The sequence below is a fragment of the Amycolatopsis stemonae genome (assembly GCF_054781455.1).
This window is the reverse complement of sequence record NZ_BAAGUJ010000007.1, coordinates 1-111,592: the sequence shown is the minus strand read 5'-3', so window position 1 is coordinate 111,592 and position 111,592 is coordinate 1. Positions and strand designations below refer to the sequence as shown.

Here is a 111,592-nt window from a genome sequence, read left to right as displayed (position 1 = left end):
GATGGTCGCCACATTGGCGGGGAGCGGGGGTGCTGTGTCCGAGCACAGCGCCCCCGCTCCCGTTAGGTGTGTCTAGCTCCGTCAGCCGTTGATCTTGGCCTCGGTCGACGCGCCGAGGTTCTTGATGATCCCGCCGACGACCTGGTAGACGTAGATCGCGTTGGTCTGCGGCTCGCCGTTGTCCTTGAACTTGACCTGCTTCGACGCGCCCTTGAAGTCTTCCGTCTTCAGGAAGTCGTTGATCTTCTCGCCGGTGGTGTTGCCCGCCTTGACCGCGTTGATGATGGCGGTCGCCGCGTCGTAGCCCTCGGTCGCGTAGATCGCCGGGTCGACGTTGAACTTGGCCTTGTACTTGGTGGCGAACTCGTTGGTGGCACCCGCGTCGGGGATGTTGCACGGGCAGCCGATGACGGCGCCTTCGGCCGCCGCGGCACCCGCACCCGAGACCAGCTGCGGGTCGAGCGAGCCGTCACCGGTGGCGAAGACGGCCTTCACACCGCCGTCGCGGAGCTGCTTGAGCAGCCGGCCGCCCTGGGCGTAGTAACCACCGAAGGTGATGACGTCCGGGTTGGCGGCCTTGACCTTCTGCACGGTCGACGAGTAGTCCGACGCGTCCTTGGCGAACTTGTCGCGCTCGGTCGTGATGCCCTTGTCCTTGAAGGTCTTCTCGAAGGCGTCCGCCAGGCCGACGCTGTATTCCTGGTCGTCCGAGATGACGTACGCGTTCTTCGGCGACTTCGCCGTGATGAGGAAGTTCGCGATGGCCGGGCCCTGGTCGTTGTCGTTCGCGACGACGCGGTGCCAGTACTTCCAGCCGTTCGAGGCCAGACCCGGGTTGGTCGCCGACGGCGACACGCTCGGGATCTTGCCCTGCTCGAGGACCCCGCCGACGGCCTTCGACTCACCGGAGAAGGCCGGGCCGATCAGCGCGGTGATCTTGTCCGTGCCGATCGCGGTCTGCACCAGCGAAGTGGCCTGCTCCGGCTTGCCCTGGCTGTCGTAGTTCTTCAGCTCGAGCTTCACCTTGGGGTTCGTGGCGTTGTACTCGTCGATGGCGAGCTTCGCGCCGTTGTTGGGCGGGATCACGATCCCGGAGTTCTCCCCGGTCAGGTCGCCCATGAACCCGATCTTCAGCGTGCTGCTGTCACCACTGCTGGACGAGCCGCCACCGGCGCAGCCCGCCAGAGCGAGCGACGACGCCGCTGCGAGGGCGAGAACCCGTCCAAAACGCACTCCTGACACCGACTACCTCCCATGACCAACCAGCCGCCGGTAGGCGTCGCCCCCGACACAGGGGCTAGGTTAGGGCAGGAAGATATCCCTCTCGCCCGTCTTGTGCACAGGCGGCCTCACTACTCTGTGTCCACATCGTGACGATCGCAACCGACGCGAATTGCACGAAAAGGCGAACGATGTTTCCTCTCGGCCCGCCGCTGGTCACGCAGCGATGCTAAGTATCGGCGTGTGTTATGCGAATGGGTGACAGCTGTGTTTCCGCAGTATGTCATCGCCCATTTCGGCTGCCGGTGCGTGGCCGGTTTCCCGCAGATCCGCTGTTCACCCTGGCGGGGTGCGGAAGGGGCGGGCACCGCCGTAGGGATGCACCTTACGTCCGGTTCGGGCGGCCGAACGGACCAGCCCCCGTGAAGCAGGTCTGCCCGAACGGCCGCCTCTTCGCGAACGGCTGTCACAACCACCGGTTGTCGTCGGCGCCGGAACGGCTGTTGGACCCCGCGCCGGTCCCGGCGGTTCGCTGGAGGCAGCCGAGAGACACAGGGAGAGACGGATGCGTGAAGCAGTCGAGGGCGTGGCGGCGGGCGTGCCGTTCGTGGCGTTGCCGCCGGCCGGCCGGGACGAGCCGGCGGCGCTGGTGGCGGGCTGGCACCTGATGGAGGTGCCGGCGAGCGAGCAGGCCTTCGCCGAAGCGGTGCCGATGGCCGGGCTGCCGGCGTGGCGGGTGTACTTCGGCCTGCCGCTGACCGGAGCCCGGCTGCCCGAAGGCGGTCCGGCGGAGCTGTTCCGGCTGGCGAGCGAGGACGCGGTGCTCAACGTCTTCGAGCCGGTCACCGAGCAGGCGGTGGCGGAGTTCCCCGCCGCGCTGGCCGAGCTGCGGGAGCGGCTCCCCGGCGCGGACGGCCCGCTCGGCGTCTTCGGCGGCTCGGCGGGCTCGCTGGTGGCCCTGGAGGTGCTCGCCCGCGGGGACGTCGAGGTCGAGGCCGCGGCCGTGGTCAGCCCGGTCGCGCAGCTGACGCCGGTGATCGGCCGCAACGAGCGGCTCTTCGGGGTCACCTACCCGTGGACCCCGCGGTCCCGGGAGGTCGCCGGGCACTACGACTTCGTGCGCCGGGCCGGGGAGCTGACCACACCGCTGCTGCTGGTCACCGGGGCGGACGACGACGTCGCCGTGCGCGAGCCGGCGGCGGCGTTGCGCGAAAAGCTGGGGACCGAGCTGGTGACGGTCGACCGGATGGCGCACGAGTTCGCGCCGGGGACGCCGGAGGCGAAGCACGTCGACGCCGCGTTCACCGAGTGGTTCGCGCGGCGGCTGCGAGGCTGAGGTCGTCTTCGGGCAGCCAGGCGTGCTCGGGGTCGTAGGCGCACCAGTCCTCTTCGCGGCTGGTGCGCCCGGCCAGGGCCAGGAGCCGCCGCAGCGCCGGGTGCGCCTTGCCGCGGCGCCAGACCAGCGACCACGGGAACAACGGCGCCGGCTCGAACGGCAGCACCTTCAGCGCGAGGTCCGGCGCGAGCTCCATGTCGGCGCCGGCGAGTGTGACGCGCCGCTTGCCGTACCGCGTCTGCTCCAGGGTGTGCCGCAGGTCGTAGCTGACGCCCGAGTCGTCGATCCGCACGCCGAAGCGGTCGCACAGCGCCCGCAGGTAGGACAGCCACTCGGCGGCGCCGCCGGACCCGGGCAGCCAGATGCCCTCGGCACGCAGCTCGTCGAGCCGGAGCACCTCCTGCTGGGCCAGGGGGTGCTCGGGGGCCAGCAGGGCGACCAGCGGCTCCAGCCGGACGACCCGGTGCTCCAGCTCGTCCGGCAGCGGCCCGCCGAAGCCGGTGACGCGGCCGATGGCGACGTCGAGCTGCCCGGCCAGCAGCGGCTCGACGGCGTGCGCGAACCCGCCGCCGGCGACCCGGTCGATCCGCAGCGCGGGCTCCCGCTCGGCGAGCCGGCGCAGCAGGAACATGGGGGAGAGCCGGAAGTCGACGACGTCGAGGCGCAGCGGCCGGTCGTCCGCGCCCATGGCGGCCACCGCCGCGTCGGCCACCCGCACCAGCTCGCGCGCGTGCGGGAGGAAGCGTTCGCCGTCGGCGGTGAGCTCCACCGAGCGGTTGGTGCGCAGGAACAACGGCGTCGCGAGCGAGTCCTCGAGCTTCCGGATCCGCTTCGACAACGCCTGCTGGGTGAGGAACAGCGCCTGGGCGGCCCGCCCGAAGTGGCGCTGTTCGGCGGCCACGACGAACGCCCGCACCTGGGCGAGGTCGAGGTCCACCGGCTCAGGCGCCCGGCGGGCGGTCCCGGACGACGCAGGTGAGGCGCGCGGTGCAGGTGCGCCGGCCTTCGTCGTCGGTCAGCACGATCTCCACGGTGATCGTGCCGCGGCCGACGTGCAGCGGCGTCGCGACGCCGGTGACCTTGCCTTCGCGGACGGCCCGGTGGTGGGTGCAGGACAGCTCGAGTCCCATCGCCGCGCGGCCGGGGCCGGCGTTCAGCGCGGCGACCGTCGAGCCCAGCGCCTCGGCGAGCACGGCGTTGGCGCCGCCGTGCAGCAGGCCGTACGGCTGCAGGTTGCCTTCGACCGGGATCGTGCCGATCACGCGTTCGGCGGTGGCCTCGATCAGCTGCATCCCGACCTTGTCGTTCAGCTGCTGGTCCGCGGCCGCCGGGTCGATGCCGGACAGCCGGTCCACGTCGATGGGGGCGGCACCTTCGGTCACGCAACGCTCCTCTTCCTATGCGACACGTAAGAGTGTCGGACCCTCAGCCTAGACTCGGCCCCGTGAGCCCGAGTGAGAAGACGACCGTTGCCAACGCCACAGGAACCACCGCCACCGCGGAGCGGCCGAAGCTGCTGCTGATCGACGGCCATTCGATGGCCTACCGCGCGTTCTTCGCGCTGCCCGCGGAGAACTTCAAGACGAAGACCGGGCAGGTCACGAACGCCGTCTTCGGGTTCACCTCGATGCTCATCAACCTGCTGCGCGACGAAGCGCCGACCCACCTGGCGGTGGCGTTCGACCTTTCGCGCAAGACGTTCCGCTCGGAGACGTACGCCGACTACAAGGCGAACCGCAGCACGACGCCGGACGAGTTCCGCGGCCAGGTGGACCTGGTCCGGGAGGTCCTCGACGTGCTCGGCATCCCGTCCCTGACGAAGGAGAACTTCGAAGCCGACGACATCATCGCCACGCTCACGACCCAGGCGACGGCCGACGGCTTCGACGTCCTCATCTGTACAGGCGACCGCGACGCGCTGCAGCTGGTCACCGACCACGTCACCGTGCTCTACCCGAAGCGCGGCGTCTCGGAGATGACCCGGTTCACGCCGGACGCCGTCGAGGAGAAGTACGGGCTCACCCCGCGGCAGTACCCGGACTTCGCGGCGCTGCGGGGCGACCCGTCGGACAACCTGCCGAGCATCCCGGGCGTCGGCGAGAAGACCGCGGCCAAGTGGATCAAGCAGTTCGGCTCGCTCGGCGACCTGATCGACCGGGTCGACGAGGTCAAGGGCAAGGTCGGCGACGCGCTGCGGGCGCACCTGAGCTCGGTCCAGCTGAACCGCCAGCTCACCGAGCTGATCCGGGACGTCGAGCTGGACGTCACGCCGTCGGGACTGGAGCTGCGCCCGTGGGACCGCGAGGCGGTGCACGCGCTGTTCGACGAGCTGGAGTTCCGCGTCCTGCGGGACCGGCTGTTCCAGACCCTGCAGAGCGCCGAGCCGGAGGCCGACGAAGGCTTCGAGGTCTCGGGCTCCGCGCTCGCGCCCGGCGCGCTCGCGGCGTGGCTCGAGGCGCACGCGAGCAAGGGCGAGCCGGTCGCGCTGGCCTTCCGCACCACGGGCACGTCGGTCCGGTCCGACCTGCGCGCGGTCGCCTTCGCGGCGGCGGACGGCGAAGGCGCGTACGTCGACGTGACGGCGATGGACCAGGCCGACGACGCGGCGCTCGCGGGCTGGTTCGCCGACCCGAAGATCCGCAAGACCGGGCACGACCTCAAGGTCCCGCTGCACGCGATCCGCGCCCGCGGCTGGACCCTGGCCGGGCTGGCCATGGACACCGCGCTGGCGGCGTACCTCGTGCGGCCCGGGCAGCGCACGTTCGAGCTGGACGACCTCGCGCTGCGCTACCTCCACCGCGAGCTGCGCTCGGAGACCGACGGCGGCGACGGCCAGCTGTCCCTGCTCGACGGCGGTGCCGAAGGCCTGGAGCAGAAGGAGATCGACGAAGAGCTGGTCAAGGCCCGCGCGATCTTCGAGCTCGCCGGCGCGCTCGACAAGGAGCTCGAGCAGATCGGCGGCGCGAAGCTGCTCGCCGAGCTGGAGCTGCCGCTGCTGGAGGTGATCACGGAGCTGGAGATCGCCGGCGTCGCCGTCGACCTGGAGCAGCTGACCACCCTCGAAGCGCACTACCTCTCGCGTGTCACGCAGGCGGCCGAAGAGGCGTACGCGGTGATCGGCAAGCAGATCAACCTCGGTTCGCCGAAGCAGCTGCAGGTCGTGCTGTTCGACGAGCTCGGCATGCCGAAGACCAAGCGCACCAAGACCGGCTACACCACCGACGCCGAGGCGCTGCAGGGCCTGTTCGAGAAGACCGAACACCCGTTCCTGCAGCACATGCTGGAGCACCGGGACGCGACGAAGCTGCGCACCACCGTCGAAGGCCTGATCAAGGCCGTCGCCGACGACGGCCGCATCCACACGACGCTGTTGCAGACCATCGCGGCCACCGGGCGGCTGTCGTCGACCGAGCCGAACCTGCAGAACATCCCGGTCCGCACCGAAGAAGGCCGTCGCATCCGGGACGCGTTCGTGGTCGGCCAGGGTTACTCCGAGCTGATGACCGCGGACTACAGCCAGATCGAGATGCGGATCATGGCGCACCTCTCGAAGGACGAGGGCCTCATCGAGGCGTTCAACTCCGGCGAGGACCTGCACACCTTCGTCGCGTCGCGGGCGTTCTCGCTGCCGCCGGAGGAGATCACGCCGGAGCTGCGCTACCGCGTCAAGGCGATGTCGTACGGCCTCGCGTACGGGCTGTCGGCGTACGGCCTTTCGCAGCAGCTGCGGATTTCCACCGAGGACGCCAAAGAACAGATGGAGGCGTACTTCGCCCGCTTCGGCGGCGTGCGCGACTACCTCCACTCGGTGGTCGGCGAAGCGGCGAAGTGCGGCTACACGGAGACGATCTTCGGGCGCCGCCGGTACCTGCCGGATCTCAACAGTGACAACCGCCAGCGCCGCGAGATGGCCGAGCGGATGGCGCTCAACGCCCCGATCCAGGGCAGCGCGGCCGACATCATCAAGGTCGCGATGCTGAACGTCCACCGCGCGCTGGTGGCGGCGAAGCTGAAGAGCCGGATCCTGCTGCAGGTGCACGACGAGCTCGTGCTCGAGGTCGCCGAGGGGGAGCGGGAGGAGCTCGAGAAGCTCGTGCGCGAAGGCATGGGGTCGGCCTACGACCTCGCGGTGCCGCTCGAGGTTTCGGTCGGCTACGGCCGGTCGTGGAACGAAGCGGCGCACTGATTGACCTCCGGGGCTCCGCCCCGGGCCGGGGGCTCCGCCACCAGGACCCCCGCAAGCAGGTTTCACCCAGCGCCACGACCCGCATCACCGGGTCGTGGCGCTGTTCTACTCGGGCGGACGTCGTCGGGTGCCGGTCATCGGGACCACGCTGTCTGCCATGGCCAGTGACTTCCAGCGACGCAAGATCTCCGGTGTGTTCGGCGCGATGGACGCCGACGACGACGGCTACCTGACCGAGTCCGACTTCCGGGCCCTCACGGCTCGCTGGCTGGGACTCCGCGGCACCGACACCCGTAGCCCCGAGGGAGAGCGGCTCGCCGCGATCATGATGGGGTGGTGGGCGACGCTGCGCGACGCGTCCGATCGCGACCGTGACGGCAAGGTCACCCTCGACGAAGTCCTGAGCGTCGTCGACGAGCTCCCGAAGATGCCCGGCGCCGTCACCGGGACCGCGGACGCGATGTTCGAGGCCGTGGACGAAAACCGCGACGGCGCCATCTCCGCCGACGAGTACCGGCGCATGATCGAGGCCTGGAGCGGCGTCGGCACGCCGACCGACGAAGTCTTCGCCCTGCTCGACCTCGACGGCGACGGCCGGCTGTCGCGGGACGAGTTTTCCCGGCACTGGTACGAGTTCTGGGCCGGGGACAACCCCGCCGCCGTCGGCAGCTGGGTTTTCGGACGCGTCTGACGGAAATACTCACCTCCGCACAACACGGTTCGGCGTTCCTACCAACGGAGGACTCCGTTCGGGTGAGCCATTACCGCTGGGTAGGGAGGTCGGCGCCCACCCGGCGGCGATCACGGCGTAGGGTCCGCCGAATGGGGTTCGAGCGTGAGCGACGACGCTGGCGGGTCCGGTTGCACGACGAACTCGGCCGGGTCTGCGGTGCGGGCACGGTTCTGGACGAATACCACGTCCTGACGAGCGCGCACGTCGTCGAAACCGCCGGGGGGCAGAAGTCCGCGTTGAGCGTCGACTTCGTCGGCCTGGCCGAAGCGTTGCCCGGCACGGCCGCGGTCGTCGAAGGCTGCTGGGTGCCCTCCGACGGCGGCGGCCGCGGCGACCTCGCCGTGGTGCGGCTCGAACGTCCCGAGTCCCGCGTCTTCCGCGCCCCGCTGCACCGGATGCCCCTCGGCGAGCACCAGCTCGTGCGCGCCTTCGGGTTCCCGCCGGGCTCGGTCGGCCGCTGGACCCACGCCCGGCTCGGCGGCCCGGAACACCCCGGCGGCCCCGGCGGCGAGTGGGTCCGCCTGTTCCGCACGACCGAAGCCGAACCACTCGGTCCCGGCTTCGGCGGCACGGCCGTGCTCGACGAAGCGACGGGGCACGTCGTCGGGATCGTGGTCGGCAAGGACTCCGGAACCTGGATGATCCCGGTCGAGACCATGCTCGGGCACCTGCCCCAGCTGAGCATCTGGACCTCGGGCAGCCCGGCCGTCGACGCCAGCTTTTCCCGCCCGGTCGGCGAAGCCGTGGACGTCTCGTTCGTGCAGCGCGTCGCGGACTGGTTCGCCAAGGCCGAGCCCGGCACGGTCTGGGTCGTCGACACCGGGGAGGCCGGGTCGCCGATCGCCGCGGCCCTGCGGTTCGGGATCGTCCTCGCCGACCGCGAACGCTCGCTCGGCGTGGCCGGCCTGCCACCGGCCCTCGGCGAGACGCCGCCCGCGGGCAGCGTCGACCTGGCCGTCGACGCGACCGGCCGCACCGCCGACGCCGTCCGCCACCGCATCGCCGAGCGGCTCACGACCGGCGTCGCGGGCCGCACCCTGGTCGTCGACGCGATCGACGACTCCGCCGAACCCGACCGTCTCGTCGGCGAGGTGCTCGCCCCGCTGGCCGGCCGCGCGGCCGAGCTCGGCATCCGCCTGCTGCTCGGGTTCCGCGAGGAGTCTTCGCCCGGCGTCGCGGCGGTGCGCGCGAGCACGGTCGGCGCCCGCCCGGCACCGGACGACCTCGCCGGCCGGCTGGACGTGCTGACCCAGTCGGTGGAGGAGCTGGCCGAGATCGAGGCGTACCAGCTGCGCGTGGCAACGCGCTTCACGGGCGTCGCGATGCTGCCGGCCCGGGCCCAGCGGCTGCGCGGAGCCCTGAAGCAGCTGCGTTCGGCCGAAGTGGACGGCGACGCGGAGTGGGTCGAGCGCCACATCGACAGCCACGAGCACGCGGTAGCCCCGGCGGTCGAGGACGGCCGCCGCCAGCGAGCGGTCCTGGACGGTTTCGTGGCCCGCCGCGAGGAGCTGCGCGCCCGCCTGGCGGCCGACCACGAACTGGCCCGCGAGCACGGCCTGTCCGGCGACCCGGAGCTGGAGCAGGCGTACGTCCCGGCAAAACGTCTGCTGATCGACGGCCCCTGCGAGCTGACCGCGGCAGCCACGGCGGTGGACACCTACGCGGCCGCGGTCCGGGCCCGCATCGAAGACCGCGCCTGACCGGCTTCCGGGCCGGAATTGTCGGTGCCGGGCGGTAGTGTGGAAAACGGGGGCGCCCCCGCGGGCGGTCTGCGGGTTGAGCGGCGTTTCGCCGGGTGCGTGCGCGAGTTGGTCCGCCCGCTGAGCGGCAGTATCCCGTTGGTCGGCGGCAGGTTCGGACGGCGCCGAAGCCTTTCGCGCCCAGAGCTGAGCGCAGCCGCGAGCCGAGCCGCGGGCAGCCGTGGTGCGGTTGGCTGCCGAGCCACGGGCAGCCGTGGTGCGGTTGGCCGCCGAGGCTGCGGGTAGTCGTGGTGCGGTTGGCCGCCGAGGCCGAGGGCAGCCGCAGCGCAGTTGGCAGCCGAAGCCGCGAGCCGAGCCGTGGGTCAGTGGCGCCCGAGGCCGCGGATCAGCACCATCACCGCTTCCCGCACTTCACTCCGCGTCCGCTGGGGCCCGAACACCTGCCAGTCCAGCGCCACCACCAGCATCGTGCCGAACAACCCCGCCGCCGCCGTCGGGATCTGGACGCCCTCCGGCAACCGGCCCGCCGACTCCAGCCGGGACAACTGCTGCTTCACGATCGAGATGATCTCCTCGCGCAGCAGGGAAAGCGTGTCGTGCCACTGGCCCGGCGTGCGCCACAGCTCGCTCACCAGGATCTGCGAGAACCCCGGGTATGCGGCGATGAACTCCAGCGTCGTGTCGACCTGGGCCTCGATCACGTCCAGCGGGTCCGCGTCCGAAACCGCCCCGCGTAGCCGGCGGGCGAGCATGTCCACCCCGTACCGCAGCAGCCCGTCGACCAGGCCGTCCTTGGACCCGAAGTTGTAGTAGACCGTGCCCTTCGCGACACCCGCCTCGGCGGCGATGTCGTCGACCGTCAGGCCCACCAGGCCCCGGCTCTTCGAGAGCCGGAGCGTGGCCTCGAAGAGCTTCTGCTTGGTCCCGCCGCTCACAGGCTCAGCTCGGGTTTGAGCGCCGACACCGTCCAAACGCGACGCTTCCGCGCGGCCAGCGTCGACACCAGGATCCCGCCCACCAGGTACGCCAGCAGCACGCCGATGTCGCCGAGCAGGTTCACCGTCGCGCCGCTGTAGAACAGGTGGCGGAAGCCGTCGATCGCGTAGCCCATCGGCAGCACCACGTGCAGCGGGTACAGCGCGTCCGGGATGGTCTGCCACGGGAACGTGCCGCCCGCGCTGACCAGTTGCAGCACCAGCAGCACCAGCCCGAGGAACTTCCCGATCGCGCCGAAGAACGCGTTCAGCGCGTGCACCACCGACGTGAAGGTCAGCGAAACCAGCACGGCGAACCCGATCGCGCCGAGCGGGTGCGCGATGTGGATACCGACCAGCCACGTCACCGCTCCGAACAGGACGATCACCTGCGCGATCCCGAGCAGCGCCGAAGACAGCCAGCCGCCGACCGCGACCCGGAACGGCGCCGCGCCCGCGGTCAGGGCCCGCGTCGAGAGCGGCCGCAGGATCAGGAACAGCACGAACGCGCCGATCCACGTCGCCAGCGAGATGAAGAACGGCGCGAGCCCGGCGCCGTACGTCCCCGCCGACGCCTCGCCGTTGGCGTTTACCGCGACCGGGTCCGCGATCGTGTTGGCCGTCGCGTTGCGGGTCGGGTCGTCCGGGTTCGGGATCTGCTGGAGACCGGCGGCCAGCCCGTCACGCAGCTTGACCGCGCCGTCCGCGAGCTGGTTCGTGCCCGTGACGGCCGTCTTCTCGCCGTCGTTGAGCTTCGAAGCGCCGTCACGCAGCTGGTTCGCGCCGTCGGACGCCTGCGCGATGCCGCTCGTCAGCTGCGGCGAGGCGGCGGCGAGCTTGGCCGCACCGTCGGAGACCTGGCGGGCGCCGTCGGCCAGCTTCGCGAGGTCGCCGTTGGCCTGCTGGATCTTGCCGTTCGCCTGGTCGACGGGCGAGCGCAGCTGGTCGGCCTTGGCGAGGATCGCCTGGACCTCGTTCTCGGGCACGCCCGCGTTGCGCAGGTCGGTCTGGAGCTGGCTGCGGTAGCCGTCGAGCTTGCCCTGGATGTCGGACGACGCCGTGGCCGCGAGCGAAGCCGCGTCGGCGACCTTCTGGTCCCCGGCAGCCACCTGGGACGCGCCGTTGGCCAGCTGCTGCGTCTGCGAGGGCAGGGAAGCGGTACTGCTCTTCAACGTGCCCAGCCCGGTCGCCAGCGTCGACGAGCCGTCCGCGAGCTTCGCGGCGCCGTCGGCGAGCTGCTGCTGGCCGGACTTCAGCTGCCCGGCTCCGTCGGCGAGCTGGGCCGCGCCGGTCGACGCCTCCTGGATCTTGCCGTAGATCGTGGAGAACCCGACCAGGAACCGGTCCGCGGCCTCGCTGCCGACCTTCTCCGCGATCGTCTTGCGGACCTGCTCGGCCACCTGCTTCGCGATGGTCCCCGACAGGTAGTTGTTGGCGTCGTTGGTGGTCAGCGTGATCGTCGCCTGCTGCGGCTGGAAGTTGCCGACCGACAGCAGCGCCTGCGAGAACCCGCTCGGGATGCCGATCGCGAAGGAGTACTTGTCGTCGCGGACGCCGTCGCGAGCTTCCTGCTCGGACACCTCGTGCCACTGGAAGGTGCCGGACTTGACCAGCTCGTCGGTCACTTCGCGGCCGACGTTGCGCTGCTGGCCACTGGCGTCCTTCGCGCCGGCGTCGCTGGTGAAGACGGCGGCGGGCAGCTTGTCGAGGCGGCCGTACGGGTCGTAGTTCGCGTAGAGGTAGAAGGACGCGTAGAGCAGCGGCACCAGCACGAGCGCGACCAGCGCCAGCTTGGGCATCGTGCCGGTGGACAGGCGGCGCAGCTCGTTGCGCGCGATCCGGAGGGCGTTCATGCGGGGTCTCCGTCGGTGCTCGGGGAGAGCTCTTCGGTGGGTTCGGGGACGGGAGCGCAGTGCTGCGGCGCCGGCTGCTCGGTCTCGCCGATGCGCGCGGGCGGGAACGGCAGCGCCGACTCCGGGGTGGTGGCGGCCAGCACGACGACGGCGAAGCCGCGCTCGGCGTGCTCACGGGCCACGCCGGCCCAGGTTTCGACCCGGCTGGTGTGCCGGTCCGGCGTGTCGAGCACGAGGACGCGCACGCCCTCGCGAGCCGCGGCGAGCTCGGTGAGCAGCCGGGTGCGCAGCGCGGGCTCGAGGTTCTCGAAGCGGGTGTCCGCGTACGGCGCGGCGTCGTGCTCGGCCAGCCAGCGCGCGACGTCCTCCTTGTGCGCGGGCCGGTGCGCGAGCGCGAGCTCCTCGCCGACGACGACCCGCAGCTGGACGTTCTCGTCGGGATCGCTCACGCCGGGGGCGTCGACGACGGCCACGAGCTCGCTCGGCTTCGCGTCCGTGCCCTCGGCGTGCACCGTGCCGGTGCTGGGCTTGAGCCGCCCGGCCAGTGCGAGCCCGAAGGCCGTGACGCCGACGCCGGGTTCGCCGTGCACGATCGCCAGGTCGCCCTCGCCGACGATCAGCGAGGTGGGCGGTAACAAGGTGCCGTGGTGCCCTTCGAGGGACACGCGATCGGCTCGGACCTGCACGGTTACTCCAGCGTCGAGAACTTTTGAACTGACCGGTCAGTTCAAAAGTTAGCCCTCGCGGAGGTGCCCGGCAAGATCACCGGGCGCACGTCACACCCGTGGGTGACGCCGACCTTCCCACTCCCGCGGCCGCGCCGCCGCCCGGCCGCCCCGGGCGGGGGAGGGGATCCCGCTCAGCGGAGCGCCGACGCGGGGCGGACCTCCCAGGTCGTCCACAGTGGACGGTAGCCCTGCCGGTGCCAGAACACCGACGCCAGCGGGTTGGTCGGGTTGTAGTAGAGGTAGGTGCGGGTGGCACCGCCCCGGTGCAGTTCCCGGTGCACCCGGGCCATCAGCCTCCGGCCGAGGCCGCCGCCGCGGTGCCCCGGCGCGGTCACGACGTTGTTCACGTAGCCCCAGCGCCCGGCGGGCAGCAGCTCGCCCGCCTCGCTGCCGTCCGTCGCGTCGATCCACGCGCAGTGCGCGAGCGCGCGGATTTCGCCGTCTTCCTCGGCCAGCCAGACGGCCGGCTCGGGCTCGGCCAAGGCTTCCCGCAGCGAAGGGCCCAGCAGGTCGGCCGTGTTCACGCGGCGGGCGGCGGCGACCAGGCCGGTGTAGTCGAACGTCGCGGTGGCCAGGTCCAGGGCCGCGGCGAAGTCCTCCGGTCCGGCGCGGCGGATCCCGGCCCCGGCGTCCCCTCCGGGCGGGGGAGCGGTGCGCACGCCGAGCGCCCCCAGCGGGACCAGGCCGTGGTCGAGGAACGCGCGGACGGCTTCGGCGTCGCGGCTGGGCCAGACCACGACGCACGAAGAGTCGTCGCCGGTCTCCTCGTCGGCCAGGACGTCCTTCAGCCGCCGCAGCAGCAGGTCGATGCCCTCGGTGCCGGTGTCGCCGAAGTACGGGAACAGCTGCCGGACGTCGGCCGCCGACCAGAGCCTCGCGATGTCCCCGGGGTCCAGGCGGTGCCGCTGGAGAACGCCGGTAACCCGGGTGCCGTCCGCGGTCGCGGCGTCCAGTCGGCGGCCCTCGGCCGGGGGTGCGGCGGGCGGCAGCAGAGCGTCGACGGCCGCGAAGCGCGCCCGGTGGGCGGCCAGCAGCGGCTCGGCGATCTCCATGGGTCCCCCTGGTGCGTCGGTCAGGACCAGGCGGGTCGCCGGATCCACATCGTCCACAGTGGACGATAGCCCTGCCGGTGCCAGAACACCGGCGAGAGCGGGTTCGCCGGGTGGTAGAAGAGGAACGTACCGCGCACGCCGGCGTCCAGCAGCTCGCGATGGGCCACCGCCATCAGCGCCCGGCCGACGCCGCCGCCGCGCGCCTCGGGCGCGACCGACAGCGTGTCGACGTAGCCCCAGCGGCCCGGCCGCAGCCGGCCGTGGATGCTGTCGCCCGGCGCGGGCGAGGCCAGCGCGCAGGCGGCCAGGCCGGCCGGCACGCCGTCGTCCTCCGCGAGCCAGACCAGGCCGCTGAACCGCAGCGAGCGCACGACCTCGGCGCGCAGCAGGTCCCGCGCGCCCGGCCGCGGCACCGCCGTGCCGACCTGCGAGGTGTAGCGCCATTCCGCCAGCCGCAGCTCGGTCAGCGCCTCGACGTCGCCCTCGCCGGCGCGGCGGACGCTCACCCGCGCGGGCCCGGCCCCGGGGACCGGGTCGGGCGCGCGCACGGCCAGGCAGGTGAGCGGGGCGAAGCCGTGGGCCAGCAGGACCGCGGACGCCTCGGCGTCGCGGCTGGGCCAGGTCAGCGTGCAGGCCGAATCCGGTTCGGGCCGCGTCCCGCGCATCCGGTCGCGCCACGCGCCCAGCAGCGCCGTGAGCCCGGCCGCGCCGCTGTCGCCCGGGACCGCGGTCAGGTCCCAGACCTCCAGGGGACCCCAGAGCGCGGGCCACGACCCCGGCGCGTGCACGACGTGCGTGAGCAGCGCCCCCGCCCGGTGCCCGCCCGCGAGCACCACCAGCGGCTCGCTCGCCGTGGCCGGCGGGGCCGTGATCGGCGGCAGCAGCGGGTCGAGCGCGGCGAACCGCGCGTTCTGCTGCTCCTCCAGGGAGGTCACGAGCGGCGCGTGCGGAAGATCGCGGTGCCCGGGAACAGCCGGCCGCGCAGCGGGCTCCACTGGCCCCAGACCCGGGTGTGCCCCTCCGGCCACTCGGGCTCGACGAGGTCGGTGAGCGTGAACCCGGCCGAGGCCAGCGCGCGGACGTAGTCGCCGAGGGTGTGGTGGTACTCGACGTAGGTGGCGGCGCCCTCGTCGTCGACCTCGACGTACGGCGTCCGGTCGAAGTAGGGCTGGGTGACGGTGAGCCCCTGCGGGCCGGGGTCGTCCGGGAAGATCCACCGCATCGGGTGAGTCACCGAGAACACCCACGGTGCGTCCGGCCGCAGCACCCGGTGCACCTCGGCGAAGACCGCGTCGACCGAGGCCACGAACGGGATCGCGCCGAAGGCCGAGCAGGCGGCGTCGAAGCTGCCGGACGCCAGCGGCAGGTGCTCGGCGTTGGCCTGCACGAGCGGGACGGCGTGGCCGGTGCGCGCGTTGCCTTCGCGGGCGTGGCGCAGCATGCCGGCGGACAGGTCGGTCGCCACGGCGTCCGCGCCCTGGCCCGCCAGCCAGCGCGAGCACGCGGCCTGGCCGCAGCCGACCTCCAGCACGCGCTTGCCGCGGACGTCGCCGAGCAGCCGCACGTCGGCCTCCCGCACGCCCTCGGGGCACCAGACGAAGTCGGCGTCGCCGAGGAACCCGCCGTGCTCGGCCTGGTAGTCGTCGGCGTCGGCGTCCCACCAGGCGAGGTTCGCTGCGGCGGCTTCGGCGCCCCCGACCTCGCGGTAGGCGACGGCCGAGGTGCCCAGCCGGTGCTCGGCGGCGTCGTGGCGCCCCGGCGCGGGTGGCTCCTCCGGTGGCATGATGGTGGTCTCCGGTCCGGTGCGTGTTTGCTTCCGCGAGGACCTTAGCGATCGAGGGGGACCCTGATTGTGCCCCCTAGCGGCCGCCGCGTACGATAAGTGTTAGCGCAGTGGGTTCGCGCTGCCTTCCGCTCAGCTTCTGGTCGGGCTCGGGTCGCGCACCGTTATGCGGGTCATGCCGCGGTCGTTCACTGGTGGACGTTTGCTCGCAGGGTCGTCGCATGCACCCATTCGCGCCGACAACTGCCAACCCTCGATTCCATCCACCGGAGCAACCCGCCTAATGACCACCGACACCGCCACCGCCCCGACCGCCCCCACCGGGCCCCAGCAGGTCGCCATCAACGACATCGGGTCGGAGGAAGACTTCCTCGCGGCGATCGACAAGACGATCAAGTACTTCAACGATGGCGACATCGTCGAGGGCACCATCGTCAAGGTCGACCGCGACGAGGTCCTGCTCGACATCGGGTACAAGACCGAGGGCGTCATCCCCTCGCGTGAGCTGTCCATCAAGCACGATGTCGACCCGGCTGAGGTTGTCACCGTCGGCGATGAGGTCGAAGCCCTCGTTCTCCAGAAGGAGGACAAGGAAGGCCGTCTGATCCTGTCCAAGAAGCGCGCGCAGTACGAGCGCGCCTGGGGCACGATCGAGGAGCTCAAGGAGAAGGACGAGCCCGTCAAGGGCACCGTCATCGAGGTCGTCAAGGGCGGCCTCATCCTGGACATCGGCCTGCGCGGCTTCCTCCCCGCGTCCCTGGTCGAGATGCGCCGCGTCCGCGACCTGCAGCCGTACGTCGGCCGGGAGCTCGAGGCGAAGATCATCGAACTGGACAAGAACCGCAACAACGTGGTCCTGTCCCGCCGCGCCTACCTGGAGCAGACCCAGTCCGAGGTGCGCAGCGAGTTCCTCAACGCGCTCGCCAAGGGCCAGGTCCGCAAGGGCGTCGTGTCGTCCATCGTCAACTTCGGTGCCTTCGTGGACCTGGGTGGCGTCGACGGCCTGGTGCACGTTTCCGAGCTGTCCTGGAAGCACATCGACCATCCGTCCGAGGTCGTCGAGGTCGGCCAGGAGGTCACGGTCGAGGTCCTGGACGTCGACATGGACCGCGAGCGCGTCTCGCTGTCGCTGAAGGCGACCCAGGAAGACCCGTGGCGCCAGTTCGCCCGCACCCACGCGATCGGCCAGATCGTGCCGGGCAAGGTCACCAAGCTCGTCCCGTTCGGCGCGTTCGTCCGCGTCGAGGAGGGCATCGAGGGCCTGGTGCACATCTCGGAGCTGGCCGAGCGCCACGTCGAGATCCCGGAGCAGGTCGTCCAGGTCAACGGCGACGTCATGGTCAAGGTCATCGACATCGACCTCGAGCGCCGTCGCATCTCGCTGTCGCTGAAGCAGGCGAACGAGGGCGTCACGCCGGACACCGAGTTCGACCCCACCCAGTACGGCATGGCCGCCGAGTACGACGCCGAGGGCAACTACATCTACCCCGAAGGCTTCGACCCGGACACGCAGGAGTGGCAGGAAGGCTTCGACAAGCAGCGTGAGGAGTGGGAGCGCCAGTACGCCGAGGCGCACACTCGTTACGAGGCCCACATGAAGCAGGTCCAGAAGGCCGTCGAGGCCGACGCGGAAGCCGCCGCCGACGCCGCGACCGGCGTCGAGGGTGGTTCGGAGAGCTACACCTCCGGCTCGACCTCGACCGACACGAAGAGCAGCGGTGGCACCCTCGCCTCCGACGAGCAGCTCGCGGCGCTCCGCGAGAAGCTCTCCGGCGGTGCGTGAGCACCAGCGGCTCTGAGCTGACGAAGAACCCCCGGTCCCCTTCGGACCGGGGGTTCTTCGTTGTGCTGATCAGGGGTTGCGCAGGCCCAGGCCGGTCATCATCGCGCTGACGCCGCGCCGGTACATGGCCTCGTTGGCCTCGTCGGTCGGCGGGATGAACCAGTCCGGCAGCGGCGTCCGCGACGCCAGCATCAGCTCGGCGCCGACCAGGCCGTGCATCGTCGTCCACAGCTGGTACGCCGCCTCGCGGGCGTCCGCACCCGGCGGGCAGACCCGCCCGACGCGGTCGATGAACAGGCCGAACGTCGTCCGCACCACCGCCGACCGCAGGGCCGGGTCCGGGTCGAAGCCCGGCACCGGGCGCTCGAACATCAACGCGTAGCGGACCGGGCTTTCGAGGGCGAACAGCCGGTACTCGAGGGCCAGGTGCAGCAGGTCGGCGACGCCGTCCCGGCTCGACGGCGGCAGGCCCTCCAGCAGCTCCCGCAGCGAGTCGAAGGTGCGCTCGTACAGCGCGTCGAGCAGGCCCGCGCGGCCGCCGAAGCGGGCGTACACCGAGATCGTCGACGCGCCGGCCGCCTCCGCGACCCCGCGCACCGAAAGCCCCATGACGCCGCGGTCGAGCAGCACGGACAGCGCCGCGTCGAGGTAGCGTTCGCGGCTGCCCTGCTCGGCGGGACGCATCGACAGGTGCCTGGTGGCCACGGCGCACCCCCTTCGCGCACGACGACGTCCGGGTGACCCACCCGCAGCAAAAGATACGATATCCGCAGCGTCTTGGGAATGCGCCGGATGTCCGGATGTTCCCGTCGGCTGGACGCGCACTCGTTCTGGGAGGACCGAAGCGCATGGAGCACCCCGAGCCGGGCACGGTCGTCGTCACGGCGACCGGCGACGGCACGTACACGCAGCAGGTCACGACGGCGACGCACGAACTGCTCGTCGACGAACCGGTAGCGGTCGGGGGCGCCGACACGGGCCCGAACCCGTACGAGCTGCTGCTCGCATCGCTGGGTTCGTGCACGGCGATCACGCTGCGGATGTACGCCAACCGCAAGGAAATCCCCCTGACCAGGGCGACGATCCGCCTCCGCCACGACCGCATCCACGCCGAGGACTGCGCGAAGTGCGAGACGGAGCGCGGCATGCTGAGCCGCATCACGCGCGAGATCGAGCTGGAGGGCGACTTGGACGACGATCAGCGCGCCAGGCTCATGCTGATCGCCGACAAGTGCCCGGTGCACCGGACGCTGTCTTCGGAGATCGCGATCGAGACCCGCGAAGTCGCCCCCTGAGCCGGCGGCGGCCGTCGCTGCGGGTGCGGCCGACCATCCGCCGGGCGGGAGCCTGGCGATCGAACTCGGCCCGGTGTGAGGCAGCGCGGACCGCGGCGAAACTCAGCGGCCGGGACGTCAGGCGGCGCGAGCCGTGACCGTGGCCGGGGCTCGGGTGACCACCGCCGGGACCCAGATGCGCTCGAGGGCCGCCGCGCGGGCCTTGCGGCGCAAGCCGGCGAAGCTGTGCTTGGCCGGCACCAGCAGGGCACTCAGCCAGGTGCGGCGGTAGTCCGCCAGTGCGTCGGCCACCGGGCGATGGAGAACGCAGTGCACCAGCCCCGGCGTGCCGAGCCGGTGCCTCCCGACGTGCTTGCTGTCCGCCATCGTTCCTCCGTGTGGGCGACCCTGTCGCGCGCACGGTACGCAGTTGACCCCGCCTAGGTGGGTAAGCAACGCGGCGTGTCCGGATATCGGTTGAGTCACGCGTCACGATCGTCTTGCGGATCACCCGTTCGTGTGGGCTGTCAGGCCGGTGGGGCACCCTCGCACGTCGTGACGAACGGGGTCCACGTCGTCTTCACCGCACACACCGTGCTCGTGGGCGTGTGCCGGCACCGGACCAGCAGGCGGTAGACGCCCGACAGGCAGTGCGTCGCCGAAGGAGCCGAAGCTTCCGCCACCTCGGGCGCCGCCACGGCCAGCGTGCCCGCGCACAGGACGGCCGCCGCCGACCTGCCGATCTTCGCCATCGTCATGGTCCCTCCCCTGACCAGGGCGGGCCCGTGACCCGCTGACGATGGCGTCGGGAAAACGATTACCCACGTTACGCGCCCGGCCCGGATGGCGTAGTCCGAACGTCGCGGCGAGCCCATCCGGACCGCCTGACTAGGGTGATCGGCATGTTGCGCGTGGGGTTGACGGGTGGGATCGGGGCCGGGAAGTCGACCGTGGCGAACCGGCTGGCCGAACACGGTGCCGTGCTGGTGGACTCCGACCGGATCGCCCGCGAGGTCGTCGCACCCGGCACCGAGGGGCTGGCACGGCTGGTGGAGGAGTTCGGCGCGGAGATCCTGGCCGCCGACGGCTCGCTCGACCGGCCCGCGCTCGCCGCGAAGGCGTTCGCCGACGACGAGTCGCGGCGAAGGCTGAACGCGATCGTGCACCCGCTCGTCGGCGCCCGCACCGGCGAGCTGATGGCCGCCGCGGCGCCCGACGCGATCATCGTCCACGACATCCCCCTGCTGGTCGAGAACGGCCTCGCGACGGCGTACCACCTGGTCGTGGTCGTCGACGCGCCGGTCGAAGTGCGGGTCCGGCGGCTGGTGACCGTGCGCGGGATGGCCGAGGAGGACGCCCGGGCGCGGATCCGCGCGCAGGCGAGCGACGAGCAGCGCCGCGCCGTCGCGGACGTCTGGCTGGACAACGGCGGCCCCGAGGACGCCGTCCTCCTCGACGTCGACGCGCTGTGGGCCGACCGGCTCGTGCCGTTCGAGGCGAACGTCCGGCTGCGCCGGCCGCGGCCGCCGATGTCACCGGTGATCGCCGAGTACGACCTCACCTGGCCGGCGCAGGCCGAGCGGGTGCTAGCCCGGGTGCGCGCCGCGGCCGGGGAGCTCGCCCGGCGCGCCGACCACATCGGCTCGACCGCCGTTCCCGGCCTGCCCGCGAAGAACATCCTCGACCTGCAGCTCACGGTGTCCACAATGGACGATGCCGACACGCTGCGGGAGCTGCTGTCCGACGCCGGCTTCCCGCGGCTGGACGGCGACTGGTACGACGACGCCCAGGACGGCGGCGAGCCGTGGCCCAAGCGCCTGCACGTCGGCGCCGACCCGAAGCGGCCGGTGAACCTGCACGTCCGGTCCCTGGAGACGCCCGCCTGGCGGCTCGCACTGCTCTTCCGCGACTACCTGCGCGCGAACCCGGACCAGCGCGACGACTACCGCGACGTGAAGCTGCGGCTGGCCGAGGCGCACGCCGAAGACGGCACCGTGGAGGCCTACGCCGACGAGAAGCAGGACTGGGTCAACGGCGCGTTCGCCCGCGCCGAGAAGTGGGCGACGGCCACCGGCTGGACGCCTTAGGAGCCCAGCAGTCCGCGTTCGAACGCCACGGCCACCGCGGCCGCGCGATCCTTCACGCCGAGCTTCGCGTAGACGTGGATCAGGTGCGTCTTGACCGTCGCTTCGCTGATGAAGAGCTTCTTCGCCGCTTCCTTGTTCGTCGACCCGCGGGCGACCAGCGTGAGCACCTCGAGCTCCCGCTGGGACAGCGAGTCCCGCGCCGGCTCGCGCATCCGGCCCATCAGCCGCGACGCGACGGCGGGGGAGAGCACCGCTTCGCCGCGCGCGGCGGCTTCGACCGCGCGGAAGAGATCCTCGCGCGGGGCGTCCTTGAGCAGGTAGCCGGTGGCGCCCGCCTCGATGGCGGGCAGCACATCGGAGTCCGTGTCGTACGTCGTGAGCACCAGGACACGCGCCGGGTTGCCGAGGCGGGCCAGTTCGGTGATGGCCGCGACGCCGTCGGTGCCCGGCATCCGCAGGTCCATCAGCACGACGTCGGGACGCAGCCGCTCGGCCAGCGTCACGGCTTCGGTGCCGTTCGCGGCCTCGCCGACGACCTCGAAGCCACGGCCGGTGAAGATGCCGCGCAGGCCGTCGCGGACGACCGGGTGATCGTCGGCGATCAGCACGGTGATGGTCATTCAGAGGCCTCCGGCGGGCGGTTACGGCGGCCAGGACGGCCGAGATCGCGGTGCCGCCGCCGGGTTCGGACTCGACGTGCAAGCGTACCGGCACATCGGGCGGCCCCGGCCGACCTCGAGGCTTACGCTCTCATGTCCTTGAGCTGGGGCCAGATCTCGGCCCAGCTCGCCGTCCGGCCGCTGAGCTGCCAGACGGGCATGTGCTCGCTCGCGTTGTGGAGGCCGAGCCGGTTGCCGACCTGCCCGACGATGTGGACGCTGCCGAAGTGCTTCGCGAGCTTCGACGGGTCGTTCCCGACGAAGAGCACGGTGTCGGCGTTGTCGGCGGGCCGGCCGAAATACCAGAAGCCACGGCTGGGGCTGTACGCCTCGGGCAGGCCGCGCTCGGGCCCGTACCGGCCGAGCGCGCCCGCCTGCCAGTAGCCGCCCGTGACGAGGGCCGTCCCGGGCGGTGCGGTCCGGTACAGCGTGGCGACGTCGTCGGTGAGGTCGGGCCAGCCGACCTCTTCGGCGGCGTAGGCGGGCCGTGGCGCGGCGGGGTGGTCGACCAGCCAGTGCACGGGCCAGATCGGCAGCGTGAACGGCAGGCTGAACAGGGCGGACACCACGAAAACGGGCCAGGTGGGCACCCAGCGCCACCACAACGCGGGCTTGAGCCCTTCGACGTGCACAGCGGCGGCCGCCCACAGCACGCCGAACATCCCGGCCGCGTAGTAGTAGCGCCCGTTCGCGACGAGGAAGATCGCGACGACGCCGAGCGCCGTCCAGCCGAGGAACCGGTACGGCCGCAGCTGCTTGCTCACCAGCAGCGCGGCGACGCCGTAGAGCACGCCGAGTGCGCCGATCACCCAGCCGGCGCCGGCCAGCAGGTTCGGGATGAACGCCTCGCGCCCGCCCGCCGCGTCGACCTCCGCGCCGACCGCGTCGCCCATGCCCAGCTGCGGCCAGCCGTTCGCCCGCTGCCACAGCAGCGTGGGCACCAGCGAGACGGCGGCGATCAGCGCGCCCAGCCAGAGCTTGGGCCGGCGCAGCAGCTCCCGCGGCCCGAACACCAGCACCGCGAGCCCGGCCGCCACCCAGAACGCGGCGATGAGGAGCTTGTCGTTGAGCGCCACCGCCGTCACGACGCCGAGCCACACCAGCAGGTTGTCGTCGCGGGTGCGGACCCAGCGCACGACCAGCCACAGCACGAGCGTCCACAGCAGCGGGTCGATCGTCGACGTCGCCAGGTAGTGGCCGCTGCCGACGAACTGCCCGCAGATCGCGTACGCCGCCGCGGCCCGGGCCTGCGCCTTGCGCTGCCCGCCGAGCTCCCGGGCGATCAGCCCGGTGACGACGACCCCGGCCGCGGTCGCGGCGATCGCCGGCAGCCGGAACACCACCAGTGAGCCGGGCGCCACGGTGTTCATCAGCCAGGCCAGGAACGGCACCAGCGGCGGCTGGTCGGCGTATCCCCAGGCCAGGTGCTTGCCGGCGGCGAGGAAGTACAGCTCGTCACCGAAGTAGCCGTACCGGCCGGCCGTGAGGAGCAGCGCCACCGCGGTCCCGGCCGCGAACAGCAGGACCGGCAGCCGGGCGAACGGCGCCAACTCCGCTTTCGCCTGGTCGGGGGCCGTGGCTACGGCGTCCATCACACTCCTGTTCGTCGTCCGGCCCGGTCCCTTCCGCACCTTACGGGGCCTGCCCCGGCACCACCGTGCGGAGGGTGACGCCGGGCACGGTCCGGCGCGGCCGCTAGGGGTGCCGCCGCCAGGTGAGCGTGATGTCCTTCGTGGCCAGCCAGGCGGCGAGGTCGTAGCCGTGCGCGGCCAGGCCTTCCACGGCCGCGTACGTGGTTTCGAGCGCGTACCGGGCGTCTTCGGCGGTGACGAGTCCGGCCGCGTGGGCTTCGAGGAGCTCGTCGGTGTCGATCACCCGCAGTGAGAGCTTGTCCTTGAGCACCAGGTCCACGTACAGGTCGGTCGCGACCCAGCGCGGGCCGTCCCGGTCGACCCGGACGACGTCGAGGTAGAAGTCCTGGTCGCGTTCGTGGCCGGGGGAGAACCAGAAGTCGGTGAGCCGCAGGCCGAGCCCGGGCAGCAGCCACGACTCGAGGTAGTGGAACTGCGCGCGGCCCGGCGCGGGGCGGGCGAGGTAGAGGCCGAACGGTTCCTCGCGGTACTCCTCGACCTCGCGCAGGATGCCCTTGGGGTCGATGTTCGCGCGCTCGGCGGGGTCGAAGATCTCGACCTTCGGCGGGTGCAGTTCGGCCATGGCGCTCATCCTGCCGGGCCGGTCACGAATCCCGCACACCCGCCGCGTGCGCCACACGTTCGGGCTAAAGTGCGCCGACCTGGGGAGCCGAGGGGGAATCAGGGATGTTCGGGATCATCAGACCGTGCCGGCACCGGCTGTCCGAAGGACTGCACGCGGACTGGCTCGCGCACCTCTGCGGGCTGTGCCTCACGCTGCGCGACGAACACGGCCAGTTCGCGCGCGTCGTCACGAACTACGACGGGCTGATCATCTCGGCCCTGGTCGAGGCCCAGACACCGCGCGCGGAGCTGCGGCGGGACGCCGGGCCGTGCCCGCTGCGGGGCATGCGCTCGACGTCGGTGGCGCGCGGCGAAGGCGCCCAGCTCGCCGCGGCGGTGTCCCTGGTGCTGGCCGCGGCGAAGGTCGGCGACCACGTCGAAGACCGCGACGGCGCGTTCGGCCGGCGTCCGGTGGCGCTGGCCGCGCGCCGGGTCGCGGCCCGCTGGACGGCCCAGGGCAGCCGCACCGGCGGCCGCGTCGGGTTCGACACGTCCCTGCTGACGGAGGCCGTCGAGCAGCAGGGTGCGCTGGAACGGTCGCTCCGGCTCGGGGACTCGGCGCTGTCGGCGACGGAACCGGCTGAACTGGCCACTTCCGCGGCGTTCGCCCGGACCGCGGAGCTGGCCGGACGGCCGGGGAACGTCGCCCCGCTGGCGGAGGCGGGCCGGCTGTTCGGGCGGGTGGCGCACCTGCTGGACGCCGTCGAGGACCTCGAGGCCGACGCGCAGGCCGGGGCGTGGAATCCCCTGCAGGCCACGGGAACTTCGCTCGCCGAGGCGAAGCGGTTGTGCGACGACGCGGTCCTGGGCGTCGAACTCGCGTTGCGGGAGGCCGAGTTCGCGAAGCCCGGCCTGGTGCACGCGCTGCTGGTCCACGAGCTGCGCCAAGCGGTGCGGCGCGCGTTCGGGCATTCGCAGCAGCCGCCGCCCGGGTGGATCGGGCCGGGGCCGACGCCGCAGCAGCATCCGCACCAGGCACCGCCGGGGTGGATCGGGCCGGGGCCGACGCCGCAGCAGCATCCGCAGCAGGCGCCGCGGAACCCGCCGCAGCCGGGTTGGGGTTCGCCGCGGCCGCACGGGTTTCCACCGCCTGGGCCGGTGCCGCCGCCGGGAGCGCCCGGGCCTGGTGGTCCGGGTAGCCCTGGTGGGCCCGGTGGGCCTGGCGGCCCCGGTGGCCCCGGTGGTGGTGGGCTCGGTGGGCCTGGCGGCCCCGGCGGCCCGGGCGGTGGTGGGCCTGGCGGACCTGGTGGCGGTGGGCCTGGCGGTCCGGGTGGAGGTGGGCCCGGTGGCGGTGGTCCCGGTGGCCCGGGCGGCGGTGGCCCGGGCGGTCCCGGCGACCCGTCACCCGAGCCGCTCGACGGCAAGGGTGGTGGCCTCTGGTACCCGAAGTTCGCCGTCCCGCCGAAGCGGCGCAACTTCTTCCTCGGCTGCGCGATCGCGCCGTACATGTGCTGCACGTGCCAGTTCTGCTGCCGTGATCCCTATCCTGGGCCGTGGAGCGGGAAACCGATCGGCAGCTGCGACCTGAGCTGGTGCGACTGCGGCTGTGACGGTTGTTGCGACTGTTGCTCCTGTTGTGACTGCAGCTGCTGAGAGGGGATCCCGGTGACCGAGCCGATGGCCGATCTGCACGAGCGCGGCCGCGAGAACTTCGCGGCACTGGTCGAGGGCGGCGAGCGCCGGCTGGACGCGTTGTTCGCGACCGTTCCGGCGCTGGGCGAGCTGGCGGTCGGCACGGTCTACGGGCACCTGCACGAACGCCCGGCCCTCGACGCCCGGACGCGCGAGGCGGCCACCCTGGCGGCGATCGTCGCGGCCGGGATGGTGGGGCCGCCGCTGAGCGTCCACCTCCGTACCGGCCTGGCCTCCGGGCTGGCGCCGGCCGAGGTCTGCGAAGTCGTCGTCCAGACGGCGGCGTTCGCGGGGTTCCCGCGGGCAGTTTCGGCCGCTGACCAGCTCAACCGCCTCTTCGAGGGCCATGCGCTGCCGATCCCGCCGCCGCCGTCGCCGCGTGAGGTCGTGCTCGCCCACCTCGAGGCGCCGTCGGCCGAGGTCGCCGAGGTGCTCGGGGAGTTCCCGCGCACCGAGGTCCAGGCGACCGGACCCGACCGGGTGCTGGTCTCGTGCTTCGGGGACGGCCCGGTGCCGGGGGCCGTCCTGCACTGCGTCGTGGACGGCGCCGAAGTCGTCTCCGTCACCGTGTTCCACCCCCGCTGACCAGGGCCGACGGAAATTGTCGGTGGTGGGGCCTACTCTGGTTCCCGTGGCTTTCGCAACCGAACACCCCGTGCTCGCTCAGTCCGACTTCCGGCCCGTCTCGGAGATCCCGCGGACCGGCGGCCGGTTCGAGGTGGTCAGTGAGTACCAGCCCGCCGGTGACCAGCCGGCGGCCATCGACGAGCTCGAACGCCGGGTCAAGGCGGGCGAGAAGGACATCGTGCTCCTGGGCGCCACCGGCACCGGCAAGTCGGCGACGACGGCGTGGCTGATCGAGCGCGTCCAGCGGCCGACGCTGGTGATGGCGCCGAACAAGACCCTGGCCGCGCAGCTGGCGAACGAGCTCCGCGAGCTCTTCCCGAACAACGCGGTCGAGTACTTCGTCAGCTACTACGACTACTACCAGCCCGAGGCGTACATCGCGCAGACGGACACCTACATCGAGAAGGACTCGTCGATCAACGACGACGTCGAGCGGCTGCGGCACTCGGCGACGATGAACCTGCTGTCGCGGCGTGACGTCATCGTGGTCGCGAGTGTGTCCTGCATCTACGGCCTGGGCACGCCGCAGTCCTACCTCGACCGGTCCTCCAAGCTCGCGGTCGGCATGCAGCTCGACCGGGACGTGTTCCTGCGCGCGCTGGTCGACGTCCAGTACACCCGCAACGACATCGCGTTCGCGCGCGGCACGTTCCGCGCGCGCGGCGACACGGTCGAGATCATCCCGGCGTACGAGGAGCTGGCGATCCGCGTCGAGTTCTTCGGCGACGAGGTCGAGAAGCTCTACTACCTGCACCCGCTGACCGGGGACATCGTCAAGGAGGTCGACGAGGTCCGGATCTTCCCGGCGACGCACTACGTCGCCGGCCCGGAGCGGATGGAGAAGGCCATCCAGGGCATCGAGCAGGAGCTCGAGGAACGCCTGGCGGAGCTGGAGAAGCAGGGCAAGCTCCTGGAGGCGCAGCGGCTGCGCATGCGCACGGCCTACGACATCGAGATGATGCGGCAGGTCGGGTTCTGCTCCGGCATCGAGAACTACTCGCGCCACATCGACGGCCGCGGCCCGGGCTCGGCGCCGGCGACCCTGATCGACTACTTCCCGGACGACTTCCTGCTGGTGATCGACGAGTCGCACCAGACGGTCCCGCAGATCGGCGGCATGTACGAAGGCGACATGTCGCGGAAGCGGAACCTGGTCGAGTACGGCTTCCGCCTCCCGAGCGCGGTCGACAACCGGCCGCTGACCTGGGAGGAGTTCTCCGACCGGATCGGCCAGACGGTGTACCTGTCGGCGACGCCGGGCCCGTACGAGATGGGCCAGGCCGGCGGCGAGTTCGTCGAGCAGGTCATCCGGCCGACGGGCCTGGTCGACCCGAAGGTGGTCGTGAAGCCGACCGAAGGCCAGATCGACGACCTGGTCCACGAGATCCGCGAGCGCGCGGACAAGGACGAGCGCGTGCTGGTCACGACGCTGACCAAGAAGATGGCCGAGGACCTCACCGACTACCTGCTGGAGCTGGGCATCCGGGTGCGCTACCTGCACTCGGAGGTCGACACCCTGCGCCGGGTGGAGCTGCTGCGCCAGCTGCGGGCGGGCGACTTCGACGTGCTGGTCGGCATCAACCTGCTGCGGGAGGGCCTCGACCTGCCGGAGGTGTCGCTGGTGGCGATCCTCGACGCGGACAAGGAAGGCTTCCTCCGCAGCGGCACCTCGCTGATCCAGACGATCGGCCGCGCGGCGCGAAACGTCTCGGGCGAAGTCCACATGTACGCGGACAAGATCACCGACTCGATGCAGCACGCGATCGAGGAGACGGACCGCCGCCGCGCGAAGCAGGTGGCCTACAACGAAGAGCGTGGCGTCGACCCCCAGCCGCTGCGGAAGAAGATCGCGGACATCCTCGACCGCGTCTACAGCGAAGCGGAGGACTCGGAGCAGGTCTCGGTGGGCGGCTCGGGCCGCAACTCCTCGCGCGGCAAGAAGCCGGAGCAGGGCGACCGGGTCCGCAGCTCGGGCATGCTGGTGGACAAGGACGTCTCGGCCATGCCACGAGCCCAGCTGGCAGACCTGATCCAGCAGATGACGGACCAGATGATGCAGGCAGCCCGCGACCTCCAGTTCGAGCTGGCCGCCCGCCTCCGCGACGAGATCTCGGACCTGAAGAAGGAGCTGAGGGGCATGGACGCGGCAGGCATCAAGTAAGGCCCGGCCCGAGCCGGGCTGGCCAGGGGCGCCTGCCGTGGTCTGCGGGTACTCGCTCGGCTCGGGGCGCCCGATCATGGGCGGTTGGGCACCTGCTCGTACCGGCACGGATGAGGTTCGCCGCAGGCCTCAGTGGTGGGGCTCTGAGCGCGGGTCGCCGCTGCGTGGGCGGCCGCGGCCGGACGCGGCCCGCCCTGGTCCGGATCGGGGACTGTGGTCGGGTTACACCATCGAAGGTAGAATTACACCATGGCGATGAACATCAAGGACCCGGAGACCGAGCGCTTGGCCGCCGAGATCGCCGAGCTGACGGGCGACACCAAGACCGGTGCCGTCCGTGAGGCGCTGCGCCTGCGCCGTGACCAGCTTCGCAAGCAGCAGAGCGCGGCCAGGGACGGCGCCGCCTTCGTCCGTTTTCTCGAGGAGGAGATCTGGCCCCAGATCTCCGTGGAGAACCGTGGCGTGCCGATCAGCAAGGCCGAGCGCGAAGAGATCCTCGGCTACGGGCCCGGTGGCGTGTGATCATCGACAGCTCCGCGATCATCGCGACGCTCATGGGCGAGCCCATGGCGCCGCGGCTCGGCGAAGCCATCGGCTCCGCCGAGGTCTGCCGGGTCGGGGCGCCGACGCTCGTCGAGACCACCCTCGTCCTCGTGCACAAGGAAGGTCCGCGGGGCAAGGCCCTGCTCGCGGACTTCCTGCAGCAACGGCGGTTCGAGGTGATCTCCTTCGGCGACGCGCACTGGCGTTCGGCGCAGGTGGCCTTCATGCGATACGGCAAGGGCAGGCATCCGGCCGGCCTGAACTTCGGTGACTGCCTTACCTACGCCACGGCCTTCGTCGCCGGGGAACCGTTGCTGTGCATCGGGGACGACTTCGCGCAGACCGACCTCGAACTCGTCGAACTGAAGTCGTGAGCGCCGACGCCTGGGAAGGCGAGACGGCCTCAGCCCGGCGCCGGTGCTTCCGAATCCGGCTGCAGCATGCCGAAGATGTTGCCCTCGGTGTCCTTGCAGTACGCCAGCCAGCCGACCCCCGGCACCGGGTTCTTCGGCAGCGCCAGGGAACCACCCGCGTCCGTCACCGCGGCCAGGGACGCGTCCAGGTCCGCGACGTCGATCGTGTTGACGTAGCCGTGGATCGGGGCCGAATCCTCGGGTTCCGGGCCGATGCGGGGGACCAGGCCGCCGTCGATGCCGTCGCCTTCGCCTGTCGAGATCACCCAGTACGGCACCTCGCCCCAGCGCTCGAACTTCCAGCCGAACACCGCCGTGTAGAACGCCACCGCGCGGTCGGGGTCGCCCGCGTGGATCTCGAAGTGGACGGGACGAGGCATCACGACTCCTCAGGCCGGGCCGTCAGGTGCCGTGAGACTACGCCCGGCCCGCGGAAACTCACAGCGGCGGACGCCCCGAAAGCGTGAGGTCGGCGTCGAAGTCCGGGAAGCCCGCGGGCGCCGTGCGAGCCGTCAGAGCGGACGTCGCCGGCAGCCCGGCCCAGCGGCGGACCGTCGCCGTCGCCGCGGCGGCGTCGGCCGCCGGCAGCTGGGCGATCTTCGAGCCGTGGTTGCCGCCCGGCACGTAGTACCGGTAGGAATCCCGGCTGCCGAAGCCGAGCTCGAACGGCTCCGCGCCCCACGGGTCGTTCGAGCCGTACACGAACAGCAGCCGGGTGCCGCGGGACTTCACCCAGAAGTCGATGTCGGGCATCGCCAGGTAGTCGAAGCGCGGGATCCGGATCGACGCCGGCACGAACGTCTTCGGCTGGTCGGCACCCGGGTAGCGGAGCAGGTCGCGGAGGTAGCTGTCGTACGCCTCGGGCGAGCCCAGCTGGGCCGCCGCCTGGTAGTAGTACGGGATGAACGGCGCGAGGTCCTGGTCGGAGTAGGTGTTGAGGCTCTCCACCTTCTCGTACCAGGCGTAGACCTCCGCCGCGGGCGCTCCGGGCGCGGGTACCGTCGCGCAGTCCGCCTGCTTCTGGTACTGCCAGAACGCGAAGTACGAGTCGATCACCGAAATCTCGAGGGACTTGTCGGCCGAGCCGACGATCGAGAACGTCAGGCCCCGGCGAGCCGCGTCGGCCGCGGCGATCGCGCCCAGCTCGTCACGGCGTTTCAACGCGTCGCGCTGGATCGCCTTCAGGTTGTCGCGGCACGCCGGGTCGTTGCCGACGCGGGACAGGAACCGGTTGTAGACGTCGATCGGGTCGATGACGTCGTTGGGCGCGACGTACGGGATCGTCGCGTCGACGTCGTCGGGGAAGAAGCGCCGGAAGTACGTCGCGGTCATGCCGCCCTTGCTGCCGCCGGTGGCCAGCCACTTGCCAGGGTAGATCGCCTTGAACGCCTGCACCGCGCGGTGCTCGTCCGCGGCCGCCTGCCAGATCGTCAGCTGCTTCGCCCAGTTCTCCGGCTCCGGCCGTGACGGCGTGAAGTACCGGTACTCCATGGAAAGCTGGTTGCCGTCGACGATCTGCGTCGGCTCCGACCGGTTGGGCGCGGTGCTGACGTTGTAGCCGCTGGTGAAGGCGACCGTCGGGGCGGAGAAGTCGCGGTGCAGCAGGGTGAACCGCTGCTGGAACGTGCCCGCGCGGGGGTCGCGGTGGTCGGCGGGCTGGGTGAACGTCAGCTCGAAGAACCGGAACCCGGCCGGCGCCGGGTCCTCCTTGACGATCGTCAGCCCGGGGATCTTCGCCAGCGCCGCCCTGATGTCGGTCTCCGCGCTCGCGGCGGGCGCCAGCCCAGCCAGGGCCAGCAAGGCCGCGACGACGGCGATGAACGGTCTGCGCATGGAAGCACCCTCCCCGGCTCCGAAGCCCACTGTCGGGAGCCCACTGTGGGACCCTCACAGAATCGGCGATGGTCGGCAATCGGCTGTCCGGGCGCACAATCGGTCAGGACCCGACTTTCGTCGGGTGCGCGCGTCCTCTCCCGTGCGCAGCGGCGGGCACCGTGCGAGTTGTCCGCGTGATCGGCGCCACGTTACGGTCCGAAGCCGTAGGCACCGGCATCGAGCGAGGGGTCCGCCATGAAGGTTTCCGACTGCCCTACGACGCAGGTCGAAGTCCGTATCGCCGCGCGGCCGGCCGATGTCTGGTCCTGGCTGCTGGACGTCGACCTGCCGGCCCGGTTCTCGAACGAGTTCCAGGGCGGCGGCTGGGTCGAGGGCACCGAGCCCGGCCTGGGCGCGCAGTTCCGCGGCCGCAACTCCCACCCGGTCGCCGGGGAGTGGGAGACGGTTTCGACCGTGACCGGCTACGAGCCCGGGCGGCTGTTCGCGTGGGCCGTGATGGACGTGACGAACCCGGCCGCGTCCTGGCGCTTCGAGCTGGTCCCGGACGGTGACGGCACGATCCTGCGCCAGTGGGCGCAGATCGGCCCCGGGCCGTCCAACCTGACGACGATCATCGGCTCGATGCCCGAGCACGAGGACGAAATCGTCGCGATGCGGCTGGGGGAGCTGCAGAACAACATGCAGAAGACGGTCGAAGGCATCAAGGCCCTCGCCGAAAGCGGCGTGCACGCCGTCTAGCCGAGCACCTTGTCCACATAGGACTTCACCGCGGCGAGGGCCGCGGGTGCGCGCCACAGCCGCTCCACCTCGGGGTCGTCGGTGTGGCGGTGCTCGGCGATCCGCTCGTGGAAGGGCTGCCGGATCTGGGCCTTCGTGTGCGCGAAGGCCTCGGCCGGCAGCTCGCCGAGCCGGGTCGCGACGGCCAGCGCCCGCTCGAGGACGTCCCCCGGGGCGGCCAGCTCGTCGACCAGGCCGCGGGCGAGCGCGTCCTCGCCGCCGTAAACCTCGCCCGAGTAGGTGAGCGACGGCAGCGGCGTGGTCCCGTACGCGCAGCGCAGGATCTCCAGGGCCGACAGCGGGAACGGCACCCCGACCAGCAGCTCGGTCACGCCGATCGTCCCGGCCCCGAGCACGCGGTGGTCGCACGCGGCGGCGAGCACCGCGCCGCCGGCGATGGCGTGCCCGTTCAGCGCCGCGACCACCGGACGCGCGAAGCCGAACACGGCCAGCAGCGCGTCGGACAGCAGCGGCAGGAACTCCGACACGTAGGCCGCGCCGCCGTCGTGGATCCGCTTGAGGTCGACGCCGGCGGAGAAGACGCGCCCGGTGCCGGTGAGCACCACGGCGCGGGCCTGCGAAGCCTCCTCCAGCCGCAGCACGAGCTCGCGGCAGGAGTCGCTGTCGAGGGTGTTCCCGCCGCCGTGGTCGATCCGCAGCACGGCGACGTCGTGGTGGCTCTCCAGCGTGATCGGCACCTGCCCGACCGTACCGGGTTCAGCTCGTGATGTCCTTGCGGGCGAAGCGCCGCCCGGCGTACAGGAAGAACACCGTTCCGTAGATGACCGCCGAGAGCAGGCCGCTCGCCAGGTTGGTCCAGTCGACGTCCGTGGAGATCAGGTCCATCCACGAGAACGCGTAGTGCGTCGGCAGGTAGTTGCGCAGGCCCTCCAGCGCCGTGATCTGGTCCAGGATCTGCGACAGGATCGCCACCAGCACCGCGCCGCCGACGGCGCCGAGCGGGGCGTCCGTCGACACGCTCAGCGCCAGGGCCAGCCCGGCCACCCAGGCCAGCTGCAGGATGATGTACACAGTGGACAGTGCGATGGCCAGCATGCTGTCGCCGAAGGAAACCGCGTCGCCGGTCGGGCTGATCGCGTCGCCCGCGCCGTACCAGATCAGCCCGACGACCAGGGACATCACCGGCAGCAGGACGAGCGCGAACGCCGACAGCAGCCCGGACACGATCGCCTTCTGCCGCAGCACCCGGTGCCGGGGCACCGGGACGGCCAGCAGGTACTTCAGGCTCGACCACGACGCCTCGCTCGCGATCGTGTCGCCGAAGAACAGCGCCACGATCATCGGCAGCAGGAACGTCCCCGACACGAACAGCGCCAGCACGACGAAGTTCGGTGCGGACGCCGTCGCCAGGTCGACGAACCCGCCGCTGCGCCGGTTCGGGTTCGACTGCCCCAGCTCGAACGCGATCACCAGGATGAACGGCAGGATCGCGACGAACCCCAGCAGGAACTGCGTGCGCCGCCGCTTGAGCTGGCGCCGCAGCTCGACGCCGAGCCGCAGCGTCCGGCGCGCCGAGTAACCCTCGACGGCGCCGTCCGGCCCGACCCCGGCGTGCTCGTGCGACGCGACGTCGCTCAGCTCGTCGAGCGCGTGCGGATCGGTGTGCACACCCTCGCTCATGACTCATCTCCGACCAGTTGCAGGAACGCGTCTTCCAGCCGGCGCCTCGGCCCGGCCTGCTCCACCGCGACGCCGGCGCGCACCAGCGCGGCCACGCCTTCGGCCCTCGGCAGCTCGCCGAGGTTCGCGTGCACGAAGTCGCCTTCGACTTCGACGTCGGTGACGCCGCTGAGCGCCTTCAGCGCCGCCGCGGCCGCCGCCGGATCATCGACCCGGAACGTCGCCTCGCCGCCCGCCGCGGCCAGCTCGCCGACCTCGCCCGAGGCGACCAGCGAGCCACGGTGCATGACCACGACGTGCGTGCAGGTCTGCTCGACCTCGGCCAGCAGGTGGCTCGACACCACCACGGTGCGGCCGGTCGCGGCGTACCGCTTCAGCACCTCGCGCATCTGGTGGATCTGGGGCGGGTCGAGCCCGTTGGTCGGTTCGTCGAGCACCATCAGCTCCGGCAGGCCGAGCATCGCCTGGGCGATCGCCAGCCGCTGCCGCATGCCCTGGCTGTAGGTCCGCACCCGGCGGTCGACGGCGGTGCCGAGCCCGGCGATCTCCAACGCCTCCGCGAAGTGCGCCTTGTCCGCCGGGCGCCCGGTCGAAGCCCAGTACAGCTCGAGGTTCGCCCGGCCGGACAGGTGCGGCAGGAAGCCCGAACCCTCGACGAACGAGCCGATCCGCGACAGCACCGGCGCGCCGGGGGTGATCTTGTGGCCGAACACGCGGATGCTGCCCTCGGTCGGCGTGATCAGGCCCATCAGCATCCGCAGCGTGGTCGTCTTGCCCGCGCCGTTCGGCCCGAGCAGGCCGAGCACCTGGCCCGGCTCGACGCGGAAGGACAGGTCCTTCACCGCGACGAACCCGCCCGCGTACTGCTTGCGCAGCCCCTCGATGACCAGCGGCGTGGTGGCCAGTTCCGGGTCGACGTCGGTGGCCCGGCGGCGGCGCAGGGCCGCGAAGAGCACCGCCGCGACGCCGATCGCCAGCGTCACACCGATACCGACCAGCTGCCCGACCGGGGCCGGCGAGCCGACCGACGTCCCGGGCACGATCGGCACGCCCAGCGCGGTGCCGCCGGCGAGCGCGACCCGGAACACCGCGGGCGCGCCCGGCGTCGCGAACGACTGGTCCGTGGTGCCGACGACCAGCCGCAGCGAGTGGCCGCCCTCGATCGGCCGGACGATGCCGGGCAGCGTCACGGTGACCTCGACCGGGTTGCCGTTGGCGGGCAGCCCGCTGACCCGGAACGGCGCGATCGCGTTGGCCGGCAGCACGCGCGAGCCGTCCTGCCCGATGTCGTAGAGCTTCGCGAACAGCACCGCGTCCGGCTGCGGGTGCGCGGGGTCCGCGGCGACCTGCAGCCGCACGGTGGAGGAGCCGCTCACGACGATCTGCCCGTCCACCGGCGTTGTCGTGAACTGCGCGGCCTGGCCCGGCGGGTCGTTGCTGAACAGCGCGCCGAGCCGTGACGAACTGCTCGCGACGCCGTTGAGGCCCGGGATGCCGCTCACCGCCGAGGGGTTGGCCCCGGCCGGGCGCACGACCGACTGCGCGGGCCCGGACATCGGCAGCAGCCGCCGCTCGGTGGCGGGCCCGGCCAGCCCGGGGTAGGCGGCCGCGGTGACCGTGCGGACCGACGGGGTTCCGTTGGCGCGCAACGTGCCCTGGACGTCGTAGCTGAACCCGGTGCCCGGGTCGCCGCCGTTCACCGCGGTCCACAGGAAGTCGCCGATCTTGGCGCGCAGCTGCGGTCCGGGCTTGCCGCCGTCGTGGCCGCCGGTGTACCAGATCGTCCTGACCTTGCCACCCGCCGCGGTGATCTGGCGCGCGGTCGCGTCGGACTGGTCGAGGCCGAACAGCGTGTCGCTCTCGCCCTGCACCAGCAGGGTCGGCACGGTGATCTTGCCCGTCACCGACGCGGGGGAGACGCGGCGCAGCAGGTCGACGCTCGCCTGGCTCGCCGCCCCGGTGGTGCCGAGCTCGGTGTAGGCGCGGCAGACCGCGGCGGTGAACCGGCCGCACGGGTCGGCCGGGCCGCTCCGGGGTCCGCCGCCCGCACCCTGCGGCACCGCGGGGACGGCGGCCGCCGCGCCCCCGGCGGCGCCCGTCGAGCCGGCGTCGGTCTCCTGACCGGCTTCGGGGGCCTCGGCCGACGGCGCCCCGCTCGCGGCCGCGCCCGAACCCGCGGAGAAGAAGATGCCCGCCCAGCTCTTCTTGAAGACGCCGTCGGTGGCGAACGCGCCGGCGGCCGGTGTGCCGGACGCCTTGAGCGCGGGCGAGGCCGCGTTCGGGACCAGGCCCTGCGCGAGGTCGTTGTAGGTGATCACCGGGGCGACCGCGTCGACGCGCTTGTCCGTGCCGGCCAGCAGCAGCGCCAGGGCGCCGCCGTAGGAGGCGCCGGTGACGGCGACCTTCGGGTCGCCCTTCGCGTCGAGCGTCACCTGGTGCTGCGCGACGAGCCGGTCGATCAGGCGGCTCGCGTCGGCGACCTCGCCGTCCGGGTCGTTGAGCCCGATCTTGCCGGTGCTCTTGCCGAACCCGCGGGCCGACCACGTCATGACGACGAAGCCCTTCCGCGCGAGCTCACGGGCGTCGTCGGCGACGCTGGTCTTGTCCCCGCCGAAGCCGTGCGCGAGCAGCACCGCGGGCGCGGGCACGGTGGCCGGGAGGTAGGTCGTCGTGTCGATCTTGACCTGCTCCGCCGAGCCGGGGGCGGCGGGCATGTCGATCAGCGCGTCCTGCGCGGGCACCGGGGCGGGCGCCGCGGGACGCGTGATCCAGAAGACCGCGCCGGCGGCCAGGACCGCGACGACGGCGGCGAGCGCGGTGAGGCGGGCTCCGCGGGTGCGCGGGAGCGGGAGTCGGGGCACCAGACGAACCTATTTGAGCTTTGCTGAGAGTGTCGCCCGGACCTCACAGCGATCACACGCTCGGGACCACCTGGTGGACCGAAGTGACCGAAATTACAGGACCAACCCGGTGACGTGCGCGATCCCGGCTGGCGCTCGGGTGGGGGGAACCGGCAAACTGGACGCGCTGTGAGGGGAGTATTCCTTCGCGGCGGTGTCGTCAGCACGGTGGCCCTGCGCCCCCGGCACCGTCGGCCGGTGTTTTCACCGGCGGGAGAGACCTCCGGTTAGTTGCTCATGCGCACTATCCGGAGGTTTCGGTTCCATGACTGTCCCCCTGTGGCTGTGGATCGCCACGATCGGTGGCCTGCTCGCGTTGATCGCGCTCGACCTGGTCATCGTCGACCGCAAGCCGCATGAAGTGACCACGGGGGAAGCCGCTCGCTGGGTGATCTTCTACGTGTCGTGCGCGGTGCTCTTCGGGGCCGGCGTGTGGATCTTCGCCGGGCACGACCCGGGCGTCGAGTTCTTCACCGGCTACATCACCGAGTACTCGCTGAGCGTCGACAACCTGTTCATCTTCATGATCATCATGGCGTCGTTCAAGGTGCCCGCCATCCACCAGCACCGCGTGCTGCTGGTCGGCATCCTGCTCGCGCTCGGCATGCGGAGCGTCTTCATCGCCGTCGGCGCCGCGCTCATCGAGCAGTTCGTCTGGGTCTTCTTCCTCTTCGGCGCGGTGCTGATCTGGACCGCGATCAGCATGCTGCGCGGCAAGGGCGAGGAAGAGGAGTACCACGAGAACGCCGTCACCCGGCAGGTCCGCAAGATCGCCCCGGTGACCGACGACTACCACGGCCACCACTACACGGTGAAGCTGAACGGCAAGCGGATGATCACGCCGATGCTGCTGGTGATCGTGGCCATCGGCTCGGCGGACCTGCTCTTCGCGGTCGACTCGATCCCGGCGATCTTCGGCATCACGCAGGAGGCGTTCCTCGTCTTCACGGCCAACGCGTTCGCGCTGATGGGCCTGCGGCAGCTGTACTTCCTGCTCGGCGGCCTGGTGACGAAGCTGGTCTACCTGAGCTACGGCCTCGCGGTGATCCTGGCCTTCATCGGCGCGAAGCTGTTCCTGCACGCGCTGCACGAGTACCACGTGGTGCCGGACTGGCTGGACATCAACAACTGGATCTCCCTCGGCGTCATCATCGTCGTGCTGACGATCACCACGGTGGCCAGCCTGGCGAAGGCGCGGCGGGACGAGCGCAAGCAGGTCGCCGCCTAAGTCCCGACCAAAGTCGTTCGCACGGCTAAGGATTTCGGGTACGGTCGGGGCGTGCGCCCTGTCGACATCGAAGCCCTCGCCGTCCCCGGCCGGCCCGCCCTGCGCGGGAACCTGCTGCTCACCGCGCTGACGAAGCCCGATCTGAAGACGAACGCGGCGGACAGCTCGCTGCGGCGCGTGTCGCTCGACGGCGGCGAGAGCGCGTGGACGCACGGTCCGCGCGACTCGGCGCCCGCGATCTCGCCGGACGGGCGCTGGGTGGCGTTCCTCCGCGCGGGGGAGGGCCAGGGCGCGGACGGCAGGCCGCAACTGCACGTCATGCCGGCCGACGGGGGTGAGGCGCGGCGGCTGACTTCCCTGCACCTCGGCGTCGGCGAGCCGGTGTGGGCGCCGGACTCGCGGCGGATCGCCTTCACCGCACGCGTGCCCGAAGCCGGCCGCTACGGCACGGCCGACGCCGACGACGAGACGCCGGAGCCGCCCGCCGAGGCGCCGCGCCGGATCACGCGCATGGACTACCGCATCGACGACGTCGGCTTCCTGCGCGACCGGATGCAGCGGTTGTTCGTCGTAGACGCCCTGGCCGAGGACGCACCGGAGCCCGAGCCGCTGACCGGTGACGGCTTCGACGCCACCGGCCCGGTGTGGACGCCGGACGGCACCCGGGTGGTCTTCACCGCGCCGCCGGACTGGGGTGCGGCCGAGAGCGACTACCGCGACATCTGCGCGATCCCGGCCGAAGGCGGCGAGCCCGAGGTTCTCGTGCGGGGCGAGGGGTTCGCCGAGCGTCCGGTGTTCGGCGCCGACGGCACGCTGTTCTACTACGGGCAGTCCTTCGAGAAGCACCACGAAGCCGCGATGACCGGGCTGTACGCCGCGACCCCGGAGTTCGGCGCCGGCCCGGTGAAAGCCCGCCGGCTGACCGACATCGAGACGGTCGACTGCGAGGCTTCGGCGGGTCCGCCGGCACCGCGCGGGGACGACGTGCTCGTAGCCGTCCGCAACCGGGGCGCGGTGGAGCTGCGCGCGGTCCCGGCCGACGCCGTGGACGCCCCGCTGACCGACCTGCCGGTGGTCTACGCGGACCAGGCGGCGCTCCGGTCGTTCACCCTCGAAGGCCCGGTGCTGGCGGCCGTGATCGCGACGCCGTCGTCGGCGGGTGACGTCGTGCTGCTCAGCGCCGGCCCCAAGGTGCTGACCGACTACTCGAAGCCGTTGCGGGACAAGGGTCTCCGGCCGATGATCGAGCTGGACACCACCGCTCCGGACGGCTACCCGGTGCACGGCTGGCTGGTGCTGCCCGAGGGCGACGGCCCGCACCCGGTGCTGCGCGTGGTGCACGGCGGCCCGTTCACCCAGCAGGACTGGGCGGTGTTCGACGAGGCCCAGGTGTACGCGGCCGCGGGCTACGCGGTGGTGCTCGGCAACCCGCGCGGGTCGGCGGGCTACGGGCAGACGCACGGCCACGCGATCACGCACGGCTTCGGCACGGTCGACGTCGACGACGTCCTGGCGCTGCTGGACAAGGCCCTCGAACGGCCGGACCTGGACGCTTCCCGGGTCGGCATCATGGGCGGCTCGTACGGCGGCTTCATGACGAGCTGGCTGGCCGCGCACCACGGCGAGCGCTTCAAGGCGGCGTGGAGCGAGCGCGCGGTCAACGCGTGGGACTCGATGGTCGGCAGCTCGGACATCGGCTACTTCTTCGTGGACGCCTACATCGGCTCTTCGCCGGAGGTGCAGCGCGAGAAGTCACCGCTGTACCACGCCGAGCAGATCAAGATCCCGTTCGCGGTGGTGCATTCGGAGCAGGACTGGCGGTGCCCGCTGGAGCAGGCGCAGCGGATGTTCGTCGCGCTGCGGCGGGCGGGCGCGCCGGCGGAGATGCTGCTGTTCCCCGGGGAGGGGCACGAACTGACCCGCTCCGGCCGGCCGCGGCACCGGGTGCAGCGCTTCGAAGCGATCCTGGAGTGGTGGTCGCGGCACCTGTGAGCGTGCACCAGGTTGCGGCCCATGGCTGACCTCGGAGACGTCGCCTGGCCACCCGCGCCGATCCGGACCGAGCGGCTCGTGCTCCGCGCGTCGCAGGCGCGGGACCGGCCGGTGTTCGTCGACCTGTTCGCGTCGCCGGAAGTGGGCACCTACCTCGGTGGCGCGCGGCCGCGGGACGAGCTCGAGCGCGCGGTGCCCGAGGTACCCGGGGCGATGATCGGCATGGTCACGCTCGACCGGCGCGACGAGCAGCACCCGGGCCACGTCCGCCCCGACGTCGGCGAGTTCGACCTCGGCTACCTCGTCGTGCCGGAGGCGTGGGGGTGCGGGTACGGGGCCGAGGCGTGCGCGGCGGTGCTCGGGTGGTTCGACGACGCGCTGCCTGGCGAGCCGGTGGTGCTCACCACCCAGACCGCCAACGCGGCCTCGATGCGCCTGGCGGCGAAGCTGGGCTTCACCGAGGTCGAGTCGTACGAGGCCCACGGCGCCGAGCAGTGGTTCGGCGTGCGCTTCCCGGTCAGTTGAGCAGCGTGTAGTTCAGCTCTTCGCAGACCCGGCCCAGCGGCACGTCCAGACCCGGGTGGTCCAGCGGCAGCAGCACGTCCGGCGCGATCGGCAGCGCCGCGCCCGCCGGCGGGTCCCACAGGCAGATCGCCGGGTCGCCGGAGTCCATCGAGGACCGGTACCAGAGGCCGTCGAGGTCGCTGAACGCGCCGCGGATCGCGCGGGCCCAGGCCTGCGTGAGCTTCTTCGGGCCGCTCGAGATCTCCTGCGACGCACCGACCCGCGTCGGCCACAGGCTGGTCAGGTCGAGCAGCCGCAGCGTGCGTGTCGGGCGGACGACGACCAGGCGCGGGCCGCGCGTGCGGCGGTCGACCGTCGAGCTCGTCTGGAAGACCTCGGCCACCGACGTGCGGACCGTGAGGCCGAAGTAGAGGACCCCGTTCGCGGGGTCGGTGACCGGCGCGCCGCCGCGGCCGGGCGGCTGCTGGTCGAACCGGCCGTGCGGGAGCGGGCCGGTGTAGCGGAACGAATTCCACTGCTGGGGGTGGTTGCCGTGCGCCGTGAAGATCCGGACGAGCCTGGTCGCGGGCTGGACCGTCACCACGTCGTTGGCGCGGTTCAGCTGCCGGACCAGGACGGATCGGGCGGGCGGCAGCGGTAGCCGGGCCATGGGTCGGGGGTGGTCCGTCCTTGTCGGTGATCTTGCTCGGGGACGCTCCAGCCTAGAACGGCGAGCCGAGCGTGGCGATGAGGCGGGCGATGTGGTCCGGGTCACCTCCGGACAGGAGCCACTGCCTCGGGGTCGCGGGGTGCTCGTTGATGACGAGGTCGGGCTGCGGCGTGCTCATGAAGGCGGCGACGACGAGCGCGGGCTGGTCCGGGGGCAGCGCCTTGAGCACGACCTCCAGGCCGGGCAGCACGCCCGAGCCGGCGAACTGCCACGCCGGAAGCCGCCAGCCGCCGTCCTTCCAGCCGGTCAGCCGGCCTTCCTTGAGGCGGTGCCGGATGCGGCTGTCGTCGACGCCGAGCGTGCGCGCGGCTTCGTTGACGCTGAGCGCGCCCTCGGCGAGCACGGCGTGGGCGGCGACGGTGCGCGCCCGGTAGTCCGGTTCGCCTTCGCGGTGGGGCGAAAGGTCGAGGCCGACGTCGGTCAGCGCGGCGCGCTGGTCGGCGGAGAAGTAGTGCGAAGGGTCCGGGTTCGGCGGCGAGAGTCTGCGCGCCGCGTCTTCGACGAGATTCAGGAACTCGTTCGCGTCGACTTTGAGACCCGCCTTGGCGAGGATGTTCTCCAGCGCTACCGACATGGGATTCAGGCTAACCCGAAACAGCGCGCGTGTGCGGGTTCGTGCGGGTTCGTGCCCTACTTGTGGGGGAATTCACCAGAGATCGACACTTACCGCACATTACCCAACACGTTGAGTAGGCAACTTCCGTAAGTCTGCCCGCATCGGACGACGTTGTCCAGGCTTGACAGTGCGCTCCCGGCATCTTACGTTCCGTGTGAGTAAACGATTTCCGCTCCGTGCTCACAGGATCCGGCGGGGTGACGCCGGCCATGGGGGACACAGGGGGTGGGGCGTGCCTGGGGGGCCTGGCACGAGCCGGCCCCCCAGGCACGTCGTTCCGCCCTTCAGCGGCGAGAGCTCTTCCGCTCGATCAGGCGCGCTTCGAGTGTCGTGGTCGTCGCTTCGCGGCTGCTGTCGGTGATCCGCGCGAGCAGGAGCTGCGCCGCCACCCGGCCGACCTCGTACGCCGGCTGGGCGACCACGGTGAGCGGCGGGTCGATCAGCGTCGTCCACGGCGCGTCGTCGAACGAGACGATGCCGACGTCCCGGCCGGAGCGCAGGCCGCGGGACGAGAGCGCCTCCAGCACGCCGATGGCCATCGTGCTGTTCGCGACGAGCAGCGCGTCCGGCGGCGTCGGCTCGTCCAGCAGTTCCAGTGCGGCCAGCCGGGCGCCTTCCGCGCGGTACTCCGCCCGCCGGGCGAGGACGTTCGCTTCGCCGACGACGTCCGCGTAGCCGGCCAGGCGGTCGTCGGCCGTGCGGACGCCCGCGGGCCCGGTCAGGCAGCCGACCCGGCCGTAGCCGCCCGCGAGCAGGTGCCGCGTCGCCTCGGCGGCCGCGTGCCGGGTGTCGACGAGGACCTGGTCGCCCGCGTCGGCCGGCAGCGGCCGGTCGACGGCCACCAGCGGGGTGCCCTGGCGCCGCAGGCCTTCGACGTTCGTCGACCGGCCGGTGGGCGAGAGCACCACCCCGGCGACGCGCTCCTGCAGCGCGACTTCGATGTAGCGCCGCTCCTTGTCCTCGTTTTCGTCGGAGTTGCAGAGGACGACCGAGTAGCCGGAGCGCTGCGCGAGGTCTTCGACTCCGCGCGCGATGGCCGTGAAGAACGGGTTTTCGACGTCGGAGATGATCAGTGCGAGGACGGCGGTCTCCTGCCGGCGCAGGTTCCGGGCCAAGCCGTTCGGGTGATACCCGAGTTCGGTGGCGGCGGCCTGCACGCGCGCGGCGAGCGTCGGGTCCACAGTGGACTTCCCGTTGAGCGCGCGCGACACGGTCGCCGTGGAGACGCCGGCCCTCGCGGCGACGTCGCTGATGGTGGCCACACGCCCTCCCTGATCATCCGTCGAGGGGAGAATAGCGCTCTCGGTGGTCGTTTACCGTCCGCTTACCTTCCGGGGTGACGTCCCACTTCCGGTTGTCCGCGCGGGTTACGCCGAACGGAGCCGGTCACGCTCCGCCGTGTCCACAGTGGATGGTCCACGGAAGTAGGCCCGCGGGGTGAGCCCGGTGAGGGCCCGGCAGTCCCGGCTGAGATGAGCTTGGTCGGAGTACCCGGCGGCGACGGCCAGTGCGGCGAGCCCGTGAACGCGCGGAGCGAGGGCGATGGCGCGTTGGAACCGGGTGACGCGGAGGTAGGTGGCCGGGCCGTACCCGACGGCCTGCACGAAGCGGCGCCGCAACCGCCGCTCGCTGACCGCGAAGGGACGGGCTGCTTGCGCGGTCCGGGTTGGGTCGGTTCCGGGCCGGGCGAGTGCCGCCGCCTCCGCGGGCCACGCCGGGTCGGTTCCGGATCGGCTGAGTGCTGCCGCCTCCGCGACCCGGGCCGCGCCTGCGTCGAGGTGGGCGATCAGCGCCGCCACCGCCGGGTCGGGTGCCGGGGCCTCCGCCAGCCGCGACGCAACCGCTTGCGCCAACGTCAGTTCGCCCGACAACAACCGCTCCGCCACCAACTCGCCTTCACGCCCCCACAGCTCGGCCAGCGGCACCCGCTGGTCGCGCAGCTCGTCCGCCGCCACGCCGAGGACCGCCGACGCGCGGCCCGGCCTGAAGCGGATTCCTCGCAGTTCTGCCCGCGGTGCCGTCGCCGAAGACCACGCCGACGTGTCCGGGCCCGCGACGAACACGCCGCCGTCGCCGGCGACCAGGTCCAGGCAGCCGTCCGGGACGATGCGCTTCGGGCCCGTCGAAACCGACCTCCACACGCAGCGCGCCACGCCCGCCAGCGGCCCGGGCGGTGCCGCCTCTTCGTACATACTCCAGATCATGCACCCGGGCACCGACAAAACCATCGACTCACTGGCCTGGATCCACGTCCGCGACCGCCGGCTGCTGTCCGTCCGCTCCAGCGGGAAAGCCAAGTTCTACCTCCCCGGCGGCAAGCGCGAGCCGGGCGAAGGCGACGTCGGCGGCCTCTGCCGGGAGATCCGCGAGGAGCTCGACATCACCCTCGACCCCCTCAGCTTCCGCTTCTTCGCCGCCCTCGAGGACCAGGCCGACGGGTTCGCCGACGGCCGGCTCGTGCGGATGACCTGCTACACCGCCGACCACGACGGCGTGCCGACGCCCTCGCGCGAGATCGCCGAAGCCGCGTGGCTCACCTCGGCCGAGGCGGACGTGTGCCCGCCCGCCGGCCGGCGGGTCCTGCGGATGCTCGCCGAAGCGGGACTCGTCGACTGAGCCACCCGTTTGGGTGAAAGTTGGACATCTCGCGAATCACGGCTAACGCGCAGTGAGGTCACGGCGAGATGTAGACGACGCACTCGACGGAAGTGCGCCCGACGAGAGAAGACCTCTCCATGGGTGTTCCCACCGCGACCGAGCCCGCCGCGACCACGTCCCGCCGTGACTGCACGGGCCGGGCCAGGTCGGCCGGAAACGTCGTGGTCGTCCTGGGCGTGCTCGCCGCCGCCTTCGCGGTGACGGCCTACGTCGTGCCGCGGTCCTCGCGCGGGCCGGTCAAGGAAGAGCCGGTGGCCGCGCCGGTCGCACCGGCCGCGGTCCGGACGGTCAGCCACTCCGTCGTCTACGAGCTGCTCGGCGCGCACGGTGCCCGCAACGTCACCTTCGCCGCCGCGGGCTCGGTCCTGACCCAGACCGCCGAGGTCACGACGCCGTGGTCGACGGAGTTCACGCGGGTCGGCCCGGTCGGCCGCACCGAGTTCTACAGCATCGCCGCCCGGAACCCCGGGCCCGGCGAACTGCGCTGCCGGATCCTCGTCGACGGCGTGGTCGTCGCCGAGAAGGCCGTGTCCGAACCGGGCCGGCTCTTCAGCTGCGCCGTTTGACGGCACCATGGGCGGCGTGACCAACGCCGCGATCACCTTCGGTCCCGCCCTCGTGGTGGTCCTGGTCCTGCTCGCCATCGTCGGCGCCGCCGTCGTCCAGGCCGGCGGGCTCGGCCCGGGAAGAGCGGTGCTCATCGCCGCCGTCCGGGCCGTCGTGCAGCTCGCCCTCGTGTCCCTGGTGATCACGGCCGTGCTGCGCTCGACGCCGCTCACCGGCCTGTTCGTGCTGCTGATGTTCGCCATCGCCGCGGTGACGTCCGCGCGTCGCGCCGGGACCTGGGCCAACCTGCCGTGGACGGCGCTGGCCATCGCCGCCGGGGTCGCCCCGGTGCTGGCGCTGGTGCTCGGCGCCGGCGTGGTCCCGCCGAAGCCGATCGCGGTCGTGCCGATCGCCGGCATCGTCATCGGCGGCGCGATGACGGCGACGTCGCAGGCCGCGAGGCGGGCCCTCGACGAGCTGAAGGCCCGCCACGGCGAATACGAGGCCGCGCTGGCCCTCGGGTTCATGCCCCGGCCGGCCGCGCTCGAGATCTGCCGCCCGTCGGCCGGGCACGCGCTGATCCCGGCGCTCGACCAGACGCGCACCGTCGGGCTCGTGACGCTCCCGGGCGCCTACGTCGGCGTTCTGCTCGGCGGCGCGGGGCCGATCCAAGCGGGGTTGACGCAGGTCCTGGTGCTGATCGGGCTCCTGGCCGCGGAAGCCGTCTCGATCCTGGTGACGGTCCAGTTCGTCGCGGCCGGGAAGCTCAGCCGAGCGGCGTAGCCAGGTGCGCGGTGTCGTTGAAGCGCCGGATGATCCAGGTGTCGCCGTGCAGCACCAGGTGCGAGACCGAGCCGTTGTCGGCGCCGAGGAACGCGAACCGCTCGACCGAGCGGCTGGCCTGCGCGAACACCTCGCCGATCACGCCGCCGTGGGTGAACACGGCGACGCGCTGGTCGGGGTGCGCCGCGGCGATCCGCGTCAGCGCGCCGCGCAGCCGGGCGCCGAACCGCTCGTCGGACTCCGCGCCCGGGATGACGTCCCAGCGCTGCTCGGTCCACAGCCGCTCGACGATGGGGTGGCCTTCGGCCGTGTACTTGCGGAAGAGGCCGTTCTCCCAGTCGCCCAGGTGGATCTCGCGCAGGTCCGGCTCGACGACCGGGGTGATCCCGAGCTTCCCGGCCAGCGGCGCGGCGGTCTCCGCCGTGCGGCGCAGCGTCGTCACGTAGATCGCGTCGATCCGCTCGCCGGCCAGCCGGTCGCCGACGCGCCGGGCGTGGTCGCGGCCCTCGGGCGCGAGCTCCGGGTCGCCCTGGCCGTCGACCAGGGTGAAGGGGTTGTCGCCGCGGGCCGGAGCCGATTCCCCGTGCCGCACCAGGAAGATCTCCGTCGCGCCCGGCGGCGGGCTGAACCGGTGCTGGCGGTATTCGATCTCCTGCTCGGGGGTGCTCATAACCCCGACCCTAACCGAGTTGCTTGTCCACGAAACACCACCGCCACGTCTCGCCCGGCTCGAAGCTGCGCATCACCGGGTGGCGCGACTCGTGGAAGTGCTGGGTGGCGTGCTTGCGCGGCGAGGAGTCGCAGCAGGCGACGTTGCCGCACTTCAGGCACATCCGCAGGTGCACCCACGTCGTGCCTTCGGCGATGCACGCGGCGCAGGTGTCCGGCGAACTCGGGTCCTTTTCGACCCACTCGTGGGCCAGGTGCTTGCACGACCCGGCCGTCGCGGCCGGGGTGCGCAGCTCGCGGCCTTCGATGTCCGGCTCGGCCTCGTCGCGGTCCAGCATGGACTCTTCGATGTCGAGCCGTTCCAGGACCTTGCGCAGGACGTCGTCGTCGGCGCTGCCGCTGTCGCGGGCCTTCAGGAACTGACGGCGCTCGACGTCGAGCAGCTCCAGCCGCAGCCGGCGGTAGGCGTCGCTCGGCGTCTCGGCCAGCGCGCTCTGCCGGCCGAGCTGCTCCCACGCCGAGTCGGAGCGGTGCTGCAGCCGGTCGCGCAGGCGCTGGATGATCTCCGGCGGGTCGTCGGGCTGCCGGATCTCCTCCAGCTTGGCCAGCGCCGCGCGGGTCATGTCATGCAGGACGGCGGCCTCCTGCAGCGCGTCTTCGGCCGGGTCGGGCCGGGGCAGCCGCAGGCGCCGGATCAGCGGCGGCAGCGTCATGCCCTGCACGGCCAGGGTGCCGGCCACGACGACGAACGCCGCGAGCACCAGCACGGCCCGCTGCGGGGTGTCGGCGGGCAGGACGAACGCCGCCGCGAGCGTCACCACGCCGCGCATGCCCGCCCAGGCGATCACGGCCGAGTAGCGCCACGGCCAGATCTTCGCCCGGGGCTTGTCCGGCAGGAAACGCCGTTCGACGCGCTTCACCGTGCCGATGCCGATCATGTACAGGATCCGGGTGACGATCGTGGCGCCCAGCACGGCCACGCAGATCCAGACGAGCATCGGCAGCGACACCCCGCTGTCGCCGACCTCGGCGAGGATCCGCCGCAGCTGCAGGCCGATCAGCAGGAAGACCATGTTCTCCAGCAGGAACTGGATGGTCTGCCAGTTCAGCCGGGACGCCAGGCGCGTCGAGCCGGAGAGGATCTGCGGTGCCTTGTGGCCGAGGATGAGCCCGGCGATCACCACCGCGAGCACGCCGGAGCCGTGGATCGCCTCGGTCGGGATGTAGGCGATGAACGGCACCGCGAACGACAGCGCGGTGTCGAGCACCGGCTCGTTCAGCCGGGCGCGGATGAACGCGGCCGCGAACCCGACGGCGAGCCCGACGACCGCGCCGCCGATCGCGGCGCGCAGGAAGTCGGCCCCGACCTGCCACAGGCTGACCGAGCCGGCCAGCGCGGCGATGGCCGTGCGCAGCGCGACCAGCGCGGCCGCGTCGTTGAACAGGCTCTCGCCTTCGAGCAGCCGGATCAGCTTGCGGGGCATGCCGACCCGGCGGGCGACGACGCTGGCCGCGACCGCGTCCGGCGGGGCGACGACCGCGCCGAGCGCGATGCCGCCGGCCAGCGGGAGACCCGGGATCACCGCCCAGGCGACCAGCCCGACGCCGAAGGCGGTGAACACGACGAGCCCGACCGACATCAGGCCGATCGCGCCGCGGTTCTTCCGGAAGTCGACCAGGGACGTCTGGATGGCCGCCGAGTACAGCAGCGGGGGCAGCAGGCCGAGCAGCACGACCTCGGGGTCGAGGTGGTACTCCGGCACGCCGGGGATGTAGGACGCGACGACGCCCACGACGATCAGGCACAGCGGGGCGGACCAGTCCAGCCGCCGCGCCGCCGCGCTGACGACGAGGACCGTCACGACCAGCGCCACTATCTCTGCCGCGATGTGCACGGGGTAATCATTACCCGTCCACCGCGGCGGGTGTCACCTGGCCAGCTCGGTGAGCACTTCGGCGACCAGCTGCGTGTCCATGTACTCGGTGATCTCCCGGATCCGGCCGCCGTCGAGCCGGAAGACGAAGCAGTACTGGTTGTCGTAGCGCTGTCCGGTCTTGGTGGCGACGCTGCCCCGCGTCTCGACCACGACGACGTCGTCCTCGGCGACGAACCGGCTCGCGGTGCTCGTGTAGGTGTCCTCGAACTGCTCACCGAGCGGCCCGAGCAGGTCGCGACGGACCGCGTTCTTGCCGCGGAAGCTGCCCGACCAGCTGTTGTGGCCGCTGACCGTCCAGGTGACGTCGTCGGCCATCGCGGCGAGCAGCGGCCGGATGTCGCCGGCCGCCCAGCCGTCGAACGCCGTCTTCAGGAGCTGCTTGTTTTCGGCTGCGCTCATGGTGCCCAGTCAACACGCTGGAGCGCGCTCCAGGGCAAGCTCCTAGGCTGGGTCCGTGACGACGGTGGAGACCGCGGCCGGCGCCCTGCGCGGGTCCGCGGGGGACGGGACCAGGACGTTCCTCGGCGTGCCCTACGCCGAGCCGCCGGTGGGGGAGCTGCGGTTCCGCGCGCCCCGGCCCGTGACGCCCTGGTCCGGGGTCCGTGACGCGACGAAGTGGGCCGCCCGGGCGCCGCAGCCGGAGCTGACCGGGCGCGGCTTCACCGGCGACGAAGACTGCCTCTACCTGAACGTCTACGCGCCCGCGTCGCCCGGTTCGTACCCGGTGCTCGTCTGGATCCACGGCGGGGGCGGCGTGATGGGCGCTCCGCACCAGTTCGACGCGTCCGCGTACGCGCGGCGCGGCGTGGTGGTGGTGACCGTCGCCTACCGGCTCGGCGTGCTCGGCATGCTGCACCTGCCCGGCGTCGCCGACACCAACCTGTCCCTGCGGGACCAGGTCGCCGCGCTGGAGTGGGTGCGCGACAACGTCGCCGCGTTCGGGGGCGATCCGGGCCGCGTGACGCTGGCCGGGCAGTCCAACGGCGGGCGCACGGCCGGGACGCTGCTGGCCGTGCCCGCGACGCGCGGGCTCGTGCACCAGGCGATCGTGCAGAGCGGCACCGGCGTCGGCTCGGTCGTGCACACCCCGGCCGAAGGCGCGGCGATCGCCTCGGCCGTTCTGTCCGAGCTGGACGCTGCTCCCGGTGATCTCGCCGGTCTCCCGGTGAGGCGGATTCTCGAAGCGCAGCAACGGGTTTCTGCGGTTTCGGGGACCAAGGTGACCTACCGCGTGGTCGTCGGGGACGAGCTGCTGCCTTCGCGTCCGCTGGACGCCGTCCGCCAGGTCCGGTTGCTCATCGGGACGACGGCCGACGAGGAGGACCTGTTCAGCTGGCTGCAGTCGGGCGGCGCGAAGCTCCTGGGCGTCGGCTCGACGATGCTGGGCGCCGCCGCGGTCGAGAAGGCCGTCGCGGCGTACGCCGGGCTGCTCGACTGGCCCGAGGACCAGGTCCGCAACCGCGCGCTGACCGCGGGGGACTGGTGGATCCCGGCGATCCGCTTCGCCGAGAAGCAGCGCGACGCCTGGATGTACCGCCTCGACTGGCGGATCGCCCCGCGCGGGCGCGGGCTCGGCGCGCCGCACGGGCTCGACCTGCCGCTGGTGTTCGACGACATCCGGAACAAGAACTGGCGCTTCCTGTTCGCGGGCCGGACGTTCCCGGCCGAGCGGATGCAGGCGATGGCGACGGAGATGTCCGGCGCGTGGATCCGCTTCATCGCGACCGGCGACCCCGGCTGGCCGCGCTACACGACGGCCGACCGCGTCACGCGCCTCTTCGACGACGTCTCCACGACGGTGTCCGACCCGGACCGCGAGCAGCGTCTCCTCTGGGACTGAGCCGGGGCGGCCACGAGACCGCCCCGGCTCGGACCTAGACGGTGATCTTGTCGACGTTCGGGCCGCCGTTGGCGGTCGTCGCGGTCGCCTTGATCTTGTTCGCCCCGGCGAGCAGGGAGACGGGCACGGTGACCGTCTGCCAGGTGTCCCAGCTGCCCGTGCCGCCGAACGCCACGGCCGACGCCACCTTTGTGCCGTTGACCGTGATGTCCATCGGCCGGTTCACCGTGGTGCCGTTGGCGAACCGCAGGACGACGTTCGCGGCGCCCGCCGCGGCCGCGTCGACCGTGAACTCCACCGCGCTGCCGGTCGCGTTCGTGTAGTCCACGAACCCGGTGCCGGTGAAGCCCGCGTGGTTCGAAGCCACCGTGGCGTTCGACAGCGTGGCGTCCTCGGCCTGGTAGTCCACCGGGTCGGCCGGGCCGGGGCCGGTCGTGCCGTCCGCCGGGATCGTCTTCGTCCCGGTGTTCCAGCCCGCGACCCGCACGGACGGCTTGGCGCCCTTGAGGTCCGCGGTCCGGTAGGTCGCCGTCAGCGTGGTCGACTCGCCAGGCCAGAGGCTGACCTGGTTGTCGGTCCACCGCACCGGCAGCACCGGCGCGCCCGCCGAGCCGAGGACGTGCGCGTCGACGAAGAACGCCGGCACCTTGGTCGCCGAGCCGTTGGTCAGCGTCACCTTGGTCGTCGTGGTGCCGTCGCCGTTGGTCGTCGACGTCGCCGCAGAACCGAGGGACACCTGCGCCAGGCCGGTCAGCCCGGACAGGTCGGCGTAGGCCGACTGCGGCGTGTAGTACCAGTCGCTGGAGCCCCAGTTCAGCGTGTCGGCCTTGGTGGACAGCCAGTAGACGTTCCGGCTGACCTCCTTGCCCGCCGAGTCCGTCAGGACCAGCTTCGCCAGGTACGTCGTCGACAGCCCGCTCACCGAACCGAGGGTCAGCGCGGTCGTCTTCGCGCCGTCACCGCCCACCGAGACGCTCTTCGACTGGGTGAACTTCTCCGTGCCGTCGAGGTTGTAGAGCTTGACGGACGCGGTGAGGTTCGACGCCGCGTCGTGGTTGTGGTTGACCACCACGACGGACTTGGTGTCGTAGGAGTACTGGATGTGCAGCGGCTCGTTCGCCTTCTTGGCCCCGAAGTACGAGCCGTTCTGGTCCAGGTAGGCGTCGAAGAGCTGCCAGTGCAGCGACGTCCAGCCGCTGTTGAGCATCCAGTAGATGATCCCGGTGGCCGGGTTCGAGCTGTCGCTGAAGTTGCGCGAGTGCGACTCGAACTCGGCGCGGACGTTCTCGTACTGCGCCAGCTGCGCCTTCCGGACGAAGTCGTCCAGGCTCGCCGGCTTGCCGTAACGCGCGGTGAGCGCGTCGCCGAAGAGCTTCAGGTTGGCGAACGTCGAGGACGACGACCGGTGGTACTGCGCGGTTTGCGGGCTCTTCCACATGGTGTCGAGCTCGCTCGAGGACATCATCCGCTTGAGCGTGTCCATCGTCGGGATGTCCGGCCCGGCGCTGGTCTCGGAGTTGAAGCTCCACGCGCCGCCGAGGTCGCTGTGCGCCTTGTCGTACCAGTAGTTCGGCGGGACGTAGTCGTACGGGCCGTTCATCTTCATGCCCGACGAACCCAGCTGCGGCGACGACTTCGCCGACGCGGCCGGGACCACCGGCGTGGGCCAGTCCGCGGCGGTGAGCGCGTCGAGGTAGTTCTTCTCGATCGTCGCGTCGGGTGCGAAGTCGCTGCCGATCAGGAACGAGATGACGCTCGGGTGGTCGCGCAGGCGCTCGGCCTCCGCGGTCATCGACGCCTTCGCGACCGGGTAGTCGGCCGCGGTCCAGGGGTCACCCTTCTCGTCGCCGTTGACCTGGCCTTCCCACTTGTCGCAGCACTCCCAGCCGGGCAGCGTCAGCACGCCCATCCGGTCGGCGAGGTCGAAGAACTCGTCCGGCTCGATGTGCCCCTCCAGGCGCACCGTGTTGAGCCCGAGGTCCTTGACGTAGGCGAGCTTGTCCGCCGCGTACTGCTCGTTCCAGCGCAGGAACAGGTCCGGCGAGTAGCCGCCGCCCTTGATCAGCAGCGGGCGCCCGTTGATCGTGTACGACCGGCCGCCGCTGGAGTTCTTGTTCGCCGTCACCGTGCGCACGCCGAAGGTGGAGTGCGAGGTGTCCGACGCCGCGCCGCCGACGTTCGCCGTCAGGTCGAGGTCGTAGAGCGGCTGCCCGCCCATCCCGGCCGGCCACCAGACCTGCGGGTTGTCGATCCCGACCACGCCGAAGGTGACGGTCTTCTTCTCCTTGGCCGCCAGGGAAACCGTCTGGCTGATCGGCTGGCCCGCCACCGTGCCGGAGACCGTCGTGCTCACCGCGCTCGCCGAGTCGTTGCGGACGTCGGCCTTCACCGTGAGGTCGGCGTGGCTCAGCCCGGTCAGCTTCGTGACGACGTGCCCGCCGCGCAGGGCCACCGCGCCGCTGCGCCGGACGAGGACGTCCCGCACGATGCCCATGTTCTGGTCCGGCGGGGTCTGGGCCCAGTCGATCCAGCCCATCGACAGGTCCTTGTCCGGGTCGTTCGGGTAGACCTTGAACGCGACGCTGTTCGTGCCCGCCTTGACCTGCGCGGTGATGTCCAGGTCCTGCCGCGTGTAGGCGCCGGTGACCTGCGCCTTGTCCGCGATCTTCGTCCCGTTGACCCAGACGTCGGCCTTGGACAGCACGCCGCTGAAGTCGAGGTAGGTGCGCTGGGTGGTGTCGGTGACCGTGAGGTCGGTGCGGTACCACCACGGGACCTTGAAGTCCGCGGTCGGCACGTTCTTCATGTTCGTCGAGTAGAACGGGTCGGCGTACTTGCCGTTGGCCAGCAGTCCGGCGTAGACGGTCGACCGCGGGCCGACGGGGTACCAGCCGGCCGTGTTGTAGCCGGGCTTCGAGACCGCCGAGTCGTCGCCGACCTGCGCGGACGTCTGGATCAGGAAGCCGGGGACGGCGGTGGCCGGCGCCGCGGCGGTGACCACCGCACGCTCCTGCCCGGTCGCCGCCGGGACCGTCGCCCCGCTCACCCCGACGGCGAGCACCGCCGCCACGAGTAGGGTCCTTCTTCTCTGCCGATAGCTCACTAGCGCGCCTCCTAGGCACCACGGCGGCGTGGGGGACCATCGTTAGGGAACTTTCCTAACAATTGCGGACGATCGTAGCGGCCCGGTCACCCGGAGAACAGGGGCGTTTCGGTCAGACCCGGGCAGTCCGCCACGCCGCCGCGGCGCGCAAGGCCAGGAGAAGGGGCAGCGAGCCGTCTTCCCAGAGCCGCTGAGGAAGTGCTTCGCTCAGCGGGACACCGCCGGCGAGCGCGGCGCCGACCGCGGCGAGGTCGACGTCGAAGAGCGTCAGCCCGGCGCTGTAGAGGCGTTCCCCGCTGACCGGGCGGCGCGCGGCGACCTCGGCGCTGTCGACCGCCAGCTCGGTGACGCCGAAGAACTCCGGCTTGGCGCCGCGTTCCATCCAGCGCGCGAACCCGACCAGCTTCGTCGAGCGGAGGTCTCCGGGCTCGAGGCCGCTCTCCTCGCACAGCTCGCGTTCCATCCCGGCGCGGACCGCGGTGTGCAGCAGCCGCCGCGTGCCGCCGTCGGGCGTGCGCAGGTCGCGCGGTTCGAGCGAGCCGCTGCCGGACGGCGCGAGCAGGAGCCCGCTCACGGCGTTGAGGGAGGACTGCCGGACGGTGACCAGCTTGCCGTCGGTGGTGAAGGCGACCGTCGAGACGCCGACGAGGTCGGCCAGCGTGCTGCTGCTCAGCTCCCGCAGCGCGCCGTCGGTGTCGGTGAGCTCGGCCTTGCGCAGGTCGTACTCCTCACCGGTGCCGGCGCGCGTGATGCGGAGCGCGCCGAGCTCGTTCGTGCAGACGGCGTCGAAGAACCGGGCCCGGTGCAGCCGGATCGGCGCGGGCCGCGCGCCGGCGGCGGGCAGCGGGTCGCCGCGCATGCCGACGATCGGGCCGTTGAACAGCAGGCGTCCCCGGGCCCGCAGCGGGAGCACGTGCGGCGCGGTCGCCCGCAACGCGGGAGGCAGCCGGTAGGGCTCCTCGGCGACGGCGATGGTGTGCCGCTCCGCCCACAGGTCCCGGTCGATCGCGGCGCTGACCAGCGCGGTCCCGCGAGCGGGCACGGCGAGGTAGTCCGCCGCCGGGTAGCCCGACGGCGGCGGCAGTTCCGCGGTCGGGAAGGGCGCGGCGATGGCGGTGAACTCGAACCCGGCCCAGCGGCGGCGCAGCAGCCGCACGTCACGGGCGAAGGTGGTGACGCCGAGCGCGAGGGCGACGATCGAGAGCACCACACCGACGGCGCTCGGCAGGATGGTGACAACCCCGAGCACAACCCCGAGCCCGGACGCGGCGAGCGGCCATTCCCGGGCGCCGACGAAGCCGAGGTAGTCCGCCTTCGCCCGGGCGCGGCGGGTCAGTTTTCCCATCGCCGCCCTGTTTAGCACGGCGATGGTGGTGCGTGGGGCGGGTTTCGGCGACCCGGCTGGTCAGGCTTCCGCGTCGAGGTAGACCCACTGGCCCTCGACGCGGCGGAAGCGGCTGTTCTCCTCCAGGAAGCCGTCGCGGCCGCGGTGGTGGTAGTGGGCGCGGAACTCCACCGTGCCTTCGTTGTGCAGCAGGCCGCCGCCGGTGCGGCCGAGGATCTCCAGCCGCGTCCACTCCTGGCCCGCGTCGAGCGTCAGGCGGCGCGGGCGGGTGTCCGGGTGCCAGGTGCGCAGCAGGTACGCCGTGTCGCCGACGGCGAACGCGCTGAACCGCGAGCGCATCAGCAGTTCGGCCGTCGGGGCCGCCAAGCCGCCGTCGTGGAACCGGCCGCAGCAGGCGGGGTAGGACTCGGCGAGGCCGCACGGGCACGATGCGGGAGGCACTCGGGAAGTGTCCCACGTCTGTCCATTGCGGACTAACCCGCGTTGACCGGCTTCCCGGTTTCCCGCGCCTCCTGGGCCCCGCGCACCGCGAGGCGGTCCGCTCGCTCGTTCTCCGGGTGGCCCGCGTGGCCCTTCACCCACAGCCATTCGACTTCGTGGCCGCCGACCGCCGCGTCGAGGCGTTGCCAGAGGTCCGCGTTCTTCACCGGCTCGCGCGACGCCGTCAGCCAGCCGTTCTTCTTCCAGCGCGGCAGCCACTGCATGATGCCGTTGCGCACGTACGTGCTGTCGGTGTACACGCGGACCTGCGACTTCCGGGTCAGGCTCTCCAGCGCGCGGATCGGCGCCGTCAGCTCCATCCGGTTGTTCGTGGTCGGGGTGGCTTCGCCGCCGTACAGCTCGCGCTCGTGGCGGCCGTAGCGGAGCACCGCGCCCCAGCCGCCCGGTCCGGGGTTCCCGCTGCACGCGCCGTCGGTGAAGATCTCCACGTCCACGCGCAGACCCTACCCGTCCCGGCCCTCGCCCCCGGCCGCCACGCCGGGTTACGGTGAACCTCCGGAGCGAAGCGGGAGTCGCGGCGATGAACGGGCACGACGACACGGCGGAGGGGGCGCTCCTGGCCTACCTCGCCGACGCCGATCGCGAGTACCTGCTCGCGCGGGGCACCCGGCGCCGGTTCCGCGCCAACGACGTCGTGCTCATGGAAGGCGACCCGTCCGACCACGTCCACGTGCTGGTGTCCGGCTGGGTGCGCGTCTCCTCGATCGTCGAGGACGGCCGCGAGGTGCTCTTCGGGCTGCGCGGCCCCGGCGAAGTGCTCGGCGACCTCGCGGCCGTGACCGGGCGCCCCCGGACGGCGTCGGTGCGCGCGATCGAACCCTGCACCGTCTTCCAGCTGACCGGCGCGGAGTTCGTCGACGTCCTGCACACCCGGCCCGCCATCGCCATCGCCACGATCAAGACCGTCGCCGCGCGGCTGCGGGCCGCCGAATCGGCGCGCATCGACTCCGCAGCGTTCGACGTCAGCCGCCGCGTCGCCGTGCACCTCGTCCGGCTGGCCGAAGAACACGGCCGGACCGTACCGGAGGGCGTGGTCATCGAGGCCGCGCTTTCGCAGGAGGACATCGCCGCGCAGATCGGCGCGGCCCGGCGTACCGTCGCACGGGCGCTGCGCGTACTGCGGGAGCGCGGGATCGTCGAGACCGGCCGGCGCCGGATCCTGATCCGCCGGCTGCGCGTCCTTCGCGCGCTGGCCCGTTCTGAGCCGAACGGCACACAAGGCCCGTGACAACCGGCATCTGACGGACGCCGCCCCGCCGTGATTCTGGAACCCGGCCGGGAAAAGAAACGGATGCCACCGGCCGGATTCCTTTCCGGGTGAGAACGGGGAAATCGGTCTTCGCCGCGTTCGCGGACGGTGCCGTCGCCGGATTCCCGGCGGCCACCGGATACGCGGCGTTCCGTGGCCGCGCCCCGGTCTTCGCCCGGGCTTGGGCGCAGCGATGAGGAGGTGTGTGTGATGGAGAGCCACTCGATCTGGGCGCTGATCTTCGGCGTGAACTGACCCGCGGCAGCCCGGCCGGCCGGCTCGTGGGGGGCCGGTCGGCCGGGTATTCCGCGAATGCGGGTGTCCGTGATTTGTCATGCCCCCGGGGAACCGCGGTTGGTAGCGTTGGCCGTCATTTCCGTCGCGGTGCCGGAAGGGGGTGGGATGACGCCGGAGGCCTTCCCGTTCGTGCGCGAGCTGAACGAACTGCGCCGCGGCCGCGGGCTCGACGCGGCCGACCTGCACCAGCGGATCGGCCCCTGCCTGCGGGAGGCGTGCGAGATCACCGAGGCCGACCAGCCGAGCGCGGCCCGGCAGAAGCTCGTGCTGCGGCTCACCGAACTGTGCGGGCGGCTGCCCGCCGACCTGCGGCTGGCCGCCCTCGCCGCGTTGGGCCTGCACGAAGAGGCCGCGGGGGAGTTCCTCGACCGCCGGATCTCGTGGCTGGCCAGCGTCCTGGACCGCGACCCGCGCACCGCGCGCCGTCGCATCGACCTCGCGTTCCGCAGGCTCGAGGAACTGCTCAGCGCCCCCGCGGCGCCGCGTGACCTGCACCCGCTCGCCGGCTGGTACGTCGAGTCGATGAAGGCCATGCTCCGGCTCGACCGCGACCCACCGGACCTGCAGGAGGAACGCCGCATCGTCGCGGAGGTCGACGAGCTCGACGAGCTGGTGCTCTCGTTCAGCGTCCCGGCCGAGCCGGGCCGCGACCCGGTCCCGGACATCACCGCCGACGTCCTGTTCGGCGGGGAGATCGTCGAGGCGCGCCAGGTTTCGGTGAGCCACGCGCAGTTCGTCATGCGGTTGCCGAGCCCGTTGCGGCTCGGCCAGCGGCACGAATACGGCATCCGCTTCGCGCCGCGGCGCACGTCGCTGCGGCCGTACTACGTCATGACGCCGTTGCGGCGCTGCGAAGAGTTCTCCGTGCGGGTCCGGTTCGACCGCACGGCCCCGCCGTCCCGGGTCTGGCGGCTCAACGGCGTGCCCGGCCGGGTGATCGACGACGGCGTCGACTCCGGCGACGCCCTGACGGTCAACCGCGTCGGCGAGGTCGGGCTCGAGTTCCACGAACTGCACCAGGGCCTGAGCTACGGCCTCCAGTGGTCCTTCGACGCCCGGGAGGACTGAGCAGGTCATGCGCACCGAGCCGGTGACCGCGACCGTCTTCCGGATCGGGATCGTCGCCCCGAGCCGCGGCGGCACCGCCCGCGCGGTGCACCTCGGCGCCACCCTCGACGGAGTGCTGGACGAGGTGTTCGACCACGTCCCGGTGCCGTACCGCAGCCCGACGTGGTTCCGCCGTCCGGAAGGGGACAGCACGACCCTGGTCATCCCGCCGACCGTGCCGCTCGGGTGGCTCGCGACCGGGCTGACCGGCCTGGTCGACGACGCGCTGCGCCGCCGCAACCGCCACCTCAACGAGTTCGGCAGGCTCCGGCTGCGCCTGGCCGCCGACCAGGGCGACGTCGTGCTGCGCCCGCCGCACTTCGGCGGCGCCGCGATCGCATTGGCGGTCTGGCTGTGCGAGTCGGGGGAGCTGAAGGCGGCGATGGCCGCGGCCCCCGAGCGGGACCAGCTGCTGATCGTCTCCGACCGGTTCCACTCCGCGCTGGACCCGGCGGGCTTCCGGCGGGTCGTCGTCCCGGCCGGTGGCGAGCGGGAAATCGCGTGGCTGCGGACGGGTCCGGATACTGGGACGTGGAATACCGGCGCGGACGACGGGTTGGCACCGTCGTAGCCGACGGGAAGGGCCTCGCGATGAGCACGTTCACCCAGGACTGGCAGGACTGGAAGACCCGGCGCGAAACGGACCTCGCCGCGCCGCACGGCTGGCTGGCGCTGGTTTCGCTCGACTGGCTGACCGACGCCCCGCGCGAGTACCCCGGCATTCCCGGCCGCTGGTGGCAGGACGCGGACGCGGCGTACGTCGACCCCGCGGGCGCGTCGCTCGTCTTCGACGGCGCCCCGGTCACCGGTGTTCGGCGGTTCGAGCTGGTCAACAGCGGCGCGGGTACGCGGGTGCTGGCCGGCGACGTCGAGATCGAAGTCGCGCGGCGGTCCGGGTACCTGATCCGCGTGCACGACCCGAAGGCCGAGGTGCTGCGCGAATTCCACGGCGTCCCGGCGTACGAGCCGTCGCCCGGCTGGGTGGTTTCCGGCCGGTTCGAGCCGTTCGACGAGCCGCGGCCGACCACGGTGGGCGCCGTGGTCGAGGGCCTCAGCCACGTCTACACGGCCCCGGGCGTGATCCACTTCTCGTGGGACGGCGTGCCGCACGCGCTGACCGCCTTCAACGGCAAGGGGAGCGGGTTCAACATCCTGTTCACGGACGAGACGAGCGGCGTCACGACGTACGCGGCGAACCGTTCGCTGCCGGTCGCGGAACCGGCGGCGGACGGCTCGGTGACGCTGGACTTCAACCGCGCGACGAACCTCCCCTGCGCGTTCACGGACTTCGCGACGTGCCCGCTGCCGCCGGCCGGCAACCACCTGCCGTTCGCGGTGGAGGCGGGGGAGAAGATCCCGTACGAACGCGGTTAGTGGGCCACGTCGATGACGACGCGGTTGGGCCCGGTGAGCGTGAAGACGTTCACCGTGGTCCGCGACCGCACGCCGAGCCCGACGGAGAGGTGCCCCTCGAAGTCCCCGGTGACGGCGACGGCCATGACGTTGCTCAGGTTCCGCGTCCGGAACTTCTGCGCCCCGGTGTAGGTGGGGCTGCCGGCGGCATCGTGCGCGGCGGCGGGCGTCGCGGTGACGTCGACGAAGTACTGCCCGGTGAGCCAGACGACCTCCCCGCTCGGATCGGCGGTGAGCTCGTCGGTGAGCCGGTAGCTCACGGCGGGCGCCGGTCCCGCCGTCAGGTCGAGGACCACCCGGTCGAACGTGGGGTTGTTCCCGGTCCGGATGGTGGTCATGGCGGGAACGACGGGCGCGGCGGCTTGCGCGGGAGTGACGGCGATTCCGCATCCGGCGAGCAGCAGCGTGACGGCGGTGAGCGCGCGTCGCACGGGTCTGGACATGATGGGCCTCCTGGCGGGAGAGAACCGGTGGAAGTCCCAGCGCTGGGTTCGTGAGGGACGCCTGGTTCGTCCCGGGAGTTGCCCCGGCGTCCCTTATCGTTACCCGGCTGCTCCGAACGGGGCGGTCGCGACGCGGGGCGGTCCCCCGAATCCGCGCCGGAACCGCTATCCTCGTGCCGGGCAAGGCGCAGGCCCCACTCCGAGCCGCAGGCATCCACGCTGCTGGTGGCATCGAGGACAAGACGTCTCCGACTCAGCGCCCGGTTCGCCCGACCTCGTCCGAGGGGCGTGGAACCTCGCGGAGGACGTCGTGGGTGAAAACGCACGCAAGCCGCGGACGAACCGCGCGCGCCGTCGGCAGGCCAAGGAGTACCAGGCAGCACACGGCTGCTCCTACCTCGAAGCGCTCCGGAAGATGCCCCCGCGCAAGGTGACGGTTTCCGGCGATCGGCGCGCGCTGGCCCGGTTCATGCTGCGGGCCGTCCGCTGCGGCAATCCGCGGTGCGGCCTTCCCCTTTGGAGCGGCGGGAGCGGGAGCCTGCGTGCCATGGGGCAGCTCGCGCACATCCGGGCGCTCGCTCCCGGCGGAGTCCGGTACGACCCCGCCCGCTCACGGGACGTCCTCGAAAACCTGATCGTGTTGTGCAGCAACTGCCACTGGTGCATCGACCGGGACGAGGACGACTACCCGGCCGAGCTGCTGCAGACGTGGCAGCGGGCGCAGCTGGCCGACCTGCTCCGGGAGTCCGCGGGATGACCGTGTCGTGGCCGGCGGTGTCGCGCGCTTCCGAAGCGGTCCTGTTCTGCTCGGCGGCCGTCTACCTGGCGATGATCGTGTTCGCCGGGTCCGTCGCGATGCTCACCGCGAAGAAAGCCCGTCGTGAAGCGGCGATGGAGGTGCTCCGGATGCTCCTCCGGCGTCGCCACCGCTGAGGGGGCGCCGGGCGCGGCGCCCCCTCGGAAAGCTCACCAGCCGCGCTCTTGCCACTCCTTGAGCTTCGGCCGCTCCGCGCCCAGCGTCGAGTCGTCCCCGTGGCCCGGGTAGAACCACGTCTCGTCCGGCAGCTCGGCGAAGATCCGCGACGACACGTCCCCCAGGAGCGACGCGAAGTCCTCCGGCGACGTCGTCCGGCCCACCCCGCCGGGGAACAGCGAGTCCCCCGTGAACAGGTGCGGATGACCCGTGGGGTCGCGGTACAGCAGCGCGATCGACCCCGGTGTGTGGCCGCGCAGGTGGATCACCGACAGCGTGACCTCGCCCACCGTCACCGTGTCGCCGTGCTCCACGAGGAAGTCCGGGGGGACCGGCAACGGCGAGGCGTCCAGCGGGTGGGCCGCCGTGTTGGCCCCGTTCGCGCCGGCCACCGCGCCCAAAGCCTGCCAGTGGTCCTGGTGCTGGTGGGTCGTGACCACCGTGCGCAGCGCCGGCCGGTCGGGGCCGTGGCCGATCAGGTCCGAGATGCGCTCCGGGTCGTTCGCCGCGTCGACGAGCAGCGCCTCGTTCGACGACCGGCACACCAGCAGGTACGTGTTGTTGTCCATCGGGCCGACGGACAGCTTGGTGATGGTCAGCGCGTCCAGGGTGCGGCGGGCGGCGTCGCCGCCCGGGTCGACGTGCCCCGTGTAGGTCTCCACGATGTTCACCGTGCACACGGTAGTCGTTTCGCTCCAAGCGGTTCCACCCGCACAAGCGCGCGGCCGCCCCGCAACGTAGGCTCTTCGGAGCCCCTGCCAGCCGACCTCAGGACGATCTTGCCCCCCTCCCCGACGCCGCGCCGGATCAGCTGGGACCTCCTCCGGGTCGTCGCCGTCTTCGCGGTCATCCTCGGGCACGTCACCCACCAGGGCGCTCTCCTGCACCCGGAGCTCACGGGGTACCCCGTGCGGGTGACAGCGCAGTTCGGGGCCGCGATCCTGCTGGTGATCTCCGCTTTCTTCGTTTGCGCCGGCCTCCGCAAGGGCAACCCGGGCCGGTGGCTGTGGAACCGGGTCGCGCGGCTGGTGCCCGCCTACCTCGTCGCCGTCCTGGTGACCTACGTCGTGACGCGGTACGCCGCCATCTCCTTCAGCGGCCTGCCCTACCCGCCCGGCGTCACCGGGTTCCTGTTCGGCGTGCCGCAGGGGCCGCCGTCGAACCCGTCGCCGTGGTACATCCCGACCTGGCTGGACCTGGTCACCAACCTCGGCATGGTGCAGGAGTGGGGCGTCCGCTCGGGCACCTTCTACTACCTCGACGGCTCCTACTGGACGCTGCCCGTGCAGCTGCTGGCCTTCACCGGCGCGGCCCTGCTCTGGCCGCGGTCGTGGCGGACGCACCGGCTGACCGTCGCGCTGCTGTGGGCCCTGATCCTCGTCCCGCTCGCGCTCCGCTTCCTCGTCTTCCCGCCGGGAGCCGCGAGCCAGCTCACCGAAACCGTCTTCTACGGCCTGGGGCTGCACCGCCTGCACGTCTTCGCGATCGGCGTCGCGATCTGGCTGTGGTCGAAGGGGCGCCTCGCGCACTGGCACATCGCCCTCTTCGTGGCCGCCGCCGTCGCGGCGCAGGACCTGCAGGTGTTCCCGTTCCACGCGGCGCTGCCGCAGGACGCCGAGCGCTGGCCCTCCACGATCGGGTTCGCCGTGCTCCTGCTGCTCGTCTGCCTGGCCGCCCGCGGCCCGGACTGGCGCTTCCCCGGCCTCGCGCGGGTCGCCCCGGCCGTCACCTGGATCGCGGGCATCTCGTATGGTCTGTATCTGGTGCACCAGGAACTGGGTTACGTCCTGGCCCGCGCGCTCCTCGACCTCGGCCTCCCCGGCTGGTTCCGCCTCCCGCTGGTCCTGGCCGCCGTCGTCCTCGGCGGCTGGGCGGTCACCGCGTGGGTGGAGCGGCCGCTCCACCGGTGGCTCACCACCCGCCGGAAGCCGGAGAAACCGCAGGTCGAAGGCTCGGAACCAGTTTCTGTCGGTGGTGGCTCGTAGCATGGGAGCGGCCGCCCGTGCAGCCTCCTACCGGGCCGGCTACCGCAGCTGAGAATGACACTGAAGGGACCCTGGCGTGGCTGATCGCCTCGTTGTTCGCGGTGCCCGCGAGCACAACCTCCGCGGCGTGGATCTCGACCTGCCCCGCGACAGCCTGATCGTGTTCACCGGTCTCTCCGGGTCCGGCAAGTCGAGCCTCGCCTTCGACACCATCTTCGCCGAAGGGCAGCGCCGCTACGTCGAGTCGCTCTCGGCGTACGCGCGCCAGTTCCTCGGGCAGATGGACAAGCCGGACGTCGACTTCATCGAGGGCCTCTCGCCCGCGGTGTCGATCGACCAGAAGTCGACGTCGCGCAACCCGCGGTCGACCGTGGGCACGATCACCGAGGTCTACGACTACCTGCGCCTGCTCTACGCGCGCGCCGGCAAGGCGCACTGCCCCAAGTGCGGCGAGCCGATCAGCAAGCAGACCCCGCAGCAGATCGTCGACCAGGTGCTGGAGATGGACGAAGGCGTCCGCTTCCAGGTGCTCGCGCCGGTGGTGCGCGGGCGCAAGGGCGAGTACGTCGACCTGTTCGAGAACCTGCAGCAGCAGGGCTACGCGCGCGTGGTCGTCGACGGCACGGTGCACCCGCTCACCGATCCGCCGAAGCTGAAGAAGCAGGAGAAGCACCAGATCGGCGTGGTGATCGACCGGCTGAGCGTGAAGTCGAGCTCGCGCCAGCGGCTCACCGACTCGGTCGAGACGGCGCTGCGGCTGGCCGACGGCCTGGTCGAGCTGGAGTTCGTCGACCTGCCCGAGGGCGACCCGCACCGGATCCGCGGCTTCTCCGAGAACCTGGCCTGCCCCAACGGCCACCCCCTGGCGATCGAGGACCTCGAGCCGCGCTCGTTCTCCTTCAACTCGCCCTACGGCGCCTGCCCCGAGTGCACCGGCATCGGCATCCGGAAGGAGGTCGACCCGGAGCTCGTGGTCCCGGACGACGAGCTGTCCCTTGCCGAAGGCGCCATCGCGCCGTGGTCGGGCGGGCAGAGCGCGGACTACTTCATCCGGCTGCTCGAGTCGCTGTCGGAGACCATCGGCTTCCGGATGGACACGCCGTGGCGGCGGCTGCCGGCCCGCGCCCAGAAGGCGGTGCTGCACGGCGTCGACGAGCAGGTGCACGTCCGCTACAAGAACCGCTACGGCCGCCAGCGCTCGTACTACGCGAACTTCGAGGGCGTCATCCCGTTCCTCGAGCGGCGCCAGGAGCAGACCGAGTCCGAGTACATGCGCGAGCGGTACGAGGGCTACATGCGCGAGGTGCCGTGCCCGGCCTGCCAGGGCACCCGGCTCAAGCCGGAGATCCTCGCCGTCACGCTGCAGCACAAGACCCGCGGCGACATGTCGATCGCCGAGGTCTGCGCGCTGTCCATCGCGGAGGCGTCGCAGTTCCTCGACGAGCTGGAGCTGGGGCAGCGCGAGTCGATGATCGCCGGCGCGGTGCTCAAGGAGATCCAGGCCCGCCTGCGCTTCCTGCTCGACGTCGGCCTGACGTACCTCTCGCTCGACCGCGCGTCCGCCACACTTTCGGGTGGAGAAGCGCAGCGCATCCGGCTCGCGACGCAGATCGGCTCGGGTCTGGTGGGCGTGCTGTACGTGCTCGACGAGCCGTCGATCGGCCTGCACCAGCGCGACAACCACCGCCTGATCGAGACGCTGACCCGGCTGCGGAACCTGGGCAACACGCTGATCGTCGTGGAGCACGACGAGGACACCATCCGCTCGAGCGACTGGGTGGTCGACATCGGCCCGGGCGCCGGCGAGCACGGCGGCCACATCGTCCACAGTGGACCGTACAAGAAGCTGTTGAAGAGCAAGGAATCGCTCACCGGGCAGTACCTGTCGGGGCGGCGCAAGATCGAGGTGCCGGCGATCCGGCGGCCGATCGACAAGAAGCGGCAGCTGACCGTCGTCGGCGCGCGCGAGCACAACCTGCGCGGTCTCGACGTCTCGTTCCCGCTCGGCGCGCTGGTGTCGGTCACCGGCGTCTCGGGCTCGGGCAAGTCGACGCTCGTGAACGACATCCTCGCGACGGTGCTGGCGAACAAGCTCAACGGCGCCCGCCAGGTGCCGGGCCGCCACACCCGGGTCAACGGCCTGAACAACGTCGACAAGCTGGTGCGCGTCGACCAGTCGCCGATCGGGCGGACCCCGCGGTCCAACCCGGCCACCTACACCGGCGTCTGGGACCACGTCCGCAAGCTGTTCGCGGCGACGACCGAGGCGAAGGTCCGCGGCTACCAGCAGGGCCGGTTCTCGTTCAACGTCAAGGGCGGCCGCTGCGAAGCGTGCGCCGGCGACGGCACGATCAAGATCGAGATGAACTTCCTGCCGGACGTCTACGTCCCCTGCGAGGTCTGCAAGGGCGCCCGGTACAACCGGGAAACCCTCGAGGTGCACTACAAGGGCAAGACCGTCTCGGACGTGCTCGACATGCCCATCGAGGAGGCCGCGGAGTTCTTCGAGCCGATCAAGGCCATCCACCGCCACCTGCAGACGCTGGTGGACGTCGGCCTCGGCTACGTCCGGCTCGGGCAGCCCGCGCCGACGCTCTCGGGCGGTGAGGCCCAGCGCGTCAAGCTGGCCAGCGAGCTGCAGAAGCGCTCCACGGGCAAGACGGTGTACATCCTCGACGAGCCGACGACCGGTCTGCACTTCGAGGACATCAGCAAGCTCATCGGCGTGATCAACGGCCTGGTGGACAAGGGCAACACGGTGATCGTGATCGAGCACAACCTCGACGTGATCAAGACGTCCGACTGGATCATCGACATGGGCCCGGAGGGCGGCTCGGGCGGCGGCACGATCGTCGCCGAGGGCACGCCGGAGCACATCGCCGAGGTCGAGGAGAGCTACACGGGCGAGTTCCTGCGCCACGTCCTCACGGCGGAGTAGCGGCTCACCGCTCCTTCCCGGTGGTCTGGTGGACCACCGGGGAGAGCGGGCCGTAGTGCAGCGTCCGGAGCCGGAAGGCCGAGCCGGCTTCGCCCGGCAGCAAGGACAGCGCGCACGTCGTCGCGTCCGGGTCGGTCACCTCGACCGGGTCGAAGTCCGGCGCGCCCGGACGCCGGATCTCCAGCAGGTACCCGGCTTCGTCGCGCGTGCGGTCGGTCCACGTGAACGTCACCGTGTCGCCGGACGTCACCGTGCGCAGGTCGGCCGAGACCGGGCCCGTGAACGGCTGTTCGCGGTAGTAGAACGGCGTCTCGGGGATCAGGTCCGGGTGCCGGTAGCTCGTGGTGTGCGCCGGCAGGAACCGCAGCGTCGTCCACGGCCCGGCCGGGTCGTTCGCGTACTCGACGCGGTGGCCGTCGCCGTCGTCCGGCCACGTCAGCACGACGTCGGTCGGTGACGTCAGCGAAGCGGTGAACGAGGGCGGTGGCGCGGCAGCCGCGCATCCGGCGGCCAGCAGCGCCACCAGGAGAAGGGGTTTCACGGGCACGGCGGCTCCCGGGACGGACGGGGCGGCGGTGCGAACGTGATCAGCTTAGGAACCCCGCCCGCCCGGCGACAAGGTCGTGCCGATCACCGGAACCCACCAATCCGGCCGTGAACGGGCACCGAACCGCCCGAAATCCCGTGAACCGTTTCGCACGGGCCTCCGTGTACCCGGTGTCGAGGTCCGCCGGACGGCGGTGCCGCCCTCACCGAGGAGAGAAACGCCATGAACCGTTGCCGGACGGCCGTCCTCTGCGCCGCCGCGATCGCTGTCGTCGCCCCCTTGTCGGCCTGCGGCGACATGGCCTCCGGGGCCCAGAACCCGGAGCACGGCCAGCCCGGGCACGTGATGCTGGCCGCGACGACGGTCGACGGTGTCGGCGCGGTCGTGACCGACGCCAACGGCAAGACGCTCTACCGCTTCGACAAGGACATGGCCCAGCCGCCGACGTCCAACTGCAACGCCGAGTGCGCGACCACCTGGCCGCCCGCGCTCGCGGGGGAGGCCATGCCGATGCTGCAGGGCATCCAGCAGTCCCAGGTCGGCACGCTGACCCGCAAGGACGGTTCGAAGCAGCTCACGCTGGGCGGCTGGGCGCTCTACGAGTTCTCCGGCGACAAGGCCGCGGGGCAGGTGAACGGCCAGGGCGTCAACGGCGCCTGGTTCGCCGTCGCCCCGGACGGCGGAAAGATCACCGCGGCCCAGCCCGCGGCCGGTGGCTCCGGGTACTGAAACCGACGGATTTCCGGGCAGAACGAGGAAGGACGGGCAGCCGATGAACACCATGGTCGCGCTGCGCTCGACGCACGCACCGCCGGTGGCGCTGCGGGTTGCAGTACTGTCCTCGCCGACTCAGAACACCGTCGGGAGGACGAGGGTGGCGATCGGAGGCAGGCGGCCTAAGAAGGCCAAGGGCGAGGACCTGATTCGGCAGCTTTACGCCGAGCACGGGCGGAGCCTGCTGGCCTACGCGACGAGGCTGACCGGTGATCGGGCGGCAGCCGAGGACGTGGTCCAGGAAACGCTGGTCCGGGCGTGGAAGCACGCCGACGACCTGCAGAACGACGGGAAGGGCTCGGTGCGCGGCTGGTTGCTGACCGTCGCGCGCAACCTGGTCACCGACCGGGCACGTGCCCGGGCGGCCCGGCCACAGGAGGTGGCCGAACCGGCCGAAGGCGTGCCGACGCCGGCCGTCGAGCGCGATCACGCCCAGGGCGTGGTCGACTCGATGACGGTGCTCGGCGCGATGGACGGCCTTTCTAACGAGCACCGAGAGGTCCTGGTGGAGATCTACTACCGGGGACGGACGGTGGCCGAAGCGGCGAGAACACTCGGCGTCGCACCGGGTACCGTGAAATCAAGGTCTTACTACGCACTGAGAGCACTGAGAGCAGCGATGATTTCGAGCGGAACGGAGGTGGCGCGATGAACTCGGTGGACGAGAGCCACACGCAGCTCGGCGCGTACGCCCTCGGCGCGCTCGATCCCGCGGAGGCGGCCGACTTCGAGCGGCGCCACCTGCAGACCTGCGCGCAGTGCCGGTTCGACCTCAACGAGCTCGTGGCCCTGCGGGAGTCGCTCGACGAGGTCCCGCCGGAGGCGTTCCTTGACGGGCCGCCCGAGGGCGGGGACCTGCTGCTGCAGAAGACCCTGCGGCGGGTGCGCGAAGAAGAAGAGACCGTGGCGCCGGCCCGCTCGACGTCTCGGCGGGGCTTGGCCCTGGTCGCGGCGGCCGTGCTGGTCGTGGCCGCGCTCGGCGGCGGCATCCTGGTCGGGCGGCAGACCGGCGGCGGCAGCGAACCGCTCGCGATCCCCGCGCCCCCGACCGAAGTGCCCGGCACGAAGAGCGCCGAAGGCCGGGATCCGACGACCGGCGTGCAGCTGGCCGCGTCGGTGAGCCCCTTCCAGGGCTGGGTGCGGGTGAACGTCGCCGTGAAGGGCGTCAAGGCCGGCGAGCAGTGCCTGCTGCAGGTCGTGACCAAGGAAGGCCAGGCGGTCACGGCGGGCAGCTGGAAGGTGTCCGAGAAGTGGGAGAGCCAGGGCTTCTCGCTCGACGGGTCCGCCCTGGTGGCGCCCGACGACGTCAAGTCGGTCGACATCGTCACGGTGGACGGCCGGAAGCTGGTCTCGGCGCAGGTGTGAGGCCGTGACGGGCGCGCGCTACCGGTTCCGCAGCACGTGGCTGCTCCCCGGTACCGCGCCCGAGCGGGTGTTCGGCGTGGTCACCGACCTGGCCGGCTACCCGCGGTGGTGGTCGGACGTCCGCACGGTGCGCCGCGTGGACGACGACACCGCCGAGCTGGTCTGCCGGTCCCGGCTCCCCTTCCGCCTCGTGGTCCGGATGCACCGCGACCACCAGGACGAACGGGCGGGGGAGATGCGGGTCCGGTTGAGCGGCGACCTGGACGGGGTGCTGGCGGGAGCGGTCCGCGCGGCGGGCGCGGGCACGCTCCTGGAGATCACCCAGGACGTCCAGGCTCGCAAGGAGCTGCTGCGGCGGCTCGACGCGGTGGCCCGGCCGCTCTTCCGCGCGAACCACGCGCTGATGATGCGGCGGGGCCACCGTGGGCTGTCGGCCTACCTGGCCTGACCGGCGACGCGGACCTCCGGGTCCGCGGCGGGCCGCGGGTGGCGGGCCAGCACCAGACCGCCCAGGGCGGCCGCGGCGAGCAGGAAGCCCGCGCTGACGCCGTACGCCAGCCGGAACCCCGATGCCAGCGCCTCGCGGTGTTCCAGCGCACCGAGGCCCGCCGTGCGGGACGCGGCCACCGTCGCCAGCACGGCCGTGCCGATCGCGGCGCCGACCTGCTGGGTCGTGTTGATCAGGCCGGACGCCACCCCCGCGTCCCCGGCCGGGACGTCCGCCATCGCCAGTCCCATCAGCGTCGGGAGGGCCGCGCCGGCGCCCAGCCCCATCAGCAGCAGCGGCGGCAGCACGCCGGTGAAGTAGCTGCCGGACACCTGGGTGAGCGCCAGGAGACCGGCGATCACCAGGCCCAGCCCGGACAGCAGCACCGTCCGCGGCCCGAACCGCGCCGCCAGCCGGCCCGCCAGGCCCAGCGACGACGCCGCGATCACCAGTGGCACCGGCAGGAACGCGATCCCGGTCCGGAGCGCGTCGAGCCCCAGCACCTGCTGCAGGTACAGCGCCGTGACGAACTGGAAGCCCAGCATCCCGGCGACCATCAGCACCATCACCAGGTTCGCGCCGGTGACCGCGCGGATCCGGAACAGCCGCAGCGGCAGCAACGGGGTCCGCGCCTTCGCCTGCCGCACCACGAACGCGGCCAGCAGCACGGCCGCGGCGACCAGCGCGCCCCACGCGGACGACGAAATCCCGTACACGCCCAGCATCACCGCGGCGGTGACCAGGAGCGCGCCGAGGACGTCCAGGCCCGCCCGGAGCCCGGTGCCGCGGTCGGCCTCGACGACCCGTACCGCCAGCAGCAGCGCGGTCACGCCGATCGGGAGGTTGACGTAGAACGTCCAGTGCCAGCTCAGCGCCTGCGTCAGCGCGCCGCCCGCGATGAGCCCGATCGACGCGCCCGCGGCCTGCGTGAAGCTGTAGACGCCGATCGCCTTCGCGCGGGCTCGCGGTTCGGGGTACATCGTGACGATCATGCCGAGCACGACCGCCGCCGCCAGTGCGCCGCCGACGCCTTGGGCGAACCGCGCGACGACGAGCACACCGGCGCTTTCCGAGAGCCCGGCCACCAGGGACGCGGCGGTGAACAGCGTCAGCCCGCCGAGGAAGACGCGCCGGCGGCCGAGCAGGTCGCCGAGCCGGCCGGAGAGCAGCAGCAGGCCGCCGAAGGCGACCAGGTAGGCCGTGACGACCCAGGCGAGGCCGGCGGGCGTGAAACCCAGGTCGGCCTGGATCGTGGGCAGCGCCACCGCGACGATGCTGCTGTCCAGCACGACCATCAGCGACGCGGCGCACAGCACCGCGAGCGCGAGGCCGCGGGAGCGGGTGGGGTGGTTCTCGGCCACCGTGGTGTCGAATGGCACAGCAGGCCCTCCAGATGAGCGTTCCCCCTGGTCGGTGCCAGGGCACTTCTTGTAACAGTGCCCATCATGTGTGACCATGGGAGACCGCGTAAGGAGGCACTTTCATGTCCCAGGGGAACATCGGTGTACCCGTCCAGGTCACCGAGATCGACCCGGAGAAACTCGACGTCTGCACGGTGCTGGAGGTCATCAACCGGATCAGCGGCAAGTGGGCGATCGGCATCCTCCTGGAGGCCATCCGCGGGCCCGTGCGGTTCACCGAGCTGGAACGCGCGGTCGACGGGATCAGCCGCCGGATGCTGACCCTGACCCTGCGCAACCTCGAGCGCGACGGCCTGCTCAAGCGCACGGTCTACCCGACGGTCCCGCCGCGCGTGGAGTACGAGGCCACGGCGATGGCGAAGGAGCTCTACCAGTCGCTGAACGGCCTGCTCGGCTGGGCGGAGCGGCACCGCGACGACATCGCCGCGGCCCGCGTCGCCTACGACGCCGCCTGAAGAAGTGGAAACGGGCCGCTGCGCGAGGTCGGGGAGACTCGCACAGCGGCCCGTCGTGGCTCGTGCTCAGCGGGGGCAGTGAGCACGAACGAGGGGGATCAAACCGGGACCTTTTCGCTCTCCGGCTCGGGTTTCGCCCCGTGGGCGTCGTCGTCGAGCATCGTGGCTTCGTCGAAGGGTTCCTGCCCGGCGAAGACGCGTTGTGCCTTCTCCCGGTCGAACTCCTTCACCCAGTTTCCGATGAGGACGGTCGCGACGGCGTTGCCCGCGAAGTTGGTCAGTGCGCGGGCTTCCGACATGAACCGGTCGATGCCGAGGATGAAGCCGACGCCGTTGACCAGTTCCGGCCGGTGCGACTGCAGGCCGCTGGCCAGGGTCGCGATGCCCGAGCCGGACACGCCCGCGGCACCCTTCGACGCGATGATCATGAACACCAGCAGCCCGATCTGCGCGCCGAGCGAGAGGGGCTCGTCCTGCGCCGCGGCGATGAACAGCGTCGCCATGGTCAGGTAGATCGCGGTGCCGTCCAGGTTGAACGAGTACCCGGTCGGCACGGTGATGCCGACGACCGACTTGCCGACGCCGACGTGCTCCATCTTCGCGATCAGCCGCGGCAGCGCCGACTCCGACGACGACGTCGACAGGATCAGCAGGAACTCGCGGCCGAGGTAGCGCAGCAGGTGCCAGATGTTCACGCGGGCGCCGAGCCACAGCACGATCCCGAGGATCACGAACACGAACACCAGGCAGGTCGCGTAGAACCCGATCATGATCACCGCGAGGCTCTTCAACGCCGCCCAGCCGGTCGCGCCGACCACCGCCGCGATGGCGCCGAACGCGCCGATCGGGGCGGCCCACATGATCATCGCCAGGATCCGGAAGACCAGCTTCTGGAGGTGCTCGACGCCACGCAGGATCGGCGCGCCCTTCGGGCCCAGCTTCTGCAGCGCGAACCCGACGAGCAGCGCGACCAGCAGCGTCTGCAGGACCTCGCCTTCGGTGAAGGCGGACACGAGGGTCTTCGGGATGATGCCGAGCAGGAAGTCGACCGGGCCTTCGGCGCCGCCGGCGGACTTCTGGACGCTCTTCACGTCGGCCGGGTTGAGGTGCAGGCCGGTGCCGGGGTGCAGCAGGTTGCCGACGACGAGCCCGATCGCGAGGGCGAAGGTCGACATGACGATGAAGTAGACCAGGGCCATCACGCCGACCTTGCCGACCTTGGCCGCCTTCGCGACCGAGCCGACGCCGATGACGATGGTGCAGAAGATGATCGGCGTGATCATCATCTTGATCAGGTTGACGAATCCGTCGCCGAGGGGCTTGAGGCCCTTGGCGAAGCCCGGGAAGAGGAAGCCCACCAGGATCCCGAGCACGACCGCGACGATCACGGCCAGGTACAGGTAGTGGGTCTTGTCCCGCTTGCGCGGGGTCTCCTCCGTGGTCGGTGGGGTCGGCACCGTTGCCTCCAGCTCAGGGGTGTTCCAGGTTGCGGCACACTGTAGGCGCACTCCGGTGACCCGGCTCACTTGTGTTCATTGAGTTCGCGTGGCGATCTCACCGTCCCCTTCGGACACCGGAGCGCGCGTGTGCTGGTATGAGGAGGTGCCCCCGACGATGCGGTCCCGCTGGAGCCTCGCCCGTCAGCTGCTCGTGCTGCAGCTGGCGGTGCTCTGCGTGCTCGCGGGCGCCGGCATCACGTTCGCCTACCTCGACGCGTCCCGCGCGGTGAACGAGAACGCGCGCGACCAGGTCCGCGCGGTGGCTTCGGCGGTGGCGGACGCACCGACCGTCGTCACCGCGGCCGCCACGGCGAACCCGAGCGCGACGCTGCAGCCGTACGCGGTGCGGGTGCAGGCCGACACCGGCGTCGACTTCATCACGATCATGAGCCCGGCCGGGATCCGCTACACCCACCCGAACCCGGCCCTGATCGGCCAGCACTACATCGGGACGATCGAGCAGGCGCAGCACGGCCAGGAGCTGACCGAGACCTACACGGGCTCGCTCGGGCCGTCGGTGCGCACGGTCGTGCCGGTGTTCGGGCCGGGACAGCGGGTCGTCGCGCTCGTCGCGGTCGGGATCACCGTCGCGGCGATCTCCGCGGAACTGCGCGAACGGCTCTGGCCGCTGTTCGGCGTCGCGGGCGCGGTGCTGGTCGTCGGGGCGCTCGGCGGTTGGCTGATCAGCGCCCGGCTGCGGCGCCAGACCCGCGGGATCGCGCCGGACGAGCTGAGCAACCTCTTCGAGTACCACGAAGCCGTGCTGCATTCGGTGCGCGAGGGGGTGCTGCTCGTCGGGCGGGACGGGCGGATCGGGCTCTGCAACGACGGCGCACGCACCCTCCTCGGCCTGGAGGGCGACCCGGTGGGACGCGAACTGGCGTCGCTCGGCCTGCCGGAGGAGCTGGCGAAAGCGTTCACGTCGGCGGAAAACCGGGCCGAGGAACTGCACCTGACGGACGCGCGCGTGCTGCTCGTCAGCACGACCGCGGTCCGCTCGGGCGGCCGGTCGCAGGGCACCGTCGTCGTCCTGCGCGACCACACGGAACTGCAGACCCTGACCGGCGAGCTGACCACGGCCCGCGGCCTCGCGGAAGCGCTGCGGTCGCAGGCGCACGAGGCCGCGAACCGGTTGCACACCGTCGTTTCCCTGGTGGAGATCGGCAAGCCGGAGCAGGCCGTCGAGTTCGCGACCGCCGAGCTCGCGCTCGCCCAGGAGCTGACCGACCGCGTCGTCGGCGCGGTCGCCGAGCCGGTGCTCGCCGCGCTGCTGCTGGGCAAGGCCGCCGAAGCCAGCGAACGCGGGGTCGAGCTGACGATCACGCCGGACACGGTGATCGACGACGTGTCGCTCGGGGTCGCTTCGCGGGACCTCGTGACGATCCTCGGCAACCTGATCGACAACGGCATCGAGGCCGCCACCCGCGGCGGCGGCAAGCCGGCGGTGGTCGTGACCGCCCGCTCGGAGGCCGCCGCACTGCTGCTGCGCGTCGCCGACACCGGGCCGGGCGTCCCCGAGGATGCCGACGTCTTCCGCCGCGGCTGGTCGACGAAGGCCGGGGACGGCCACGGGCTCGGGCTGGCCCTGGTCGGGCAGGCGGTGCGCCGCTACGGCGGCACGGTCGACGTCGGACGGGACGGCGGCGCGGTGTTCACCGTGCGCCTGCCGCGGCAGGAGGCGGACCGGTGATCCGGGTGCTGGTGGTGGAGGACGAGCCGGTGGCCGCCGAGGCGCACCGGGTGTACGTCGAGCGCCTGCCGGGCTTTTCGGTCGCGGGCGTCGTGCATTCCGGCGGCGACGCGCTGCGGTTCTGCGAACGCGAGCCGGTCGACCTGGTGCTGCTGGACTTCTACCTGCCCGACACGCACGGCCTGGCGGTGTGCCGTTCGCTGCGCGCGGCCGGGCTGCCGATCGACGTCATCGCCGTGACGTCGGCGCGCGACCTGGGGCTGGTGAAGGCCGCGGTGTCGGTCGGGGTGGTGCAGTACCTGTTGAAGCCGTTCACGTTCGCCACCCTGCGCGAAAAGCTGGAACGCTACGCCGAGTTCCGGGAAGCGTCGGGCGAAGTCACCGGCCAGGCGGAGATCGACCGGGCCCTCGGCGCGTTGCGCACGACCGAGCAGCCGCCGTTGCCGAAGGGGATGAGCGTCCAGACCCTGGAGGCGATCACGGACGCGCTGTCGGGCGCCGCGGAAGGGCTTTCCGCCGGCGCGGCGGCGAGCGCGATCGGCGCGTCCCGCGTGACGGCCCGGCGGTACCTGGAGTACTTGGCGGACAACGGGATGGCCCACCGCGAGCCGCACTACGGCCAAGTCGGGCGGCCCGAGGTCTGGTACCGCCTGACCCGGGTCTGAGCTACAGCCGGGCGTTGAGCAGGTTCGCGATGCGGGTGTAGACCTCGGGTGCGAAGGGGCGCAGGACGAGCTCGCCCAGCCGGGTCTGGCCGTGGGACTTCTTCACGACCAGCAGCATGACGTCACCGTAGCCGCGGCCGTTGCCGGCCTCGTTGTCGTTCAGCTTGCAGGTGCGCGTGGTGCCGTCCACCCCCGCGACCGGTGCGGCCGGCCCGATGCAGGCCTTGGTCCAGTCCGCGAGCAGCGCCGAGAACTGCCGGGTGCCCGGGACGACGGTCACGAAGAGGTCGAGCAGCTGCCGTCCGCCGGTCCGGCTCGCGTAGTTGCAGTGGTAGGTCGTGGCGTCCCGGTCCTTGCTCGGTGCCTCTTCGACCGCGTAGGCGTCCAGGACGACTCCCATCGCGGCACTCGACTCGGTCACCCCGAGGAACGGGCACGCCGAGGCGACCTCGGCCGGCGACTGCGGTGGTGGCGGTTGCGGGGTGGTCGGCGGCTGCGAACCCGGCCCCGGGCCCAGCGGCGGCGCGTCGGACGCCGGCGCCGGCTTCGTCGACGAGACCGCCGTCGTCGTGGCCGGCGCGGCCGGTACCGGCGTCGAGCACGCGGTGAGCAGCGCCAGCGCGGCGGCGGCCACCAGGATTCCCCCTCGGTTCCCCATCTCGTGAGAATAGCCCGACTTCCGGCGGTTCCGGCCGCTTTTCCGGTGCGGTAGACCGGGGGCCATGCCGAACTGGGCCGGGCTCGCCGCCGCGTTGCTGATCGCCGCCGGAGCCGCCGCTCCCGCACAAGCCGCCGAACCCGCCGCGAGCGTCACCGCCGTCCAGGTGACCGGGCCCGTCACGCAGCGGTTCACCCTCGTCGTCCTCGGGGACGGCTACACCGCCGCCGAACAGCCGAAGTTCTTCGCCGACGTCCAGCGGCACGTGAACACGCTGTGGTCGCTCGAGCCGTTCAAGTCCTACCGCAGTTACTTCAACGTCTACGCCGTGTCGATCGCCTCGCCGGAATCCGGTGTGGACTGTGACCCCTCGCTCGACGCGCCGAAGAAGAACACCCCGCTGAACATGGGGTTCTGGGGCGGTTGCAACGCCCAGAGCGTGCAGCGGCTGCTGACCGTCGACGACGACGCCGCCCAGCGGTACGCCGACCTCGTGCCCGGCACGACCCGTGCGAACCGGCAGATCCTCGCCCTCGCCAACAGCGGCACCTACGGCGGTGCGGGCGGGACTTACGCGACGGCGTCGGGCGGGAACGCCCTGTCCGCCCTCATCTCGCCGCACGAGCTGGGCCATTCGCTCGGCGGCCTCGACGACGAGTACGACTACTACGCGCGCAACGTCCCGGGCGGTGCCTACGAAGGCGGCGAGCCCGGCTCGATCCACCACACCCTGCTCACCGAGCAGCAGATGCGCGACCAGCACGCGAAGTGGTGGCGCTGGCTGGGCGAGCCCAGTGAGTCCGGCGGCACGATCGGCCGCTTCGAAGGCGGGCTCTACACCCAGACCGGCGTCTGGCGGCCGAGCAGGCACTCGATGATGAAGACCCTCGGCTACGCCTTCGACCAGGTCGGCCGGGAACGGATGACGCAGCGGATCTCCGCGAAGGTCCCGCTGATCAGCGGCGGCACCCCGGCCGGGACGATCGGCGCCGACCGCGTCGTCTGGGTGCGCACGATGCACCCGGCCGGCCACCGCCTCGACCTCACGTGGACGCTCGACGGCGTCCCGCTGCGCGGCCGCGACGCGGTCGACCTGCGGCAGGCGCACGTCAGGCCCGGCACGCACACGCTGACCGCGAAGGTGGCCGATCCGACGCCGTTCGTGCGCGACCCGGCCGTCCGGCCGACGGCGACCCGGACGTGGACCGTCGACACCTCCGTCGGCACGCCGCCGGAGACCGGCCCCGCGGTCGTGGCGTCGACGCCCACGGCCCAGCCGGTCGGCGGCAAGGACGTCGTCTACGTCGAGACCGGGGAACCGACCGGGGCGATCCCGCAGGTTCACTGGGCGCTCGACGGGCGGCCGGCCGGGACCGGGCCCGACTTCGCCCTCCACGAGTCACGCGGCGCGCACACCCTCAGCGCGACGACCGGCGGCACGACCCTGACCTGGGCGGTCGACGCGGCGGGCCCGACGACGACGATCGAACTGCCCGCCGGGGACACCGTGTTCCGCGGCTCGTTCACGATGCGGCTGACCTCGCCCGACGGGATGCCCGAGTTCCGCGTGGACGGCGACGGCTGGCACAAGTACTACGGCTGGCCGACGGACCCGGGCGCGCCGTACCTGTTCACCGCGCGCGGCACGGAGATCGACGGCCTGGCGTACGGCAACCTCGGCCCGGACGGCCTGACCGTCTCGCCGTTCACCGAACGCAAGCCCGGGTACGGCCGGCACCGGATCGAGTACCGCTCGATCGACGCGGCCGGCAACGTCGGGCCGACGCGCTCGGTCACGGTGACGCTCCTGCCCGGTGGCTGATGGCAGGATCGCGGCATGGAACGCGTGCTCGGCATCGGTGGGTACTTCGTCCGCGCGGCGGACCCGGCGGCGCTCGGCGCCTGGTACCGGGACTGCCTCGGCCTCGACCTCGACCAGACCGGCGTGTGGCAGCAGGAAGCCGGCCCCACGGTCTTCGCGCCCTTCGAGGCCGAGACCGGCTACTTCGGGTCCCGCGACCAGCAGACGATGCTCAACTTCCGGGTCCGCGACCTGGACGCGATGCTCGCCCAGCTGCGCGAGAAGGGCGCCGACGTGGCCGATGACGTCCAGGAGATGGCCGGCATCGGCCGGTTCGGCTGGGTCACCGACCCCGAGGGCCGGCGCATCGAGCTCTGGCAGCCGGCCTAGCGGGGCCGCCCCGGCACGCCGGGCCGGGTCTGCCAGGGGTGCGGGCCGTCGAGCGGCCGGTACTCGACGCCGAGCGCGTCCAGCCGCGGCAGGTGGTGGTCCCGCAGCCGCGGCAGGAACTCGGCGTAGTCCCGCTCGCCGCCGCTCCACGCCACCTCCGCGAACGCCGACAGCCGCGGGAACGCCATGTAGTCCACCCGCCGGACGGTGTCCAGGTGCTCGCTCCACACCTGCGCCTGCACGCCCCGCAGGCGCGGCCCGGTCAGCGCCGGCTCGTAGGTGTAGACGTCCTCGAGGGTGTGGACCCAGCCGACCGGGACCGGCTCGCCGGGGTGGTCGGCCTGCCGGTGGTCGAGGTAGACGTACTGCTCGGGGCACATGACGACGTCGTGGCCGGCCTCGGCCGCGCGCAGGCCCGCCGCCTCGTTCTGCCAGGAGCCGATGACCATCGGCGGCAGGCCGGGGATGTCGAGGACCTCGTCCCAGCCCATCGGCGTCCGGCCGCGGGCCACCAGGTGCTCGGCGAGGAGCCGGACGAACTCGCGGTGCTCGTCGGTCGCGCCCGGCGTCTCGTCGCCGCCCAGCGCGATCACCGGCGAAGGGAAGACGTCGAGGAGGTGGTCGAACACCGTGCGGAAGAAGTCCAAAGTGGACTCCGACGGGTTCAGCAGGGAAGTGCTGATGCCCCAGGCAGTCCAGACTTCGTAGGCGTCCTCGGTGCCGAGCGCCGGGTAGGCCGCCAGCGCTGCGCGGGCGTGCCCGGGGATGTCGATCTCCGGCACCACGGTGATCGCGCGCGCCGACGCGTACGCGACGATCTCCCGCAGGTCGTCGCCGGTGTAGAAGCCGCCGTGCGGACGGCCGTCCTGGGCACCCCCGCTGCCCGCCATCGACGACGGCCGCCAGCCGCCCACGGACGTCAGCTTGGGGTACTCCGGGACTTCGAAACGCCAGCCCTGGTCGTCGGTGAGGTGCAGGTTCAGCACGTTCAGCTTGTGCGCGGCCAGCAGGTCGACGAACCGCAGCACCTCCGCCTTGGTCCGGAAGTGCCGGGCGACGTCGAGCAGGCAGCCGCGCCAGCCGAACCGCGGGTGGTCCTCGACGACGCCGCAGGGCACGGTGAGCCCGTCCTCGAGGGAAGCCGCGCGGAACGCGTCCGGGCCCACGAGCTGCCGCAGCGTCTGGCGGCCGTGGACCTCCCCGGCGGCGTCGCCGCAGTGCAGCACGATCCCGGCCGGGGAGATCTCCAGCCGGTAGCCCTCCGCGGGAAGAGTGGCCGCGCGAACGTCCACAGGGGACGGCCACGGGCACGAACCCGGCTGCGGCGTCACGGAAACCGGGCGGGGGAGCAGGGTGTCGAAAGCCATTTCAGCCCTTCACGGCGCCGGCCATACCGGACACCAGCCGTCGTTGCACGAGGACGAAGAACACGAGCACCGGAACGGTCATCAGCGTCGAGGACGCCATCACCGCGCCCCAGTCGGTGTCCTCCGGCTTGAAGAACACCAGGATCGCCTGCGGCAGCGTCTGGTTCTCGGTCTTGGAGATGATGAACGTCTTGGCGAACAGGAAGTCGTTCCAGGCGTGGATGAACGCGAGCACGCTCACCGCCACCAGCCCGGGCGCGACCAGCGGGAACAGGATCTGCCAGGTGAACCGCAGGCGGGACGCGCCGTCCAGCTTCGCGGCCTCTTCGAGTTCGACCGGCACGGCGGCGACGAACCCGCGCAGCATCCAGATCGCGAACGGCAGGCTGAACGCCAGGTGCACCAGCACCAGCGAGCCCAGCTCGTTGAGCCCGAACGCCGGCACGACGCCGCCGATCTGGCGCATCAGGAAGAACAGCGGGATGGTCAGCGCCTCCACCGGCACCATCTGGGCGACCAGGATCATCACCAGCAGCACGGTCCGGCCCTTGAACGAGAACCGCGTCAGCGCCACCGCCGCGAGGAACGACAGCAGCAGCGAGAGCACCACGACGACCAGCGCCACCACCAGGCTGTTCACGAAGAACCGCCCGAAGCCGGACACCGTGAGCACGCGCTCGAAGCTGTCGAGCGACGGGCTGAACGTCCACGGCTTGGGGTTCGCCGACTGGATCTCACCCGGTGGCTTGAACGCCGAGAGCAGCATCCAGTAGAGCGGGAACGCGACGATCCCGGCGATCACGACCGTGACGACTTCGGCGATCAGCCGGCCGGGGCGTTTCACAGCCACGCCGCGCTCCGGCGCTGGGACCGGACGTACAGCCCGGTGACCGACAGCAGCAACAGCGTCATGACGACTCCGATCGCCGAGCCGAGGCCGTACTCCTGCCCGGCGAAAGCCTGTTGGTACGCGTAGACGTTGAGGACCAGGTTGCGGCCGGCGACGCCGCCGCCGTTGGTCATCACGTAGATCTGGGTGAAGACCTTGAAGTCCCAGATGATCGACTGGACGGTCGCGATCATCAGCAGCGGCCGCACCATCGGCAGCACGATCGACCAGCTCGTGCGCCATACCGACGCGCCGTCGAGCGACGCGGCTTCGAGGACCTCGTCCGGGACGCCCTTGATCCCGGCGTACATCGTGACCAGCACGAACGGGAACGAGCACCAGATCACCTCGGCGGCGACGAGCCCGAACGCGCCGAGTGTGCCGAAGGTCCACGAGTGGTGCTCAAACGGCAGCCCGATGCCCGAGAGCACCTCGTTGACCAGGCCGAAGTCGGTGTCGAAGAGGAACAGCCAGACGTAGGAGCCCGCGATCGCCGGCGTCGACCACGCGCCCAGGGCGGCGAGGAACAGCAGCGTGCGGGGGAGCGAACGCACGCGCGAAGCCAGCACCGCGAGCCCGGTGCCGACGACGAGCGAGCCGACCACGCAGGCCGCGGCGAACCCGACCGTCTTGCCGAGCACGGTCCAGAACTGCACCTGGGACAGCAGGTCGGCGTAGTTCGCGAAGCCGAGGAACACCAGGGGAGCGTTGCCCGCGGCCTGCGGCTGGCCGTAGTCGTAGAACGAGATCAGGACCAGCTGGTAGATCGGGTAGGCCAGCAGCGCCGCGAGCAGGATGCCCGCCGGGGCCAGGTACAGCGCGGCGGCTCGGCCGTCCCCCGTCCGCCGCGGCCGCCGTGCGGGAGCCGTGACGGAGGGGGCTTCCTGGACGGTCACCACTAGCCGAAGGCCTTGTCCATCGCCGCGGCGGCGTCGGTCAGGGCCGCGGCCGGGTCCTTGCCGCCGGTGGCGATCTGCTGGACTGCCGTCGGCAGGACGTTCTGGCTGTCGATCTTCGACCACGCCGGCGTCGCCGGGACGAACTTCGTGCCCGCCTTGAGCGTGTCGACGAACGGCTTGAGAAACGGGTCGTTCGCCGCGAGCTTCTGCTGCACGCTGCTCAGCGTCGGCAGGTTGCCCATCGCGGTGTACATCTTCTCCTGGTACTTCGCGCCGCCGAGCAGCTCGATGAAGTCCGTGGCCAGGCTGCGGTGCTTGCTCGCGGTGAAGACGCCGAGCAGGTTGCCGCCGGCGAACGCGGGAGCGACGCTGCCCGCGGTCGTGCCCGGGATCGGGACGACGGCGTACTTGCCCTTCACCGCACCCTGCTCGACGGCCTTGCGGTTGAAGTCGCCGCCGATCGTCATCCCGGCCTTGCCGCCCGCGAACGCCGTGACGCTCTGCGTGCCGGTCAGGTTCGCGCACTGCGCGGGCGGGCAGATGTCGTCCTTGAGCAGGCTCGCGTACTGCGTCACGCCGGCCTTGGCCTTGTCCTCGGTCACGGCCGAGGTCCACTTGCCGCCGGTGTCGGTCGCCAGCTCGCCGCCATTGGCCCAGAGGAACGGCAGCATCGCGTAGGTGTACTTGCCGCCGACGGAGATGCCGTAGAGGTCCGGCTTCGCGGCGCGGATCCGCCGGGCCGTTTCGGTCAGCTCCGAGAGCGTCGCCGGTGGCTTGAGGCCGAGCTCGGTGAAGACGTCGGTGCGGTAGTACAACGCGCGGATCCCGGTGTACCAGGGCAGGCCGTAGGTCTTGCCGCCGGACTTCGCGGTGTCGACGACGGTCGGGATGAGGTCCTTGCCCTCGCGCCACGACGCGAGGTCGCCGGTGAGGTCGGCCAGCGCGCCGGTGGCGGCGTAGCTGGAGACGTCGGTGTTGCCGAACTCGGCGACGTCCGGCGCGTTGCCCGGGTCGTTGAAGGCGCCGGAGAACTTGTCCGCGCGGCCTTCGACCGGCACCCACTGGACGTCGACCTCGACGCCCTGGTGGGCCGCCTTGAACTCGGTGATGGCGTCCTTGACCGCGGCCTCCTTGGGCGCGCGGTTGGCCTCGTCGAACAGCCAGACGCGGATGGTGCCGGTCCGGTCGTCCCCGCCGGCGCCGGCGGGTGCGGACTGGGTGGGGGCGCAGCCGGCGAGCAGGGCCAGCCCGGCGATCACGGGCAGGGTGCGGCGCAGTCTCATGACGATCCTCCAGTGGGTGCCTGAACGGCGTCAGGCGAAGCAGACCGAGTTGACGTCGGGCACGGCGAGGCTGCCCGCGACGGCGCCGGGCAGGCCGGTGGCCGGGTCGCGGGGCAGCCAGGTGACAGTGCCGGATCGCTGGTTGGAGACGTAGAACCAGTTTTCGCCGGGGTCGAGGGCGACGTGCCGCGGCCAGTTGCCGCCACTGGACACAGTGGACACCAGCTGCAGCCGGTCGCCGGCGACGGAGAACGTCGCCAGGGTGTTGGGGCCGCGGACGGTGGCGTAGGCGAACTTCCCGTCCCTCGACAGGGTGATCTCGCCGGGGAACAGGTCCCCGGTGCTGCCCGGCGGCACCGCCGGGACGACGGAAAGCGCCTTCAGCCTCCCGGCGGCCGCGTCCCAGCTCGCGACCGTCACCTCCGGCCGCAGCTCCTGCAGGATGTAGGCGAACGAGCCGGTCTTGTCGAACGCGAGGTGCCGCGGCCCAGCACCGGCGGGCAGCTTCAGCTGCTGGTGCAGCGAAAGCTTCCCGGTGCCGACGTCGAGGGAGTAGACGTACACCGAGTCGGCGCCGAGGTCGACCGACAGCACCCAGCGGCCGGTCGGGTCGTTGACGACCTGGTGGGCGTGGGCCTGCCCGGAATCGGCGTGGTGCGTCACCAGGTCCGTGGCCATGCCGAGCTTGCCGCCGGCCTGGATCGGCAGCACGACGACGCTGCCCGAGCTGTAGTTCGCGGCCAGCACGTACTTCTGGCTCGAGTGCACGCTCAGGTGCGTCGGCGCGCCGCCTTTCGACGTCACCTTGTTGAGCGGCTTCGGGTTCGCCGCGTCGGCGATGTTCAGCGCCGAGACGAACCCGTTCGGGTCGCCTTCGTTGGTCACGTAAAGGGTTTTGCCGTCCGCGCTGCGGTCGAACCACGACGTGTCGGTGATCCCCGGCACCGTGCGCACCGGGTTCAGCGTGGCACCCGAGCGGCTGGAGACGTCGAGGCCGTGGCCGCTCGCCCCGCTGGTGTAACTGCCGATGTACACGGTTCCTCCGGCGATGCAGCCCTTCGAGGTGGTGGCCGCGGACGCGAGCTGCGGGCCGAAAACGGTGGCAGCGCTCGCGCCCGCGGCGGCGCCGAGGAACGTGCGACGGGAAAGTCCGGTCATCATTGTCTCCCAGTGCTTTCGAGGGCGGCGGAGTTCGGGTCGGCGGTTCACCCCAGTATGGTCTAGACCACGGCCATGAGCAATGCCGAAACCCCGAAACCGGACAGGGAAAGCACGGTTTCCAGCGCGGTCCAGGACTTCAGCGTCTGCAGGACGCTCATGTTGAAGTACCGCGAAACGATCCAGAAGCCACCGTCGTTGACGTGCGAGGCGATGATCGACCCGGCGGAAATCGCCATCACCAGCAAGGCCAGCTGCACCTGGGAATACCCGAGCTGCGCCACGGTCGGCGCGATGATCCCGCTCGTCGTCACGATGGCGACGGTCGCCGAGCCCTGCGCGATGCGCATGCCGCAACTGATGACGTACGCGGCGAGCAGCACCGGCAGCCCGGCGTCGTGCAGCGAGTCGGCCACGGCCTTGCCGATGCCGGTCGCGGAAAGCACCGCGCCGAAGAACGCGCCCGCGCCGACGACCAGCAGGATCATCGCCACCGGCCGCAGCGACTTCGCGGCCAGCTCGTTGAGGTCCTTGCCGGTGAACCCGCGGCGCAGGCCGAGCAGCCACGACGCGAGCAGCACCGCGATGGTGAGCGCGACGGCCGGCGTCCCGATGAACGCGGCGACGCCCGAGAGCGTGGAGTTCTTGGGCAGCCAGATGCTGCCGAACGTCCCGGCGAGGATGAGCACCAGCGGCACCGCGATGATCGAGCCGACCAGCGCCAGCGACGGCACGTCCGCTTCCTGTTCGCCCTCTTCCTCGGCGACGATCATGTCCTCGGGCACGGCGATGTCGATGCGCTTGCCGATCCAGGTCGCGTACAGCACGCCGCCGATGAGGAACGCGGGGACACCGCAGGCGAGGCCCATCAGGATGATCCAGCCGAGCTCGACGTGCAGCAGCCCGGCCGCGGCCACCGGACCCGGGTGCGGCGGCAGGAACGCGTGCGTGATCGACAGGCCCGCGATCAGGGGCATGGCGTAGAGCACCAGCGACCGGCCACCCTGGCGCGCCGCGACGTAGACCAGCGGTGCCAGCACGAAGATGCCGATGTCGAAGAACACCGGGATGCCGAAGATGAACCCGGCGATGCCCATCGCCAGCGGCGCCCGCTTCTCCCCGAACGCCTTCAGCAGCGCACCGGTCAGGACTTTCGCGCCACCCGAGCGTTCCAGGATCGACCCGAGTAACGTGCCGAGCCCGATGATCGCCGTGATGTGCCCGAGAATGCTGCCGAAGCCCTTTTCCAGCAACGAATCCGACGACTTCTGCGCGGTCCCGACGATCGTCCCGACCGGCAGGCCCGCGGCCAGCGCGGTGAGCAGGCCGACGACGATCAGCGCGATGAACGGCTCGACCTTGAGCTTGACGATCAACAGCAGCAGGACGGCGATCGAGACGGCGGCGAGCGTGAGCAGACCGCCCGTGGTGTGTTGCAGCCAGTGGATCATCGGGCTCTCCCGGGGTTGCGCAGGGACCGGCCGGCGAGGGCGCCGGTGGGACGGCCGTCGTCGAGCGCGGCGACGCCGTTGACGAAGACGTGGCTGATGCCCGCGGCGGGCTGCCGCGGGTCGTCGAAGGTGGCGGTGTCGGCGACCCGGTCCGGGTCGAACAGCACCAGGTCGGCGGCGTACCCGGCGCGGACCAGGCCACGGTCGGTCAGCCGCAGCCGCCGTGCGGCCCGCCCGGTGAGGTGGGCGACGCACTCGGCGAGGTCCAGCACGCCCAGTTCGCGGACGTACCGGGCGAGGTAGCGGGGGAACGTGCCCCAGGCGCGCGGGTGCGGCCGGGCGCCGACGAGCAGGCCGTCGCTGCCGCCGGTGTGCGTCCGGTGGCGCATGATCGCCTGGACGTTCTCCTCGTGCCCGACGTGCATCAGGCAGGACGTGCCGAGCTTTTCGTCGAGGAGGGTGTCGAAGTACAGCGTTGCCGGTTCGGTGCCCGCGGCGCGTGCCGACGCGGCCACGCTGTGCCCGACGAGGTGGGTGTTGTGCTCGTTGCGGACGCCGTTGATTTCGATGGCGTCCCAGTCGATCGGGACGCCGTGGGCGCCGTCCGAACCGGACTCCTCGATCGCTTCGCGGATCCGCTCGCGTTCGTCCACATCGGACAACCGGGCGAGGGTGGCGTCGAGGCCGCCTTCGGAGGCCCAGCTCGGCAGGAGCGCCGAGAGGTAGGTCGCGCCCGGCAGGTACGGGTAGGTGTCGAGGCTGACGTCGCAGCCGTCGTCGAGCGCATCGTCCAGCAGCTTCAGCAGGTCGGGCGCTTTCCCCTTGTTCACCGAGAAGTTCATCGTCGCGTGCGCCAGGTGCAGCGGGCAGCCCGAGCGCCTGCTGACGTCGATCATCTCCGCAAACGCTTCCAGCGCACCCTTGCCGTAGCTGCGGTGGTGCGGGCTGTAGAACCCGCCGCCCTCGCCGACCACCCGGCACAGCTCGACCAGCTCACTCGTGCCGGCGTACATCCCGGGCGTGTAGGTGAGCCCGGACGACATCCCCATCGCGCCCTCGGCCAGGCCGGTCGCGACGAGTTCCTTCATCCGCGTTAGCTCGGCGTCCGTGGCCGGGCGGTCGTCGAAGCCGACGGCGAGCATCCGGACCGTGCCCTGCGGCACCAGGTAGGCCGCGTTGACGGCAACACCCCGGTCCAGGCGGTCGAGGTACTCGCCGACCGAGCGCCAGTTCCAGTCGAACCCGGCCGGGTCGTCGTTCCAGCCCGCGAGCTGCTGCCGCAGGGCCTCGAGAACGGTGTCGTCGACCGGCGCGTACGACAGGCCGTCCTGACCGAGCACCTCGGTCGTGACGCCCTGGGTGATCTTGGCCGCGTGGTCCGGGTTGGCCAGCAGCTGCAGGTCGGAGTGGGAGTGCATGTCGATGAACCCGGGCGCGAGCACCAGGCCGTCGGCATCGATCGTGCGTCGTCCGGTGAGCGAGCCGACCTCGGCGATCTTGCCGTCGCTGATCCCGACGTCGTGGCGGGCGAGTGGTTCGCCGGTGCCGTCGGCGACCAGCGCGTTCTTGACGACGACGTCCATCAGAACCACGTCCGGACCAGGTCGACGACGGTTTCGCCGTCGGCCGCGGTCACCGGCAGCAGCGACCACTTGTCGAACACCGTGCAGGGGTGCGACAGACCGAGCCGGATCCAGTCGCCGACCTCGACCGGCGACCCGGCGGGCAGGGTCAGGAACGCGTGCTGGTCGTTCATCTTCGCGACGACGTGGTCCTTCAGCGGCTCGGCGGGGCCGTCCGGTGTGCGCCGCAGCTGCGGCTCGGGCATGCCTTCGTCGAAGGACGCGTCACGCTTGCCGATCGTCAGCAGCGCGAGCTCGTCCGACGGCTTCGACGTCACCTGCGCCCAGGCGTGCAGGGCGGGCCGGAACGACGCGACGCCGTCGATGCGCGGGTGGTCGCCGAGCGGGGAGATCTCGCGGTAGAAGCCGTCGTCGTGGGTGACGTACGCGCCGCTGCGCAGCACCGGCAGCACGTCGAGCCCGGCCGGCCACGGCTTGGTCAGCTCGTTCGCGACCTGGTCGAAGTAGGCGCTTCCCCCGGCCGTGACGATGATCTGGCCGTCGAGGAGTCCCTTGTCCGCGAACGTGATCGCGAGGTCGCGCAGACCGTCCACATAGGAGCTGATCTTCGCGAGCGCGGCTTCGTCGGTGTCGTGCGAGAGCGCGCCCTCGTAACCGCCGGTGCCGCGCAGCCGCAGCACCGGGCTGGCGTGCACCGCCTCGGCGACGGCCAGCACGGTCTCGGTGTCGCGGACGCCGGTGCGGCCGCCGTCGGCACCCAGCTCCAGGAGGACGTCGACCGGGCGGCCGGCGTCGGCGAGCGCCTCGGTCATCAGCTCGACGCCGCGGACCGAGTCGACCCAGCAGACGAACTCGAAATCCGGGTCCGCGGCCAGTTCGGCGGCGAGCCACCGCAGGCCCGACGGGTCGAGGAACTGGTTGGCGAGCAGGATCCGCGAGACGCCGAACGCGCGGTAGATCCGCAGGTGGCCGGCGTTCGCGCAGGTCACGCCCCACGCGCCGTGTTCGATCTGGCGGGCGAACAGCTGCGGTGCCATGGTCGTCTTGCCGTGCGGGGCGAGCACGACACCGCGGGCGGCGCACCAGGCGGCCATCGTCCGCAGGTTGTGCTCGAGCGCTTCCTCGTCGAGGACCACGAAGGGCCCGAAGAACCCGTCCGTGAACAGGTTGAGCCGGCGATCCGCGGCTTCGGCGAGGGTGAGCCCGCTCAGCGCGGGGGCGGCCGAGCGGAAGCGCCAGTCGATCCGCTCCTGGCGGAGGGCGTCGAGCGCGGCGGGGTCCATCTGGCAAGGGTTCATCGGCGGCGACCTCGGTTGCGTATGTTGCAACGACTGTTGCGCATTTTGAGTGCAATAGGTGTAGCATCCGGGTCGCCACAGGTCAACGGGGTGACGGACGGGGGAGACGGAAAGTGACGAGCGGGCCCGAAGTGCTCTGTGTCGGCGAGACGATGGCGCTGTTCGTGCCCGCCGAACCCGGCCCGCCGGACGAGGTCAAGCGGTGGCTGCGCACGATCGGCGGCGCCGAATCGAACGTGGCCAGTCACCTGCCCGCGCTCGGCGTGCCGAGTGGCTGGGTGAGCGCGGTCGGCGACGACCCGTTCGGCCGCGCGGTGCTCCGCGAGATCGCCTCCCACGGCGTCGACGTCAGCGCGTGCTACACCGACCCGGCGCGCCCGACCGGGCTCTACATCAAGGAAAGCGGCGCCGGCGGCAGCCCGGTCCGCTACTACCGCGCCGGCTCGGCGGCGTCCGGCATGGGCCCCGCCCTGCTGGACCGGCTGACCCTCGACGGCGTCCGCGTGCTGCACCTGTCCGGGATCACGCCCGCGCTGTCGGACAGCTGCCTCGCGTTGGTGCGCGCGCTGCTGGAGATGCCCCGCGGTGACCGGCTGATCTCCTTCGACGTCAACCTGCGCCCCGCGCTCTGGGCCGGGCGCGACCCGCGCCTGCTGGCCGAACTGGCCGCGCGGGCGGACGTCGTCCTGACCGGCGACGACGAAGCCCAGCACGTCTGGGGGACCGGCGACCCGGCGGAGCTGCGGGCGCTGCTGCCCGAGCCGCGCACGCTGGTGGTCAAGCACGGTGAACGCGGCGCGACGCTGGTCGAAGGCGAGCCGCTGTTCGCGCCCGCGCTTCGCGTCGACGTCGTCGAGCCGGTCGGCGCCGGGGACGCGTTCGCCGCGGGCTTCCTCGCCGCGACGCTGCGGGGCGCGTCACCGCTCGAACGCCTGCGCCGGGGCCACCTCCAGGCCGCGGCGACCCTGCTGACCCACGACGACGTCGGGGTGCCGCTGCCGCGCCCGGTCGTGGATACCCTGCTGAAGGCCGGCCCGGACGAGTGGCGTTCCGCGCGGCTGACCGGGGAAGGGGTGCTCACGTGAGCCAGAGCCTGGACCGGGCCTTGACCCTGCTGAACTCGATCGCGAAGGACGCGCGCACGCTCGACGACCTCGCCGACGAGATCGGCGTGCACAAGTCGACGGTGCTGCGCCTGCTGCGCACCCTCGAGCAGCACCACTTCGTCCGCCGCGAGGGCACGCGGTACTACCGGCTCGGCAGCGCGATGTTCGACCTGGCAAACCAAGCCCTCGACTCGATCGACGTCCGGCGCAGCGCCCAGCCCGCGCTCGCCGCGCTCAACGCCCGCACCGGGCACACCGTGCACCTGGCCAGCTACGACGACGGCGAAGTCGTCTACATCGACAAGTACGAGGGCCGCCACTCGGTCCGGATGTACTCGCGCGTCGGCAAGCGCGCGCCGCTGCACTGCACGGCGGTCGGCAAGGTGCTCGTCGCGGCGATGCCGGCGGCGCGGCGTGAGGAGATCGCGCGGTCGATCCAGTACCCGGCGCTGACACCGAACACGATCACCTCCGCCGAGGCGTACCTCGCCGAGCTGGACCTGGTCGCCCAGCGCGGGTACGCCGTCGACAACGCCGAGCACGAGGACTTCATCCACTGCGTCGCGGCGCCGGTCCGCGGCGCGGACGGCGAAGTCCTGGCCGCCGCGTCGATGTCGGTGCCGAAGGTGCTGCTCGACTACGAAGGACTGCTGGCGCTGGTACCCGACCTGCGGGCCGCGACCACGGAAGCTTCCGTCCACAGTGGATGGACGGAGAACGGAAAGGGGCACTGATGAGCAAGACGGCAGTTTCCACCGAGAACGCGCCGAAGCCGCCGGCGAAGTTCTCGCAGGCCGTCCGCAAGGGAAACCTGCTGCAGGTCGCCGGCCAGGTCGCGTTCGACCCGGCCACGAACGCGATCGTCGGCGACGACGTGGTCGGCCAGACCCGGCAGACGTTCAAGAACATCGAAGCCGTGCTGGCGGAGGCGGGCTCGAGCCTGGCCGACGCGATCATGGTGCGGGTGTACCTGACCGACACGGCGCACTTCGCGCCGTTCAACGAGGTCTACGACGAGCTGATCGGCGACGCGCCGCACGCCGCCCGCACGACCGTCTACGTCGGCCTGCCGGGCGAGCTGCTCGTCGAGATCGACGTGCTCTGCGTGCTGGACTGAGGTCTTGCCCCGGGGCCGCGGCCCCGGGGCGCTCAGCCGAGCACGCTCGTGTAGCCGTTCAGCGCGGGCTGCCCGCCGAGGTGGGCGTAGAGGACGTTCGAGCCGCTGTCGATCTCGCCGTTCTTGACGAGGTCGATGAGTCCCGCCATCGACTTGCCCTCGTACACCGGGTCGGTGATCATCCCCTCCAGCCGTGCGCACGTCTCGATGGCGTCCACAGTAGACTTGTCGGGGATGCCGTAGGTCCCGGCGTGGTAGCGGTCGTCCAGCTCGACCTCCGGGATCTCCCCGGCGCCGATCAGCTCGGCGGTGGCGCGCGCGATGCGCGTGACCTGCGCGCGGGTCTCGTCCGGCTTGGCGGAAGCGTCGATGCCGAGGATCCGCCGGTTCTTGTGCCCGGCCACCCCGGCGACCATCCCGCCCTGGGTGCTGCCGGTGACCGAGCAGACGATCACGGTGTCGAAGAAGAGGCCGAGCTGCTCTTCCTGTTCTTCCAGTTCGACGATCCAGTTCGCGAAGCCGAGCCCGCCGAGCCGGTGGTCCGACGCGCCGGCCGGGATGGCGTACGGCTTCCCGCCGTCCGCTTCGATCTCCGCGACGGCGTCTTCCCAGGCCTGCTTGAACCCGATGCCGAAACCGGCTTCGACGAGCCGGACGTCCGCGCCGAGGATCCGCGACAGCTGGATGTTGCCGACCTTGTCGTAGAGCGGGTCGTGCCAGTCGACCCAGCTTTCCTGCACCAGCACCGCCTTCAGCCCGGCCCGCGCCGCGGCGGCCGCGACCTGCCGGGTGTGGTTGGACTGGACGCCGCCGATGGAGACGAGCGTGTCGGCCTTCCGTGCGAGCGCGTCGGCGACGAGGTACTCGAGCTTGCGCGTCTTGTTGCCGCCGAACGCGAGGCCGGAGTTGACGTCTTCGCGCTTGGCCCAGATCTTCGCGCCGCCGAGGTGCTCGGTGAGGCGGTCCAGCGGGTGCACCGGCGACGGGCCGAACAGCAGGGGATAGCGCGGGAAGCCGGCGAGGGTCATCGGTCCTCCAGGAGGTCGGTCCAGATGGTCGAGATCACGGAGACGGCGGTTTCGGTGTCGCGGGCTTCGAGGGCGTCGATGAGCCGGGTGTGGCGCGCCACCGAGTTCCAGGCGAGCGTCGAGCTGAAGCGCGCGTGCTCCAGCCGGCGCAGCAGGGGCGTGTAGCGGTCGAGGGTGGCGGCGACGGCGGCGTTGCCGGCCAGCCGGACGGGGATGTCGTGCAGCTCGTCGTCGGCGTTGACGGCGGCCTCGATGTCGCGGGCCTCGATGGCCTTCGCGAACCGGTCGTTGGCGGCTCGCATGGCGGCGACGTCGGCCGCCCGGATCTTCGCGGCGGCCTGCCGCACGGCGAACTCGTGCAGCACCCGGACGATCTCCCGCGCGTCGACGACGTCGGGCGACATCACCTCGGAGACCCGGGTGTAGCTCTGCGGCTTCGACTCGACGAGCCCGTCGTCGGCGAGCCGCCGCAGCGCCTCCCGCACCGGGGCCTTCGAGAGGCCGAGCTGCTCGGCGAGGTCGCCGTCGCGCAGCGGAGCGCCGGGTGGCAGCGACCCGTCGACGATGGCGTGCCGGATGCGGTCGTACGCCTCGTCGCGCAGCAATGGCCTGGTGACCTTCGAGAGACTCACATCTAACATGTTAGATGCCAGAGGTGAACTGCGGAAGACCTGATCCGGCGGCGGTGCTCCGGCTGTGGCTGTCGTGGGTGGTCAGCGCGGTCAAAACCGCCCTGACCACCCACGACGAGGTGCGGCAGACTCAGTAAACGGGGCCGGTGTACTTTTCCCCGGGGCCCTGGCCCGGCTCGTCCGGCACGGCCGAAGCCTCCCGGAAGGCCTTCTGGAGCGACTGCAGGCCGTCCCGCAACGGCCCGGCGTGCAGGCCCAGGTATTCCGCGGAGGCCGTCACGAGACCCGCCAGCGCGGTGATCAGGCGGCGGGCTTCGTCGAGGTCGCGGTGCGGGGACGTCGCCGGGTCGGCGTCGGCGAGACCGAGCCGTTCGGCGCCGGCCGACAGCAGCATCACCGCCGCGCGGCTGATCACCTCCACGCTGGGGATGTCCTCGAGGTGGCGGGGATCGGGGGAATACGGGGGCTGTTCGGAGGGTTGATCTGACACGTCTGGTACCCTTCCACGAGCGACCAGCTCCCGAGCGATCGGGGGCGGCAAGTGGAGCCCCGCTCCCACCCGCGTCACCCTCAAGGTGGCCGGGTCCGGTCTCGCCCGGACGCCAGTTCAGGGTGAAGTGTCCAGCCTCCGGGCCGGGCACGATCGGAAACAGAGTGGGCCCCGCGCACCGAACCGGTGTCGGGGCCTTCGCTATGTGGGCACCAGGTCGAAACGAGAAGAACAGCCCTCGGACCAAGGAGGCCCCATCAGCTCCGAGACACGCATCAACGAACGCATCCGGGTGCCGGAGGTCCGGCTCGTCGGACCGAACGGCGAACAGGTCGGCATCGTCCGGATCGAGGATGCGCTGCGGTTGGCTCAGGAGCAGGATCTCGACCTCGTCGAGGTCGCTCCCCAGGCGCGCCCGCCCGTGGCCCGGCTCATGGACTTCGGCAAGTTCAAGTACGAATCTGCCCAGAAGGCCCGCGAGTCCCGCCGCAACCAGCAGCTCACGGTCATCAAGGAACAGAAGCTGCGTCCGAAGATCGACCAGCACGACTACGAGACCAAGAAGGGTCACGTGTCGCGGTTCCTGGCGGCCGGCAACAAGGTCAAGGTCACGATCATGTTCCGTGGTCGCGAGCAGTCCCGGCCGGAGCTCGGTTTCCGGCTGCTGCAGAAGCTCGCCGACGACGTGACCGAGCTGGGCTTCGTCGAGTCGTCGCCCAAGCAGGACGGTCGCAACATGATCATGGTGCTGGCCCCGCACAAAAAGGTGAAGCCGAAGGCGAAGGCCGAGCAGGCCCCCGAGGCGTAAGCGCCGACCAGCACATGTCAGCGGCTCACCGGGTTTCCGGTGAGCCGCCGCACGAAAGAGGACACCAAATGCCGAAGATGAAGACCCACAGCGGGACGTCGAAGCGAGTCCGCGTCACGGGCACGGGCAAGCTGCGCCGCCAGAAGGCCGGCCGCCGCCACCTGATGGAGAAGAAGTCCAGCCGCCTCACCCGCCGTCTCGAGGGCACCACCGAGCTGGCGAAGACCGAGGTCGGCCGCGTCAAGCGCCTCCTCGGCCGCTGACCCCGCAGAACTTGCAGTAACCACCCGGGGCGTTCCCCCTCGCCCCCCGATATCGACAGGATGGACCCGTGGCACGCGTCAAGCGGGCGGTCAACGCCCAGAAGAAGCGTCGCGCAACTCTCGAACTGGCCAGCGGCTACCGCGGCCAGCGTTCGCGGCTGTACCGCAAGGCCAAGGAGCAGACGCTTCACTCGCTCAACTACGCCTACCGGGACCGCCGTGCCCGCAAGGGTGACTTCCGCCAGCTGTGGATCACCCGCATCAACGCGGCCGCCCGCGCCAACGGCGTGACCTACAACCGGTTCATCCAGGGCATCAAGGCCGCGGGTGTCGAGGTCGACCGCAAGATCCTCGCGGACCTCGCCGTCAACGACGCCGCCGCCTTCACCGCGCTGGCCGAGCTCGCCAAGGCCAACGTGAACACCGGCGAAAAGAAGTCGGCCTGACCGGCAGTTCTCCCCGGCCCGGGGCGGATCCGTTCACCGAGCGGACCCCCCGGGTCGTTGCTGCGCGCAAGCTGACGCGGCGCGCGGACCGCGACAAGACCGGCCGGTTCCTCGCCGAAGGGGCCAACGCCGTCGAGGCCGCGCTGGCGAACGGCACCGTGCACGAGCTGTTCGTCACCGAGCGCGCCGCCGCGCAGCACGCGGAACTGGTGGACGCGGCCCGCGCGGCCGGCGTCCCGGTCTCGCCGATCACCGACCGCGCGGCGAGCGGGCTGAGCGAAACCGTGACGCCGCAGGGCATCGTGGCCGTCTGCGCGCTGCTGGACCGTCCCCTCGAACTCGCCGTGGCACCGGGTGCCCGGCTCGTGGTCGTCCTGGTGGACGTCGCCGACCCCGGCAACGCGGGCACCGTGATCCGCGTCGCGGACGCTGCCGGCGCCGACGCCGTCGTCCTGGCGGGCGACACCGTCGACCCGCACAACGGCAAGTGCGTCCGCGCGGCCGCCGGCAGCCTCTTCCACCTGCCGATCGCCCGGGTCCGGGACGTCCCGGTCGCGCTGGACGCCTGTTCGGCGGCCGGCCTGCGCACGTTCGCCGCGCACGGCTACGCCGACGCCGAACTCGATCGGGTGGATCTCACCGAGCCGACCGCGTGGGTGTTCGGCAATGAGGCCCACGGCCTCCCCGCCGACGTCCTCGACCGCACGGACCTCGCCGTCCGGATCCCGCTGTACGGCAAGGCCGAAAGCCTCAACCTCGCCACGGCCGCGGCCGTCTGCGTGTACACGAGCGCGATGGCGGCGCGGCGCTGACCGGGCGGGCCCGCGCCCGCCCGCCGCGACCGCGCTGACCGTGCACCGGCACGGCCCGGGGCGAGCGGGGGCGCGCCGACCCGATCCCATAGACTTTTCTCGCCTTTGACCTTTCGCGCGCCGCGTGTCCGGCGGCGCGCGCACGACCAGTCCCAGCGGACGCCGAGGAGTTATGTCCGGAGCCAAGGAGAAGGAAGCCCAGGGCGCGGTGCTGGCCCCCGAGACGCTGCAGGAGGCGGTCAAGGCCGCCGAAGCCGCGTTCGCCGCCGCGACCGGGCTCGAAGCGCTGGCCGAGGTCAAGCCGGCTCATCTCGGCGACCACTCGCCGCTGATGCTGGCCCGCCGCGAGATCGGTGCCCTGCCCAAGCAGGAGAAGGCCGAGGCGGGCAAGCGCGTCAACGAGGCCCGCCAGGCGATCCAGTCGGCCTTCGACACCCGCCGCGCCGAGCTCCAGGTGGAGCGCGACGAGCGCGTGCTGCGCGAAGAGGCGGTCGACGTCACGCTCCCGTGGGACCGCGTCGCGCGCGGTGCCCGGCACCCGATCAGCACCCTCTCCGAGCGCGTCGCGGACGCGTTCGTCGCGATGGGCTACGAGGTCGCCGAGGGCCCGGAGCTCGAAGCCGAGTGGTTCAACTTCGACGCGCTGAACTTCGGCAAGGACCACCCGGCCCGCCAGCTGCAGGACACCTTCTACGTCGGCGAGGAGGACTCCGGCCTGGTGCTGCGGACGCACACCTCGCCGGTGCAGGCCCGCACGCTGCTGCACCGCGACCTGCCGGTGTACGTCGTCTGCCCGGGCCGCACGTACCGGACCGACGAGCTGGACTCGACGCACACCCCGGTGTTCACCCAGGTCGAAGGCCTCGCGGTGGACAAGGGCATCACCATGGCGCACCTCAAGGGCACCTTGGACGCCTTCGCCCGCGCGATGTTCGGCGAGAACTCCAAGACCCGCCTGCGCCCGCACTTCTTCCCGTTCACCGAGCCGTCCGCCGAGGTGGACGTCTGGTTCGAGGAGAAGAAGGGCGGCCCCGGCTGGGTCGAGTGGGGTGGCTGCGGCATGGTCAACCCGAACGTCCTGCGCGCCTGCGGCGTCGACCCCGACGTGTACTCGGGCTTCGCCTTCGGCATGGGCATCGAGCGCACCCTGCAGTTCCGCAACGGGATCCCGGACATGCGCGACATGGTGGAGGGCGACGTCCGCTTCACCCTTCCCTTCGGAACGGAGGCGTAGTGCGAGTCCCCGTCAGCTGGCTGACCGAGCACCTCGACATCGGCGAGGAGGTCACGCCGCAGGACCTGGCCGACGCCTTCGTGCGCATCGGCATCGAGGTCGACGACCTGAGCGAGCTCGGGCCGGTCACCGGTCCGCTGGTCGTCGGCCGGGTGGCCGAGATCGAGGAGCTCACCGAGTTCAAGAAGCCGATCCGGTTCTGCCGCGTCGACGTCGGCGAGGAAGCCGAAGAACCCGTCGTCGAGGAAGACGACGAAGACGAGGACGACGACGAAACCGGCGAGTTCGACGAGGGCCCGCACGGCATCAAGACCCGCGGCATCGTCTGCGGCGCGCGCAACTTCGCCGAGGGCGACCTGGTCGTCGTCGCGCTGCCCGGCGCGGTCCTGCCCGGCGACTTCACGATCGCTTCCCGCAAGACCTACGGCCGCGTCAGCGACGGCATGATCTGCTCGGCCCGCGAGCTCGGCCTCGGCGACGACCACGCCGGCATCCTCGTGCTGCCCTCCGGCACCGCGAGCCCCGGCGACGACGCCCGCGAGCTGCTCGGCCTCGACGACTCGGTGATCGAGTTGGCGCCGACCCCGGACCGCGGCTACGCCCTGTCCGTCCGCGGCCTCGCGCGCGAGCTGTCGAACGCGCTGGACGTCGCCTTCGGTGACCCGGCGATGCTGGAGGTCCCGGCGGCCGAGGGCGACGCGTGGCCGGTCCACGTCGAGGACCCGGAAGGCTGCCCGCGGTTCGTGCTGCGCCGGGTCACCGGCCTGGACGCGACCGCGCCGACCCCGTGGTGGATGCGGCGCCGGCTGATGCTGGCCGGCATCCGCTCGATCTCGCTGGCCGTCGACGTCACCAACTACGTGATGCTCGAGCTCGGGCACCCGCTGCACGCGTTCGCCACCAAGGCCATCCAGGGTGACCTGGTGGTGCGCCGGGCGAAGCCGGGCGAGAAGCTGACCACGCTGGACGACGTCGAGCGCACGCTCGACCCGGACGACGTGATCATCGCCGACGACAGCGGCGTCATCTCGCTCGCCGGCACGATGGGCGGTGCGAGCACCGAGATCACGGCGGAGAGCACCGACGTCCTGCTCGAGGCGGCGCACTGGAACCCGGCCGCGATCAGCCGCACCGCCCGGCGGCACAAGCTGTTCTCCGAGGCCGCCAAGCGGTTCGAGCGGTTCACCGACCCGCAGCTGTGCCCGGCGGCCGTCGAGCTGGCCGCCCGGCTGCTGCGCCAGTACGGCGACGCCGCCATCCAGCCCGGCCGCACCGACGAGGGCACGGTCGAGCCGAACCCGCCCGTCGTGATGCCGATCAACCTGCCGGACCGGATCGCGGGCGTGAACTACCAGCGCGGCGTGACCGTCCGCCGGCTCACCCAGATCGGCTGCAAGGTCTCGGTCGGCACGGGTGACGACGGCACCGGCCTGGTCACCGCGATCCCGCCGAGCTGGCGCGGCGACCTCAAGCAGCCCGCGGACCTCGTCGAAGAGGTGCTGCGGCTGGAGGGCTACGACAGCATCCCGTCGACACTGCCCGCCGCCCCGGCCGGCCGTGGCCTGACCGACACCCAGCGCCGCAGCCGCAGCGTGGCACGGGCCCTGGCGGAGGCCGGGTACGTCGAGGTGCGCCCGTTCCCGTTCGTCAGCGACGCGGTGTGGGACGCCTTCGGCCTGCCGGAGGACGACGTCCGCCGCAACGCGGTCGTGGTCCGCAACCCGCTGGAGGCCGACCGCAACCGGCTGGCGACAACGCTGCTGCCGGGCCTGCTGGACACGCTGCAGCGCAACGTGTCGCGCGGGATGAAGGACGTCTCGCTGTTCCACATCGGCCAGGTCGTGCTGCCGGCGCCGAACCCGCTGAAGGTGCCCGACCTCGGCGTCGACCACCGCCCGACCGACGAGGAGCTCGCGCTGCTCGAAGCGGCCGTGCCGCAGCAGCCGCTGCACGTCGCGGTGGTGCTGGGCGGCCAGCTGCGCCGCGCCGGCTGGTGGGGCCAGGGCGAGCCGGCGAACTGGGCCGACGCGGTGCAGGCGGCCCGGACGGTCGCCGCGGCCGCCGGCATCGAGCTGACGGTGCAGGCCGCGGACCTCCCGCCGTGGCACCCGGGCCGCTGCGCCCGGCTGCAGGTCGGCGACTGGCCGGTCGGCCACGCCGGCGAGCTGCACCCCAAGGTGGTCGAGGCCCTCGGCCTGCCGCCGCGGACGGTCGCGATGGAGCTGGACCTGGACGCGATCCCGCTGCCGGACTCCCGCCCGGCGCCGAGCGTCTCGAGCTACCCGCCGGTGCTGCTCGACGTCGCCCTGGTCGCGGCTTCGGAAGTGCCGTCGGCCGACCTGGCCGCGGTGCTGCGCGAAGGCGCGGGCGAGTTGCTGGAAGACATCACGCTGTTCGACGTGTACACGGGCGAGCAGGTCGGCGAGGGCAAGCGGTCCCTGGCGTACAAGCTGCGCTTCCGCGCCGCGGACCGCACGCTGACGGTCGACGAGGCCACCAAGGCCCGCGACGCCGCAGTGGCGGCGGCAGGCGAGCGCTTCGACGCAACCCTGCGCGCCTGACCACAGGACGCGACAAGGCCGAGGAGGGGCCGGAACCCCGGCCCCTCCCACCCGCGTCGACCCTCCAATCACGCGTGTCGACCCTCCACGCACGAGCCGACCGCGGATCACCCGATGTGCTTCAGCGCCTCCCGCCGCGAGAGTCCGGACAGTCCCGGGTGGTCGTCCACAAAGGACCGCACCCAGTCCGGCGATGTCTTCGCGTACTCCCGCAGGGCCCAGCCGATTCCCTTGCGCAGGAAGAACTCCGGTTCGGCGATCGCCGGCTCGATCGCGCGGACCAGCAGGTCCGTGTCCGTTTCCTCCTTGGCCCCGACCTGGCAGATGATCGCCGTGCGGCGGCGCCAGAGGTCGTGGTCCGCCGCCCAGCGCAGCATCAGCCGGGTGAGCTCGGGCCGGTGCGACCGCAGGATCGGGCCGATCCGGCGGATCGCCAGCTCGTCCACGTAGTCCCACCAAGCGCCGCTGACGATCATCTCCTCGTACATCGGGACCAGGTCCGGGTCCTGCCACCGCCGGTACGCCCGGTGCCCGGAAAGCGCGATGGCCGCGTAGCGCTCCTCCCGGAATTCGGCGGTGCGCCACAACTCCAGCACGGTCGCCGAATATTTCACCCGATCCGGCACTATATGGTCGGCGAGTACCCCCTTGAGGAACGCACTTCGCTCCGGTGAGGCCACCCCGCGGAACGGCATGGCGGACTTCATGTACGCCTGCATCGCGGTCGCCTTCACCGGGTCGGCCAGCTCGGCCAGCCCCGTGCGGATCGCCTTGACCAGCTGTTCGTCCGCGCTCATGCGTCCTCCCGTCGCCCTCGTGCGGTCCGGAGCGTACTGCCGGGCACCGACAGTTCCAGGGCTCGGCCGCGGCCGCAGGTCCCGACGAAAGACGGATGGCGGAAGTCGCGCCGGTCGGCGAGATTGTCGAAGGTTGCCGGTAGTTTCGCCGGAATCCGGCGAACTCTGTCGAATGCGGATGAAAAGGACGACTGTGAAGAGAATCGTTGCCGCCGTCGCCGCCGCGGGTCTCGCGGCCGGGCTGATGGCCGCCGCGCCCGCCGCTTCGGCGGATCCCGGGGTGCAGTTCACCCCCGCGCCGATCGCCTGGGGGCCGTGCACGTCGGCGAGCCTGAAGGCCGCCGGCGCCGAGTGCGGTTTCCTCGAGGTGCCGATGGACTACGCGAAGCCGGGCGGGGCGAAGGTCTCCGTCGCGGTGTCGCGGATCAAGCACAAGACCCCGCAGTCGCAGGGGATCATGCTGGTGAACCCGGGCGGCCCCGGCGGGTCCGGCCTCGGGCTCTCGGTGCTCGGCAAGTACGTGCCGAACCACGCGGGCGACAACTACGACTGGATCGGCTTCGACCCGCGGGGCGTCGGGTCCAGCAAGCCCGCGCTGACCTGCGACGGGAACTACTTCAGCTACAACCGGCCGGCCTACGTGCCGACGACGCCGCAGCTGGAGAAGACCTGGCTCGACCGTTCGAAGGGCTACGCCGAGGCCTGCAGGAAGAACGGCGAAATCCTCAACCACCTGAAGACGACCGACGTCGCGCAGGACATGGACAGCCTCCGCAAGGCGCTCGGCGAGAAGCAGATCAACTACTACGGCTTCTCCTACGGCACCTACCTCGGCCAGGTGTACAGCACGCTGTACCCGAAGAACGTCCGCCGGATGGTGCTCGACGGCAACGTCGACCCGCGGAAGGTCTGGTACCAGGCCAACCTCGACCAGGACGTCGCGTTCGACAAGAACATCAAGATCTACTTCGACTGGCTCGCGAAGTACGACAACGTCTACCACCTCGGCAAGACCGGTTCCGCCGTCGAGAAGCTGTGGTACGACACGCAGCGCAAGCTCGCCAAGAACCCGGCGGGCGGGGTGATCGGCGGCGACGAGTGGACCGACATCTTCCTGCAGGCCGGCTACTACGTCTTCGGCTGGGTCGACATGGCCAAGGCGTTCGACGGGTACGTGCACAAGGGTGACTGGCAGACGCTCAAGTCGCTCTACGACGACTCGAACCCGCCCGGCAACGACAACGGCTTCGCCGTGTACCTCGGCGTGCAGTGCACCGACGTGCAGTGGCCGACCAGCTGGAACAAGTGGCGCTTCGACAACTGGCTGACCTACGCCAAGGCCCCGTTCGAGACCTGGGGCAACGCCTGGTTCAACGCGCCGTGCGTGTTCTGGCCGGCGAAGGCGGGCAAGCCGGTGGACATCGACGGCCGCAAGGTGGCCGGCGCGCTGCTGATCAGCGAGGAGCTCGACGCCGCCACGCCGTACCCCGGCAGCCTCGAGGTCCGCAAGCGGTACCCGAACTCGAGCCTGATCAGCGCGCCGGGTGGCACGACGCACGCCGGCTCGCTGTCCGGGGTGTCCTGTGTGGACGACAAGATCGCCGACTACCTGGCCAACGGCACCCTGCCGAAGCGCCAGCCCGGCAACCACTCGGACGTCCAGTGCAGCCCGGTCCCGCCGCCGGTGCCCGACGGCGCCGCCGCGCAGAAGTCGGACAGCTCCGCGAAGGCCGCCCAGGAGAAGCAGAGCACGCTGGCCCAGCTGCTGCACTTCTGAGCGCAAGCTCCGCACGGTGCCCCGGTCCGGTTCGCCCGGACCGGGGCACCGTCTTGTCCGCCGGTGTCCCATCGTCGCCTCCCGATCACGTGGTGTGGTCGCCGGAGACGTTAGGGGAGGGGTCCGACAATTTCGGAGCGAAGTCGGCCGTGAGCAGCGCGTGGCCGAAAACTGTCGGGGGTGCGCGCTAGCTTCGCGGCATGTCGATCATCGAAGAGCGCCGGACCGAGGTCCGGGCGCAGGAGATCACCTACCAGATCGCGGTCGCCACCAGGACGGACGACGACCGCGCCGAACCGAACACCCGGGTGATGATCACCCTGGAAGCCGGTGGCCCCACGGGCGAACCGGTCGCCGAGGGCAGCCTGGACCTGGACGTCGCGGTGGCGTCCACGGTCGCCGACCTGGTCGCGGACGGGCTGCTGTCCGCGACCGGCGGGGGCCGGGCACCGCGGCGAAGATCCGCGGGCCGTCCTGCGCAGCAGGGCCGCCCGTGGAACGAGGAGATGGACGCCGAGCTGGAGAGCCGGTGGATCGCGGGCGAAAGCGTGGCGGACATCGCGGCGTACTTCGAACGCACTCCCGGCGGCATCCGCGCCCGGCTGCCCCGCGTGGGCTGCGACCCGGAGAACCCGGGCTGCTACCTCCCCGTGCCGCCGAGCCGGCGCGTGGACCTGGACGAAGGCGAGCCCACCTGAGCACGGCGGGCCGGTCCACGAAGGACCGGCCCGCCGCCTCATGCCCGGCAACGTCCAGGGAGGAAGAACCGTGCCCCATCACCGATCACGTTCGCGCGCCGGAAGCCGCCGCGGCGGCCCGGTCCGCGAGCACCTGCAGGTGCTCGACCAGTTCCGGCGGTTCCTCGACCGTGAACGCGCACCCCAGGCCCAGCAACCGGAACGCGAGCCAGTCCAGGGTGTCCGGGTGACTGCGCCACCGGCAGCGGCCGTCCGCCAGTTCGGTCAGCTCGCCGGCGGCCGCGCCGAGCCGGGGTGCGACCCGCGACGCCGGTTCCGCCACCACGGCCACCGCCCGGTACGTCGGCACGAGGTCGTAGAGCCGTTCGACGACGTAGGCCGCCAGGTCCGTCGCCGGCGGCTTGCGCTGGGCCGCGCGGCTGCCGGTCGCCTGGGCGTCGCGGACCCGGTCGGCCCGGAAGACGCGCCAGTCCGCACGGTCGAGGTCGTAGGCCACCAGGTACCAGCGGCGGCCGGCCGCGACCAGCCGGAGCGGCTCGGCCCGGCGCCGCGTCTCGCTGCCGTCGTTCGCGCGGTAGCGGAAGCGGACGGTCTCGTGGTTGGTGATCGCGCCGGCGAACACCGTCAGCTGGGCGGGGTCGACGGCCGGTCCCGCGGCCGGCACGGCGACCGTCGCCGTGCCGATCGTGCCCACCCGGCGGCGCAGCCGCGCCGGCAGGACCTGCTCCAGCTTGGCCAGCGCCCGCACGGACGCTTCCTCGATCCCGGCGACGGTCTGCCCGGCGGCGGTCCGCAGTCCCACGGCGATCGCGACGGCTTCGTCGTCCTCGAGGACCAGTGGTGGCATCGCCGTGCCGGCCACCAGCCGGTACCCGCCCGCGACACCGCGGCTGGCCTCCACCGGGTAGCCGAGGTCGCGCAGCCGGTCGACGTCGCGGCGGATCGTGCGCGGGCTGACGCCGAGCCGGTCGGCCAGCTCGCTGCCCGGCCACTCGCGCGGCGTCTGGAGCAGCGAAAGCAGGCCGAGCAGCCGCGCCGGGGTGTCCGTCATCGGCCCAGCATCCCAAGGTGGCGGGCACCACTTCCCGGTAATCCCGTTTGTTTAGCCTTGCAAGGGCGTGCATAATCATGCGTATGACGGTGAACATCGCGGTGGCCGGAGCCAGCGGATACGCGGGCGGTGAGCTGCTGCGTCTGCTCCTGACCCATCCCGAGGTCGAGATCGGCGCCCTCACGGCCGCCAGCAGCGCGGGTACGAAGCTCGGCGTCCACCAGCCCCACCTCGTCCCCCTCGCCGACCGCGTCCTGGCCGAGACGACGCCGGAGACCCTCGCCGGCCACGACGTCGTGTTCCTCGCGCTGCCCCACGGGCACTCCGCGGAGATCGCGGCGCAGCTCGGCCCGGACGTCCTGGTCGTCGACATGGGCGCCGACCACCGCCTGGCCGACCCGGCCGACTGGCAGCGCTGGTACGGCGGTGGCCACGCCGGCCAGTGGCCGTACGGCCTGCCCGAGCTGCCCGGTGCCCGCGAGAAGCTGACCGGCACCAAGCGCGTCGCCGTGCCCGGCTGCTTCCCGACCGGCGGGTCCCTGGCCCTGGCGCCGGCGTTCGCCGCCGGCCTGGTCGAGCCGGACGTCACGGTCGTCGCGGTCACCGGCACCTCCGGCGCCGGCAAGAGCCTGAAACCGAATCTGCTCGGCTCCGAGGTGATGGGCTCGGCGAGTGCGTACGGCGTCGGCGGCGCCCACCGCCACACCCCCGAGTTCGCGCAGAACCTCTCGGCCGTCGCGGGGGAGAAGGTCACCGTGTCCTTCACCCCGGTGCTCGCGCCGATGCCCCGCGGCATTCTCACCACGGCGAGCGCGCCGCTGAAGGACGACGTCGACGAGGCCGCCGCCCGCGCGGCCTACGAAAAGGCCTACGACGCCGAGCCGTTCGTCCAGCTGCTGCCCGCGGGCGCCTGGCCGGCCACCTCGGCGACGCTCGGCTCGAACAACGTCCAGCTGCAGGTCACGGTCGACGCCGACGCCCGGCGCCTGGTCGTCGTCGCGGCGATCGACAACCTCACCAAGGGCACCGCCGGCGGTGCCGTCCAGTCGATGAACCTGGCTCTCGGCTTCCCCGAGACCACCGGCCTTTCCACCGTAGGAGTCGCACCGTGACCGTCACCGGCCCCCAGGGCTTCCGCGCCGCCGGCGTCGCCGCCGGGATCAAGGCCTCCGGCGCCCTCGACCTCACGCTGGTCGTCAACGACGGCCCGCTCGACGTCGCGGCCGGCGTGTTCACCCGCAACGTCATCAAGGCCGCGCCGGTGCTGTGGTCCCAAGAGGTGCTCAAGCAGCAGCGGCTGAAGGCCGTCGTGCTGAACTCGGGCGGTGCCAACGCGGCCACCGGCCCCGGTGGCTTCCAGGACACCCACGCCACCGCCGAAAAGGTCGCCGACGTCCTGCAGGCGGGCGCGATCGAGGTCGCCGTCTGCTCCACCGGCCTGATCGGCGAGCGGCTGCCGATGGACGCGGTGCTGTCCGGAGTGGACACCGCGTTCAAGGCCCTCGACGCGAGCGCCGAGGCGAGCCTGAACGCCGCCACGGGCGTGATGACGACGGACACCAAGCCGAAGCAGGCCTTCGCGAAGCACGACGCCGGCTGGAGTGTCGGCGGCTTCGCCAAGGGCGCGGGCATGCTCGCGCCGAACCTTGCGACCATGCTCTCGGTGCTCACCACCGACGCCGTGGTGGACAGGGAAACCCTCGACCGCGCCCTGCGCGCGGCCACCCACGTCACCTTCGACCGGCTCGACGTCGACGGCGGCACGTCCACCAACGACACCGTCCTGGTCCTGGCTTCCGGCGCGAGTGGCGTCGAACCCACCGAGGCCGAGCTCACCGAGCTGCTCACCAAAGTCAGCCTCGACCTGGTCCTGCAGCTGCGCGCGGACTCCGAAGGCGCGACGAAGGACGTCGACATCACCGTCCAGGGCGCCGAATCCGAAGCCGACGCGATCGCCGTCGCCCGCACGATCGCGGAGGACAACCTGGTCAAGACGGCGCTGTTCGGCTCCGACCCCAACTGGGGCCGGATCGCGATGGCGCTCGGCCGGGTCCCGGCCCGCATCGACCCGGAGACGGTGTCGATCGCGATCAACGGCGTCACCCTGTTCGCGCAGGGCGTGCCCGGCGCCGACCGGTCCGAGGCGGACCTCACCGGCCGGAGCATCGAGATCGTCGTCGACCTCGGGGTCGGCGGCGCGGCGGCCACGATCTACACCACCGACCTTTCCCACGGTTACGTCGAAGAGAACAGCGCGTACTCCTCATGATGGGTTCGGATGCCTTGATCTCCGCGGACGAAAGACTGGCGACGGCGGCCGAAAAGGCGGGGGTGCTCATCGAGGCGCTGCCGTGGCTGCAGCGGTTCCACGGCGCCACGGTGGTGGTCAAGTACGGCGGCAACGCGATGATCGACGACGGGCTGAAGGCGGCCTTCGCCGAAGACATGGTGTTCCTCCGGCTGGCCGGTCTGCGCCCGGTCGTCGTGCACGGCGGCGGCCCGCAGATCACCGCGATGCTCAAGCGCCTCGGCGTCGAAGGCGAGTTCAAGGGCGGCCTGCGCGTCACCACACCGGAGACGATGGACATCGTCCGGATGGTGCTCACCGGCCAGGTCAGCCGCGAGCTCGTCGGGCTGATCAACGCCCACGGCCCGTACGCGGTCGGCATCTCCGGTGAGGACGCCCGGTTGTTCACCGCCGAGCGCAAACAGGCCACTGTGGACGGTGAGCAGGTCGACATCGGGCTCGTCGGCGAGGTCGCCGAGGTCAACCCGGACGCGGTCCTTGACATCGTCAACGCCGGGCGCATCCCGGTCGTGTCCACGGTCGCCCCGGACGTCGAGGGCGTCGTGCACAACGTCAACGCCGACACGGCCGCGGGCGCGCTGGCGGCCGCGCTGGGCGCGGAGAAGCTCGTCGTGCTCACCGACGTCGAAGGGCTGTACGCGAACTGGCCCGACCGCTCCTCGCTGATCGACCGCATCCGCGTCGACCACCTCGAGCCGATGCTGCCCACCCTGGCCAGCGGCATGATCCCGAAGATGGAGGCGTGCGTGCGCGCCATCCGCGGCGGCGTGCGCCGGGCGCACGTGATCGACGGCCGCCTCGCCCACTCGGTGCTGCTGGAGGTCTTCACCTCGCGCGGCATCGGCACCATGGTCTTCCCCGAAACGGAGCTCCCGTGACCGACCTCAAGTCCAATGCAGACGGCCGGCAGCACTGGCAGTCCGCCCTCATGGACAACTACGGCACCCCGGCGCTGACGCTCGTGCGCGGCGAGGGCGCGAAGGTGTGGGACGCCGACGGCAAGGAGTACGTCGACCTGGTCGGCGGCATCGCCGTCAACGCGCTGGGCCACGCCCACCCGGCCGTCGTCGAGGCCGTCACCGCGCAGATCAGGCAGCTCGGCCACACGTCGAACCTGTACGTCAACCCGGTGGCCGTCGAGCTCGCCGAGGCGCTGCTCGACGTCGCCGGCCTCACCGGCAACGGCAAGGTGCTGTTCGTCAACTCCGGCGCCGAGGCCAACGAAGCCGCCCTGAAGATCAGCCGGCTGACCGGGCGCACCAAGGTGATCGCCGCCGAGGGCGCGTTCCACGGCCGGACCATGGGCTCGCTGACGCTCACCGGCCAGCCCGGCAAGCGCGATCCCTTCAAGCCGCTGGTCCCCGGCGTCGAGCACGTACCGTTCGGGGACGTCGCGGCGCTGAAAGCGGCCGTCGACACCGAGACCGCGGCCGTCTTCCTGGAGCCGGTGCTCGGGGAGGCGGGCGTCATCCCGGCGCCCGACGGCTACCTGCAGGCCGCCCGCGAGATCACCAAGGCCACCGGCACGCTGCTCGTGCTCGACGAGGTGCAGACCGGCCTCGGCCGCCTCGGCACCTGGTTCGGCTACCAGCAGGCGGGCATCGTCCCGGACGTCATCACCCTGGCCAAGGGGCTCGGCGGCGGGCTGCCACTGGGCGCGGTGATCGGCGTCGGCGCGGCCGGCGATCTGCTCAAGCCCGGCCAGCACGGGACGACCTTCGGCGGCAACCCGGTGTGCTGCGCGGCCGGCCTGGCCGTGCTGAAGACCATCGCCGCGGACGGTCTCCTCGACCACGTTTCGGCGCTGGGCAAGGACATCGCGACGGGCGTCGAAGCGCTCGGCCACCCGCTCGTCGCCGGGGTGCGCGGCGCCGGCCTGCTGCTCGGCATCGCCCTGCGCGAACCCGTCTCGGCCGCGGTGGCCAAGGCCGCGCAGGACGCCGGTTACCTCGTCAACCCGGTCGCGCCGGACGCCATCCGGCTCGCGCCCCCGCTCGTGCTCGACGGCGACCAGGCCGCCGGCTTCCTCGCCGCCCTCCCGAACGCGCTCGACTCCACCACGAAGGACTCCGACTGATGCTCCGCCACTTCCTCCGCGACGACGACGTCAGTCCCGCCGAGCAGAAAGCCATCCTCGACCTCGCCGACGGGCTCAAGGCCGACCCGCTCGGCACCAAGACGCTCGCCGGCAAGTCGGTCACGGCGATCTTCGAGAAGAACTCGACCCGGACCCGGTTCTCGTTCGAGGTCGGCATCAGCCAGCTCGGCGGGCACCCGGTGATCGTCGACGGCCGCTCGATGCAGCTCGGCCGTGAAGAGACGATCGAGGACACTTCGCGGGTGCTGTCGCGGTACGTCGACGGGATCGTGTGGCGGACCTTCGCGCAGAAGCGCATCGAAGCGATGGCCTCGGCCGCCTCGATCCCGGTGGTCAACGCGCTCACCGACGAGTTCCACCCGTGCCAGGTGCTCACCGACCTGATGACGATCCGCGAGCGCAAGGGCAAGCTCGAGGGCCTCACCCTCGTCTACCTCGGTGACGGCGCCAACAACATGGCGCACTCGCTGCTGCTCGGCGGCGTCACGGCCGGGATGCACGTCCGGGTCGTCTCGCCGGTCGGCTTCCAGCCGGACCAGGGCGTGATGCTGGACGCGAAGAAGCGGGCGAGCGAGACCGGCGGCAGCGCGACCGTCTACACCGACCCGTACGCGGCGGTCGACGGCGCGGACGTGCTGGTCACCGACACGTGGACGTCGATGGGGCAGGAGAACGACGGGCTCGACCGGGTCGGCCCGTTCCGGGCGCTGCAGGTCAACGCCGAGCTGCTGAAGAAGGCCGCGGACGACGCGATCGTGCTGCACTGCCTGCCGGCGCACCGCGGCTGGGAGATCACCGACGAGGTGCTCGACGGCCCGGCCAGCGCGGTGTGGGACGAGGCGGAGAACCGGCTCCACGCCCAGAAGGCGCTGCTCGTCTGGCTGTTCGAAGAGAGCCGGCGATGACCAGCAGCCGGGTGGGGCGCCAGGCGCGGATCACCGAGCTGGTGTCCACTATGACCATCCGCAGCCAGACCGAGCTGGCCAAGCTCCTGGCCGCGGAGGGCATCGAGGTCACCCAGGCGACGCTCTCGCGCGACCTCGACGAGCTCGGCGCGGTCAAGCTGCGCGGGCCGGACTCGGGTGCGCCGGTCTACGTCATCCCGGAGGACGGCAGCCCGGTCCGCGGCGTGCAGGGCGGCACGTCCCGGCTTTCGCGGCTGCTGGCCGAGCTGATGGTCTCGGCCGACTCGTCGGGCAACCTGATGGTGCTGCGGACCCCGCCGGGGGCCGCGCAGTTCCTGGCCAGCGCCATCGACCGGGCGGCACTGGAAGAGGTCGTCGGCTCGATCGCGGGCGACGACACGGTCGCCGTGATCGCGCGCGAACCCCTGTCCGGCAAGGAACTCGCCGAGCGCTTCGCCGCGCTCGCCCAACGATCGGCAGACGAAGGAACACCATGATCGGCGACATCTTCCCGGCGGAGGGGGAGTTCCTCGCACCGGACGAAGTCGTGATCACCTTCGACCACGGCGTCCCGGTGGCGATCGACGGCGAAACCGTCTCGGTCGCCGAAGCGCGCCGGATGCTGAGCGCGCGGGGCGAGGCGCAGCGGATTGGCCGCGGCGAAGCGTGCGCCGCACTCGAACGGCGGGCCGGCCGCGGATGCGCCAAGCTGACCGACGCCGCGTCGGGCGAAATCCGGCTGGTCCTCCACGACGGCCGGATCACGGTCGCTTGAACAACCCAACGAACACCGAGGAGAAGCGAGAACAGTGAGCGGGAACGAGCAGCCGGTGCAGCTGTGGGGCGGCCGGTTCGCCAGCGGTCCGGCGGAGGCCATGGCCGCGCTGAGCGCGTCGACGCACTTCGACTGGCGCCTGGCGCCCTACGACATCGCCGGTTCGCGCGCGCACGCCCGCGTGCTGCGCAAGGCGGGTCTGCTCACCGACGACGAGCTCACCGGCATGCTGACCGCGCTCGACGCGCTGGCCCAGGACGTCGCGTCGGGGGCGTTCACCCCGACGATCGCCGACGAGGACGTGCACACGGCCCTCGAGCGCGGTCTGCTCGAGCGGGCCGGCACCGAGCTCGGCGGCAAGCTGCGCGCCGGCCGCTCGCGCAACGACCAAGTGGCCACGCTCTTCCGGATGTGGCTGCGCGACGCCGCCCGCCGCGTCGTCGCCGGCGTACTCGACGTCGTCGACGCGCTCGTGCTCCAGGCGAAGCAGCACCCGGAGGCGATCCTGCCCGGTCGCACCCACCTCCAGCACGCCCAGCCGGTGCTGCTCGCGCACCACCTGATGGCCCACGGCCAGGCGCTGCTGCGCGACGTCTCGCGGCTGCAGGACTGGGACGCCCGCACGGCGGAATCGCCGTACGGCTCGGGCGCGCTCGCGGGCTCGTCGCTGGGTCTCGACCCCGAGGCCGTCGCCGAGGAGCTGGGCTTCGCGACCAGCGTCGAAAACTCGATCGACGGCACGGCTTCGCGCGACTTCGTCGCCGAGTTCGCCTTCGCCGTCGCGATGCTCTCGGTGAACCTGTCGCGGATCGCCGAAGAGGTGGTCATCTGGAACACCGCCGAGTTCGGCTACGTGACGCTGGACGACGCGTGGGCCACCGGCAGCTCGATCATGCCGCAGAAGAAGAACCCGGACGTCGCCGAGCTGACCCGCGGCAAGGCGGGCCGGCTGATCGGCAACCTCACCGGCCTGCTCGCCACCCTGAAGGCGCAGCCGCTGGCCTACAACCGGGATCTGCAGGAAGACAAGGAGCCGGTGTTCGACTCGGTCGAGCAGCTGGAGCTCCTGTTCCCGGCGATCGCGGGCATGCTCGCCACGCTGACGTTCCACACCGACCGCCTCGCCGAACTGGCCCCGGCCGGGTTCACGCTGGCCACCGACATCGCGGAGTGGCTGGTGCGCCAGGGCGTGCCGTTCCGCGTCGCGCACGAAGCGGCGGGGGAGAGCGTCCGCGTCGCCGAGTCCCGCGGTGTCGGTCTGGACGAGCTGACCGACGAGGAGTTCGAGAAGATCAACCCGGCGCTCACGCCGGAGGTCCGCGCCGTCCTCACGGTCGAAGGCTCGGTGAAGTCGCGCAACGCCCGCGGCGGCACGGCCCCCGAGCGCGTGGCCGAGCAGCGCGCGCGGCTCGAGGAGCGCGTCACCGCGGCCCGGCAGTGGCTGAACTGAGCCGGTGGTTACGCTCGGTCCGGTAGACGGGGCGAGGGGAGATCGTGTGAGCGACCGGCTGTTCACCCGTGAAGAGCTGGCGCTCGACCCGGTCGACCTCGCCCACCTGCTGCTCGGCTCGGTCCTCGAGGCGGACGGACCCGACGGCACCGTCGGCGTCCGGCTCGTCGAGGTCGAGGCCTACCGCGGCGAGGACGACCCGGCGTCGCACTGCTACCGCGGGCAGACCCCGCGCAACGCCGTCATGTGGGGTCCGGCGGGTCACCTGTACGTGTACTTCGTCTACGGGATGCACTTCTGCGCGAACATCGTCGGCTCCCACGACGGCGTGGCCGGCGCGGTGCTGCTGCGGGCCGGCGAGGTCGTCACCGGCCTCGACGTCGTCCGCAAGCGGCGCCCGAACGCGCGGGGGACCGGCGAGCTGGCCAAGGGGCCGGCGATCCTGACGTCGGTGCTGCGCATCGACCGCGAGCAGAACGGCGTCGACCTGACCGACCCGGCGTCCTCGGTCCGGCTGCGCGTCGGCGAACGCGTCCCCGCCGAGTCGATCCGATCCGGGCCCCGCGTCGGCGTCGCGATGGCGATGGACACGCCGTGGCGGTTCTGGGTCGACGGCTCGCCCGCGGTGTCCACCTACCGCCGCGGCGGGAAGCGCCGGGTTCGACCCGCCGTTTAGTCGGTTGACCAGGTGCGGGAGGATCTACAGGCGTGAGCGAACACATCCTCGACGAGCTGTCCTGGCGCGGCCTCATCGCGCAGTCCACCGACATCGACGCCCTCCGGCGCGAGCTCGACCAGGGTCCTGTGACGCTCTATTGCGGGTTCGACCCCACCGCGCCCAGCCTGCACGCCGGCAACCTCGTCCCGCTGCTCATGCTCAAGCGCTTCCAGCGGGCCGGGCACCGGCCGATCGTGCTGGCGGGCGGCGCGACCGGGATGATCGGCGACCCCCGGGACACCGGTGAGCGCACGCTGAACACCCTTGACGTCGTCGCCGAATGGGCCGGGCGCATCCGCGGCCAGCTCGAACGGTTCGTCGACTTCGACGACTCGGAGACCGGCGCGATCGTCGAAAACAACCTCAACTGGACCGGGCAGCAGACCGCGCTGGAGTTCCTGCGCGACGTCGGGAAGCACTTCTCGATCAACGTCATGCTCAACCGCGAGACGGTCAAGCGACGGCTCGAGGGCGACGGCATGTCGTACACCGAGTTCAGCTACCTGCTGCTGCAGTCGCAGGACTACCAGCAGCTCTACCGGCAGTACGGCTGCAGGCTGCAGGTCGGCGGGTCCGACCAGTGGGGCAACCTCGTCGGCGGCGTCGACCTGATCCGCCGGACCGAGGGCGCGGCCGTGCACGCACTGACCGCGCCGCTGGTCACCGACGCCGAAGGCCGGAAGTTCGGCAAGTCCACCGGCGGCGGGAACCTCTGGCTCGACCCGGAGATGACCTCGCCGTACGCCTGGTACCAGTACTTCGTGAACGTGGGCGACGCCGACGTCATCCGCTACCTGCGGATGTTCACGTTCCTGACCCAGGAGGAGATCGCCTCGCTGGAGGAGGACACGAAGGAACGTCCCCACCTGCGGGCCGCGCAGAAGCGGCTGGCGGAGGAGTTCACCGTTCTGGTGCACGGTGAGGAGCAGACCCGGCAGGTGATCAACGCCAGCCAGGCGCTGTTCGGCCGCGGCGAGCTCGGTGAGCTGGACGAGCGCACCCTCGACGCGGCGATGGCCGAGGTGCCGAACGGCAAGGTCGACGCGACGGGCGAGGCGACGATCGTCGACCTGCTGCTCGCCGGCGGCCTGGTGGACAGCAAGGGCGCGGCGCGGCGCACGATCAAGGAGGGCGGCGCGTACGTGAATAACGTGAAGGTCGCCGACGAGGAGTGGAAGCCGTCCGCCGAGGACGCGCTGCACGGCAAGTGGCTGGTGGTCCGCCGGGGCCGCCGCAACGTCGCCGGCGTCGCACTTGGCGGCTGACCGGCCCGGTGGCCCGGAACAGGGCCCTGACCTGCTGAAACGCGGTTAAGGGACCCCCCTGTTTCGGGCCCTCTCGGGGGGTGTAAAGTTCTCCAAGTCGCCAGGGAGACCAGGCGGCCGCCGGGACACGAACCAAGCTCTCGCGGATCGCGATTGAGTGGGTGTCCCACCAAAAACTGCTAGGAATAACTCGCTTCGAGTAAGGCCGCTTGACGGCGGTGCGACTCGGGGTGTGTTGCTTGAGAACTCAACAGTGTGCTAGTGAACTAAGCCAGTAGAGCTTATGTATTGAACCTCGTATGAGGTTCCTTTGAGAGCATTGAATTGCCTCGGTTGAATTCGAAGACATTGTTGGAGAGTTTGATCCTGGCTCAGGACGAACGCTGGCGGCGTGCTTAACACATGCAAGTCGAACGCTGAACCCACTTCGGTGGGGGATGAGTGGCGAACGGGTGAGTAACACGTGGGTAATCTGCCCTGCACTCTGGGATAAGCCTTGGAAACGGGGTCTAATACCGGATATCACAGCTCCTCGCATGGGGGGTTGTTGAAAGTTCTGGCG

General features: G+C 71.6%; 108 protein-coding genes and 1 rRNA gene. 59 read left to right on the top strand and 50 right to left on the bottom strand.

Features of this window, described 5'->3' with window-relative positions:
• Window positions 1-81: 81 nt before the first annotated feature.
• Window positions 82-1,233 (bottom strand): branched-chain amino acid ABC transporter substrate-binding protein, encoded by a 1,152-nt coding sequence (locus tag ACYVLJ_RS25705; RefSeq protein ID WP_451983197.1) that lies wholly within the window; start codon window positions 1,231-1,233, stop codon window positions 82-84.
• Window positions 1,234-1,786: 553 nt separating this feature from the next.
• Here ACYVLJ_RS25705 and ACYVLJ_RS25700 point away from each other — a divergent pair.
• Window positions 1,787-2,557 carry an alpha/beta hydrolase family protein gene (locus ACYVLJ_RS25700; protein WP_460440655.1) on the top strand — a complete coding sequence of 257 codons (771 nt, stop codon included), beginning with the start codon at window positions 1,787-1,789 and terminating at the stop codon, window positions 2,555-2,557.
• Here ACYVLJ_RS25700 and ACYVLJ_RS25695 read toward each other — a convergent pair.
• Complete coding sequence (locus ACYVLJ_RS25695) at window positions 2,523-3,494, bottom strand: LysR family transcriptional regulator (RefSeq protein ID WP_460440654.1); 972 nt, start codon at window positions 3,492-3,494, stop codon at window positions 2,523-2,525. The genes ACYVLJ_RS25700 and ACYVLJ_RS25695 overlap by 35 nt on opposite strands.
• A 4-nt stretch (window positions 3,495-3,498) precedes the next feature.
• Window positions 3,499-3,939, bottom strand: coding sequence for a hotdog fold thioesterase (locus tag ACYVLJ_RS25690; RefSeq protein WP_451983188.1), 441 nt, complete (start codon window positions 3,937-3,939; stop codon window positions 3,499-3,501).
• 62 nt (window positions 3,940-4,001) lie between these two features.
• Here ACYVLJ_RS25690 and polA point away from each other — a divergent pair, with 62 nt between their 5' ends.
• The 3 genes from polA (at window position 4,002) to ACYVLJ_RS25675 (ending at window position 9,176) form a co-directional block, all read left to right on the top strand.
• On the top strand, window positions 4,002-6,743 hold the full coding sequence (polA, locus tag ACYVLJ_RS25685; protein WP_460440653.1) for a DNA polymerase I: 2,742 nt from the start codon (window positions 4,002-4,004) through the stop codon (window positions 6,741-6,743).
• A 157-nt stretch (window positions 6,744-6,900) separates the two neighbouring features.
• Entirely contained in the window at window positions 6,901-7,434 is a 534-nt protein-coding gene (locus tag ACYVLJ_RS25680; RefSeq protein ID WP_460440652.1) for an EF-hand domain-containing protein, read from the top strand.
• Window positions 7,435-7,565: 131 nt separating this feature from the next.
• Window positions 7,566-9,176, top strand: coding sequence for a trypsin-like peptidase domain-containing protein (locus ACYVLJ_RS25675; protein ID WP_451983179.1), 1,611 nt, complete (start codon window positions 7,566-7,568; stop codon window positions 9,174-9,176).
• Window positions 9,177-9,538: 362 nt separating this feature from the next.
• Here the strand turns inward: ACYVLJ_RS25675 and ACYVLJ_RS25670 are convergent, their stop codons facing one another.
• From ACYVLJ_RS25670 to ACYVLJ_RS25645, 6 genes are all read right to left on the bottom strand, one after another.
• The gene (locus ACYVLJ_RS25670; RefSeq protein WP_460440651.1) at window positions 9,539-10,111 is read right to left on the bottom strand and encodes a TetR/AcrR family transcriptional regulator; all 573 of its coding nucleotides are present in this window, start codon (window positions 10,109-10,111) and stop codon (window positions 9,539-9,541) included.
• On the bottom strand, window positions 10,108-12,003 hold the full coding sequence (locus tag ACYVLJ_RS25665; protein WP_460440650.1) for a YhgE/Pip family protein: 1,896 nt from the start codon (window positions 12,001-12,003) through the stop codon (window positions 10,108-10,110). The genes ACYVLJ_RS25670 and ACYVLJ_RS25665 overlap by 4 nt, the downstream gene beginning before the upstream one ends.
• Complete coding sequence (locus ACYVLJ_RS25660; RefSeq protein ID WP_451983169.1) at window positions 12,000-12,689, bottom strand: ABC transporter ATP-binding protein; 690 nt, start codon at window positions 12,687-12,689, stop codon at window positions 12,000-12,002. Before ACYVLJ_RS25660 ends, ACYVLJ_RS25665 begins: the two co-directional genes overlap by 4 nt.
• A 173-nt stretch (window positions 12,690-12,862) precedes the next feature.
• On the bottom strand, window positions 12,863-13,783 hold the full coding sequence (locus ACYVLJ_RS25655) for a GNAT family N-acetyltransferase (protein WP_460440649.1): 921 nt from the start codon (window positions 13,781-13,783) through the stop codon (window positions 12,863-12,865).
• Window positions 13,784-13,803: 20 nt separating this feature from the next.
• Window positions 13,804-14,718 (bottom strand): GNAT family N-acetyltransferase, encoded by a 915-nt coding sequence (locus tag ACYVLJ_RS25650; RefSeq protein WP_460440648.1) that lies wholly within the window; start codon window positions 14,716-14,718, stop codon window positions 13,804-13,806.
• Window positions 14,715-15,566 carry a class I SAM-dependent methyltransferase gene (locus tag ACYVLJ_RS25645; RefSeq protein WP_460440647.1) on the bottom strand — a complete coding sequence of 284 codons (852 nt, stop codon included), beginning with the start codon at window positions 15,564-15,566 and terminating at the stop codon, window positions 14,715-14,717. The genes ACYVLJ_RS25650 and ACYVLJ_RS25645 overlap by 4 nt, the downstream gene beginning before the upstream one ends.
• A gap of 283 nt (window positions 15,567-15,849) precedes the next feature.
• On the opposite strand from ACYVLJ_RS25645, the gene rpsA reads away from it, so the two are divergent.
• A complete protein-coding gene (gene rpsA, locus ACYVLJ_RS25640; RefSeq protein WP_364451091.1) occupies window positions 15,850-17,349 on the top strand; it encodes a 30S ribosomal protein S1 in 1,500 nt (499 codons plus the stop codon).
• 69 nt (window positions 17,350-17,418) lie between these two features.
• On the opposite strand, the gene ACYVLJ_RS25635 is transcribed toward rpsA, so the two are convergent.
• Entirely contained in the window at window positions 17,419-18,033 is a 615-nt protein-coding gene (locus tag ACYVLJ_RS25635; RefSeq protein ID WP_451983523.1) for a TetR/AcrR family transcriptional regulator, read from the bottom strand.
• A 164-nt stretch (window positions 18,034-18,197) separates the two neighbouring features.
• On the opposite strand from ACYVLJ_RS25635, the gene ACYVLJ_RS25630 reads away from it, so the two are divergent.
• Window positions 18,198-18,644: an OsmC family protein gene (locus ACYVLJ_RS25630; RefSeq protein ID WP_460440646.1), complete on the top strand. Its 447-nt coding sequence runs from the start codon at window positions 18,198-18,200 to the stop codon at window positions 18,642-18,644.
• 117 nt (window positions 18,645-18,761) lie between these two features.
• Here the strand turns inward: ACYVLJ_RS25630 and ACYVLJ_RS25625 are convergent, their stop codons facing one another.
• Together ACYVLJ_RS25625 and ACYVLJ_RS25620 are read right to left on the bottom strand one after the other, a co-directional pair.
• Entirely contained in the window at window positions 18,762-19,010 is a 249-nt protein-coding gene (locus tag ACYVLJ_RS25625; RefSeq protein WP_451983154.1) for a hypothetical protein, read from the bottom strand.
• A 140-nt stretch (window positions 19,011-19,150) separates the two neighbouring features.
• Window positions 19,151-19,381: a hypothetical protein gene (locus tag ACYVLJ_RS25620; RefSeq protein WP_460440645.1), complete on the bottom strand. Its 231-nt coding sequence runs from the start codon at window positions 19,379-19,381 to the stop codon at window positions 19,151-19,153.
• A gap of 144 nt (window positions 19,382-19,525) precedes the next feature.
• Between ACYVLJ_RS25620 and coaE the strand changes: the two genes are divergently transcribed.
• On the top strand, window positions 19,526-20,710 hold the full coding sequence (coaE, locus tag ACYVLJ_RS25615; protein WP_451983148.1) for a dephospho-CoA kinase: 1,185 nt from the start codon (window positions 19,526-19,528) through the stop codon (window positions 20,708-20,710).
• Here the strand turns inward: coaE and ACYVLJ_RS25610 are convergent.
• The 3 genes from ACYVLJ_RS25610 to ACYVLJ_RS25600 form a co-directional block, all read right to left on the bottom strand.
• Complete coding sequence (locus ACYVLJ_RS25610; protein ID WP_451983145.1) at window positions 20,707-21,330, bottom strand: response regulator; 624 nt, start codon at window positions 21,328-21,330, stop codon at window positions 20,707-20,709. The two genes, coaE and ACYVLJ_RS25610, sit on opposite strands and share 4 nt — an antisense overlap.
• A gap of 122 nt (window positions 21,331-21,452) precedes the next feature.
• Window positions 21,453-22,961 (bottom strand): ArnT family glycosyltransferase, encoded by a 1,509-nt coding sequence (locus tag ACYVLJ_RS25605; RefSeq protein WP_460440644.1) that lies wholly within the window; start codon window positions 22,959-22,961, stop codon window positions 21,453-21,455.
• Between the two features lie 103 nt (window positions 22,962-23,064).
• On the bottom strand, window positions 23,065-23,583 hold the full coding sequence (locus ACYVLJ_RS25600; protein WP_451983139.1) for a ribonuclease FAU-1 family protein: 519 nt from the start codon (window positions 23,581-23,583) through the stop codon (window positions 23,065-23,067).
• A gap of 104 nt (window positions 23,584-23,687) precedes the next feature.
• Between ACYVLJ_RS25600 and ACYVLJ_RS25595 the strand changes: the two genes are divergently transcribed.
• From ACYVLJ_RS25595 to ACYVLJ_RS25575, 5 genes are all read left to right on the top strand, one after another.
• Complete coding sequence (locus ACYVLJ_RS25595; protein WP_460440643.1) at window positions 23,688-25,217, top strand: DUF5685 family protein; 1,530 nt, start codon at window positions 23,688-23,690, stop codon at window positions 25,215-25,217.
• Between the two features lie 12 nt (window positions 25,218-25,229).
• Window positions 25,230-25,841 (top strand): carboxymuconolactone decarboxylase family protein, encoded by a 612-nt coding sequence (locus ACYVLJ_RS25590; RefSeq protein ID WP_460440642.1) that lies wholly within the window; start codon window positions 25,230-25,232, stop codon window positions 25,839-25,841.
• A 46-nt stretch (window positions 25,842-25,887) separates the two neighbouring features.
• On the top strand, window positions 25,888-28,044 hold the full coding sequence (gene uvrB, locus ACYVLJ_RS25585) for an excinuclease ABC subunit UvrB (RefSeq protein ID WP_451983130.1): 2,157 nt from the start codon (window positions 25,888-25,890) through the stop codon (window positions 28,042-28,044).
• A gap of 249 nt (window positions 28,045-28,293) precedes the next feature.
• Window positions 28,294-28,566 (top strand): type II toxin-antitoxin system VapB family antitoxin, encoded by a 273-nt coding sequence (locus ACYVLJ_RS25580; protein ID WP_451983127.1) that lies wholly within the window; start codon window positions 28,294-28,296, stop codon window positions 28,564-28,566.
• A complete protein-coding gene (locus tag ACYVLJ_RS25575) occupies window positions 28,563-28,961 on the top strand; it encodes a type II toxin-antitoxin system VapC family toxin (RefSeq protein WP_460440641.1) in 399 nt (132 codons plus the stop codon). Before ACYVLJ_RS25580 ends, ACYVLJ_RS25575 begins: the two co-directional genes overlap by 4 nt.
• 29 nt (window positions 28,962-28,990) lie before the next feature.
• Here ACYVLJ_RS25575 and ACYVLJ_RS25570 read toward each other — a convergent pair whose 3' ends face one another.
• Together ACYVLJ_RS25570 and ACYVLJ_RS25565 are read right to left on the bottom strand one after the other, a co-directional pair.
• The gene (locus ACYVLJ_RS25570) at window positions 28,991-29,380 is read right to left on the bottom strand and encodes a VOC family protein (protein ID WP_460440640.1); all 390 of its coding nucleotides are present in this window, start codon (window positions 29,378-29,380) and stop codon (window positions 28,991-28,993) included.
• A gap of 58 nt (window positions 29,381-29,438) precedes the next feature.
• Window positions 29,439-30,833, bottom strand: coding sequence for a S28 family serine protease (locus ACYVLJ_RS25565; protein WP_460440639.1), 1,395 nt, complete (start codon window positions 30,831-30,833; stop codon window positions 29,439-29,441).
• A 237-nt stretch (window positions 30,834-31,070) separates the two neighbouring features.
• On the opposite strand from ACYVLJ_RS25565, the gene ACYVLJ_RS25560 reads away from it, so the two are divergent.
• On the top strand, window positions 31,071-31,574 hold the full coding sequence (locus tag ACYVLJ_RS25560; RefSeq protein ID WP_451983115.1) for an SRPBCC family protein: 504 nt from the start codon (window positions 31,071-31,073) through the stop codon (window positions 31,572-31,574).
• Here the strand turns inward: ACYVLJ_RS25560 and ACYVLJ_RS25555 are convergent.
• Genes ACYVLJ_RS25555 through ACYVLJ_RS25545 form a run of 3 tightly spaced genes read right to left on the bottom strand, consistent with a single transcriptional unit; the run spans window position 31,571 to window position 36,115 of the window.
• Window positions 31,571-32,311, bottom strand: coding sequence for an enoyl-CoA hydratase/isomerase family protein (locus ACYVLJ_RS25555; protein WP_451983112.1), 741 nt, complete (start codon window positions 32,309-32,311; stop codon window positions 31,571-31,573). The two genes, ACYVLJ_RS25560 and ACYVLJ_RS25555, sit on opposite strands and share 4 nt — an antisense overlap.
• Window positions 32,312-32,330: 19 nt before the next feature.
• Window positions 32,331-33,254 carry an ABC transporter permease gene (locus ACYVLJ_RS25550; RefSeq protein ID WP_451983109.1) on the bottom strand — a complete coding sequence of 308 codons (924 nt, stop codon included), beginning with the start codon at window positions 33,252-33,254 and terminating at the stop codon, window positions 32,331-32,333.
• Window positions 33,251-36,115, bottom strand: a complete 2,865-nt coding sequence (locus ACYVLJ_RS25545) for an alpha/beta fold hydrolase (RefSeq protein WP_460440638.1) — start codon at window positions 36,113-36,115, stop codon at window positions 33,251-33,253. The genes ACYVLJ_RS25550 and ACYVLJ_RS25545 overlap by 4 nt, the downstream gene beginning before the upstream one ends.
• A gap of 304 nt (window positions 36,116-36,419) precedes the next feature.
• Here ACYVLJ_RS25545 and ACYVLJ_RS25540 point away from each other — a divergent pair, with 304 nt between their 5' ends.
• The 3 genes from ACYVLJ_RS25540 to ACYVLJ_RS25530 are packed head-to-tail and all read left to right on the top strand — an operon-like array spanning window position 36,420 to window position 39,899.
• Complete coding sequence (locus ACYVLJ_RS25540) at window positions 36,420-37,382, top strand: TerC family protein (protein WP_451983103.1); 963 nt, start codon at window positions 36,420-36,422, stop codon at window positions 37,380-37,382.
• Between the two features lie 51 nt (window positions 37,383-37,433).
• A complete protein-coding gene (locus ACYVLJ_RS25535; protein ID WP_460440637.1) occupies window positions 37,434-39,374 on the top strand; it encodes a S9 family peptidase in 1,941 nt (646 codons plus the stop codon).
• Between the two features lie 21 nt (window positions 39,375-39,395).
• Window positions 39,396-39,899: a GNAT family N-acetyltransferase gene (locus ACYVLJ_RS25530; protein WP_460440636.1), complete on the top strand. Its 504-nt coding sequence runs from the start codon at window positions 39,396-39,398 to the stop codon at window positions 39,897-39,899.
• On the opposite strand, the gene ACYVLJ_RS25525 is transcribed toward ACYVLJ_RS25530, so the two are convergent.
• The 4 genes from ACYVLJ_RS25525 to ACYVLJ_RS25510 form a co-directional block, all read right to left on the bottom strand.
• A complete protein-coding gene (locus tag ACYVLJ_RS25525) occupies window positions 39,892-40,548 on the bottom strand; it encodes an RES family NAD+ phosphorylase (protein WP_451983094.1) in 657 nt (218 codons plus the stop codon). The genes ACYVLJ_RS25530 and ACYVLJ_RS25525 overlap by 8 nt on opposite strands.
• 52 nt (window positions 40,549-40,600) lie before the next feature.
• Window positions 40,601-41,182, bottom strand: a complete 582-nt coding sequence (locus tag ACYVLJ_RS25520; RefSeq protein ID WP_451983091.1) for a MerR family transcriptional regulator — start codon at window positions 41,180-41,182, stop codon at window positions 40,601-40,603.
• Between the two features lie 326 nt (window positions 41,183-41,508).
• The gene (locus ACYVLJ_RS25515) at window positions 41,509-42,486 is read right to left on the bottom strand and encodes a LacI family DNA-binding transcriptional regulator (RefSeq protein WP_451983089.1); all 978 of its coding nucleotides are present in this window, start codon (window positions 42,484-42,486) and stop codon (window positions 41,509-41,511) included.
• A 105-nt stretch (window positions 42,487-42,591) separates the two neighbouring features.
• Window positions 42,592-43,416 (bottom strand): helix-turn-helix domain-containing protein, encoded by an 825-nt coding sequence (locus tag ACYVLJ_RS25510; RefSeq protein WP_460440635.1) that lies wholly within the window; start codon window positions 43,414-43,416, stop codon window positions 42,592-42,594.
• Window positions 43,417-43,426: 10 nt separating this feature from the next.
• Here ACYVLJ_RS25510 and ACYVLJ_RS25505 point away from each other — a divergent pair, with 10 nt between their 5' ends.
• The 3 genes from ACYVLJ_RS25505 to ACYVLJ_RS25495 all read left to right on the top strand — a co-directional run bounded on the left by ACYVLJ_RS25505 (window position 43,427) and on the right by ACYVLJ_RS25495 (window position 45,211).
• Entirely contained in the window at window positions 43,427-43,840 is a 414-nt protein-coding gene (locus ACYVLJ_RS25505; protein ID WP_460440634.1) for an NUDIX hydrolase, read from the top strand.
• Window positions 43,841-43,959: 119 nt separating this feature from the next.
• Window positions 43,960-44,448 (top strand): MmpS family transport accessory protein, encoded by a 489-nt coding sequence (locus ACYVLJ_RS25500; protein WP_451983080.1) that lies wholly within the window; start codon window positions 43,960-43,962, stop codon window positions 44,446-44,448.
• 7 nt (window positions 44,449-44,455) lie between these two features.
• A complete protein-coding gene (locus ACYVLJ_RS25495) occupies window positions 44,456-45,211 on the top strand; it encodes an ABC transporter permease (protein WP_451983077.1) in 756 nt (251 codons plus the stop codon).
• Here ACYVLJ_RS25495 and ACYVLJ_RS25490 read toward each other — a convergent pair.
• The 3 genes from ACYVLJ_RS25490 to ACYVLJ_RS25480 are packed head-to-tail and all read right to left on the bottom strand — an operon-like array spanning window position 45,195 to window position 48,216.
• A complete protein-coding gene (locus ACYVLJ_RS25490; RefSeq protein WP_451983074.1) occupies window positions 45,195-45,881 on the bottom strand; it encodes a histidine phosphatase family protein in 687 nt (228 codons plus the stop codon). The genes ACYVLJ_RS25495 and ACYVLJ_RS25490 overlap by 17 nt on opposite strands.
• 10 nt (window positions 45,882-45,891) lie before the next feature.
• The gene (locus ACYVLJ_RS25485; RefSeq protein ID WP_451983071.1) at window positions 45,892-47,775 is read right to left on the bottom strand and encodes a Na+/H+ antiporter; all 1,884 of its coding nucleotides are present in this window, start codon (window positions 47,773-47,775) and stop codon (window positions 45,892-45,894) included.
• Between the two features lie 33 nt (window positions 47,776-47,808).
• Window positions 47,809-48,216, bottom strand: coding sequence for a nuclear transport factor 2 family protein (locus ACYVLJ_RS25480; protein WP_460440633.1), 408 nt, complete (start codon window positions 48,214-48,216; stop codon window positions 47,809-47,811).
• A 55-nt stretch (window positions 48,217-48,271) separates the two neighbouring features.
• Between ACYVLJ_RS25480 and ACYVLJ_RS25475 the strand changes: the two genes are divergently transcribed.
• Window positions 48,272-49,657 (top strand): carboxylesterase/lipase family protein, encoded by a 1,386-nt coding sequence (locus ACYVLJ_RS25475; RefSeq protein ID WP_460440632.1) that lies wholly within the window; start codon window positions 48,272-48,274, stop codon window positions 49,655-49,657.
• 34 nt (window positions 49,658-49,691) lie between these two features.
• On the opposite strand, the gene ACYVLJ_RS25470 is transcribed toward ACYVLJ_RS25475, so the two are convergent.
• The 4 genes from ACYVLJ_RS25470 to rnhA all read right to left on the bottom strand — a co-directional run bounded on the left by ACYVLJ_RS25470 (window position 49,692) and on the right by rnhA (window position 55,040).
• The gene (locus tag ACYVLJ_RS25470) at window positions 49,692-52,718 is read right to left on the bottom strand and encodes a glycosyl hydrolase 2 galactose-binding domain-containing protein (protein WP_460440853.1); all 3,027 of its coding nucleotides are present in this window, start codon (window positions 52,716-52,718) and stop codon (window positions 49,692-49,694) included.
• Window positions 52,719-52,872: 154 nt separating this feature from the next.
• A complete protein-coding gene (locus tag ACYVLJ_RS25465) occupies window positions 52,873-54,105 on the bottom strand; it encodes a hypothetical protein (RefSeq protein ID WP_460440631.1) in 1,233 nt (410 codons plus the stop codon).
• Between the two features lie 60 nt (window positions 54,106-54,165).
• Window positions 54,166-54,546 carry a YchJ family protein gene (locus ACYVLJ_RS25460; protein WP_460440630.1) on the bottom strand — a complete coding sequence of 127 codons (381 nt, stop codon included), beginning with the start codon at window positions 54,544-54,546 and terminating at the stop codon, window positions 54,166-54,168.
• 32 nt (window positions 54,547-54,578) lie between these two features.
• Window positions 54,579-55,040 (bottom strand): ribonuclease HI, encoded by a 462-nt coding sequence (gene rnhA, locus ACYVLJ_RS25455; RefSeq protein WP_451983056.1) that lies wholly within the window; start codon window positions 55,038-55,040, stop codon window positions 54,579-54,581.
• An 86-nt stretch (window positions 55,041-55,126) separates the two neighbouring features.
• Between rnhA and ACYVLJ_RS25450 the strand changes: the two genes are divergently transcribed.
• The 4 genes from ACYVLJ_RS25450 to ACYVLJ_RS25435 all read left to right on the top strand — a co-directional run bounded on the left by ACYVLJ_RS25450 (window position 55,127) and on the right by ACYVLJ_RS25435 (window position 58,633).
• On the top strand, window positions 55,127-55,834 hold the full coding sequence (locus ACYVLJ_RS25450; protein ID WP_451983053.1) for a Crp/Fnr family transcriptional regulator: 708 nt from the start codon (window positions 55,127-55,129) through the stop codon (window positions 55,832-55,834).
• 423 nt (window positions 55,835-56,257) lie between these two features.
• Window positions 56,258-57,220 (top strand): hypothetical protein, encoded by a 963-nt coding sequence (locus ACYVLJ_RS25445; protein WP_460440629.1) that lies wholly within the window; start codon window positions 56,258-56,260, stop codon window positions 57,218-57,220.
• Between the two features lie 7 nt (window positions 57,221-57,227).
• The gene (locus ACYVLJ_RS25440; protein WP_460440628.1) at window positions 57,228-57,830 is read left to right on the top strand and encodes a hypothetical protein; all 603 of its coding nucleotides are present in this window, start codon (window positions 57,228-57,230) and stop codon (window positions 57,828-57,830) included.
• 20 nt (window positions 57,831-57,850) lie between these two features.
• On the top strand, window positions 57,851-58,633 hold the full coding sequence (locus tag ACYVLJ_RS25435; protein ID WP_451983043.1) for a DUF1684 domain-containing protein: 783 nt from the start codon (window positions 57,851-57,853) through the stop codon (window positions 58,631-58,633).
• Here ACYVLJ_RS25435 and ACYVLJ_RS25430 read toward each other — a convergent pair.
• Window positions 58,630-59,115: an AMIN-like domain-containing (lipo)protein gene (locus ACYVLJ_RS25430; protein WP_460440627.1), complete on the bottom strand. Its 486-nt coding sequence runs from the start codon at window positions 59,113-59,115 to the stop codon at window positions 58,630-58,632. The genes ACYVLJ_RS25435 and ACYVLJ_RS25430 overlap by 4 nt on opposite strands.
• 310 nt (window positions 59,116-59,425) lie before the next feature.
• On the opposite strand from ACYVLJ_RS25430, the gene ACYVLJ_RS25425 reads away from it, so the two are divergent.
• The gene (locus tag ACYVLJ_RS25425; RefSeq protein ID WP_451983038.1) at window positions 59,426-59,872 is read left to right on the top strand and encodes an HNH endonuclease; all 447 of its coding nucleotides are present in this window, start codon (window positions 59,426-59,428) and stop codon (window positions 59,870-59,872) included.
• Window positions 59,869-60,048 (top strand): hypothetical protein, encoded by a 180-nt coding sequence (locus tag ACYVLJ_RS25420; RefSeq protein WP_451983035.1) that lies wholly within the window; start codon window positions 59,869-59,871, stop codon window positions 60,046-60,048. The genes ACYVLJ_RS25425 and ACYVLJ_RS25420 overlap by 4 nt, the downstream gene beginning before the upstream one ends.
• A 33-nt stretch (window positions 60,049-60,081) precedes the next feature.
• On the opposite strand, the gene ACYVLJ_RS25415 is transcribed toward ACYVLJ_RS25420, so the two are convergent.
• A complete protein-coding gene (locus ACYVLJ_RS25415; RefSeq protein ID WP_451983032.1) occupies window positions 60,082-60,759 on the bottom strand; it encodes an MBL fold metallo-hydrolase in 678 nt (225 codons plus the stop codon).
• Window positions 60,760-60,867: 108 nt separating this feature from the next.
• Here ACYVLJ_RS25415 and ACYVLJ_RS25410 point away from each other — a divergent pair, with 108 nt between their 5' ends.
• Window positions 60,868-62,073: an acyltransferase family protein gene (locus ACYVLJ_RS25410; protein WP_460440626.1), complete on the top strand. Its 1,206-nt coding sequence runs from the start codon at window positions 60,868-60,870 to the stop codon at window positions 62,071-62,073.
• 76 nt (window positions 62,074-62,149) lie between these two features.
• Complete coding sequence (gene uvrA / locus ACYVLJ_RS25405) at window positions 62,150-65,011, top strand: excinuclease ABC subunit UvrA (RefSeq protein WP_451983026.1); 2,862 nt, start codon at window positions 62,150-62,152, stop codon at window positions 65,009-65,011.
• Window positions 65,012-65,015: 4 nt separating this feature from the next.
• Here the strand turns inward: uvrA and ACYVLJ_RS25400 are convergent, their stop codons facing one another.
• Window positions 65,016-65,558, bottom strand: a complete 543-nt coding sequence (locus ACYVLJ_RS25400) for a fibronectin type III domain-containing protein (RefSeq protein WP_460440625.1) — start codon at window positions 65,556-65,558, stop codon at window positions 65,016-65,018.
• A gap of 222 nt (window positions 65,559-65,780) precedes the next feature.
• Between ACYVLJ_RS25400 and ACYVLJ_RS25395 the strand changes: the two genes are divergently transcribed.
• From ACYVLJ_RS25395 to ACYVLJ_RS25380, 4 genes are all read left to right on the top strand, one after another.
• The gene (locus ACYVLJ_RS25395) at window positions 65,781-66,287 is read left to right on the top strand and encodes a hypothetical protein (protein ID WP_451983020.1); all 507 of its coding nucleotides are present in this window, start codon (window positions 65,781-65,783) and stop codon (window positions 66,285-66,287) included.
• A gap of 145 nt (window positions 66,288-66,432) precedes the next feature.
• A complete protein-coding gene (locus tag ACYVLJ_RS25390) occupies window positions 66,433-66,984 on the top strand; it encodes a sigma-70 family RNA polymerase sigma factor (protein ID WP_026469270.1) in 552 nt (183 codons plus the stop codon).
• On the top strand, window positions 66,981-67,697 hold the full coding sequence (locus tag ACYVLJ_RS25385; RefSeq protein WP_451983018.1) for an anti-sigma factor family protein: 717 nt from the start codon (window positions 66,981-66,983) through the stop codon (window positions 67,695-67,697). The genes ACYVLJ_RS25390 and ACYVLJ_RS25385 overlap by 4 nt, the downstream gene beginning before the upstream one ends.
• Before the next feature lie 4 nt (window positions 67,698-67,701).
• Entirely contained in the window at window positions 67,702-68,145 is a 444-nt protein-coding gene (locus ACYVLJ_RS25380; protein WP_460440624.1) for an SRPBCC family protein, read from the top strand.
• Here ACYVLJ_RS25380 and ACYVLJ_RS25375 read toward each other — a convergent pair.
• On the bottom strand, window positions 68,133-69,545 hold the full coding sequence (locus tag ACYVLJ_RS25375) for a DHA2 family efflux MFS transporter permease subunit (RefSeq protein WP_460440852.1): 1,413 nt from the start codon (window positions 69,543-69,545) through the stop codon (window positions 68,133-68,135). The genes ACYVLJ_RS25380 and ACYVLJ_RS25375 overlap by 13 nt on opposite strands.
• A gap of 122 nt (window positions 69,546-69,667) precedes the next feature.
• Here ACYVLJ_RS25375 and ACYVLJ_RS25370 point away from each other — a divergent pair, with 122 nt between their 5' ends.
• Window positions 69,668-70,060: a winged helix-turn-helix transcriptional regulator gene (locus tag ACYVLJ_RS25370; protein WP_460440623.1), complete on the top strand. Its 393-nt coding sequence runs from the start codon at window positions 69,668-69,670 to the stop codon at window positions 70,058-70,060.
• A gap of 98 nt (window positions 70,061-70,158) precedes the next feature.
• Here ACYVLJ_RS25370 and ACYVLJ_RS25365 read toward each other — a convergent pair whose 3' ends face one another.
• Complete coding sequence (locus ACYVLJ_RS25365; RefSeq protein ID WP_451983010.1) at window positions 70,159-71,517, bottom strand: cation:dicarboxylate symporter family transporter; 1,359 nt, start codon at window positions 71,515-71,517, stop codon at window positions 70,159-70,161.
• A gap of 157 nt (window positions 71,518-71,674) precedes the next feature.
• On the opposite strand from ACYVLJ_RS25365, the gene ACYVLJ_RS25360 reads away from it, so the two are divergent.
• Together ACYVLJ_RS25360 and ACYVLJ_RS25355 are read left to right on the top strand one after the other, a co-directional pair.
• On the top strand, window positions 71,675-73,249 hold the full coding sequence (locus tag ACYVLJ_RS25360; RefSeq protein ID WP_460440622.1) for a sensor histidine kinase: 1,575 nt from the start codon (window positions 71,675-71,677) through the stop codon (window positions 73,247-73,249).
• Window positions 73,246-73,914, top strand: a complete 669-nt coding sequence (locus ACYVLJ_RS25355; RefSeq protein WP_451983004.1) for a response regulator — start codon at window positions 73,246-73,248, stop codon at window positions 73,912-73,914. The genes ACYVLJ_RS25360 and ACYVLJ_RS25355 overlap by 4 nt, the downstream gene beginning before the upstream one ends.
• 1 nt (window position 73,915) lies before the next feature.
• Here the strand turns inward: ACYVLJ_RS25355 and ACYVLJ_RS25350 are convergent, their stop codons facing one another.
• Complete coding sequence (locus ACYVLJ_RS25350) at window positions 73,916-74,572, bottom strand: hypothetical protein (RefSeq protein WP_460440621.1); 657 nt, start codon at window positions 74,570-74,572, stop codon at window positions 73,916-73,918.
• Between the two features lie 64 nt (window positions 74,573-74,636).
• Here ACYVLJ_RS25350 and ACYVLJ_RS25345 point away from each other — a divergent pair, with 64 nt between their 5' ends.
• Both ACYVLJ_RS25345 and ACYVLJ_RS25340 read left to right on the top strand, forming a co-directional pair.
• Complete coding sequence (locus tag ACYVLJ_RS25345) at window positions 74,637-76,394, top strand: M64 family metallopeptidase (RefSeq protein ID WP_460440620.1); 1,758 nt, start codon at window positions 74,637-74,639, stop codon at window positions 76,392-76,394.
• A 15-nt stretch (window positions 76,395-76,409) separates the two neighbouring features.
• The gene (locus ACYVLJ_RS25340) at window positions 76,410-76,763 is read left to right on the top strand and encodes a VOC family protein (protein WP_460440619.1); all 354 of its coding nucleotides are present in this window, start codon (window positions 76,410-76,412) and stop codon (window positions 76,761-76,763) included.
• Here ACYVLJ_RS25340 and ACYVLJ_RS25335 read toward each other — a convergent pair.
• The 8 genes from ACYVLJ_RS25335 to ACYVLJ_RS25300 all read right to left on the bottom strand — a co-directional run bounded on the left by ACYVLJ_RS25335 (window position 76,760) and on the right by ACYVLJ_RS25300 (window position 86,691).
• Window positions 76,760-78,130, bottom strand: a complete 1,371-nt coding sequence (locus tag ACYVLJ_RS25335) for a beta-N-acetylhexosaminidase (RefSeq protein WP_460440618.1) — start codon at window positions 78,128-78,130, stop codon at window positions 76,760-76,762. The genes ACYVLJ_RS25340 and ACYVLJ_RS25335 overlap by 4 nt on opposite strands.
• Window position 78,131: 1 nt before the next feature.
• Entirely contained in the window at window positions 78,132-78,974 is an 843-nt protein-coding gene (locus ACYVLJ_RS25330; protein ID WP_460440851.1) for a carbohydrate ABC transporter permease, read from the bottom strand.
• Entirely contained in the window at window positions 78,971-79,918 is a 948-nt protein-coding gene (locus ACYVLJ_RS25325) for a carbohydrate ABC transporter permease (RefSeq protein WP_460440617.1), read from the bottom strand. The genes ACYVLJ_RS25330 and ACYVLJ_RS25325 overlap by 4 nt, the downstream gene beginning before the upstream one ends.
• Window positions 79,918-81,201, bottom strand: coding sequence for a type 2 periplasmic-binding domain-containing protein (locus ACYVLJ_RS25320; protein ID WP_460440616.1), 1,284 nt, complete (start codon window positions 81,199-81,201; stop codon window positions 79,918-79,920). The genes ACYVLJ_RS25325 and ACYVLJ_RS25320 overlap by 1 nt, the downstream gene beginning before the upstream one ends.
• Window positions 81,202-81,231: 30 nt before the next feature.
• Window positions 81,232-82,359, bottom strand: a complete 1,128-nt coding sequence (locus ACYVLJ_RS25315; protein ID WP_460440615.1) for a lactonase family protein — start codon at window positions 82,357-82,359, stop codon at window positions 81,232-81,234.
• Between the two features lie 62 nt (window positions 82,360-82,421).
• Window positions 82,422-83,810 (bottom strand): GntP family permease, encoded by a 1,389-nt coding sequence (locus ACYVLJ_RS25310; protein ID WP_451982983.1) that lies wholly within the window; start codon window positions 83,808-83,810, stop codon window positions 82,422-82,424.
• Window positions 83,807-85,393 carry an N-acyl-D-amino-acid deacylase family protein gene (locus ACYVLJ_RS25305; protein WP_460440614.1) on the bottom strand — a complete coding sequence of 529 codons (1,587 nt, stop codon included), beginning with the start codon at window positions 85,391-85,393 and terminating at the stop codon, window positions 83,807-83,809. The genes ACYVLJ_RS25310 and ACYVLJ_RS25305 overlap by 4 nt, the downstream gene beginning before the upstream one ends.
• A complete protein-coding gene (locus ACYVLJ_RS25300) occupies window positions 85,393-86,691 on the bottom strand; it encodes an amino acid deaminase (protein WP_460440613.1) in 1,299 nt (432 codons plus the stop codon). Before ACYVLJ_RS25300 ends, ACYVLJ_RS25305 begins: the two co-directional genes overlap by 1 nt.
• A 113-nt stretch (window positions 86,692-86,804) precedes the next feature.
• On the opposite strand from ACYVLJ_RS25300, the gene ACYVLJ_RS25295 reads away from it, so the two are divergent.
• From ACYVLJ_RS25295 to ACYVLJ_RS25285, 3 genes are read left to right on the top strand one after another with little or no spacing between them, the layout of a single operon-like run.
• Window positions 86,805-87,776 carry a sugar kinase gene (locus tag ACYVLJ_RS25295; protein WP_460440612.1) on the top strand — a complete coding sequence of 324 codons (972 nt, stop codon included), beginning with the start codon at window positions 86,805-86,807 and terminating at the stop codon, window positions 87,774-87,776.
• On the top strand, window positions 87,773-88,531 hold the full coding sequence (locus ACYVLJ_RS25290) for an IclR family transcriptional regulator (protein WP_451982972.1): 759 nt from the start codon (window positions 87,773-87,775) through the stop codon (window positions 88,529-88,531). Before ACYVLJ_RS25295 ends, ACYVLJ_RS25290 begins: the two co-directional genes overlap by 4 nt.
• Window positions 88,531-88,914 (top strand): RidA family protein, encoded by a 384-nt coding sequence (locus ACYVLJ_RS25285; protein WP_400877528.1) that lies wholly within the window; start codon window positions 88,531-88,533, stop codon window positions 88,912-88,914. The genes ACYVLJ_RS25290 and ACYVLJ_RS25285 overlap by 1 nt, the downstream gene beginning before the upstream one ends.
• Before the next feature lie 32 nt (window positions 88,915-88,946).
• Here the strand turns inward: ACYVLJ_RS25285 and ACYVLJ_RS25280 are convergent, their stop codons facing one another.
• The 3 genes from ACYVLJ_RS25280 to ACYVLJ_RS25270 form a co-directional block, all read right to left on the bottom strand.
• Window positions 88,947-89,942, bottom strand: a complete 996-nt coding sequence (locus ACYVLJ_RS25280) for a PALP domain-containing protein (protein ID WP_460440611.1) — start codon at window positions 89,940-89,942, stop codon at window positions 88,947-88,949.
• Window positions 89,939-90,583 carry a GntR family transcriptional regulator gene (locus ACYVLJ_RS25275; protein WP_460440610.1) on the bottom strand — a complete coding sequence of 215 codons (645 nt, stop codon included), beginning with the start codon at window positions 90,581-90,583 and terminating at the stop codon, window positions 89,939-89,941. The genes ACYVLJ_RS25280 and ACYVLJ_RS25275 overlap by 4 nt, the downstream gene beginning before the upstream one ends.
• A gap of 121 nt (window positions 90,584-90,704) precedes the next feature.
• Window positions 90,705-91,064: a DUF1844 domain-containing protein gene (locus ACYVLJ_RS25270; protein ID WP_451982960.1), complete on the bottom strand. Its 360-nt coding sequence runs from the start codon at window positions 91,062-91,064 to the stop codon at window positions 90,705-90,707.
• Between the two features lie 205 nt (window positions 91,065-91,269).
• Between ACYVLJ_RS25270 and infC the strand changes: the two genes are divergently transcribed.
• From infC to pheT, 6 genes are all read left to right on the top strand, one after another.
• The gene (gene infC, locus ACYVLJ_RS25265) at window positions 91,270-91,872 is read left to right on the top strand and encodes a translation initiation factor IF-3 (protein ID WP_451983515.1); all 603 of its coding nucleotides are present in this window, start codon (window positions 91,270-91,272) and stop codon (window positions 91,870-91,872) included.
• Window positions 91,873-91,940: 68 nt separating this feature from the next.
• Window positions 91,941-92,135, top strand: coding sequence for a 50S ribosomal protein L35 (gene rpmI, locus ACYVLJ_RS25260; RefSeq protein ID WP_072480095.1), 195 nt, complete (start codon window positions 91,941-91,943; stop codon window positions 92,133-92,135).
• Between the two features lie 68 nt (window positions 92,136-92,203).
• A complete protein-coding gene (gene rplT / locus ACYVLJ_RS25255; protein WP_072480094.1) occupies window positions 92,204-92,581 on the top strand; it encodes a 50S ribosomal protein L20 in 378 nt (125 codons plus the stop codon).
• Window positions 92,578-93,393, top strand: a complete 816-nt coding sequence (locus ACYVLJ_RS25250; RefSeq protein ID WP_460440850.1) for a TrmH family RNA methyltransferase — start codon at window positions 92,578-92,580, stop codon at window positions 93,391-93,393. The genes rplT and ACYVLJ_RS25250 overlap by 4 nt, the downstream gene beginning before the upstream one ends.
• A gap of 172 nt (window positions 93,394-93,565) precedes the next feature.
• Window positions 93,566-94,627, top strand: a complete 1,062-nt coding sequence (pheS, locus tag ACYVLJ_RS25245; RefSeq protein ID WP_451982957.1) for a phenylalanine--tRNA ligase subunit alpha — start codon at window positions 93,566-93,568, stop codon at window positions 94,625-94,627.
• On the top strand, window positions 94,627-97,188 hold the full coding sequence (gene pheT, locus ACYVLJ_RS25240) for a phenylalanine--tRNA ligase subunit beta (protein ID WP_460440609.1): 2,562 nt from the start codon (window positions 94,627-94,629) through the stop codon (window positions 97,186-97,188). Before pheS ends, pheT begins: the two co-directional genes overlap by 1 nt.
• 107 nt (window positions 97,189-97,295) lie before the next feature.
• Here pheT and ACYVLJ_RS25235 read toward each other — a convergent pair whose 3' ends face one another.
• The gene (locus ACYVLJ_RS25235) at window positions 97,296-97,985 is read right to left on the bottom strand and encodes a DNA alkylation repair protein (protein ID WP_460440608.1); all 690 of its coding nucleotides are present in this window, start codon (window positions 97,983-97,985) and stop codon (window positions 97,296-97,298) included.
• 193 nt (window positions 97,986-98,178) lie between these two features.
• Between ACYVLJ_RS25235 and ACYVLJ_RS25230 the strand changes: the two genes are divergently transcribed.
• Both ACYVLJ_RS25230 and ACYVLJ_RS25225 read left to right on the top strand, forming a co-directional pair.
• A complete protein-coding gene (locus ACYVLJ_RS25230) occupies window positions 98,179-99,762 on the top strand; it encodes an alpha/beta hydrolase (protein ID WP_451988770.1) in 1,584 nt (527 codons plus the stop codon).
• A gap of 200 nt (window positions 99,763-99,962) precedes the next feature.
• Complete coding sequence (locus ACYVLJ_RS25225; RefSeq protein WP_451988769.1) at window positions 99,963-100,460, top strand: helix-turn-helix domain containing protein; 498 nt, start codon at window positions 99,963-99,965, stop codon at window positions 100,458-100,460.
• Between the two features lie 85 nt (window positions 100,461-100,545).
• Here ACYVLJ_RS25225 and ACYVLJ_RS25220 read toward each other — a convergent pair whose 3' ends face one another.
• Window positions 100,546-101,511, bottom strand: a complete 966-nt coding sequence (locus ACYVLJ_RS25220; protein ID WP_460440607.1) for a helix-turn-helix transcriptional regulator — start codon at window positions 101,509-101,511, stop codon at window positions 100,546-100,548.
• Window positions 101,512-101,594: 83 nt separating this feature from the next.
• On the opposite strand from ACYVLJ_RS25220, the gene argC reads away from it, so the two are divergent.
• The 11 genes from argC to ACYVLJ_RS25165 form a co-directional block, all read left to right on the top strand.
• Window positions 101,595-102,623, top strand: coding sequence for an N-acetyl-gamma-glutamyl-phosphate reductase (argC, locus tag ACYVLJ_RS25215; protein WP_460440606.1), 1,029 nt, complete (start codon window positions 101,595-101,597; stop codon window positions 102,621-102,623).
• Entirely contained in the window at window positions 102,620-103,780 is a 1,161-nt protein-coding gene (gene argJ / locus ACYVLJ_RS25210; protein ID WP_460440605.1) for a bifunctional glutamate N-acetyltransferase/amino-acid acetyltransferase, read from the top strand. Before argC ends, argJ begins: the two co-directional genes overlap by 4 nt.
• A complete protein-coding gene (gene argB / locus ACYVLJ_RS25205; protein ID WP_451988765.1) occupies window positions 103,780-104,697 on the top strand; it encodes an acetylglutamate kinase in 918 nt (305 codons plus the stop codon). The genes argJ and argB overlap by 1 nt, the downstream gene beginning before the upstream one ends.
• Window positions 104,694-105,896: an aspartate aminotransferase family protein gene (locus ACYVLJ_RS25200; protein ID WP_460440604.1), complete on the top strand. Its 1,203-nt coding sequence runs from the start codon at window positions 104,694-104,696 to the stop codon at window positions 105,894-105,896. Before argB ends, ACYVLJ_RS25200 begins: the two co-directional genes overlap by 4 nt.
• A complete protein-coding gene (gene argF, locus ACYVLJ_RS25195; protein ID WP_451988763.1) occupies window positions 105,896-106,822 on the top strand; it encodes an ornithine carbamoyltransferase in 927 nt (308 codons plus the stop codon). Before ACYVLJ_RS25200 ends, argF begins: the two co-directional genes overlap by 1 nt.
• Window positions 106,819-107,319, top strand: coding sequence for an arginine repressor (locus ACYVLJ_RS25190; RefSeq protein ID WP_451988762.1), 501 nt, complete (start codon window positions 106,819-106,821; stop codon window positions 107,317-107,319). The genes argF and ACYVLJ_RS25190 overlap by 4 nt, the downstream gene beginning before the upstream one ends.
• The gene (locus ACYVLJ_RS25185; RefSeq protein ID WP_460440603.1) at window positions 107,316-107,597 is read left to right on the top strand and encodes an argininosuccinate synthase; all 282 of its coding nucleotides are present in this window, start codon (window positions 107,316-107,318) and stop codon (window positions 107,595-107,597) included. The genes ACYVLJ_RS25190 and ACYVLJ_RS25185 overlap by 4 nt, the downstream gene beginning before the upstream one ends.
• Window positions 107,598-107,631: 34 nt before the next feature.
• The gene (argH, locus tag ACYVLJ_RS25180) at window positions 107,632-109,047 is read left to right on the top strand and encodes an argininosuccinate lyase (RefSeq protein ID WP_460440602.1); all 1,416 of its coding nucleotides are present in this window, start codon (window positions 107,632-107,634) and stop codon (window positions 109,045-109,047) included.
• Window positions 109,048-109,093: 46 nt separating this feature from the next.
• Entirely contained in the window at window positions 109,094-109,723 is a 630-nt protein-coding gene (locus tag ACYVLJ_RS25175; RefSeq protein ID WP_460440601.1) for a DNA-3-methyladenine glycosylase, read from the top strand.
• Window positions 109,724-109,755: 32 nt separating this feature from the next.
• Window positions 109,756-111,030 (top strand): tyrosine--tRNA ligase, encoded by a 1,275-nt coding sequence (gene tyrS / locus ACYVLJ_RS25170; protein WP_460440600.1) that lies wholly within the window; start codon window positions 109,756-109,758, stop codon window positions 111,028-111,030.
• A 348-nt stretch (window positions 111,031-111,378) separates the two neighbouring features.
• Window positions 111,379-111,592: ribosomal RNA gene (locus ACYVLJ_RS25165) — 16S ribosomal RNA — on the top strand; the annotation flags it as partial.

Excerpts from the sequence above, each read along its gene's own strand:
- ACYVLJ_RS25700 (WP_460440655.1), top strand. The coding sequence starts at position 1,787 with ATGCGTGAAGCAGTCGAGGGCGTGGCGGCGGGCGTGCCGTTCGTGGCG.
- ACYVLJ_RS25680 (WP_460440652.1), top strand. The coding sequence starts at position 6,901 with ATGGCCAGTGACTTCCAGCGACGCAAGATCTCCGGTGTGTTCGGCGCG.
- ACYVLJ_RS25675 (WP_451983179.1), top strand. The coding sequence starts at position 7,566 with ATGGGGTTCGAGCGTGAGCGACGACGCTGGCGGGTCCGGTTGCACGAC.
- ACYVLJ_RS25665 (WP_460440650.1), bottom strand. The coding sequence starts at position 12,003 with ATGAACGCCCTCCGGATCGCGCGCAACGAGCTGCGCCGCCTGTCCACC.
- ACYVLJ_RS25655 (WP_460440649.1), bottom strand. The coding sequence starts at position 13,783 with ATGGAGATCGCCGAGCCGCTGCTGGCCGCCCACCGGGCGCGCTTCGCG.
- ACYVLJ_RS25645 (WP_460440647.1), bottom strand. The coding sequence starts at position 15,566 with ATGCCACCGGAGGAGCCACCCGCGCCGGGGCGCCACGACGCCGCCGAG.
- rpsA (WP_364451091.1), top strand. The coding sequence starts at position 15,850 with ATGACCACCGACACCGCCACCGCCCCGACCGCCCCCACCGGGCCCCAG.
- ACYVLJ_RS25635 (WP_451983523.1), bottom strand. The coding sequence starts at position 18,033 with ATGCGTCCCGCCGAGCAGGGCAGCCGCGAACGCTACCTCGACGCGGCG.
- ACYVLJ_RS25630 (WP_460440646.1), top strand. The coding sequence starts at position 18,198 with ATGGAGCACCCCGAGCCGGGCACGGTCGTCGTCACGGCGACCGGCGAC.
- ACYVLJ_RS25625 (WP_451983154.1), bottom strand. The coding sequence starts at position 19,010 with ATGGCGGACAGCAAGCACGTCGGGAGGCACCGGCTCGGCACGCCGGGG.
- ACYVLJ_RS25620 (WP_460440645.1), bottom strand. The coding sequence starts at position 19,381 with ATGACGATGGCGAAGATCGGCAGGTCGGCGGCGGCCGTCCTGTGCGCG.
- coaE (WP_451983148.1), top strand. The coding sequence starts at position 19,526 with ATGTTGCGCGTGGGGTTGACGGGTGGGATCGGGGCCGGGAAGTCGACC.
- ACYVLJ_RS25610 (WP_451983145.1), bottom strand. The coding sequence starts at position 21,330 with ATGACCATCACCGTGCTGATCGCCGACGATCACCCGGTCGTCCGCGAC.
- ACYVLJ_RS25605 (WP_460440644.1), bottom strand. The coding sequence starts at position 22,961 with ATGGACGCCGTAGCCACGGCCCCCGACCAGGCGAAAGCGGAGTTGGCG.
- ACYVLJ_RS25600 (WP_451983139.1), bottom strand. The coding sequence starts at position 23,583 with ATGGCCGAACTGCACCCGCCGAAGGTCGAGATCTTCGACCCCGCCGAG.
- ACYVLJ_RS25595 (WP_460440643.1), top strand. The coding sequence starts at position 23,688 with ATGTTCGGGATCATCAGACCGTGCCGGCACCGGCTGTCCGAAGGACTG.
- ACYVLJ_RS25580 (WP_451983127.1), top strand. The coding sequence starts at position 28,294 with ATGGCGATGAACATCAAGGACCCGGAGACCGAGCGCTTGGCCGCCGAG.
- ACYVLJ_RS25570 (WP_460440640.1), bottom strand. The coding sequence starts at position 29,380 with ATGCCTCGTCCCGTCCACTTCGAGATCCACGCGGGCGACCCCGACCGC.
- ACYVLJ_RS25565 (WP_460440639.1), bottom strand. The coding sequence starts at position 30,833 with ATGCGCAGACCGTTCATCGCCGTCGTCGCGGCCTTGCTGGCCCTGGCT.
- ACYVLJ_RS25560 (WP_451983115.1), top strand. The coding sequence starts at position 31,071 with ATGAAGGTTTCCGACTGCCCTACGACGCAGGTCGAAGTCCGTATCGCC.
- ACYVLJ_RS25550 (WP_451983109.1), bottom strand. The coding sequence starts at position 33,254 with ATGAGCGAGGGTGTGCACACCGATCCGCACGCGCTCGACGAGCTGAGC.
- ACYVLJ_RS25540 (WP_451983103.1), top strand. The coding sequence starts at position 36,420 with ATGACTGTCCCCCTGTGGCTGTGGATCGCCACGATCGGTGGCCTGCTC.
- ACYVLJ_RS25530 (WP_460440636.1), top strand. The coding sequence starts at position 39,396 with ATGGCTGACCTCGGAGACGTCGCCTGGCCACCCGCGCCGATCCGGACC.
- ACYVLJ_RS25525 (WP_451983094.1), bottom strand. The coding sequence starts at position 40,548 with ATGGCCCGGCTACCGCTGCCGCCCGCCCGATCCGTCCTGGTCCGGCAG.
- ACYVLJ_RS25520 (WP_451983091.1), bottom strand. The coding sequence starts at position 41,182 with ATGTCGGTAGCGCTGGAGAACATCCTCGCCAAGGCGGGTCTCAAAGTC.
- ACYVLJ_RS25510 (WP_460440635.1), bottom strand. The coding sequence starts at position 43,416 with ATGTACGAAGAGGCGGCACCGCCCGGGCCGCTGGCGGGCGTGGCGCGC.
- ACYVLJ_RS25505 (WP_460440634.1), top strand. The coding sequence starts at position 43,427 with ATGCACCCGGGCACCGACAAAACCATCGACTCACTGGCCTGGATCCAC.
- ACYVLJ_RS25500 (WP_451983080.1), top strand. The coding sequence starts at position 43,960 with ATGGGTGTTCCCACCGCGACCGAGCCCGCCGCGACCACGTCCCGCCGT.
- ACYVLJ_RS25495 (WP_451983077.1), top strand. The coding sequence starts at position 44,456 with ATGGGCGGCGTGACCAACGCCGCGATCACCTTCGGTCCCGCCCTCGTG.
- ACYVLJ_RS25490 (WP_451983074.1), bottom strand. The coding sequence starts at position 45,881 with ATGAGCACCCCCGAGCAGGAGATCGAATACCGCCAGCACCGGTTCAGC.
- ACYVLJ_RS25480 (WP_460440633.1), bottom strand. The coding sequence starts at position 48,216 with ATGAGCGCAGCCGAAAACAAGCAGCTCCTGAAGACGGCGTTCGACGGC.
- ACYVLJ_RS25465 (WP_460440631.1), bottom strand. The coding sequence starts at position 54,105 with ATGGGAAAACTGACCCGCCGCGCCCGGGCGAAGGCGGACTACCTCGGC.
- ACYVLJ_RS25450 (WP_451983053.1), top strand. The coding sequence starts at position 55,127 with ATGAACGGGCACGACGACACGGCGGAGGGGGCGCTCCTGGCCTACCTC.
- ACYVLJ_RS25445 (WP_460440629.1), top strand. The coding sequence starts at position 56,258 with ATGACGCCGGAGGCCTTCCCGTTCGTGCGCGAGCTGAACGAACTGCGC.
- ACYVLJ_RS25440 (WP_460440628.1), top strand. The coding sequence starts at position 57,228 with ATGCGCACCGAGCCGGTGACCGCGACCGTCTTCCGGATCGGGATCGTC.
- ACYVLJ_RS25435 (WP_451983043.1), top strand. The coding sequence starts at position 57,851 with ATGAGCACGTTCACCCAGGACTGGCAGGACTGGAAGACCCGGCGCGAA.
- ACYVLJ_RS25430 (WP_460440627.1), bottom strand. The coding sequence starts at position 59,115 with ATGTCCAGACCCGTGCGACGCGCGCTCACCGCCGTCACGCTGCTGCTC.
- ACYVLJ_RS25420 (WP_451983035.1), top strand. The coding sequence starts at position 59,869 with ATGACCGTGTCGTGGCCGGCGGTGTCGCGCGCTTCCGAAGCGGTCCTG.
- ACYVLJ_RS25395 (WP_451983020.1), top strand. The coding sequence starts at position 65,781 with ATGAACCGTTGCCGGACGGCCGTCCTCTGCGCCGCCGCGATCGCTGTC.
- ACYVLJ_RS25385 (WP_451983018.1), top strand. The coding sequence starts at position 66,981 with ATGAACTCGGTGGACGAGAGCCACACGCAGCTCGGCGCGTACGCCCTC.
- ACYVLJ_RS25370 (WP_460440623.1), top strand. The coding sequence starts at position 69,668 with ATGTCCCAGGGGAACATCGGTGTACCCGTCCAGGTCACCGAGATCGAC.
- ACYVLJ_RS25360 (WP_460440622.1), top strand. The coding sequence starts at position 71,675 with ATGCGGTCCCGCTGGAGCCTCGCCCGTCAGCTGCTCGTGCTGCAGCTG.
- ACYVLJ_RS25350 (WP_460440621.1), bottom strand. The coding sequence starts at position 74,572 with ATGGGGAACCGAGGGGGAATCCTGGTGGCCGCCGCCGCGCTGGCGCTG.
- ACYVLJ_RS25345 (WP_460440620.1), top strand. The coding sequence starts at position 74,637 with ATGCCGAACTGGGCCGGGCTCGCCGCCGCGTTGCTGATCGCCGCCGGA.
- ACYVLJ_RS25340 (WP_460440619.1), top strand. The coding sequence starts at position 76,410 with ATGGAACGCGTGCTCGGCATCGGTGGGTACTTCGTCCGCGCGGCGGAC.
- ACYVLJ_RS25335 (WP_460440618.1), bottom strand. The coding sequence starts at position 78,130 with ATGGCTTTCGACACCCTGCTCCCCCGCCCGGTTTCCGTGACGCCGCAG.
- ACYVLJ_RS25320 (WP_460440616.1), bottom strand. The coding sequence starts at position 81,201 with ATGAGACTGCGCCGCACCCTGCCCGTGATCGCCGGGCTGGCCCTGCTC.
- ACYVLJ_RS25315 (WP_460440615.1), bottom strand. The coding sequence starts at position 82,359 with ATGACCGGACTTTCCCGTCGCACGTTCCTCGGCGCCGCCGCGGGCGCG.
- ACYVLJ_RS25310 (WP_451982983.1), bottom strand. The coding sequence starts at position 83,810 with ATGATCCACTGGCTGCAACACACCACGGGCGGTCTGCTCACGCTCGCC.
- ACYVLJ_RS25305 (WP_460440614.1), bottom strand. The coding sequence starts at position 85,393 with ATGGACGTCGTCGTCAAGAACGCGCTGGTCGCCGACGGCACCGGCGAA.
- ACYVLJ_RS25300 (WP_460440613.1), bottom strand. The coding sequence starts at position 86,691 with ATGAACCCTTGCCAGATGGACCCCGCCGCGCTCGACGCCCTCCGCCAG.
- ACYVLJ_RS25285 (WP_400877528.1), top strand. The coding sequence starts at position 88,531 with ATGAGCAAGACGGCAGTTTCCACCGAGAACGCGCCGAAGCCGCCGGCG.
- ACYVLJ_RS25280 (WP_460440611.1), bottom strand. The coding sequence starts at position 89,942 with ATGACCCTCGCCGGCTTCCCGCGCTATCCCCTGCTGTTCGGCCCGTCG.
- ACYVLJ_RS25275 (WP_460440610.1), bottom strand. The coding sequence starts at position 90,583 with ATGTTAGATGTGAGTCTCTCGAAGGTCACCAGGCCATTGCTGCGCGAC.
- rpmI (WP_072480095.1), top strand. The coding sequence starts at position 91,941 with ATGCCGAAGATGAAGACCCACAGCGGGACGTCGAAGCGAGTCCGCGTC.
- pheS (WP_451982957.1), top strand. The coding sequence starts at position 93,566 with ATGTCCGGAGCCAAGGAGAAGGAAGCCCAGGGCGCGGTGCTGGCCCCC.
- ACYVLJ_RS25235 (WP_460440608.1), bottom strand. The coding sequence starts at position 97,985 with ATGAGCGCGGACGAACAGCTGGTCAAGGCGATCCGCACGGGGCTGGCC.
- ACYVLJ_RS25225 (WP_451988769.1), top strand. The coding sequence starts at position 99,963 with ATGTCGATCATCGAAGAGCGCCGGACCGAGGTCCGGGCGCAGGAGATC.
- ACYVLJ_RS25220 (WP_460440607.1), bottom strand. The coding sequence starts at position 101,511 with ATGACGGACACCCCGGCGCGGCTGCTCGGCCTGCTTTCGCTGCTCCAG.
- argC (WP_460440606.1), top strand. The coding sequence starts at position 101,595 with ATGACGGTGAACATCGCGGTGGCCGGAGCCAGCGGATACGCGGGCGGT.
- argB (WP_451988765.1), top strand. The coding sequence starts at position 103,780 with ATGGGTTCGGATGCCTTGATCTCCGCGGACGAAAGACTGGCGACGGCG.
- argF (WP_451988763.1), top strand. The coding sequence starts at position 105,896 with ATGCTCCGCCACTTCCTCCGCGACGACGACGTCAGTCCCGCCGAGCAG.
- ACYVLJ_RS25190 (WP_451988762.1), top strand. The coding sequence starts at position 106,819 with ATGACCAGCAGCCGGGTGGGGCGCCAGGCGCGGATCACCGAGCTGGTG.
- ACYVLJ_RS25185 (WP_460440603.1), top strand. The coding sequence starts at position 107,316 with ATGATCGGCGACATCTTCCCGGCGGAGGGGGAGTTCCTCGCACCGGAC.